Consider the following 114,771-nt stretch of genomic DNA (forward strand, 5'->3'; position numbering starts at 1 on the left):
GCACAGTGGCTGATGTCCGCGAATCAGAACACTCGGGAATCATATTCCTGAAAATAAATGATGGCACCGGCACAATAACGGCTGTTATATTCGAATCAACAGCAGAGACAATAAAGAGGAATGGCCCTGCCCCCATACTGCTGAAGGGGATGAGAGTGCAGGTAACCGGGAGGGTGAAGGAGTACAGGGGATTACTTGAGGTGGCCGTAGAGGAACCTTCAGGTTTGAGGCCTCTCCCTGGTTATGGTTAATCTTCATCAAGGTAAAGTGGCTTTAATCTCCCTGTGTTTATGTCTATTATCAGTCCGTGGACCCCTATGGATTCTGGTATGAGGGGGGATGACTTCAGCCTCTTAACACCCTCAATCACATTCTCTTCCTCATCACCAACTGGATTCAGCACATCTATACTGAAATTCTCGATGACCTCCTCCTCAACCCCGAGCTCCCTCATCCTTGAGACTATGAGATCCTCATCAAGGCGTGCCATCCCACAATCGGTGTGCCCGACTATGATGATCTCATTCACACCCAGGGCGTATATGGCAACTGCAGCGGATCTTATAACCCCATCATCCACAATGTTACCCGCATTCTTTATTACCTTCGCATCACCCCTCCCGATCCCAAGGGCCCTCTCAAGGAGATCTATAAGTCTCGAGTCCATGCATGTGATGATACACAGCTTCGGGGAATGTTTTAGATCTGAGAGATCCCGGAACCTGAAGTCCTGATTTTCTCTGAGGATATCTTTAATAATCATGCTAACAAACCTCATCTACATTAGTTAGCTATTACCTAATTAATTTATGGAGGGAGAACATGGATATCGGGAGGAAGAGGGATGTATTCCTAATCATTTTACCGGCACTATGTGCATTTGCCCTGGCTTTAATACCCACCTTCAGGTACACTGTTCCACTGACATGGGATGTCTATTACCATATACATAATGCCACCCTTTACATGGGGAGGGGCATCGTGTTCTGGGATCCTCTAACCTCCGCCCCCCACGGGAGACCCCTATATTATCCACCCCTCTTTCACATAATGCTGCTTTTTCTCAGTAAAATAACCGGCCTGGGTTTTTTCACAGTCTCCAGATTCATGCAGCCGGTGTTTGCATTTCTCATTCTACTGTCATTTTCATATGTGTCAGGAAAACTCTACGGACCTCTGGCAGGATTCTTAACAGGCATGTTCCTATTTTCAAGTCTATTCTTCATGAGGATGATGTTCCCGATCCCTGAGTCCCTTGCGATGATCTCCATCCCCCTCTTTGTTTATGGATACTACAGGTCCATGGAATGTTGCTCAAGACTTTACCCTGTTTTAACAGGCTTGCTCCTGGGGTTAATGTTAATGACCCATATCCTTTCTGCCTCCATAATTTTAGCAGTGGTTACTCTCTCAACCATTGTCCTTTACATTGGAAAATATGATATCAGACCATGGAATCTATTAATAATCCTCGGGTCCGGCCTTTTACTTGCATCGGTCTGGTATGCACCCCTTATAGTTAAATACGGTTTTGTATTCAGGTCACCGGCGACCAGTTCCCTGCCTCTAGAGGGATACATCACCCATCTGGGGGTTCTGCTCACAATCCTTTCACTGGCAGGAATTGTTCATGCGGCTGGACGGAGGGAGAAAAAGGATGTTATAATGGCTGTCTGGACTGTATTCGTCCTGGCACTTACAGCTGCCTACCTTCTGGGTTTGAAGGTCCTCTCGGACAGGATACTGTACTTCGCCCTCTTCCCGATGGCAACACTGAGTGCAAATCTTTTCAATTCAATACGAATAAATAATGGCAAATGGTCCTTTTACGCCATTATTTTGCTTATATCCCTTTACTGCATCTATGATGGTTACTCCCTTGCAAGCTCCATAAAACTCGAGGTTTCAGATTCTGAACTCGATATTGCAGAGTGGTTCAGGTATAACGGAGACCATGCAACTGTTGTTGTGTCTGACTACCACATCCAACCAGCCATAGTTGCAGTTTCAGGGCAACCGGTCTCGGCGGGCGGCTATGCGCCAGGAACCATCCGTTCAATCAACGTGGAAAAATATATCAGCAGCTTTAACTATACGAAGCATGATATAATGAGGGATCGTGTGGGATACATAATCCTGGATAATGAGGAGAGGACTCCCCCCTACTCCAGACTTGTTTACAGGAACCGGGACTTTTCTGTTTACAGAGTGAATGTCTGACTTTATTCATTGAGGTAATGTGATTAAAAATTCATACGGAGTGAAGGTCTGACTTTATCCATATTGGTGATTAACAATTCAAATATTATCCAGTGAATGGGGCTGTTAAAAAATGAAGAAACTATTTGGCACATTCGGAGTTAGAAGACTTGCAAATGAGGTTTTAACACCTGAATTCGCATCAAAGCTTGCGGCAGCATACGGTTCAACTGTAGAAGGGAAAATAGCTGTTGGAGGAGATACAAGGACATCCACTGTAATGATAAAGAATGCTGTCATATCCGGCCTTCTTTCAAGCGGATGTGATGTTGTTGACCTGGGAATACTCCCAACGCCAGCCGTTCAGTATGCAGTCAGAAAATATTATGATGGAGGGGTTATCGTAACGGCGTCCCACAACCCCCCACAGTACAACGGTATAAAATTCGTTGACTCAGACGGCATAGGCATCCCTGATGACCTGGAGGAGGAAATAGAAAGGATATTCTTCAGCGAAGATTTCAGGAGGGCCTCCTGGGATAAAATCGGAAACCTCACATCAAACCCCTCCATAATCAGGGAGTACCAGGACGGTGTCATAGCGAGGGTCGATGCAGAGGCCATCCGTAGAAGGAAATTCCGGGTGGTGGTCGACTGTGGCTGTGGAGCAGCGTCCTACACCATGCCCTACATCCTCAGGAGGCTCGGATGTCAGGTGATAGCACTTAACTCTCAGCCTGATGGTTTCTTCCCGGGCCGTGACCCTGAACCTGTCCCTGAGAACCTCTCGGAGCTGATGGAGACTGTGAGGTCAACCGGGGCTGATCTGGGCATAGCCCACGACGGTGACGCAGACAGGACAATATGTATCGATGAGAGGGGAGAATTTGTCCTCGGCGATAAGACATTCGCCCTTGTTGAGAAGAGGATGCTCCAGGAAAAGGGTGGAGGCATAATAGTCACCACCGTCGCAACATCCTCAGCAATATACGATATAGCATCAGAGAACAACGGAGAGGTAATAACAACAGCTGTAGGGGACCTCCTGGTGGCAAGAAAACTTAAAGAGACAGACGGACTATTTGGAGGCGAGGAAAACGGTGGATTAATATTCCCCGACTTTGTATACGGGAGGGACGCAGCCCTCACAGCCGCCACGATACTCGAGATAATGGCCCATGAGGACAGGCCACTATCAGCGCTTGTATCGGAACTACCCGCATATTACTCCAGTAAGAGGAAAATAGAATGTCCCGATGAAATTAAAGGGGATGTGATGGACCTGGTAAGTAAGATGCTGGCAGATGAGGAGGGTGTAAGGGACATAGATACCACAGACGGTGTTAAAATATTCAGTGAAGCCGGGTGGGTCATAATAAGGCCCTCAGGGACCGAGCCAATATTCAGATGCTTCGCAGAGTCAGAGACACAGGAGCAGGCAGATGAAATGGCCCGCTGGGGCATATCCCTGGTCGAGAGGGCCATGGAAAAACTGAAATAGCTGTTTAGAGGTTCTCAAGGCACTCCTCACGGAGTATCCCGGCATCCTCATTTTTCGGGTTTATCATCAGGGCCCTGTTGAAGGCCTCAAGGGCCTCATCGAATCTTTCAAGTTCAAGGAGGGCAACCCCCATGTTGGTCCAGTAGACATCGTTCTCTGGTTCCATTTCAATGGCCCTCCTGTAGCATTCAAGGGCCTCATTGAATCTTTCAAGTTCAAGGAGGGCGTTACCCTTACGGTTCCAGACATTGGGGTCCTGTTCATCCTCAAGGGCAAGCTCAAGGGCACTGTTGTATGATTCTATGGCTTCTTCCATCCGCCCGAGGTCAGATAGCAGGTTTCCCCTGGCAGTCCAGACCTCGGCGTTCCGGGGGTCAATTTCAAGGGATCGCTCATAGGATTCAAGGGCCTCCAGGGGTTTTCCTGCAACCTCAAGCATCACACCCCTCCAGTAGAGGAGGTCCGGGTCGTGTTTTATTTTCAGAGCCCTTTCACTAGCCTCAAGGGCCTCATCCACCCTCCCGGCGTTCAGGAGGGTTATGGCCATGTTATTCCATATGTAGGGGTTCTCAGGTTCTATCATTATGGCCCTCCGGTAATTTTCAAGGGCCTCATCGAATCTTCCCAGCCTTGTGAGGTTGTCACCGAGTCTGTTGAGTATGTAGACGTCGTTGGGGTCTATCCTGAGGGCCGCGGTGTAACATAGCTCTGATTTACTGAATTTACCTGAATCAAAGAGTATGTCCGCCCTTCTTGTTATCATGGCCTTCTCATCGATTCTTTTACCTTCCCATTCATCCACAGGAAGTTTTCTGAACCTTATCACCTGGAACTCGGTATCATCCGTGAGTTCACCTTGGTACATCCTCTGGAATTCCTCTTCGAGCTGTTTGGCGTCCCTGAAACCATCCTCCCTGGCCAGCTCATCGTTCTCTCTGAGTTCCCTGAAACTCACGGTTTCAACGTCTGTCACCACAGCTTCGAAGACCTTTTCACGGTCCTTTGAGACGAGGTTCCAGTAGCAGTGGAGCCGGTCGCCGACCTGAGGGGCCTCTTCCACTTGCGCCTTATAGTCATGGTCCTTTTGCCTGTTACAAGGTCAATGTCCCTGCTGCTGAATGAGAGTATGGGCAACGGGTCTCCACCTCCTGGATTCTCTTAGAGGGTTATCATCTAGATCTCTTCTTCCCCGAATTCCTCTGTACGTATTTTAACCATTCTGAATCTGTCTCTGACCCTCATTGCAATCTCCCTGAGTCTCCTGGGTGATGGGGGCTCTGTTTCTCTGAGTGACTCATCAAGGACGACCCTGTTCCTGAACTGCTGCAGGACATAGACATCACATTCGATTGACTCTGCAATCATCTCTATGTCCTCTTCCCCCATGAGACCCGGGACGAAGGTTGTGCGGCACTCCACTGTGACACCCGAATCCCTGAGGATCTCAAGGCTCCTCATCACGCCCCCGGCACAGGCACCGGCAAGTTCAGGGTACCTGTGGAGGGGGGCCTTCACATCAATTGCAACATAGTCAAGAGTGGGGCAGTAGCCTTCAAGGGCTTCAGGATATGAGCCATTGGTATCCAGTTTCGTTGCAAGTCCCAGGGAACGTGCATGTTCAAGGACAGTTTCGAGGGCATCGACCTGGAGGAGGGGTTCACCCCCACTCACCACCAGGGCTTCAACGAATTCTGAGTACCTCTCCACATCATCAAGGACAGTTTCGAGGTCAACTTCATCACCCCCATCTATGAGTTCAGGGTTGTGGCAGTAGGGGCACCTGAAGTTGCAGCCGGCAGTGAATATAACGAGCGAGGTTTTTCCGGGATAGTCGAGGGTTGAAACTGCCATTGAACCAATCTTCATTGGAATCACTGAACCAGTTCACCCAGGACCTCAAGGAACCTTCTATCCTCTTCAAGGGTGCCGACACTGACACGTATCCAGTATTCATCAAGTCCTGTGAAGGAAGTGCAGTCCCTCACGATTATACCCTTCCTTAAGAGTTCTTCTGAGAGTTCGGCAGCGGTCCTGCCTGTCCCCCTCACGTCAATCAGTATGTAGTTTGCATATGATCTGAAAACCCTCAGTTCCGGGAATTTCTTTAACCCGGAGTAGAGGTACTCCCTGCTTTTTATTGAGTACTCGGTGGATTTTTTTATGTAATCCCTGTCCCTGATGGTTGCAAGGGCAGCTGCATGGGATAGCCTCGTGAGGCTGAAAACCGGCTTTACACGGTGCATGTACTCTATTATCTGTGGGTCCCCGAGACCATAACCTATCCTCATACCTGCAAGTCCCATCACCTTTGAGAATGTCCTCAGGATAAAGAGGTTTTCATGGTCAGGGAGGAGGTCAGTGTTGTCCACACCTGCAAATTCGGTGTAGGCCTCATCAACAACCACCAGGGTATCTGTTGACTCCAGAACAGCCCGGATGTCCTTCTTATCTATGAGGCCCCCGGTGGGATTGTTGGGTGTGCAGAGAAAGACGAGGCGGGTTGATTCATCAACCGCATCCAGGACCGATTCAAGGTCGAGGCGGTTCTCGTTGACGTCCCACCGTGCATGGACAGCCCTTGCATCATGGGCCTGGAGCGTGTACTCATAGTACATGTAGGATGGCATGGGCACGACGAAGGACTCCCCCGGTTCAAGGAAGGTCCTCCCCAGGACATCGATTATCTCATCGGCACCATCACCACCCACTATAACCTGATCCATCCCAACCCCTGCGTAGTCTGCTATGGCTTCCCTGAGGTCGGTCAGGGCTGACTCGGGGTATCTGTGAACCGATTCAAGTTCACGCTCCATGGCCTCCACCGCGGCGGGTGATGGGCCCAGGGGGTTCTCATTGGATCCAAGTTTAATTATCTCATCCTCTTTAAGACCATAGGCATCTGCAATTTCCTTTATGGATCTTCCAGGTACATAGGGTTCAATATCATTGATCTTATTCCGAATCTTTACCATAGAACCACTCTTGAGTTTCATACAATCTCGGTTAACTCAGGTCACTGGAGAGTTATTCACGTGCCAGCAGAGCATACCTCCGGGCATTATCCCTTATTGACTCTATCTCCTCATCACTGAGTTCTCTCACAGCCCTTGCAGGAGTCCCGATTATCAGGCTTCCAGGGGGGAATTCCTTACCCGAGGTTATCACCGCCCCGGCTCCGACGATGGAGTTCTCTCCTATAACGGCACCGTTGAGGATGGTGGAGTTCATACCTATGAGGACATTATCTGCCACAATGCACCCGTGGAGGACCGCGGCGTGGCCCACAGATACGCAGTCACCAACCCTGACAGGGTATCCGCGACTTGTATGGACTACGCAGTTGTCCTGGATGTTTGAGCAGCGCCCTATCTCGATGGGTTCAAGGTCGCCCCGCAGGACGGCATTGTACCATACAGAGGAACCATCACCGATCCTCACATCCCCCACTATCCTGGCACCATCAAGGACTCTGAAGCCCATCCTATCACCTGTACTCCATTGTAGTGTGCTCCTGCCTGAGTATCACCAGTCTGTCTGAGGGCACATCCCTCGATATCACACAGCCGGCACCTATGCAGGAATCCTTCCCCACCTTGACACCGGGGTTGAAACTTGAGTTTATACCTGTCTTGACACCATCACCGAACACAGCCCCCAGTTTCCTCCGACCGGTTTCCACGACATCATCCTTTACCACCATCCTGACGGGGCCATCATCAAATCGCAGATTGGCTATGTTGGTACCTGCAGCTATGTTACAGTTCATCCCTATAACGGAATCCCCCACATAGCTGAGGTGGTTGATGTTTGTACCGTCCATTATGATTGAATTCTTGACTTCGACGGCGTTCCCTATACTTACACCGTCCCCTATACAGGTATGGGCCCTGAGGTAGGAGTTGGGGCCTATATCGCAGTTTCTGCCTATGTAGACCGGTCCCTGGATGTAGGTGCCTGACCTTATAATGGTGCCCTCGCCAATGGCAACAGGGCCATGTATGGTCACACCATCCTCCACATCACCCTCCACGGAATCCTCAAGGTCCTTCATGAGCCTTTCACTTGCCTCAAGGAGTTCCCATGGTCTGCCAACATCTATCCAGTCCCTGTCTGATATTATGGCCCTCACAGGGAGGTCATCCCTCACCTGCATCATTATGGTGTCTGTTATCTCGTATTCTCCCCTCCTGGATAGGGGGGTTCTCTCTATATAATCAAAGACGGCCGGGCTGAACACGTATATGCCTGTGTTTATGAGGTTCCCTGCCCCTGCATCGGGGCCTGGTTTCTCTATGATCTCCCTTACACGGTCCCCCTCAACCTTAACGACCCCGAAGGAGGAGGGGTCCGGGACCTCCCTGAGGACCATCAGTGTTTCGGGTTTCCTCTCATGGTATGACCCAATCAGGTCGCCCATGAGCCCCGGATCCGTGATGATGTCCCCGTTAAGTACAATGAACTCATCGTCTATAAGCTCTGAGGCCTGACCTATGGCATGAGCCGTTCCAAGGCGTTCCTCCTGCCTTACGTAGGTTATATTGACTCCTGATCCGGATCCGTCGCCGAAGTGGGACCTGACGGCCTCCTCATGATAGCCTGTTATCATCACGATATCATGGACACCGTTGTCCCTGAGGGCATCCACACTGTACTGTAGTATGGGTTTACCTGCAACTGGCAGCATGGTCTTGGGCCTTGTGAGGGTGAGGGGTCGCATCCTGGTCCCCTCACCTGCTGTTAGAATAACTGCCTGCATTCCATCACCCTATCACATTTTCAAGGTAACCGCGGGTCCTTTCATGTATATACCTGGCCTTCTCCTCTGTCTTTCCCTCCAGGGTGATCCTGATGTAGGGCTCTGTCCCTGATGGTCTCACAAGGACCCAGCTCCCATCATCGAGGGATATCCTGACGCCGTCGATGGTGTTAATATCTGATGTCTCGCTGAACTGGTCACTGAGCTCAGCAGCTACCCTCTCCATTATGATATCCTTCTTCTCGTCGGGGCACGGGACCTTGTCCCTTATGTTGGGGTAGGATGGCACCTCCTCAAGCAGCTCTGAGAGGGGCCCCCTTGCTGATACAAGTTCCGCCACCCTGAGGGCTGAGAGTATCCCGTCGGGGCACATGCAGAAATCAGGGTGCAGCCAGGTACCTGAGGGCTCACCTCCGAACCTGGCCCCCTCCTCTGCAATGGTGTTGGCCACATGCACATCACCCACACGGGTCCTTATGACTTCGCCCCGGTCCCCCAGGCATTCATCAACACAGAGGGACGCATCAACGGTTGTTATTATTTTACCTCCAATCTCCCTTGCCATGAGGGCCAGGAGCTTATCGAAGCTTGCGAATCGTCCCTGGTCGTCGATTGCAACCATCCTGTCTGCGTCACCGTCGTGGGCTATGCCCAGATCAGCCCCGGTTGACCTCACAGTCTCCATCAGCTCCGAGAGGTTCTCAGGGACCGGTTCAGGGTCACGGCCCGGGAAGAAACCATCAGGCTGAGAGTTAAGGGTTATGACCCTGCAGCCGGCCTTCCTGAATATGAGGGGAGACAGGTGGGATGCTGCGCCGCACCCTGAGTCAATGACGACCTTGAGGGGTTTTTTAATCTCCACGGTTTCGAGTACCGCCCTGACATAGTCATCCCTCATATCAACCGTGGTTATGGACCCCAGTTCATCCCAGGCCTTCCTTTTGAAGTCCCTGCTGTGTATTATGGACTCTATGACCCTCTCCTGCGATGGTCTGTAGGCCATCCCGTCAGGGTTCCAGAGTTTTATCCCGTTGTAGGGGGCGGGGTTATGGGATGCGGTTATCATCACACCAGCAGCTGCACCCAGACGGGATGCTGCGTAACCCACAAGGGGTGTGGGGACCATTCCAAGGCGTGTAACATCACAGCCACATTCTACTATCCCGGCGATCAGGGCATTCTCCAGAAGCTGGCTGGATGTCCTTGTATCGTAGCCCACAACAACCTCCCCATCACCACCGAGGTGGGTTGCCAGGGCCTTCCGGTGTTCAGCTGTCAGTTCCAGTGTGACCTTCTCTCCGAAGCGGCCCCTTATACCTGATGTACCGAAGAGTCGCGGTTTTTTCTCCTTCATCTTAAGCCCCGAATTTTTCCTTTTTGTTCATGAGGTCGAGGAGTATGTCCATGACATCGGATCCCCGTATCCGGCAGAGACCACCAGCCGCGGCGGCCCTCTCACTGAAGGATGTGACATCATCAACACGGACCTCCGGCCCGGTTATGGCGATGGGCACAGGGTCACCTGTGTGGTCCATGACAGATACAGGTGTTGAGTGGTCCGCCGTTAGTATGAAGTAGATATCATCCCCCATCAGGTCCCCGAGGATGGAGTCGACCCTCTCAATGAAACGGACCTTTCCCTCGAGGTCGCCGTCGTGTCCAGCCTCATCAGCACCATCGATGTTTATGAGGAGGAAATCGTAATCAGCGGCAATTGCACTGGATATGGCGTTCTTTATGCTCTCAAGGTCTGTGTCTATTCCCCCGGTGGCCCCCTCAACGTCTATCACATCCATGCCTGTGAGGTGCCCTATACCCTTTATGAGTCCTGTTTCGGCTATGCACGCCGCCTTCAGATCGTAGCGTTCCTGGAATTTCTCAACATGTGGAACGGCACCTGCCCCCCGTGGGAGTATTATGTTTGCAGGGGCCTCACCCCTTTCGATCCTCCCGGTGTTGACCGGGTGGTCCCTCAGGATTTCATAGGATTCCTTAACGATCCTGTTGAGGACCTCAGCTGTCTTCCGGGATTCAGGGGATCCATCAAGTGCCTTTATCTTCTTCGGAGGTTTTCCCTCCACCTTGGGGTCTGCATCTGAGACCTTATCCCCGAGTCCGGGTCCCCTCAGTACAAGGACTGCCCTGTGACCTGTTGATTCCCTGAATATTATTTCAACGTCCTCAAAGCCCTCAATGGTCATTGAATTTATCGTCCGGGCTATACTTGAGGTTCCTGACCTTATACGTCCGGCTCTCCTGTCTGTTATTATCATATCCTCGTCTGCAGTTGCGAAGTTGCACCTGAATGCGATGTCCCCTGGCTTCACATCAAGGCCAACACCAGCGGCCTCAAAGGGTCCCCTTCCGGTGTAAACCCTGTAGGGATCATATCCGAGGATTGAAAGGTGCGATGTGTCGCTCCCCGCCCTCACACCGGGTTTTATGGGGTCCATTATACCGTTAATACCTGACTCTGCTATCCTGTCCATATTGGGGGTGCTGGCGGCCTCGAGAGGTGTTCTGCCTGAGAGTTTCTCAAGCGGGCGGTCAGCCATCCCGTCTATTATCATTATTACCCCTTTCATGATTAACCCACCTTCCTAGATTTATGATCTCTATCCTAAAATAATTCCTATAACTGCCCCTGTAACTGTTGCAAGGAGGTTCACATGTTCATTGGTGAGGTACTTCCTTCTTTCAAGGACTGCACCCAGAAGACTGTCCATGAAGCAACCCACAGTCCCTGCAATCACAGCCACCTTCATTGATTTGAGGGGATCAGGGCATACACCAAGTAAAAATGCTGATAAACCAATTATACCTGCTCCCGCTATACCAGCAGCGGTTCCAAGGGATGATATGCCTCCATCGGTCCCGGGTTCCACCCTCTTAAGTGTTGTTATGAGTCGCGGTGTCTGCAGAACTCCGATCTCACTCGCCATGGTATCGGCGGTGGCGGTTGCAACGGATCCTATGAAGCCCCCAACAAAACCGTCATAGTATCCAAAGGCAGCCATTATGAAGGGCACTATCCCATTCGATATAACGTTCTTGGCGCTTCTGGTTCCCTCAAAGACACCAAGCTCCTTCTTGTATTCATGTCTGTACTTTGTTGATAGGAGGCCAAGAACGAGGAAAATAAAAATAAGAAGGAGCCAGTTAAAACCGGCGGATAATATTATGAGAAGACCCATAAGGATCATGAAAAGGGACCCCCATACATCGAGGGCACCTCTATAGTAGGTTAAGAATCCAATGAATACGCACAGGAGTACGTATCCAATGTTGAGGTCTATCATGAGGGGTCCCGATCCATTTGATTAGGCTGGTTCCTCCAGAACCCTGCTCTTTATTATTTCAACCCTCTTGAGGGGGTAGATCTTCTTGGCCTGGTGGTATATTTCTGAGGCTATTTTTCCTGTTACAATACCCTCCACGAGTTCCTCAAAGGTCTTCTCTGAGGCGATTTCTCTGAGGTGTTCCTCTATGCTCTGCCTCATGTACTTCTGCTGTGAGGACTTCGCCCTTCGGATTGTTATGGCCAGGGGATGGACCTTAAGTTTGTAACCATCCTTTGTTTCAACTATAACCGGGGCATCGACCCTGCTCGTACCCCTCCTTATCATGCTCCTGACGTAGTCCGTCGTGACCTGGTGGCCTATGAACCTGGTTGTGGCCTCACTGCCGGCGACGCTGTCTATCTGGAACTTCAGCTTAACGTACTGCTTTGAGAAGTCTCCGGTCAGTTCCCTCATGGTGGCTTCAACCCTCCTCTTGAGGAGGAAGTCAGGGTCCCTTGAGGGTGTTGTTCCTATCTCGTTTTCTCCAAACAGTTTAGGACTTTTTATCACATACCATTTCTTTTCTTTCCATGTATCACGTACTCTCCTTCTTCGAGCCTTTGCCATTATATCACCTTAATCTTTAACACCGTAAAAACAGCTGGATTTAACATAAATTCAAAAAATTCATATTTAACTGGTTAACCATGATTTAGAGTTACATACACCGCCAGTATGGAATACTCTATAATAGGATAAGGGAGTATTTAAATCTTGACATGGTGGTTTGGGGTGCTGTGTGGTCATGAATATGAACAGCCAGTTATGCGGGTTACACTGACTTCATGAATTCGGTGTGCCTGATCCACCTTTCAAGCACTTCCTCAACCGGGCCCTCATCGGCCACGAATTTTATACTGGCATCCTCAATCCCGACCTTACCCCTGAGGCCGGCCTGGACAGCTATTACAACATCACAGTCTCTGATGGCATCAAGGGCTTTCATCCACTGATGTTTCCCGGGTTCAGAGATTTCAACGGTCCGCCTCTCAAGAAATCTTGGTTTACCCCCACTGTATTCATACACAAGGAACTGGGAGGCCCTCCCGAAATGGAGGTCAACCTCCTCCCCCTGGAGGAGGCCAGTGCTATCCTCATCTTAAGAACCGCCATTTATCCTTTTTATGAGCTCAGCCACGTTTTCTCCGAAACGTCTTATGGTCTCAATTCCCTCACTGTCATCTTCAACCTCGCCGGGGGCCCATCCAAATACCATGTTCCAGTAGGTTGAACCCGGTACTATCATGTCGTTTATGAAGTAGAACATCAGGAGTTCCTGTATGGTCGCGGTGTGGCCTCCGCGCCTTGCAACCGCAATGGGGCCACCGACCTTCCAGCTCAGGAATCCGTCTGAGGCCCTTGAAACCATCCCGATCCGCTGCAGCGCCGCCATCAGGTCGCCTCTGGCGGTTCCAAAGTAGACAGGGGTTGCAACTATGAAACCCTCGGAGTCACGTATCCTGTCGATTATATCGTTGAGGCCGTCATCTATCCTGCAGCGGTGCTTCTTCGCACAGCTCAGACAGGCCCTGCAGGATTCGATTTTCATTCCACGGAGTGATATTATATCTGTTTCAACACCATGGCTCTCTATAGCATCCCTGCAGTGCTCAAGGACCATCATGGTGTTGCTCTTCTTTCTCGGGCTTGCAGATATCATTAAAACCTTCATATAACTCCTCCTCATGATTATTAACGTCGGCACCTCTGAGTGCATGCTGACATGGACATGATTGCTCTGTTTTGAGGTCCCTGATTGCAGCATCAATGATGTCTATGAGATCATTCTTCTTCTCATCCATAATCTCGAAGACCTCATCTATGGTGAGCTTGCTGGGTGAAATGGACGCCGCATAGTTGGATACGAGGCATATGCTTGCATAGCACATCTCAAGCTCCCTTGCAAGGACGGCCTCTGGCAGTCCTGTCATGCCAACCACGGTGCCCCCAAGGGTCTGGAACATCCTTATCTCTGCAGGTGTTTCAAACCTGGGGCCCTCGGTGCACACGTACACCCCCCCATCAACCACACCTGATGATCCGCTGAGGGCGGAACGTATATTCCTGCAGTAGGGCTCTGTCATGTCTACATGCACTGTTTTCTCATCATAGAAGGTTGATGGACGGGACCTCGTGAAGTCGAGGAAGTCATGAGGCACAACAAAGTCCCCGGGCCCTATGGACCTTTTAAGAGACCCAACAGCATTTGTTGCTATTATCTGTCTGACCCCCAGCTCTTTGAGGGCCCATATGTTCGCCCGGTAGTTTACCATGTGCGGGGGTTTGTCATGGCCCGGTGAGTGCCTTGGTATGAAGGCGACCCTCCGCCCGTGGAGTTTGAATACGGATATTTCAGGGGTTTTGCCGTAGGGGGTGATGAGGGACCCCCTTCTCTCCAGCCTCCCGTATTCAGCCATCTCATATATGCCGGTACCTCCAATGATCCCTATCATTGCTTCACCCCGGCTATCCCTTGGCAACGCCGAGGGGGAGCATCCTCGCCACAAGGCGGGATATTCCTGTTTCATGGGCGGTTCTAACAACGACGTCCACGTCCTTGTAGGCCCCGGGGGCCTCCTCTGCAACCACAGGCATGGAGGTGGCCCTGACATAGATGCCCTCACTTTCAAGTTTCCTCTGGACCTCCTCGCCGCGGTAGGTCTTCTTGGCACCTGCACGGCTCATCTTACGCCCGGCGCCGTGGGCGGTTGAACCGAAGGTCTCCTCCATGGCAACCTCTGTTCCGTGGAGCAGGTAGGATGATGTTCCCATTGTCCCCGGTATTATCACCGGTTGACCGATTTTCCGGTACTCCTGAGGTATCTCATCCCTTCCCGGTCCAAAGGCCCTTGTAGCCCCCTTCCTGTGGACGAATACCTCTGTTTCACGACCCTTTATGGTGTGGACCTCCTTCTTGGCTATGTTGTGGGCCACGTCATAGACGATTTCCATCTCCATGTCCTCTGCAGTCATACCGAAGACGGCCTCAAAGGATTCCCTGACCCAGTGGACTATCATCTGACGGTTGGCCCAGGCATAATTTGCAGCTGCTGCCATGGCCTGGAAGTAATCCAGGGCCTCATCCGAGTCCACAGGGGCGCATGCAAGCTGCCTGTCAGGTATGTTTATCTTGTACCTCCTGTATGCCTTGTCCATGAGCCTGAGGTAATCTGAGCAGATCTGGTGGCCGCAGCCACGTGAACCTGAGTGTATCATGACGGCGACCTTTCCGGGGCTCACACCGTAGACCCTAGCTGCTTCCTCATCGAAGATCTCATCAACCATCTGGACCTCGAGGAAGTGGTTACCTGAGCCAAGGGATCCGAGCTGGGGTATGCCCCTCTTCTTGGCCTTTTCACTGACCTTTTCTGAGCTGGCATCCTCCATTTTACCGTTTTCTTCAAGGCGCCTGAGGTCCTGGTCCCAGCCGTATCCGTTTTCAACGGCCCATTCAGCCCCGTTTTCAAGCACCTCATCGATCTCCCCGGGTTTCAGGCGTATCTTCCCCTTACTCCCAACACCGGAGGGGACATTGGTGAAGAGTGTGTTTATGAGCTCCTTTATCTTTGGCCTGACATCCTCATGGTCAAGGTTTGTCCTGACCATCCTCACACCACAGTTTATATCGAATCCAACACCTCCAGGGCTTATAACTCCTGTTCGGGCGCTGAAGGCACCCACACCTCCAATGCTGAAGCCGTAACCGAAGTGAATATCTGGCAGTCCAATGGAAAACTTCTGGATACCCGGGAGACAGGCAACATTGGCCACCTGATCGATGGCACCCTTCTCAAGGTCCCTGAGGGCCTCCTCCCTCAGGAAGATCCTCCCGGGCACCCTCATCCCCTTCTTGTATGATGTTGGAACTTCCCATACGGATTCTCTCACCTTAACCAGTTCTTCATGTATACTCATGCAAACCATCTCCATCATTTCTTCTCATCAATTAGAGGTCCAGAATTACCCTCGCCTTTATCAGCCCATCTTCATCCAGGATTTCCATCATATGGAATGTCACGGCCTTCACCTCGTCACGCCGCTCATGGCCTTCCTTTATCTCTTCACCCATGGCGGTGCCGGTGAGGTGGAGGCCATCATCTTTCTCATCTATCTTAACTTTGAATTTACTGAATAAAATAAATTCAGTGTCATGTATGAAGAGCAGTTCATCCAGCCAGTCATAGAGAAGCGAAACCCTATCCTCTGATGTGATTTCAACTCTCCTCTCCTCAGCAGCCTCAACCAGTGACGTGTCGGTCATAACCTCGAACATTGCAAGGGCTGCGTTCTCAAAGACCTCCTCGAGGTCATGTCCATAGGCCCAGAATCCAGCATCTGCAGTGACATCAAAGAATTCAAACCCTTTCATGGTCTCCCTCCCGGTGTGCAGCAGGTGATATTGATCATAAACTTAAGATGCACATACACTGAGTTATTGAGGGGGGTTCTCTATCCGGTATGTGCTTTACTCTTTACTTCTCAGGCGCTCTCTATCTCTTTTCTTAAATAATCTCCACATGAACATGGTAGTGGAGTGGATTATTATGCACAGTCTGAGGAAATCAAACAGTATATGGAGACGTCTCGGGCACCTTGCCGTTGTGGTGGATGTGAGGTCATGTTTAATCATCTCAATGGTTCTCATGGCCCTCCTGTGGGGCGTTATCAGCGTCGCAGCGGGAGGAAACTCAAATTATCCTGCGGGTATCTGAATCAGAAGCCAGGGCACCTTCTGAGGTCCTCCCTGCTGAAACGTGGAATCAAAATCCGGGAGTTACCACGAACACCCTTACCGGTGAGCCTTGTGTCAATCAACCTTAAAAATTCCAGTTTCTCAATGATCCTGTTGAAGGATGAGTAGCTTGAACCTGTGCTCTCCCTGAAGAGCTCGTAGAGGGCCCCGGCTGTCATATCCTCGCCGGCGTCTGCAAGTATCCTCAGAAACTCCCTCTCATTTTCGTTCAGGGTTCGCACCGTGTGTATGAGATTCACGGGTCCTGTGCTCTTCAGGGCCCTTTCAAGGTGCTCCTCTCCTATCACCGGCGATGCATCCGCCTCTGCAAGGTTTCCACAGACCCTCAGGAGGTCTATACCGTAGCGGAGATCCCCGGTATCCATTGTATGGTCAGTTATCCTCTCAAGGAGCTCATCGGAAATGACACCCGGGTAGAATCCGACCCTGACACGATCCCTGAGTATGTTGAACACCTCCTCACGGGTGTAGGGAGGGAATACGATCTCCTGGGGTATGAATATGGAGTCAACATTTTTATCAAGGGCGTATCTGAACTCGATGTCTGAGAGAACAGCGAATACCCCGGTCCTCACACCCTCAAATACTTCATGGGCCCTAAGTATATCGTAGAGTACCTTGTTCGCATTTTTACTGTAGAAGAGGTGGTTTATGTCATCAAGGGCAACCACCAGGGCCCTCTTCTCGCTGGCAAGGTGCTGCATTATGGTCTGATATATCCTTGAGAATGGCACTCCGGTTTCAGGGGGCTGGTGCCCGAATATCTTGCTGTAGATCTGTGAAAAGATCCCGAATCTTGTGGTGTGGAGCTGACAGTTTATGTAGCAGCATACAACGCCCTCTGATGTTGATTCAACCATTTCAAATATCTTTTTTATGGCGGTTGTCTTACCTGTTGCACAGGACCCCAGTATAACCGCATTGACGGGCCTCCCATTCCTCAGGGCGGGCCTTATACACACTGCAAGGGCCTCCATCTGGGACTCCCTGTACCTGTAGTTCTCAGGAACATAGTCGGGGTCAAAGGCGTTCATGTTCCTGAAGAGGGTCTCATCATGCAAGAGTATATCCCTTATATCGCGCCTCTTATCGCCTTTCATGGTCCTTCACGTTCATTTTATTGAATTCACCATCTCTCTATCCTGACATCCCCGTTCCTCTCAAGCCAGTCTATTAGTCTGCTGGCGTACTCAAGTTTGAGCCTTTTAACGGGATCGGCCGGTCCAAGCTCAGAGTCCATATCAGGCCTTGAGTACCTTGTCACAACCTCACCGAAGTCCATGCCTGCCAGCACTATACGACCGGCGCCGAGGGCTGCGGCAAGGAAAACAGCGCGGTCACCATCTGTGAATCCACCAAAATTGTGGAGACAGCCATGGGGGATGCTCTGGGTTGTCCCGATGATGTTCTGGAGGAGTGGGAGGTACCTCCTGAGGGCAGGGAGGTTGTTTCCATGGGCGTGGACCACCACCACTGCCCCCTGCCGGTTTGCCTCGATTATATCCTCCATCTTACCATCGAGGTCAGTTACTATTATATCAGGCAGCACATCCTCCTCGAGGAGTGCAGTGGTGGCACCATCTGCCGAGATGACTGTCATTGGCTCATCAAGGGCCCTGAACCTTTTGAGGTGGGATCTGAGTGATGGTCCAGCCCCGAATACAATGAAGTCACTGGATGGGACATCAATGTCATCAACCCGCAGGCATCCGTGTTCCCTGAGGAAGGCGTCGAGGTATGATGCTGACTCCTCATCAGCCCTCCTGTCAAATCCAAAGTCATCAAGTATACGTGTGTACCATCTGAGCCATACCTGGACTTCCATGGGATAACTTTATCCACATTTATATATCATTCTTTGGGTTTTCTCCTGGTGGGAGCTGGAGCTCAGGAGCCTGATTCAGGTCCCTGAAGCCGCGATCCATCAGTTAATCACCTCTTCAGGGCCCCATGACTGGCTGATTTTCAGGTCGGATTTACTGATGGCTGGCCGGGACTCATGTAAATCTTTTTAAATGGACAGATTAAAAATAGATACAGGTTATGAAATCCACTTTAATCTGGAGGTTTTTTGGAAATGGATGAAACACTGCTTATGATCCCCGGGCCGACGAGGGTGGCCCAGAGAGTCCTTAAGGCAATGTCAGAGAACATTGTTAACCACAGGAGCGCCCTCTTTGGCAGGATCCTGACTGAAACGACTGAGATGATGTCCGATGTTTTCAGGACCAGCAATAAGTCTTACCTTCTGACGGGTTCAGGGACAGCTGCAATGGAAGCCGCAGTTGCAAACATTATAGAACCCGGCGATAAGATCCTGAATGTTGTTGGGGGTAAATTTGGTCAGAGGTTCGCCCAGATAGTGGAGGCCTTTGGAGGCGAATCCATCACCATAGACGTGGAGTGGGGTAAGGCCGTTAACCCCGATGACATTGGATACACCCTAGAGGAGAATGATGATATAAAGGCAGTCACAGTAGTCCACAATGAGACATCAACAGGTGTTGCTAACCCCATCAGGGAGATAGGGAAGATAATGGACGACTACGACGCCCTCTACATAGTTGACACGGTTTCATCCCTGGGAGGGGATGAGGTCGATGTTGAGTCCTACGGCATAGACATCTGTGTTACAGGTTCCCAGAAGTGCCTTGCAGCACCCCCGGGCATGGCAGCCATAACCCTCAGCAACGACGCCTGGAGGGTCATTGAAGCTGTGGATAATCCCCGGACATACTACCTGAACCTCAAGAAGTACAGGAAGAGCGGTGACGCGGAGCCACCTGAGACACCATACACCCCTGCAGTTTCACTCATATACGCAATGCATGAGGCCCTCAAGGTTATAATGGAGGAGGGACTCAGCAACAGGATAAAGAGGCACAAGATAGCTGCAGAGGCCACAAGGAATGCGGTGAAGGCCCTCGACCTTGAACTGTTCCCTGATGAAGCAGTTTCATCAACAACGGTCACGGCTGTTAATCTCCCGGAGGGAGTTACAGATGGTGAACTGAGGGGGACAATGAGGAACAAGTACCATGTTGAGCTTGCAGGGGGACAGGACCACCTCAAGGGAAGGATATTCCGTATCGGTCACATGGGTAACATAACCCACAGGGAACTTATAACAACATTTTCAGCCCTTGAGATGACCCTCAGGGAGCTCGGATTTGAGGTTGAAATGGGAGAGGCTGTTGCAGCAGTTGCAGACACCTACCTCCCTGAGGACCTCTAAATATCTATTTTTTCGCGGATTTCTCCTTTTTCTGGCGGACCCTAAAACATTCTCCACCCGGAATCACCATGGCCCCTGTTCGTTGACGAAGAGCTCTCCGTGTTCAGGGGTCCTCCGGGAGCCTAATGCAGTGAGGGACCTCAGAAGATCATTTTCAGACACTTAAGGGGATTAGAATTCTTTAGCACATATCCCCAGGCCCTCACCATGCAAGGGGATCAGGGCCTGACCCCGGGAAGTGGTATGTCCTCCCCTTCAACCATGAACTCCAGGAGGCGGGGTTCACCTGACTCAAGGGCCCTCTCCACGGCACCTGAGACATCTTCCAACCTGAGGATCCTCTCCGCACCTATACCGTAGGCATCTGCAAGTCTAATGAAATCAGGGTTCTTCAGTTCAACAGAGTAACTGGTGCCGTAGTTCATCTCCTGCCACTGCCTTATAACATCGAGCTTCTGGTTATTCAGGATGCACATGGTGATGGGCAGCTCCAGCTCAGCAACGGTGCCAAGTTCCTGGATAGTCATCTGAAATCCGCCGTCACCCGCTATCATGATGACATCCCTGGATGGGTCTGCAAGCTTTGCACCGATGGCCGCCGGGAGACCGTAACCCATGGGCCCGAAGCCACCGGAGAATATGAGGGATCTCTCACGGAGAACCCGCCGGTGGAGGGTCACCCAGGTGGTGTGGCTACCGGCATCGTTGACTATGGTGGCATCGGGGGCTGCATCAAGGATACCCCTCACAGCAGATGATGTTACAAATGCACCCCCACCGGGGGGCTGTAACTCACTGATGGGCGGGTTATCCCTCCGGTAGGCTGCAAGTTCCTTAAACCACCCCTCCGGTCCTTTTAATTCAGGCAGTTCCCTCAGGAAATCCCCCACATCCATCTCCAGCACAACATCACCCCTCAGTACAGAGGGGTCAGTGTTGACGTGTATTACGCGGGGATTTCCTGTGGCTGCCAGGGTCCTCTCTGAGAGCCTCGCCCCGAGGACCAGGAGAACGTCGCAGTTCCCTGCAGCATGGTTAGCTGCCGGGGTCCCCCGGGTACCGGTCATTCCCAGGCAGAGTGGATGGTCCTCGGGTATAACACCCCTTGCACTGTAGGTGGTCACCACCGGGATCCTGGCATTCTCTATGAATTCCCTGAACTCACCAACGGCGTTCCCCCAGATTACACCACCACCTGCAAGTATAAGGGGCCTTCTCGCGGATCCCAGAAGTTCCAGCGCTCTGCTCATGTCTGGAAGCTCCCTAAACACTTCAGATGGCCCCACAGGGGGGCATGCATCCTCTTCAAGGACGTCCCTTGGCAGGTTTATGTGTATGACACCGGTAAGCCCCCTCCTGAGGGAGCTTATGGAGTCAGCCAGCATCATGGAGGCCTCATCACCACTCCCCGGGGTCATGCTCATCCTTGTAAGGGCTCTGAAAACCGCCTCAAGGTCAACCTCCTGGAACCTGCCGGGGCCCCCACCCCGTGGCAGGTCACCGGTCATGGCAATGAGGGGTACGGAATCTGTGCTGGCTGCAGCCACACCCATCACAAGATTAAGGGCGCCAGGTCCTCCGGTGGCAACACAGACCCCCGGTCCTCCAGAGGCCCTGGCGTAGCCATCTGCGGCGTGGACGGCTCCCTGTTCGTGTCTCATGAGAACATGTTCAAGCCCGGATTTTCTGAGGGCCTCATAGAGTGGCAGTATCTGTTCACCCGGGTGCCCGAAGATATGGGTGAAACCAGCTTCCTCCAGGATCCCTGCAAGGACCTCCGCACACATCTTCATGCACCCATCTATATTCTGCCAACTATTTAAATCATGAATTAAAAAAATATTAACAGAAGGGGGTTGTTTATGAGAGGACAGCTTGATGCTCTGCTCAGGGAGGAAAGGGTTTTTAATCCAGACGAGGAACTTGCAGAAAACAGCAATATAAGGGCCTGGATGGACGCCCGGGGTATTGGGGGTTATGATGAGCTCCTTGAGAGGGCCAGCTCTGACCCTGAGTGGTTCTGGGATGAGATGGCATCTGAACTCGAATGGTTCAGACCCTACACCAGGGTCCTTGAATGGGAACCACCCCATGCCCGCTGGTTCACAGGCGGGAAATTCAACATCACATACAGTGCCCTTGACAGGCATGTTATGGGTCCTGAGAGAAACAGGGTGGCATATATATGGGAGGGTGAGGATGGTAGCGTCCGGAAGCTCACCTACTATGACCTCTACAGGGAGGTTAACCGCCTGGCCAATGCCCTTAAGGATATGGGTGTCTCAAGGGGGGACCGCGTCAGCATATACCTCCCCATGATACCGGAACTCCCCATAGCCATGCTCGCCTGTGCACGTATAGGTGCAGTCCACAGTGTAGTGTTCAGCGGCTTCTGGGCCAAGGCCTTCAGGGAGAGGGCTGCAGATGCCGGGGCAAAGGTTGCGATCACTGCAGACGCATTCTACCGCAGGGGTAAGGTAATAAGACTCAAGGAAACCCTTGATATGGTCGCAGATGAGATCCCCTCCCTTGAGAGGGTCATAGTCGTGAACCGCATGGGGGATGATGTCAGCATGGTGGATGGGAGGGATATCTACTGGAGCGAGGCTGTTGAGGGCATGGACGATGAATGTCCCTGCCAGGAGCTTGACCCTGAGGATCCCCTCTTCATACTCTACACCTCTGGCACGACGGGTAAACCAAAGGGTGTTGTGCACACCCATGGGGGCTACGCCGTGGGTGTGAGCTCTACCTACAGGTTCGTCTTCGATGTTAAGGACCAGGACATATGGTGGTGTCTGGCTGACATAGGATGGATAACGGGTCACAGCTACATAGTCTACGCCCCCCTCATTGAGGGTGCAACCTCGGTCATCTATGAGGGTGCACCTGATCACCCGGATCCTGGAAGGATATGGAGCATGGTTGAGAGGTACGGTGTCAGCATCCTCTACACAGCACCCACGACGGTGAGGCTCTTCATGAAATATGGGGACAAGTGGCCTGAGAAGTATGACCTCAGAACACTCAGAATACTGGGGTCCGTTGGGAACCCATAAACCCCGAGGCCTGGATGTGGTACTACCGGACCGTTGGTGGTGGCAGATGCCCCATCATGGATACCTGGTGGCAGACAGAGACCGGGATGCACATAATAACACCCCTCCCTGTGACACCCCTGAAGCCGGGTTCCGCAGGAAAACCATTCCCCACGGTGATAGCCGACGTTGTGGATGATGAGGGGAGGAGTCTGCGTGGAAGCGGAGGCCACCTTGTGATAAAAACACCGTGGCCTGCAATGTTCAGGACACTCTTCAGGGAGCCTGAGAGGTATGTGGATGCCTACTGGAGCACATTTCCGGGCATCTACCTCAGCGGTGATGTTGCAAGGATAGATGAGGATGGTTACTTCTGGATCCAGGGCAGGGAGGACGATGTCCTCAACGTTGCAGGGCACAGGATAAGCACTGCAGAGGTTGAATCAGCCCTTGTGAGCCATCCTGATGTTGTTGAGGCTGCGGTGGTTGGAAAACCTGACATCCTCAGGGGAGAGGAGATAGCGGCCTTCGTTACTCTGAGGGATAAAGTGGAGCCCACACCCCGCCTCAAGGGTGTTCTGCGTGAACATGTGCGGAGGGAGATAGGTCCCATTGCAAGTCCCAGTTACATAGAGTTCGTTGAGGACCTTCCAAAGACAAGGTCAGGTAAGATAATGAGGAGGGTGATAAAGGCCATTGTGAGGGGTGAGGATGTGGGTGATGTCAGCACCCTCTCAAACCCGGAATCAGTGAGTATGCTGGAGGACAGGGTCCGTACATTCTGATGATGTCATCAGACAATTCTTTTTTATCGGAGAATCAGTACTGGTTTTCATGCCAGGCATACCGTTGCCAGTATGCCATTTGCCGATGGGAGAATCAGTTTTATTGGTTTTCATGCAGGTTTTATTTTTCATCCGCGCCGCTTTCAGTTCATCAGAGGCCCGTATTTTTTGGAGAGCTTATGATGTCGTCCTGGAAGTTTTTTCGTGGCATTGCTGACTGGGAGGGCTGTCCATGAACTTTCACTCTGACCACTCAGTAAAAACTGGCCTCAGAGCCTATCTGGTTTTAGCGTACAATCAGAATCTTCATTAAACCACAATGGAACTTATATACTAATTATTAAATTCATAGCACGTTAAAAAATCTTAAAATTAAATTTAAATTGTTTAAATAAGCTATATGCTCAATTGGAGCCCATTCGTCCAGTCGTTTATGAGCCATTTTTCAGCTTCCTGTTATAATAACTTGATGTTATTTTAAGCTTCTTTAAGGATTAGAGGTTTTAATATCAATTATATGATTATTTATCTTGCTAAAATTCTTTTTAGATTATTTTAAATAGTTTAAATCTCTTATTTATGGATTTTAAGGCCTTCTGTTAAGTCGTCTATCCATATAAATGGAGTGCATTATCAGGGATCGACAAATTTATATGTCTGAAAGGAGAAATTTCAGAGCGATAGAGGCCAAATAAAGAAAAAATTGGCCATGTTAAAATCAGACCAAAATGGGATTGAAATGGTGAAAATACTAACACCCGTAGAAGCCCTTGAAGAGTTAAAATCAGACCAAAATGGGATTGAAATATTACAATCGTAAGCATTATGGTGAATCGGCTTGTGTTAAAATCAGACCAAAATGGGATTGAAATTGAAAACTACGGAATGGTATAAGAATGGTGAGAGAGGTTAAAATCAGACCAAAATGGGATTGAAATGTAAATGCGAACTATTACTATAATAATAACCTTTATGTTAAAATCAGACCAAAATGGGATTGAAATATATTTACAATTCTAATTTGATTTTTATTTCCCATGAAAGTTAAAATCAGACCAAAATGGGATTGAAATACTGGAGGAGATGGAAAAGTGCAGCACGAGTGACATCGTTAAAATCAGACCAAAATGGGATTGAAATATGGAGGTGAAAGGAATGGTAGTGAATGAAAAAATGAGTTAAAATCAGACCAAAATGGGATTGAAATGAAGCAATGAGCTACGCAGTAGGGTGAGAGAGCAGGGTTAAAATCAGACCAAAATGGGATTGAAATTTATCGTGAAATACTTATTCTTAATCGGTTTTAGGTGTTAAAATCAGACCAAAATGGGATTGAAATTTTATATATAATTTTAACATATCCACAAAATAGTACCTATGTTAAAATCAGACCAAAATGGGATTGAAATTTACAAACATCTCTATGGTTTCCAGTGCCATGACGAGTTAAAATCAGACCAAAATGGGATTGAAATTAAAGCTTCATTTGATTTACCGTCCATTACAAACATGTTAAAATCAGACCAAAATGGGATTGAAATCCAGGAGAGCATCAATGACATGACCAACCGCCTCAAGGTTAAAATCAGACCAAAATGGGATTGAAATTTATGCTCTTAGGAGCATAGCGACGTAGTCATACAAGTTAAAATCAGACCAAAATGGGATTGAAATTTATAAAACCAAGAATGGAAGTAATGAATAGGCCATAGTTAAAATCAGACCAAAATGGGATTGAAATTGGGATGTCCTCGATAGGCTGCGAGAGAGCGCAGCGTTAAAATCAGACCAAAATGGGATTGAAATAAAGGGTGGCGGAGAGTCGGTAGAAACGATGTGCAATGTGTTAAAATCAGACCAAAATGGGATTGAAATATCAAGCAAATGGTGATCATTATTTCCAGTACTCTTCGTTAAAATCAGACCAAAATGGGATTGAAATTTTATTTGGACTGGTTTGCCGTCGAGGAAGAATTCGTTAAAATCAGACCAAAATGGGATTGAAATTATTGGTCTCTGTCTCATCCACCGTAACGGTGGTTAAAATCAGACCAAAATGGGATTGAAATTTTTTTATTACCCAATATTTTTCTTCAATTCTTTCCAGTTAAAATCAGACCAAAATGGGATTGAAATTGGACTGATTTAAGCCCAATGGGGGCTCTCAGGGCGGGTTAAAATCAGACCAAAATGGGATTGAAATACTGGAAAAAAAGAGTACACCACAATCTACACGTAATAGTTAAAATCAGACCAAAATGGGATTGAAATGAATGCGAGGAGGCTTAAAGCCACATTCAAGGGTTAAAATCAGACCAAAATGGGATTGAAATTATTGGTCTCTGTCTCATCCACCGTAACGGTGGTTAAAATCAGACCAAAATGGGATTGAAATTTTTTTATTACCCAATATTTTTCTTCAATTCTTTCCAGTTAAAATCAGACCAAAATGGGATTGAAATGCTCAATAAGGGTCGACGTGGCCCCGGAGGCCACGTGTTAAAATCAGACCAAAATGGGATTGAAATTACTGTGCGATCCACAGCTGACAGTGTAATTAAAAGTTAAAATCAGACCAAAATGGGATTGAAATTGGACTGATTTAAGCCCAATGGGGGCTCTCAGGGCGGGTTAAAATCAGACCAAAATGGGATTGAAATACTGGAAAAAAAGAGTACACCACAATCTACACGTAATAGTTAAAATCAGACCAAAATGGGATTGAAATGAATGCGAGGAGGCTTAAAGCCACATTCAAGGGTTAAAATCAGACCAAAATGGGATTGAAATTGAAGCACTGTGTTGGCTCAATGCTGTCTAAGTGCTTGTTAAAATCAGACCAAAATGGGATTGAAATGGGAATACCTGAAGAAGATAAACGCATAGAGTTTGCCGAGTTAAAATCAGACCAAAATGGGATTGAAATGCTAGTTCATGGCAGATGAGTTCAGCGAGACCATACGTTAAAATCAGACCAAAATGGGATTGAAATTAGATCACGCCCCCAAGCCACCTTAACCCGTCCGCGTTAAAATCAGACCAAAATGGGATTGAAATGTACATTTCGGTGGCGATTTTTTTCATTTCACCACCGAGTTAAAATCAGACCAAAATGGGATTGAAATATCCGAAACATCTCAGTAGCGATTTTTTTCATTTCGCGTTAAAATCAGACCAAAATGGGATTGAAATGAGTATGGAAATAGCTATGGATGGTGGTTTTCAATTGAGTTAAAATCAGACCAAAATGGGATTGAAATTGGCGATCGTAAGGGCCCTTAACCTGCGACTGGGTTAAAATCAGACCAAAATGGGATTGAAATTAGGAGGGAGGAGTGATCCTCCCCTTTCTTTCTCAGTTAAAATCAGACCAAAATGGGATTGAAATTTCTATCACCTCTTATTTTTCTCTCTGGAGCCGTGTTAAAATCAGACCAAAATGGGATTGAAATCTATTTTTTCTTTGTCCTCTGTGGTTCTTTTGGATTTGTTAAAATCAGACCAAAATGGGATTGAAATTTCTATTTTTCTTTTCTTTCTTTTGTCTTTCTTTCTATGTTAAAATCAGACCAAAATGGGATTGAAATAAAATAACACTATCTAAATCATCAAAATCATTTAGTTAAAATCAGACCAAAATGGGATTGAAATTTGAGGATTTCATATGCTTCAAAGGGGCTTTTTCCTTGTTAAAATCAGACCAAAATGGGATTGAAATGGACACGCGTATAGCCTGAAGACGACCCTCAGCAGGTTAAAATCAGACCAAAATGGGATTGAAATTCATTCTTGGTAGCTTCCACTGTACTTTCCTGATCCCTCCACCGGGAATACCACGGCCTGTACTATCCTTTCACCCCTCTTTAGTGTATACTCATATTCTCCATGATTATGTAAAAGGAACTGGAGGGTACCCCTGAAACCAGGATCTCCAACGGCGGTTTGAACGGATACAAAGGACCTCAGGAGGGTTGACCTTGGCAGGTAGAGCATTGCATATCCCTCAGGTATCTCTATCATCCTGTCAACACTTGCAAGGTAAGCTTTGCCTGGCTCAAGTCTGTAGATGGGCGGCTCAAGCATTTCGAGGGGTGGAAGGTTCTTCTCATCATCAATCAGTGACCCGGGTCCCATCTGTCTGTAAACCTTATCAACCCTCAGGTCAATTCCAGCTGGCTGGACAAGTTCCTCAAAGTCCGGAAAAAGTTTCTTTAAGAGCTGTTCTCCAATCATCATGATTCCTCTGCAATTGCTATTTTCTGGTCTCTGAATCTATTAAAGGATTTATTATATGAGTATAATACCTATGGGTGGTGATATAGTTGCCTGTTATCCAGATAAACTGCAATGAGCTGACAAGGGAAAAGAAGAGGGAACTCGTAAAGCGTATCACAGAGGTCTCAAGTGAAATTATGGGCCTCCCGGAGTCAACAATAACGGTTCTTATAAGGGAGTTCCCACCGGAGATGTGGGGGTTGGAGGTTCACTCCTCTGTGACAGGGAGTGAATGGTTCCTCATGGGAGTGTCTCCTCGTTGATACATTCCCCTCTGAGGGAGTGAATGTTCTCCGGCATGGGCCGAGAAAGCAGAATTCAGAGACTGAGTCTTTATGTGGCCCGGATTATTTTTTTAAGTTCAGATACTATCTTTCAGGTGTTACATCGATAAGGAATACCGAGGCAATTTCTCGGGAGGGCCTCACAATCTTTAACCTGAACAATTTCGTCCTTCCATGGTGGGGGTAGCTTATCATTTCTTCCAGTTCAACATCCCCCATGATGGCCCCCTTGATCTTCTTCAGATCTTCCTCATCAAGACCCCTGAGGACGTCATGGACTCCCAGGGATCCAGAGCATTCCTCCACCCCTGTTATTATTGAGGCCTCCCTGTTGAGTTCCAGGAGCGCTGGTTCCCCATGGTCCACCTGAAAATTCAGTATTGCAACGGGGGATAATTCAAAGATCCTCTTAAGAATTCTCTCCCTCTGGGCCGTTCTGGCTACCCTCTCCTCCATCTCCTTCAGGATTTCACGGGATTCAATGTAGAATGACACATCCCCTGCAAGTTCCATGAGAAGTTTCACTTCCTCCTCATCGAAGGCATCCCTCTCCCCCGAGTAAACCGTGAGGGCTCCTATGGTCTCACCCTTAACAGTGAGGGGAAGACCAATGACTGACATGAATCCCCTCTCAACGGCCCTATCCCTCCAGGGGGTGAATCTGGGATCCTCTCCGGTGTCCCTTATTATGACGGGTTCCCCTTCCCTTATTGACCTTCCTGTCGGGCCCTCCCCGTATACGCTATCATCCCACCTGATGGTTACTGAGTCAAGGTAGCCTTCATGGAATCCGTACTCTGCAACGGGCCTCACAGACCTCTCCTCATCATTCTCTGCAAGGCCTATCCAGGCCATCCTGTAACCACCGACCTCGACGATGATCCGGCATACCTCTCTCAGAAGTTTTTCAGGGTCATTTATCCTTACAATGGCCTGGTTACAGTCGCTGAGCATTCTGAGGTTACGGTTAAGTTTTTTTATCTGTAACTGGCTCCGGTGCCTCTGAACCGCCAGTTCAATGCTGAATAGGAGCTCCTTCTCATCAAAGGGCTTTATCAGGTATCCGTAGGGTTCCACTTCCCTGGCCCTCTCCATGGTGGAGCCCTCTGAGTGGGCTGATAGAAAAACCACAGGTATGTCAAGGCTACGAATTTCTTTTGCAGCATCAACACCGTTCAGGGGGCCCTTGAGGACTATGTCCATTAAAATTAGATCAGGGTGGTGCTTCTGTGCAAGTTCAACTGCAGTCTCACCACTGTATGCAACCCCCACAACATCATATCCCCAGAACTCCAGCTTTCTCTGGAGATCCATCGCCGTTATTGCCTCATCCTCTACAAGGAGTATCCTTACACCCATATGAAAGTCTCCACATGGGTAATGTGACATGGCTGTATAAAAATTTTTGTATTCTGTATTTTATCTGCATGGATGTCCATTAATCAGTTCATGCGAATAGCTGTTCCACCATCCATTCGGGTTTGAATTCCATTATGTCATCGTAGCCCTGCCCGATCCCCATGAATATTATGGGCCTTTTGATCATGTAGCCTATGGACAATGCTGCGCCTCCGCGCGCATCTGCATCAGCCTTTGTCAGTATAACTGCGTCTATGCCAACGGCTTCATCAAATCGGGCTGCCTGTTCAATGGCATCGTTTCCTGTCAGCGCATCACCGACAAACACTATGAGGTCTGGCCTGACGACCCTCTTTATCTTGGCCATCTCGTCCATGAGGTTCACGTTGGTCTGCATCCTCCCTGCGGTGTCTATGAGGACGACATCCTTTCCCTGGGCCTTTGCATGGGATACCGCGTCAAAGGCAACGGCGGCGGGGTCGGCTCCCTTGCGGTGGCTTATTAGCTTGACTCCGAGTTTATCTGCGTGCTGACCTATCTGCTCTATTGCACCGGCACGGAAGGTGTCTGCAGCTGCTATCACGGGCTCAAGGCCCTTTTTCATGAAGTATCTGGCCACCTTTGCTATGGTGGTTGTCTTGCCGGTCCCGTTTATACCAACAAACATTATAACAAGGGGTTTCTTCTTCTCCACGAGCTGCGGGAGGTCCACACCGTCAACGCTGAGAACATCCTTAACAGCCTTTTTAAGGGCTTCCATTGTGTATTCTGATATTTCGGTGCTCCTCTTAACCTTCCTTCCAACCAGTTCTTCCTTCAACTCTGTGGTGATTTTTTCAGCCACTTCAAGGGCCACGTCACTTTCCAGGAGGGCCATTTCCAGGTCCCAGAGTACATCATCCACGTCCTTTTCTGTTATCCTTTTTTCCCTGAAAAATGAGAGGAAACCTGAACCCCCCTCCCCTGCATCGGGAGCGGGTTCCTCTGAACTCGTATCATCTGGTTCTTCAGTTCTAACCTCTTCTTCAGGTTTACCTTCTGGAATGGGCTCGGGACCCCTATCCTCAGACTTATCCTCTTCGGACCGGGGTTCCTGGCCTGATGAGACCTTCTCGGTGATTTTGCCAACGGTTTCACTGAATTTTTTCTTCAGAGACTCAAACACTTACTCTCCACTTCCCCTTACCTTTTTGAGGAGTTCCTCTGCCTGAGGAGATAATTTCATCATGATGTCTGTTATCTTACGCAGGTTCTCACCCATCTTCTGAAGTGTTGACTCCAGTTCATTCTTCTGGGACTTAATGCTCTCCATTGCATCCTCGAAGTTCTTCTTTATGGCTACACCTGCACCGACACTCATTATAACTTCACTGGTATCCTTGAGCTCTGCCTTTATGAAGGAGCCGGCACCCACAGGTACCAGGGTCTCGGAGCCATCCTTTCCCTGTATATCACTGAGGGTCTTCTCAAGGATTTCAAGTTCACTGATGGTGGCCCTCACGGCCTCCATCTGCTGCTGTATGAGTTCGACCTGGCTCTGGTAGATGTTCAGCTGGTTCACTATCTCCTCGAGCCTCTGCTGGTCTTCCATGTGATCACCTCTGGACCAGCGCCTTGACCACCGGGTCCTGAACCTCCTCAGGTGATATCTCCTCTATCTCCTCTATTTTAACTTTGCTCCTTGGAACCCTGTGTTTGCTCCCGAATTCAGAGTAGAGCCTCTCATAGATTTCCTCTTCCCTTATTGCATTGAGCTCCTTTGTGAATGGCTGAAGCTTATCACCCATCAGGAACTTTCCTTTAACCCTAAATATCTTTGTCTTCATTTTCATCCCTCAAGAAAACCTAAAGCTTCTTCTATCCTTGCAAGTTCTGGCCCTGTGGTTTCCTCACCCACAAGGACACCGTTTGAGTTGGCCACCGAACAGGCACCTATAAGTGTGACTCCATGGTTGACTGTGCCAACGTCGGCCTCCACTCCCAGGGTATCCTCTATGATACCTATTTCCTCAGATGATGCCTGGGGATTCAGCAGGGCACCACGGTTGGTAGCTGCACCCATGGAGCCTACGATGTTGAGGCCTGCAAGTGTGGATACTTTAACGTCAACCTCAAGCACATCCCCTATAACCTGCAGCGCATCATCTGACAGCAGTGGACTTGCAACGGCACCGTTGTCATTGGCCAGCACAAGGTTACCGACTGCAGTAAACCTTTCAGGGATCCTGACAGCCTCCACACCGGCAGCTGCAAGGGCATCGATTTCACGGTCCATGGCCTGATTTGAGACCACGAATCCATTTGAGTTGCCCACGGCAAGGGCACCGTTTAGGCTGCTGCCACTGATGGACACCTTCAGGACCTCAACTTCAAGGGCTTCCCTGAGAACACCCTCAAACTTTTCAGGGGTGTTCTGTGGTATCAGGGCCACACTGTCGGTTACAGAGATGTAAACTCCCAGGTTCGGGTTTCCACTGAGGTTGATCCTTCTAATCATAATTCACCATCATTTCATTCTTCGAGTGTGGCTTCAACAACACCGTCTTCATCCTTAACGGCCTTGACCTTTATTCTTGGGGGTATCTTCTGGATACCTCTCTCCCAGAGTTTTTCGTTGATTGACTCGTCGAGTTTAACGGTGTCTGCCTTCATATGTTTCATGAGAAATTCCCTGACAATCTTAACAGCCTTCGGCGCTCTTATGGTCCTTGGCACGTTCTTGGCCTTTCTGAGAGGTATGACATAAATCCTTTCCATATCCAGTCCTCCTATACCTTGAGTTTGGTCCTTCTCCAGTGCCTCATCTTTGGATGGCTTCGAACCCTGTAGTTTGTCTTAACCATAACCCATGCGGGCACCCTTCTGTTCTGTCTGTTAGCCTTTGCCATTCTGAGTTTCCTGGCAACATGTTTATTTCTACTCATTTAGCATCCTCCTTCATTTTGGTGTTCCAGCCAGTGACCCTGGTCTGGAAGTGAACAGGGAAGAATGATTCTGAACTGTGGCCCATCTCCTCAAGGAGGAGGCGGACCTCAACCTCGTAGTCGGAGCTGTTATCGATACTGCTTCTCTCCCTCCTCAGGCTGAAGAGCATCGATGCAAGTCTGTTAACGGTCCTGTGACCGAGACCATCCAGGTTCACATATTCAATGTTCAGGCGGTCTTCGAGGCTCTGTATCTCGTCCCTTGTTAGTTTAGGGGTCCTGTCGTCACGTCGCGTTCCATCGGCAACCATGTCGTACTCGGTGGCTGCGGCTTCAACTGCCATCCTGTGTATGTGCTTTATACCATTATTCGGAAACCCGTCATTGATTATCGTCTCAGCAGCGTCCCTCAGGATTTCATCGCCGAGTTTAAGAACACGGTGTGGAAATCCAAGGGATGCAGCTGCATCAGATGCTGGCTTCCATGAATCATGGATCCCGAAGTTCACAGTCACCAGCTCTGGCTGTATCCCCAGCCGCTGGAGCATCACAGCCGCCAGTGAACTGTCCTTACCGCCACTGTAGAGTACGCATGCATTCATTTTACCAGACTATTTGCGGCTGATCTTTATCTCCCTCTTTTTACCCGCAACCCTTTTAAGCAGCTCCTTCAGCTGTTCATCGGTGATCTTTGACCTTACACGCCCCATCTGGGCCAGCTGTATGAGCTGCAGTTCTATCTGCTCAACGAAGTCCGGTCTTGTCAGACGGAGGTTGGCCAGACGGCTACGGGCTTCAGGGGTGAGTATCTGCATCATTATCTGTTTTTTCTGCATTTCCAGCTGCTGACGCATCTGTTCCTGTGCTTCAGCTTCCATCGCCTGCTGCTGAGCCTTCTGCTGGAGCTCCAGCATCTTCTTGCGACGTATCTCTTCGAGGTCTGTCAACTATGAAACCTCCTGAGGCCCCTCTGGGATAGTTTCAGTACCTTTCAAGTCCTTCAACTTCTTTCTTTACCTCTGCAGCGGCCTTGTCAAGGAATGATCTGCCTTCGGGTGTTATAACCCTTCCATTTTCTTCCCTCTTTATTAGACCTGATTCCTCCAGCTGCTGCAGGGCCCTTCTGATTATGGCACCGCTACCCCTTCTGAACTTTTCAGGGCGTGAGCCCCTGTCCTTCTTACCGCCGTAATGTGTCCTGAGGCTGTTAACACCCACAGGACCATCAATGTAAACTCTTCTGAGGAGGGCTGCGGCCCTTACATACCACCAGTCAGGATTCTCAGGTCTTCTTTCCTTGTGGACACCTGTTTTAACAAAGTTAACCCATTCAGGGGATTTAACCTTACTGTCATTTTTCAGTTCCTCAGCAACCCTGTTTATGAGCAGATCTGCTGGCACGTCATAAACTGTAGTCATATTTATCCTCCTAAGATCTTTTTTTGAAAATTATTGCCACATTTCCTCTTAAATCTATGAGCTTAGAATTTGTTTTTTCAACTATCTCTGTAATATAACTTTCTTTTTCAGAGGCCACCGTCCTGGCAAATCTTATCTTTATCAGTTCATTTGCCTTGAGCTGCCTCTTAACCTCTTCAATGAGGCTATCTGTCACTCTGGCTTTCCCCACATTTATTGTGAGCGCCGACAGTGATCTGTTCATCAGTTCCTTCTTTGGTGGTGTGAGACTCAATCTTATTTCTCCTTCTATCCTTTTTTTCCCTGATATAAGGGAATCTCATGATGTGACCGCACTCGTGGCACCTAAAATTAACCTTCCCATCAGCTATCCTGACGGTGCAGTTTGCCCCGGGTTTAAGGAAACTGTAACATTTCCTGCAGAACCTCCTCCTCCATTCCCTGGGGATTCTAACCCTGTATTTCATTGCGATGTTTCTTGCAAGTTCGGTGTACCTGTGCGATCTATGGGGATTAGCTGAAAATTCACGGTCAGCCATTCTGAAAAGGATGTCTATTCTCTCTTCAGCAATTTTTAACATCCATCGTGGTCTCTTTCCTCTCCTCAAGGTTTAACCTCTCATAACGGAATAGAACATCCACATCTTGCACATTGAGATGGTGTACTGACTGCACAAGAAGAATATTATAAGTGCTTTGTGTTTCCATATTTAAAAACCTTTTCCATCATCCAAGAAGCCATCCTGAGAAATCCACTCCCCCCGGGGGACATACCCTTGAACCATTCATGATATCGGTGATGATATCGGCAACCTCATGGGGGGATCTTCCTGTTGTATCGACCTCATGAACACGCTCCCCATGTATTTCGAAGGCCTCAACGGTGCACACATCCAGCGCTTCGGCCTCGAGGTTTTCAAGCACCTTACCTTCAGGGTAGCCCCTCCCCTCAAGCCTGCCCCTGAGTACCTCCGGGTGGAGTCTGAGGACGATCACCATGCTGCAGGATCTGCAGAGGTGGGAGAGGTGACCCTCCACCACATCCAGACCCTCCATTTCCTGGAGGTGACTGCATGCGGCCTCAATGTCGGCTTCAAGGTATCCCCTGATGGGGTCGCGTCCAAGGACGAATCCCTTCTGCCTTATGAGTTCCCCGAGGGATATGACCTCCAGTCCCCTCTCCCTCAATATACCCGCCAGGGTTGTCTTCCCGACGCCGGGTGTTCCGGTTATGCAGATCATGATTTCACAGTCTCGCCTTGCTGACTGGAACCGTGGCCCATTTCTCCTTTTTCATTGCCTCTGTGTGCGGTGGCTGTTCAATGGTGGTGGTAAGACGCAGACATTCATTTCAGCTTCTCGATTATCATCTCTGCAACACGTCGACCTGAGACCAGCATACCACCAAATATGGGCCCCATCCTGGGGGCGCCGTATACGGCGTTGCTCGCCATTCCAGCCACATAGAGGTTGGGGTAGACCTCCCTCGTGTTTTCAATGAGGGCAGCCTCCCCCACGTCGGCCCACATGGACCTCTCGCCCTGTATCCTGCCATCGGGGGTGTTGAGTTCCGGTCCGATCTTCCTCTCCACCACCTTCACTATCTCACAGTCATGACCCGTTGCATCGATGACTGCTCTGGCCCTGACTGTGAGGGGATCAACGTGGAGGCCCGCCATTTCAACTGAGCTCCAGTTGAGCACAAGACCTGTTATCCCCTCGTCGCGGATCATAACGTCCTCTATGCTCATGAGGTTGAATATCTTCAGTCCGGCCTGGCAGGCCCTGGAACACAGGGTGGAGGTCGCCTCCACCGAATCAGCCACATGGTATCCCTCATCATAGGGTTCTGACCTTATTCCGAATTCATCGAGGATCTCACGGCCCTCGTCCTGGACGACGATCTTGTTGAACATCATACCGCCGCCCCACATTCCACCACCAATGGAGAGCTTGCGCTCAAAGAGCGCCACCTTCAGACCGGCCCTTGCAAGGTAGTAGCCTGCTGTTAGACCGGAGGGGCCCCCTCCGCCGATAGCAACATCCATCTCCATGTAGTCCAGGAGATCCTCCATGTATCCTTCAACAATTGCTCTTGAAATTTTTATATCATCAAGCTTCATCTTCACACCTGCATGTATTTCCATAAGAAGCGGTCACTTCTTTATTATGATCCTCAGGACGTCCTCATCATTGAGGACATGTTCAAGGCCCACCTTCTGGCCGTCGAATTTAACAGAGCTCCCCCAGACCCTTGCATGTCTGAATTTACGCACAAAGTCCCTGTGGAGCTTCTGGCACACATCGCCAACGGTTGACCCTTCCCTGATGATGAGGGGTTCGTCGTAATCAGCCTTTTTACCCTGGGGCTTCAGGTATATCCTTATGAGGCCCAGTCTGTTAAATATTTCCTCCCTGAGCTCATCGATGTTGATGTCCCTGTCTGCGGAGATGAAGAGGGCTTCCGGGAATTTCTCCCTGAGACCCTCAAGATAGGATTCATCCACAAGGTCTATCTTGTTTATAACGGTGATGGCCGGTATGTAGGCGCGGTTGGCCTCCATGACGTCTATGAACTGGTCAACGGTTATGTCATCCCTTATGAGGACGTCGGCATTGTGGATTCCGTACTCATTGAGGACTGACCTTATGATCTTCTCATCAAGGTGTGTGAGTTCGACCGTTGCTGAGAGCTTCACACCACCCAGTTTTCTCCTCTTAACAATCACATCAGGGGGCGTCTCGTTGGGTCTTATACCAACATCCCTCAGCTCCCTGAGGATTATGTCCATGTGGTCTGTGTTGAAGACATCAAGGACTATCACTATGAGGTCGGCGCTCCTGGCAACTGAGAGTATCTCCCTTCCACGGCCCCTCCCACGGGAGGCCCCGGTTATTATCCCGGGTATGTCAAATATCTGTATCTGGGCCCCCCGGTACTCCATGACGCCCGGGACGATCTCAAGGGTTGTGAACTGATAGTCACCCACCTTTGACTCTGCACTGGTTAACTCGTTGAGGAGTGTTGATTTCCCAACAGATGGAAAACCGATGAGGACCACGGTGGAGTCTCCAGACTTTTTGATATGGAATCCTCTCCCCTTTCCAGATGAGGTCTTCCTCTGGAGGGCCTCCTCCTTGAGGCGGGAGATCTTTGCCTTCAGTTTACCTATATGGTGGGCTGTGGCCTTGTTGTATGGTGTCTTCTGAATCTCCTCTTCTATCTTTCTGATCTTCTCTTCGATATCCATACCACTCACATGAACATTGTTGAAGCCGGGAAAAATCAGTGTAATCATTCAGTGTTCTCTATTATCCATTATTAAATATTTTCCCTTATATTTTATATCCCATAACCTTCATATTATATGCAGGTGATTTTATGAGGGTTGAGGATGTTATGGTTACGGATGTTGACACCATCGACATAACCGCCAGCCTCGAGGATGTTCTAAGGAACTATGTTGAGAACGCCAAGGGAAGCTCGGTGGTTGTGAAGGAAGGTGTCAGGGTCGGAATTGTAACCACATGGGATGTGCTTGAGGCCATTGCAGAGGGGGATGATCTTGCAGAGGTCAAGGTATGGGAGGTGATGGAGCGGGATCTTGTTACCATATCTCCCAGGGCAACCATCAAGGAAGCAGCAGAGAAGATGGTGAAGAACGTTGTCTGGCGCCTCCTTGTTGAGGAGGACGATGAGATCATAGGCGTGATAAGCGCCACTGATATATTGAGGGCCAAGATGGCCAAGCGATACTGAAGTTCTGCCAGAAACTTCTTTTATTTGCCTGTTTTTATAATGAGGTACTGAAATTTATTTTTTCATTAAGAGTTTTTAGGCGGCTTAATTTCTTGAAGAGATCATGGCCGTGTAAAATGAAAAATGTGGGTTATGCTGCTGTCCACAGCAGCACACCGGGTTCCTGGTGGAGGAACTTGAAGGATGTCTGGTTGAATCCCCCCAGGAGGAAGAGCTTTGTGAAGACGGAGTCCTCCAGTTCCCTGTTCATTATTATTGTCGTGTACTGGTTTCCGCTTCCAATGACTATGAGGCTCAGCTGGGCGTCACTGTCAACAACCTCATTCTTAACAAGGAGGTCGCCCTCGATTATGGTGAGCCTGTGTGGGTTTATCTTCTGAACCGTCATGTTGTTGCCCACTGCTATCGTTGCATTGGTGGTGTTTGCCTTCTTCTCTATTATGGTGCCCAGGACGTTATTCTGGTCCACCATGGTGTTCACGGTCTGGATAACGGTTGTGTTGTTAACCACTTGGGGCTTTGAGCTTGCCAGGGATGGATAGTAACCATACCTTGACCCTGTCTTCTTCTTGAAATCCCAGGTTCCAAAGTACGTCCACCATGGCGCCTTACCGAGCATATCTGAGCTCAGGACAAGTACAAAGGGCTTTGGCTTTGCCGGGTGGGAGTACCTGAGTACACTGTCAGCCTCCTTATCACTGAGACCGTAGCGCCCGGTCATGACGGCCCTGGCTTCCTCCCTTGGAAGTCCGAGGGTCGCGGTCAGTATCTCGGCGGTCTTTCCGCTGTCATCTGTGTAGTTGTCAAGGGTCTCATAGGCGAGATCACCGCTGGTTGAGAGCATGGTGAGTATACCCCTTGAAAGTGTCTCGTTACTCGTTGTGAGGGCCTTACCTATCCAGTAGGCCCTCGGGGTGTTCTGGCTACCACCGTCAAAGGTGACTGGCCTGTCTGCTGCAACCGCAAAGAGGTGTCCGAAGTCCCACCATGACATGACCACCGTGTCCCTGCTGGTGTTCTTCTTTACCCACTGCATGGAGTTCCACATACCATCATCTGTACCGGGGGCTACCGACGTTGTGATTGAGTGGGCTCCACTCACAGAGGGGGCCACAGCTGCAAGGACCACCAGAACCATCATGAATGGCGCCCTTATCTCAGGCTTCTTCACGGAGTATATGAATCCAGCCGCAAGCACCCCTGCAAGGAGCTTAACCGCAACTGAGACCCCGAAGGGCATTACCATGGCAACCGCCGCCACGAATACGATCAGTGCCAGTGATGATGTTGTCGTGAACCTCACCCTCAGGTACTCAACAAGGAATCCTGTGAATATCCCTGCTGAGAGTCCCAGGGGCATTGCAAATGTGGGTATGAACCTTGAACCCTTGGTAACAGCATATCCACTCATTATGAGCCATACAGCCATGAGGACAGCGTAGAGCAGGTAGCGGTGTCTCATCTCCTCACTGGCAACAGCCGCCCTCTTCTTCCTCATGAACTTGCTTTTCTTACCGGCCCGCGGCCTGTTCTCTGACTCCTCAACGACAACCTCTGGCTGGCGGTATTTCCACACCAAGGCTCCGACACCCAGAACACCAATTATGAATACCAGCAGGCCGCCCACCCCACCAACGATTGTGTTCTGACCCGGGAGGAAGATGTTCCCGGCACCGGTTGTTATGAATTCAGGCACCTGTAGTTCTGAGACTGAGACATAGACGTTGGGGTAGGCCGTGGTCTGGGCGGTTGCCTGTATCTGGGTGGCGCCTATGAGTCCGCCTACAGCACCCGCAAGGCTTGAAAATCCTCCAAACACTCCTACGAGGACTCCCCCAGCTATGATGAGGATCAGGAGGGGGAAAAGTTCTCTCTGATGAATCAGCCAGTCAAGTTTGCCCTCGAATTCGCCTGCCGGTTTTTCTCCCAGGATGTACCTTGAAATGACAAGGTACGCTGCAACGAATACGATGAGAACCGCCAGGTAGAATATGTAACCCACCCATGCAGCTGAAAATACAAGTATTGAAACTGCCGCTGCAAGGGCATATCCAACCTTGCCCCTCATGCTGGAAGCCAGCATCCCCTCTGTGAAGAACCAGAACACGAAGAGGGGGAGGACGAAGTTGAACATGTCCGTGTCAAAGAAACCTGCATAGGTGTGGGCGACGTAGGTTGGGACAAGGCCCACTATGAGGGCAGCTGCAAAACCCCCGTAATCATTTGTTATCCTCCTCACGAAGAGGTAGGCGGGGATCACGCAGAGGGAACCTATGAAGGCCCCCATCCAGAATGCGACCTCCTTGAGGCTGAAGTCCCCGAAGAAGTTCAGTACCCTGTAGGCAGCCGAGGTAACGTATACGATCAGGGGAGGGTAGTCAACGGGTCTGCCCGGAGGATAGTAGGAGTGGAGGTCATAGGGTTTACCATCCACCAGGGTATCACCCATTATACCCTTCGTCAGGTAGTTCATTGTTAACCTGTAGTTATAGTAGGAGTCCATTTCGCTGAAATAGGGGAGTCCATCTGCATCTTCATAGAATTTCTTGGCATCGGCAGGGACTCCGCCAATGTTACTGGCCTCTGCTCTTATGTAAAAGACAACCGAGAAGAGCAGGACAATGATTATGAATGGCTTCAATCTTTCAAGCAAACCTTGGATATCCATTTCACCGCCTCTTTCATCTGGTAATAAATTCAGGACCTTAATGATGTTAATAAGGTTTTTGATCCGGTGACTTATAAGTTTTCATATTTTTTGCGGGTCTTTCTGGTACCTCTGAATTCTGGGGGTTATGGGTTCCATGAGGGTCAGAACAACTCAGAAAGCATCAGGGACCTTCAGTTCAACCCTCAGACCTTTATACTTGAAGAAATTATTACCAGCAATTTCCTGCATCACTGACATTCAGTTCAACCCTCGGGGACCTCATCAACGGAACAGGTGAAGCGACACTTCGGGAATCCCTTACAACCGACGAATTCCCCGTAACGTCCGGAGCGCTTTATGAGGTCTGAACCACATTCAGGGCATTTACCGACAACCTCTTCAACCTCTGATTTCTTTTTACCACATTTTGGGTCAAGACAGGCCCTCTGCCGCGGCCTTCCATAGGATATCATGGGGAGACCGCACTTTTCACAGAGACTTTTAAGCACACTGGCGCCCCTTGGAAGTGAGTAAACGGTCCTGCAGTCAGGGTAGCTGGAACACCCCACAAAGGTGCTCCTGTTTCTGGGAGAGTATTTTATGACGAGCTTCCCACCACAGGCGGGGCATTCACCCACAACCCTGCTGTCCTGGTAGGCCCTGTAGAGTTCCTTCCCGATGTCCCTGAGGTTCTCCTCTATGTCACTGAGTATGGATCTTACCTCTGTGATGGCCTCATCTATAACCCGGTCCTTGCTTATCTTCCCCCTCATGATGTCCTCTAGTTCCCTCTCGAACTGCCTTGTGAGTTCCTCGCTGATGATCTTCTCACAGTACCTTGTGAGGGTGTCAATTATGTTCTCACCCAGGGGACTGACCCTTATCTTTTTACCCTCAATGTACTTCCTGTCATAGAGTTTGGCTATTATATCTGCACGTGTTGACTTGGTTCCAAGACCCCTCCTCTCGAGTTCCCTGATGAGGGAAGCCTCGTTGTATCTTGCCGGGGGTTTTGTCTCCCTTTCATCTGCACTTACACTCCTGACAGCCAGAGAGTCTCCGCCGGATATCTCAGGGAATTCTTCATCCTCCATCTTCGTGTAGGGGTAGCTCTCCATCCAGCCCGCCTTACTGACCCTCTTCCTTGAGAAGCTGAACTCCTCTTCTCCAATTTCAAGTTCTACCTTCATGGTCTGGAGGATGGCATCCTCACCGAATACACTTATGAACCGGTGGACTATGAGGTCATAAACCTTTTTCTCATCCTTTGAGAGTTCCGATGGAAGAAGACCTGTGGGATGTATGGCCGGGTGGGCATCATCCTCCTTTTTTCCCTCATGGGGTTTTAGGGGGCCTCTGAGCCTTTCAATGTGGACTCCGAAGCGGGGGTTCTTTGCAAGGTTTTTGAGGATCTTTTCGTACCCTATACTTTCCGGGAGCTTCTGGGATGATGTCCTGGGATATGAGGTGTAACCCTCGGTGTAGAGGTTCTGTGCAATTGTCTGTGTCTTCTTGGGGCTGAATCCGAATACACGGTAGGCCTCTGACTGGAGGGTCCCCAGGTCGAAGGGTACCGGGGGCTTTCTGATGGTGTCCCTCACCCTAACATCCTTAACCTCAGCGTCACTTCCCTGGCACTTCTCCAGGATGCTGTCGACAAGCTCCCGCTTGAAGATCTTGCCCCTCTTGCTCTCGGCGATGATCCCTTCCCCGAGCTCAGCGCGTATTATCCAGTAGGGGACGGGTTTAAAGTCCCTTATCTCCTTCTCCCGTTCAACCAGTATCGCGAGGGTCGGGGTCTGAACCCTCCCGGCGGATAATTTTATGAAACGATTTGTGGCCGCCTTAACAGACTTCATGAGGGAGCGGGATATGTTTACTCCGAAAATAAAATCAAGTATGTGCCTTGCAGCGCCGCTGTCGACCTGCCCATAGTCGACCTCAATGGGGTTCTTGTAGGCCCTCTGTATCTCCTCCCGGGTGAGGGTTGAGAACTTCATCCTGGAGGTCTTCCGGAGGGCCTCCTCACCGCAACCGTATTTGAGGGCGTTGAAACCAATGAGGGTACCCTCAATGTCATAATCGCAGGCATGGATGTAGCGGTCAGCGCCGGCTGCAAATTTCCTTATAACGTTGAGGTAATCCTTAACGTAACCCTTCTTCTTATCGATCTCGTGTATGGGTGCCCATTCAAGGTCAAAAAAGTGTTCTTCGTTGGACTGCCTGGGGCGGAGTGAGTAGAGGTGTCCCACCGCTGATACTATGGTGACCCTCTTATCACCCTCCACATGTTCCCAGTAGGACACCTTTCCATGTTTTTTCTTCATGGCGTCTGGAAAGAGGGCCCCGGCAATCTTTTCAGATGATTTGGGCTTCTCACAGATTATAACTTCATGCATCTTACCACTCAGGGATCTCACCTGTAGAATCCGTAGAAGTCACTGCAGTAACTGCACATGGGGTACTTACCGTAATGATAATGGCTTGAATCATCGGCGTTTATGTTGAACTTCTTATGGCATATGAAGCACTCTTCTATCTTTTCATCATCTGAAGTTTCTTCAATGCCTGGATTATCTCTGGTGTAAACCGTTTCGCTGTCTGATGTGCCAACACCGCATGGATTCCCATTTTCTGGTTCCATATTCTCTCTGTCTGAGGATTTTTCTCCACCCATAGGATCCCCTAAACTATCCTGTGCTTCTGGAGAAGAAGAATCTCATCCTTTGTAAGTTTTTTGCCCTCTTTGAACTTCTCATATATTTCACGGGCCCTTTCCTTTTCTTCAATATCCTTTTCCCTGCTTTCTCTTCTCCTGGCACTTCTGTTCTCTGATCTCAGGGCGTTTATTCTCTCGTTTATCTGGCGTATCTCACCGAGGGTTGATTTGAATTCCTCATGCTTCTCTGAGGCCATCCTCCTGAATTCGAGGAACTTCTCATGGGCCTCATCAGCCTTCTTGCGTATCTCATCTGTTTTTCTGAAGTACTCCAGCATCTTCTCATGGTAACCCTGGGCCTCCTCAGAGAGGGCCACAACCTTCTCATGGTACTCCTCTGACTTTTTCCTGAGTTCAAGGGCCTTTTCACGGGTTTCATCGTCCTCCTGAATCTTCATGAGTTTCTTTCGAAGCTCGTTCGCTGTCTTGACAAGTTCATTCTCCTTGTTAATGTCAAGGACCCTTGTTTCAATGATCTTGTCTATTCGCTTGATCTCATTTTCAATCTTTATACGGTCCCTTCCTCCTGAGGACCATTCGAGTTTGCGTATCTCCTTGTTTATCTGGTCCCTGAGCTTCTTGTTCTCCTCGACCTTGGAGTTTATTTCATTACGTTTATCTCTCAGTTCAACAGCCCTGTTGAGTGTTTCACGAAGTTCACTGTTGAGACTGTCCCTCAGTTCCTTCATTTCACGTGCTTTTTTGTTCAGTTCATCCCTTTCAGAGGCTATTGCTGAGAGTTTGTCTTCGTATTCATTTTTGAGTTCCATAACTTCGTCGTAACTCATCTTGTTCAATTTATCATCAGCCTCTGCAACTTTTTCAATGATGGGGAGTATCTTGCGCAGATCCTTATCTTCAACAACTGCATCGGCCTTCTTCCTGAGGGCTGGCTTGGCATTGAAGGCTATGCCCAGACGTGCGGCCTCTATCATGGATATATCGTTGGCCCCGTCACCAACTGCAACGCACTCCCTGGGACTTATACCCTCCTTCTCAAGGATCCCGCAGAGAACATCATACTTTGATTTTTCCACAAGGGGCCCGCTCACTTCACCGGTAAGTATGCCATCTTCCTCATGGAGCCTGTTGCAGAAGAGGTAATCTATGCCGAGTTTCTCCTTTACGGGTTCAGCCACAAGGTCAAAGCTTCCACTTATAACTGCAACCAGGTACCCCTTCTCCTTGAGGGTCTTTACTGTCTCCTCGGCGCCCTCCATTAGGGGCAGTTCATCTGCAACCTTCTTTATGTCTTCCACCGCTGTTCCCTTGAGGAGTTTAACCCTCTCCCTTATTGAGGATTCAAAGTCAACATCACCCTGCATGGCCTTCTCGGTGATCTCCATTACTTCCTTTTCAACGCCAGCGATTTTTCCTATCTCGTCTATGGCTTCACCATCAATAATGACATTGTCAAGATCGAAAACTACAAGTTTAATCAAAAATATCACCATTAAATCAGATCTAACTCGGCAAGCCTTGCCTTAGTCTTTTCAACTCCAAGTTTAGCATCCTCTGCACTCTTGGCTCCTGTACATACAACCTTACCTGAACCGAATAACAGGAGCACCACCTTGGGATCATCCAGTCTGTAAACGAGTCCAGGGAACTGTTCAGGTTCGTACTCTGTATTTTCAAGTCCAAGGGCAACAGCCTCAAGGTTAAGTGGTTTTCCAAGGTTCGCCGAGGCCACAATGTTCTGGATCTTTATTTCAAATTCCTCTGGTATGTCAGGATCCATGGTCCTCATCATGTCAACCGTCAGTTTTATGGCCCTCTTGGAGTCCTCTATTGATTTGGCTCCTGTACATACGAGTTTGCCTGATCCAAAGATCAGTGCAGCCGTCTTCGGCTCCTTTAATTTGTACACAAGCCCCGGGAACTGTTCCCTGTTAAAATCAACATTCTCAAGGGCTTCTGCAACTGTCTGAAGATCAATGGATTTTCCAAGGGTTGCTGAAGCAACAATATTTTCTATTTTGATATCCACATCTGTCAACTAGATACCTCCCGGTGAAGTTAAACCTACATATAAATTTAAATGCACCTATATTAATATTGACGTAAAAAACTAGTTATTATGAATAATAACGCGGTTAATATTCAGCGTTTATCATTCCTCAATTGAAAAATTATTGCGGCCTATCATCAAACTCTTTTCATATTTTAAGCACCATCCTTAAATAATTTAACATACTTAATGAATAGAGGGGGATGAAGTGGTTATTGATCCAAGGTTTTACAAGGAACAGGTTGAGGAACTTGGAATTGAGGGCATTGAAATAGACCCCTCATCTGAGGAGGAGGCCCTCAGGATTCTGAGGGAGGTTGAAGACGCTATAAGGAATCTGAAGAGGATAAGGTACAACCTCCATATGGACATGAGATTAATAAGGAGGGAGTACCTTGAGAAAATGAGGGACCCTGACATCAGGGGCGATGTCAAAAGGAGAAGGGCTCTTATGGATGAGAGGGATAATCTCCTGGGCCCCTATGAGGGAGTGGACAGGATAATCGACACGCTCCTTGAACAGCTGGAAGAGGCGAGCATATTCCTGAGGGAATACGCCGGTCTTGAGATCGCCAGCACTGAAGAGTGGTAATGGAGTTTCTGAAACTGTTTTAGAGCATCCAGGTATGTGCACTCTACTTTATGATTATGTCTGTGTTAGAGCACTGAAGGGTGGTAGCATTTGATTGAGGTTGAGGTTAAGGCAAAAATTCATGATAGAGATGAGATGGTTGATCGGATACTCTCAGTTGGAGGCGTTCATGTCTCTGACGAGGAGCAGCATGACCTGTATTTCAACGCCCCCCACAGGGACTTCGCAAGGACAGACGAGGCCCTGAGGATAAGAAGATCCGGTGGGAGGACCTTCATCACCTACAAGGGCCCCAAGATAGATGAAGAGAGCAAGACAAGAAAGGAACTCGAGACGGAGGTCGCTGACCCGGGGACGGCCGCAGAGATACTGGAATCCCTCGGCTTCAGGATGGTGAGGGAGGTCGTAAAGGAACGCAGGATCTACAGTGTGGGGGAGTTCACAGTTTCCATTGACACCGTAATGGGCCTGGGGACCTACCTTGAAATTGAGAGGGATCTACCCGACGGAAGTGACTATGCCGGGGCCCTCAGGGAGATATTTGAGCTCTACAGAAAACTTGGCATCGAGGACGGATTTGAGAGGAGGTCATACCTCGAGCTCCTTGAACTGGGCGAGGAGTAAGGCTGATGGTCCTCAGATATTTTCAAATTCACTGATGCAGTCTCTGATCATTATCATACCATAACACGTAATGACCCACCATATTTCAGCCACCGGAATATGGATGCACTCTCAAACCTTTTATACTAATATATCTAATTTTAAATAAATGCCAAGTATTCATTTTAATAAAGCATTAAGGTGGTAATCCCTTGAGATACTTTGTTAGCCCCTTCAATAAAGAAGCTGAATTAAAATTTCCTGACAGGATCACGATTTACGATACAACACTGCGTGACGGGGAGCAGACCCCCGGTGTATGCCTTGGAACAGAAGAAAAACTTGAAATAGCCAGAAAACTTGATGAGCTCGGCATACATCAGATAGAGAGCGGATTTCCGGTTGTATCAGAACAGGAAAGAGTTTCAGTGAAGTCCATTGCAAATGAGGGCCTCAATGCAGAGATACTGGCACTCTGCAGGACAAAGAAGGATGACATCGACGCAGCAATAGACTGTGATGTGGATGGAGTCATAACCTTCATGGCAACATCGGACCTCCACCTGAAACACAAACTCAAACTCACAAGGGAGGAGGCCCTCAACGTCTGTATGAACTCCATAGAGTATGCCAAGGATCACGGGCTTTTCCTGGCATTTTCAGCAGAGGATGCAACAAGGACAGACCTCGACTTCCTCAAGCAGATCTACCGGAAGGCCGAGAACTATGGTGCAGACAGGGTCCACATTGCAGATACCGTGGGCGCCATAAGCCCCCAGGGTATGGACTACCTTGTCAGGGAACTGCGCAGGGACATCAAGGTTGACATAGCACTCCACTGCCACAACGACTTTGGAATGGCCCTATCGAACTCAATAGCAGGGCTACTTGCAGGTGGGACTGCAGTCTCAACCACAGTTAACGGTATAGGTGAAAGGGCGGGCAACACATCCCTTGAGGAGCTGATCATGGCCCTGAGGATAATCTATGAGGTTGACCTCGGATTCAACATAGGCGTCCTCTATGAACTTTCAAGGCTTGTGGAGAAACACACAAGAATGAAGGTACCTGAGAACAAGCCGATAGTCGGCAGGAACGTATTCAGACACGAATCAGGTATACACGTCGACGCGGTCATAGAGGAGCCCCTAACCTATGAGCCATTCCTTCCAGAGATGATAGGCCACCAGCGCAAGATAGTGCTGGGGAAACACTCCGGGTGCCGTGCGGTCAAGGCCAAACTTGAGGAGTACGGCATCGATGTTACGAGGGATGAACTCTGCAGGATAGTGGAGGAGGTAAAGAAAAACAGGGAGAAGGGTAAGTACATCAACGATGAACTCTTCTACAGGATTGTGAAGTCCGTAAGGGGACCTGTAGACTTCTAGGTGGTTAAAATGAACATGACAGAGAAGATCCTCGCAGAGGCAGCAGGACTCAGGGAGGTCACACCCGGCGAGATAATAGAGGCAAGGGTTGACCTCGCCATGACCCATGACGGCACCTCACCCCCCACCATCAGGACCTTCAGGGATATAGCCTCAAGGGGAGGCCCCGCTAGGGTCTGGGACCCCGAGAGGATAGTCATGGTATTTGATCACAACGTACCAGCCAACACAATAGGTGCCGCGGAGTTCCAGAGGGTCACAAGGGAATTCGCCAGGGAACAGGGTATAGTGAACATATTCCAGAACGCAGCAGGCATATGCCACCAGGTTCTGCCTGAGAGGGGATTTGTAAGACCTGGCATGGTCATTGTTGGGGCGGACTCCCACACCTGCACCTACGGAGCCTTCGGAGCCTTCGCAACAGGCATGGGGGCGACTGACATGGCCATGGTCTTTGCAACAGGCAAAACCTGGTTCATGGTACCTGAGGCAATGAGAATCGAGGTTACAGGTGAACCTGAGGGCCACGTGTATGCAAAGGACGTCATACTCCACATCATAGGCGAGATCGGTGTTGATGGTGCAACCTACCGTTCCGTGGAATTCACAGGAGACACCATAGAGAGCATGGATGTCTCCGGGAGGATGACCATCTGCAACATGGCCGTGGAGATGGGTGCAAAGAACGGTATAATGGAGCCCAACCGGCAGACCCTTGACTATGTGAGGGCAAGGACAGGCAGGGAATTCAGGGTTTACAGTTCAGATGAGGACAGCCAGTACCTGGAGGATCACCACTTCGATGTCTCAGACCTTGAACCCCAGGTGGCCTGTCCAGATGATGTTGACAACGTCTACCCTGTCCACAGGGTTGAGGGAACCCACATAGACGAGGCCTTCCTGGGTTCATGCACCAACGGCCGGTACGAGGACCTGAAAATCGCCGCAGAGGTTATAGGCGACAGGAGGGTCCATGAGGATGTGAGGTTCATAGTCTCGCCGGCATCAAGGGAGATCTACCTTAAGGCACTGGAGGATGGTATAATAGAGACCTTCATCAGGGCAGGGGCGATAGTCTGCAACCCTGGCTGCGGCCCGTGCCTGGGGGCCCATATGGGAGTCCTTGCCCCGGGGGAGGTCAGCATAGCAACAACCAACAGAAACTTCAGGGGAAGGATGGGTGACCCTGCATCCAGCGTCTACCTGGCCAACCCGGCAGTCGTCGCAGAATCCGCCATTGAAGGGGTAATAAGCGCCCCTCAACAGGAGGCAGGAAATGGATGTTAATGTCATGGAGGAGATTGAACGTATTGAGAGGCTCATAGGGAAACTCTCAAACACCCAGAAGATACTGCTCTCAACAGACGGCTCGGTAACAAGGATACTTGACGTTCTGCGGGGAACAGTGACCATAAGGACCCTGAAACAGGAATTCATACCCTGCAACCAGGAAATAGCAGATAAGCTCAACATCTCCATGGGAGACCCTGTGAACTACAGGGTTGTTGTCATAGGAAACAGGGAGCCCCTCATACATGCAGTATCATACATCCCCCTCTCAAGGCTCGACGATGGGTTCAGGGAGGATCTCATAAGGGCCGATGTACCCATAGGGAGGATCCTGAAGAAGCATAACATAGAGTCAAGGAGGGAGATAGAGGTCCTTGACATTGAGAACCCGGACCCCCAGCTGAGGGAGATCTTTGGGACAGACTCCCCGATGCTCACAAGGACCTACAATATCATCCATGAAGGTGAGGTTCTCATAAGGATAAAGGAGACCTTCCCCTTCGAATGGTTCAGGGAGGAGTTTTAGAGATTCACCGGGTGTTCATATGGGAGTTAAACTCAGGGATGTTGTATCACCCCGCAGGATACGCCTTGAGGACCTTAGGGGAAGAACGGTCGCAGTCGATGCAGCCAACACACTCTACCAGTTCCTATCAAGCATAAGGCAGAGGGATGGAACACCCCTCATGGATTCCAGGGGTAGAGTAACATCACACCTCAGCGGCATACTCTACAGGACGGCCGCGGTCATGGAGAGGGAGATAAGGGTCATATATGTCTTCGATGGAAGGTCCCACCACCTCAAGGGCGAGACCGTGAGCAGGAGGGCTGATATCCGGAAGAAATCTGAGGTTGAGTGGAAGAGGGCCCTTGAGGAGGGGGACATTGACAGGGCGAAAAAATATGCTGTAAGGTCCTCAAGGATGTCCTCAGAAATACTGGAGAGTTCAAAGAGGCTCCTGGAACTTCTGGGAATACCCTATGTACAGGCACCCGGTGAGGGGGAGGCTCAGGCATCATACATGGTTAAGATGGGCGATGCATGGGCCGTGGCATCCCAGGACTATGACTGTCTCCTCTTTGGCGCCCCAAGGGTTGTAAGGAACCTCACCCTCAGCGGAAAACTTGAGGACCCCGAGATCATTGAACTGGAGTCCACCCTCAGGGAACTCTCAATCAGCCACACACAGCTCGTGGATATGGCACTACTCGTCGGGACTGACTTCAATGAGGGTGTAAAGGGGATAGGCGCAAGGAGGGGACTCAAACTCATCAGGGAGAAGGGCGACATTTTCAAAGTCATCAGGGACCTTGAAGCTGACATAGGTGGCGACCCCCAGGTTCTCAGGAGGATCTTTCTGGAGCCAGAGGTTTCAGAGGACTATGAGATCAGGTGGAGAAAACCTGACGTGGAAGGTGTTATCGAGTTCCTGTGCACTGAACACGGCTTTTCAGAGGACCGTGTGAGGGCTGCACTTAAAAAATTTGAGGGTGCATCCTCCACCCAGAAGAGCCTGGAGGACTGGTTCTGAAAGCATTAATTTTTATGAAGCACCCCACTTCCTGACATCATCGAGGCCGGCTTCATCAAGGAATCCCCTTTTTCTGCAGAATTCAGTGAGCCGCCTGTAGGATGGGTGGGCTGAGAGTGTCCTGCTATCCCCTATTATTATGAGCTTGCGTCTGGCACGGGTGAGTGAAACGTTTAGACGCCTTAAATCCTTCAGAAACCCTATACTGCCATTCCGATTGCTTCTGACCATTGAGATTATTATAACATCCTTCTCACGTCCCTGGAATCCGTCAACACTGTTCACCTCAACATCTATCATGGATGAGATGAGGTCCACCTGGTCATCGTAGGGGGTTATTATACCGATCTCCTCAGGTTTAACACCCATCCTCATGAGTGAACGGGAGATTATAACTGCAAGGTCCGCTTCAAGGGGGTTCTGTATTGAGGTTGAACCCTTTAGCCTGCGCTCACAGCCATCCAGTCCTGAAGTGTCAATGAAGAGGACGGGGTCGGGATCTGCGAGTTTCTGGCAGATATCGGAGTCAGGGACATCCTCGATGATATCCCTGATGGATATATCCTCAAGGGATGGATGGGCCCTTATCCTCCCATCATAGAATTCACGGTTGGGGAACTCCATTATGGCCGGGTGCATGCGGTACTGGCAGTTCAGCATCCTGGATCTGCCCGGGTGGCGTTTGATAAGTTCTTCAAAGAGTGTCCTCTCAAGTTCGGATGCATCTCTGCTGAGTATTGTGGGTGGGAGCTGCCTGTGATCCCCTGCCAGTATGAATCTTGGGGCCCTTGCAAGGGGTATGAGTATGCTTGGTATTGTGGCCTGGGATGCTTCATCGACGATGGCGACATCGAACCTTAAGCCATCTATGTACTCGAGGGCTGCAGATGAGTTGGTTGAAAGGACAACCTGGCTCTCCCGGAGTATCCTGTCAGCGATTCTCATCTCTGCCTCCTGAAGCTTACTGTGGAGGTCATCTATCCTCTGGTTTGTCTCTATCCAGCGGGCCATTGAGATCATGACGTTGGGTGAGATGCCCCTTGCACCCCTCCTCTTTGTGGCGTTGATGAGTATCTGGGTGTCACTGAGGCCCCTCCTGATCTGTGGGGTGGGTTTCTGGTGCCTCTCACGTTCCTCTATGAGTTCATCGATCTTCTCCTGGTATTCCCGGACTTTACTGTATTCAGGGTGGTTTTCAATTTTATAGGCAAGGGTCTCCCTCAGGTTTTCCCTTGAAACCCTCTGGGGGTGTCCCAGGCGGACGCATTTAACATGACCTGCAATTCCCTCAAGGAGGTTATCAACTGCTGCGTTGCTCTCGGCGGTTACGAGGACCCGGCTGCCCCTCATGACCTCCTGCCTTATTAGCTCATGGAGGGTGCGGGTTTTACCGGTTCCAAAGGGGCCGTGTATGAGAAAGAAATCCTCTGATCCAAGGGCCATCCTGATGGCATCCCTCTGTGATTCGTTGAGTTCCGGGTCCACAGCCTGGAAATCAACCACATCAACCCCATCTGAAGGTTTTTCTGTACCACAGAGGAAACCCAGGACCCTGAGAACGTTTCTGGTTGGGGATTTGAGGTTGTCAATCATTCTCTGAAAGGTCACATCATTGGCATAGAGGTCTATCCTCACATTTTTGAGGGCCCATCCAGGAACATGTTCAAGGGCAACAACCAGGAATCTCTTACCCTTCATTGCAACGGTACCTGTCAGGTCGCTCCTGAGGGGGTTTCCCCTACTTATAAGGACGAGGTCACCCACGGATATCTGGGTGTCTATGGGGTCACGTCTTCCGTACTTGACAAGGTGAAATCCCAGCTCCCTCCCGGTTATCTTACCGTTCAATCCATTCACAGCCCTTCGAGCCCTCTCGCGCTGTCGGGGGGAAAGCCTCCTTATCTCATTCATCATGGCGCTTATTTCGGCTTCCCTCTCCATTTCAACAAGTCTTATGAGCCTCTTTATATATGATTTCAGCCTGCTGATTCTCTCACCCTCTCCGGATCTTTATAGACTCTCAGAAGATCATATGCTGAAGGGGGTACCATGTCCATTCTGGATTTCAGGGATTTTAGTCCAGGATCCTCTATCAGAATGGCGGGTACTCCCCGAAGAATTCCCGGGCATATCTTCTCGCGGTTTCAACCTGCACAGGATACCTGCCTTCAAGACGAAGTTCAAGTTCTTCCCTGGTTTCCGAGGATGCAACCGTCCTGAGGAATTCCACATAGACATCAAGACTCCTGTCTGATCCACCATCCAGACATGGCATCTCAACTGTGAGACAGATATCATCACGTTTGAAGAGCTTCTTACGTATATGTGGAGACACCGATCCTATAAGTACACCCTCTTCAAGTTCTATGAGTGGAGGAACACCCTCAGATGACTTCCTTGACGGATCTGTGAGCTTATCATAGTTTTCCCTGCGGTAGCAGTGGGCCTCAAGGTAGGTTGATGGCCGGTACTTCTCTATGAGTCTGAGTATCTCCCTCCCCTGGGGGCTCCTGTAGTAGTCAGGGTTGAGGGTGCTGATGTAGGGAGTGGGGTTGCAGCTGTATATTATCAGCCTGCCATTCTCTATGTCATTGAAACCCAGTCTTCTGAGGGCCCTTATGGTGGTGAGACCCTCCCTTCCATGCACACCACCCACAAATAACCTTACAGGGCCATCCCCCTTATCTATCAACCTGAAAAACCCCAATATGGTCACCTGTGGTAGATCAGGTTCCTTCTTCCCAGTTTTCAAGGTAGAGTCTCTGTTTTTCTGTGAGTTCATCGATCTCAATGCCCATGGCATCGAGTTTCATCCGGGCAACCATCAGGTCTATCTCATCGGGTGCCCGGTAGACTCCAGGGTCTGGTTTCTCCTGGAGGAGGTGTCTTGCTGATAGTGCCTGCATTGCAAAGCTCATATCCATTATCTCTGCAGGATGACCCTGGCCACGCTCGGATGCAAGGTTCACAAGCCTGCCCTCAGCCAGAAGATATATTTTACGTCCATCAGGCATTATGAACACCTCGATGTCCTCCTTAACCTTTCCTGTCTCCCTTGAGAGCTCTTCAAGGGCCTCCCGGTTTATCTCAACGTTGAAGTGGCCGGAGTTCGCCATGACACAGCCATCCTTCATGTTCATGAATTCGGATTCAGAAACCACGTCTGTGTTCCCGGTGGCTGTTATGAGTATATCGGCCTCCTTAACAGCATCTGAAACCTTCATAACTCTGAAACCATCCATACGTGCTTCAAGAGCTCTTATGGGATCCACTTCGGTCACTATTACACTGGCTCCAAGTCCCTCAGCCCTCATGGCTATACCGCGACCGCACCACCCGTAGCCGCAGACCACGACGGTCTTCCCGGCTATCAGCATGTTGGTGGTCCCCATTATGGAGTCAAAGGTTGACTGTCCGGTACCGTAGCGGTTGTCAAAGAGGTACTTGGTGTAGGCGTCGTTCACCGCCATCACAGGGAATTTGAGGGCTCCGTCGGCTGCCATTGCCCTCAACCGGTTTATACCAGTGGTTGTCTCTTCACAGGCACCTATTATCCCATCAAGGAGCTCCGGTCTCTCCCGGTGGACAAGGAATATCATGTCTGCACCATCGTCTATGAGGATTTCAGGTTCATGGTCCAGGACGCGGTGTATGTTCTCATAGTATTCCTCGTTTGTCTCCCCACGCCACCCGTACATGTTGAGTCCCATCTTCGCCCCCGCGGCTGTGGCGTCGTCCTGGGTTGATAGGGGGTTGCATCCGGTCATGGCGACCTCTGCACCGCCTGCCTGGAGTGTGAGACCAAGGTTTATGGTCTTTGGTTCAAGGTGAAGGCATGATCCTATGGTGACTCCTTTGAATGGTTTCTCCTCTGAGAAGTCACTTTTTATCCTTTCAAGTACAGGCATGTGTTCCTGAACCCATCTGATCTTTTTTTCGCCCTGAGGGGCCAGTGAAATATCTTTAACTTTATATGGCATTGCATCACCCGGTTAACATCTTGGAGTTCCTTGTCTGTAGATAATAGGTTGTGGGTCATCACTTAAAAATAATTAATGGGCCCGGGGGGTGTTAATCTCAGGTGAGATCACTGAACTCAGAGAGGCCCTCAATAACGCCATTCAGTGCACTGGAGTGGGATTTCAGGAATTCAGATCTTATAAGAATGATTGATACTGACATTTTTTCCATAACAGTCCCTGATCACATCCATCATATGCCCTCTGTTTATGATTACTATGTAGTTATAAGCATCTGATCAAAAAATTGATCAAAGGTTTATAAGTGAGAAAATTGTTAACTTTATCTAACTATTAAAGGAAAAAGTACATTGTAGGGGGGTTAGAATGAGTGAAATATCTAAGTATTTAGATAAAATCTATAGGGATATCGCAGGTCCTTTCAAGGATCAAAACATATATGTCCAGAACAGAGAGGGTATAAAAAGCATCAGATTATATGATGAGAGTGATTTGCATGACGGAGAAAGATCTCATTGGGTAGGGACTTCTCATATCATGATTTTTGATGATGAAGAACCCTTCCTTGCCATCGAGGCAAAAACTGTGGCCACTCCCAAAGAAATTGCCGGGCCAGTCCCACTCTACGCACTAACACGTATAGTTAAAATCAATGGAAAACCTTATGATGTGGAATCTCCATTTCTTCTCCTGATTACAGTTCCAGATCAGCCCAGGGAAGGGCAAAAGAGTGAGCAATTATCTGACTTAGAGAACAAGTTAAAAGATATACTTGATTTAGAGAGCAAATATTCAAATCTTAAAGATTTTGCATCTGTGAAATTAGCGATTTGAAAAAAACTCTAAAGGAACTTCTGGAGAATAATGGTTATGGGAAATATGCTGATGATTTTTAGGTGACCATTCAGTTTTCACTTAATTAAATTTTGGAGTCAGTATAAAATTAAATCACAGGAGACCTTAAAAATAGAAGTTCTGCAAAAATAAAAGGAGTTATAAAAAGGGAGTTATCGAGGAGTTAGTGGTACTGGACCTGCTCCTCTACGCCGCCCTTTGGTTTTACTTTCTCCATGGCCTCAAGGAAGTACTTCATTGAGACCTCCTCGGCGTCCATGTTATCCCTGAGGGTCAGCATGGCGGCTTCTCTGCATACAGCCTCAATGTCTGCACCGACGTATCCCTCAGTTTTCTCTGCAAGTTTTTCAAGATCAACGTCATCTGCAAGGGGCATGTCCTTTGTGTGGACCCTGAATATTGCGAGCCTTGCCTCCTTATCTGGATCCTCAACCTTGACGTGCCTGTCGAATCTTCCAGGCCTGAGGAGTGCGGGGTCGAGGATGTCGGGCCTGTTTGTCGCGGCTATAACCGCCACATCCTGCAGCTCTTCAAGTCCATCGATCTCTGTGAGCAGCTGGTTGACCACCCTCTGGGTTACGCCGGAGTCGGCGGTGCTTCCACTCCTCACTGAGGCTATTGAGTCTATCTCATCGAAGAATATCACTGTGGGAGCTGTCTGACGTGCTTTTCTGAAAACTTCACGCACACCCTTCTCTGATTCACCGACCCACTTTGACAGGAGCTCCGGACCCTTAACCGCTATGAAGTTTGCCTGGCTCTCATTGGCAACGGCCTTCGCCAGGAGTGTTTTACCGGTACCCGGTGATCCGTGCAGGAGAATACCCTTAGGTGGTCTTATTCCAAACTTCTTGAATCTGTCGGGGTACTTGAGGGGCCACTCAACAGCCTCCCTCAGCTCCTGCTTTGCGCCCTCCAGGCCTCCTATGTCGTCCCATGAAACATTGGGGACCTGTACCAGGACCTCCCTGAGGGCTGATGGCTGTATCTCCTTGAGGGCGTCCTTGAAGTCGGCCCTTGTTACCACCATCTTCTTGAGGACCTCCTTGGGTATCTCCTCATCAGCCTTTATCTCCGGGAGCACCCTCCTCAGGACCCTCATGGCGGATTCCTTACAGAGTGACTCAAGGTCTGCACCCACAAATCCATGGGTTATCTCTGCCAGTTCATCGAGGTCAACGTCATCTGCAAGGGGCATCCCCCTGGTGTGTATCTGGAGTATCTCCTTCCTTTCCTCCCTGTCAGGGACTCCTATCTCGATTTCCCTGTCAAAGCGGCCCGGCCTTCTGAGTGCAGGGTCAAGGGCGTCGGGTCTGTTGGTTGCACCTATGACAACAACCTGGCCCCTGCTCTTGAGGCCGTCCATCAGGGTGAGGAGCTGGGCAACGATCCTCCTTTCAACCTCTCCGCTCACGTCTTCCCTTTTGGGCGCTATGGCGTCTATCTCATCGATGAATATGATTGATGGAGCGTTCTCTTCTGCTTCCTCGAAGAATTCCCTGAGCCTCTCCTCGGACCCCCCGACGTATTTGCTCATTATCTCGGGCCCGTTGATGGCTATGAAGTGGGCGTCGCTCTCGTTGGCAACGGCCTTCGCCAGGAGTGTTTTACCTGTTCCTGGTGGTCCGTGCATGAGGACACCCTTTGGTGGTGTTATTCCAAGCCTTTCGAAGAGTTCCGGTCTCTTGAGGGGGATCTCTATCATTTCCCGGACCTTTTTGACCTCCTCCTTGAGGCCCCCGATGTCCTCGTAGGTGACATCAACGAGGTTCTTGACGCCCTCGAGTTTGCTGACGTCCACGGGTTTTTGCTGCATCTCGACCTGTGTTGAGGGTGTTACACGCACAACACCTGCGGGACTTGTTGATACGACGGCCAGTTTGATCTCTCCGAGGGGTGATATGTCCATGAAGTCCCTGAAGAACTCGTCGAAGAGTCCGCCGCCGGATATATGCTGTCTGATACCTGATACTATTATGTCTCCCTTAACAAGTACCCTGTTGAGGAATGCTGATCTTATGTCCCCCCTTATTATGACCTCCTGGTCCACTGGGGCCAGAACGACCTTCTGGGCGTCCTTAACGTCGGCCCTTCTGACTGTCACCTCTTCGCCTATGGATGCGCCGGCGTTTTTACGGAGGTATCCGTCTATCCTTATTATTCCGAGTCCTATGTCGGACTGTGATGATACTACCGTTGCAGCTGTCAGTTTTTTGCCCTCTATTTCAATTATGTCTCCATCCGAAAGACCCAGTTTTTCCATGCATGCAGGGTCCACACGGGCTATTCCCCTCCCGACGTCCTGCTGGGCCAGGGCCTCTGCAACCTTTAATTTTATCTCTTTTTTTGTCATACAACCCACCTCTTTATGATTATTATTATGATTCCGGTTGATATTTAATTTAACCGGAATATTCTAGTAAATTTAGGTTACTATAATACATGTACAGGTAATCATATATAAATGTTTCGGTAAAGTTTATATACTATTAGATGGATTTTGTGCGATGTGGTATTAAACAGAGTTACACAGAAAGGGTCAGGATCACCTTATTGAGGCACCGATACCCCTCAGAAACACCCAGAATCTCCTCATAACACTCCCTGTCAAACACCTTAACTCTGAGGGTTAAGCTGAAATGATCAGGGGGTATCTGGGGCCCACGGTAAAGGTCAACAATTTTCACATCAACCACACAGTCAAGCAGACCAATCAGGTGTGCTATGACCTCTGGATCCACGGAATCAGAAAAAACAGCAGATACATCATAGACCCTCAGATCAAGGTTTTCGACCTTCCAGCGGCGGAGTTCCTCCTCTGACAGCACCCTGATGTTGGAGATCTTGAACTTCATGACCCTCTTACCGGACCTCAGCATGGCATAGTCAGGTGTAACAGACTCAAGTACACCAACATGTACCCTGCCTGAATAGATGTGCTTGATGCCAATCTCCTGACCAACAGAGTTCCTCAGCACAATCAGTTCCTGATTAAGTGCCTCTATGGCCTTATCTGATCGGCCGAGTGATGCCTCCACGTCATCTATGTTCTTGGCTGCAAGGCCCATCCCTGCCACAAAGTCATCCATTCGCCCATCCCTCAGCATCTCGTTTAGCCTGGTAGCAGTTCTCAGGAAACAATCACGCATCTCCTGCCCGTAGGTGTTGTGGGTCTGGATCGAGTAGGCAAGGTAGGGGTTCTGGGCCACTATCCTGGCTATCGTATCTATCATAAGGTTGTAGATTGGGCTTGCAAACTTACGGGATTCCCTTATGTCAACACCCTCAGCCTCCAGTGTGGCTGCTATGCTTATGTAGGCGAAGTGTGTGAGGACCTGAACAACACTCATCATACGGTCATGGGTGGATGGGTCGGTGACTATCACACGGGCCTTTCTCTCCTCAAGGAACCGGATCACATCATCAAGCCAGGGGTTATCCCCGGAGGGTGTTAGGACGACTACCTGCCCCTCAAGGGATGATACACGGGGTCCAAACATGGGATGGGCCGGGATGTAGTGGGCGCCCCTGGCTATGAACCTCTCCATGACCCTGGCTGGCTCCTCCTTGACTGAGGTCACATCCATGAGGAGTCCGCCCTCCCTTACATGGGGCGCAACCTCCCTGAGGACATCCGAGGTCACCTCTATCGGGACGGATACAACCACAACATCGGCCAGTGAGGCAGCCCTCACATTGTCACGGCAGTACTTCGCACCTATCCTTCCGGCGGCTGATCTGCCAGTATCAGGGTCCCTCCCGGTGATTATGACCCTGAAGCCCTCCTTCCTCAGGAACCTGGCTATCCAGTATCCAAGTTCACGGGTACCCCCTATGATGCTGATAATCATCTTACCTACCGTTTCATTATCCATGACATCAAGTACTCACAGCCTATCCACATCATTCCTGAAGGCCTTAACAGCTATGTAACCTCCGATACTTCCAAGGAGGAGGCTGATGGCACATACAATCAAGAATCCCACTGACAGACTGAACACATCAGGTCCAACAAGTCCAGCGATTCTTCCAGGCATCTCTGGCCCGAATATCATCCCGGAGGCAAAGCTGAGAACAGCAAGTATGAGGGATGCGGTACCCCCCTCCCCGGCGCTTCTCCTATCTGGCCTTGTGAGGTAGGTTGCCAGAAAGCCGGTGAAGGTGTAAACAAACAGTCCATCGATGAAGAAGAGCATCACAAACCCGGCGATTATACTGAGGAAGATTGCAGTTCCAGATCCATAGTCACCCATCACATTACACTCCGAAGCCTTCCATGAGAATACTCCTAGTTTTATAATAGCATTCTTATATATTATCATTAACTCCGCCAATGATTTTTCAGGGTGAATCCATGAGGATAGTTGAAGAGGATGAGAAGAACGGTGTCATTGAACTCGTACCCGAAACCCTTGATGATCTCTGGCACCTCTCACACATAATAGAGGAGGGAGACCTCCTATCAGCCAGGACCACGAGGAGGATACAGGATACCAGTGGAGAGAAGATAAGAAGTGACAGGGGAGTTAAAAAGACATTTTACCTCGGGATAAGGGTGGAAACTGTCAGCTTCCACATCTACACCGGTAGACTGAGGGCCACCGGCGTTATAGAGAGAGGTCCTGAGGACCTTGTACCCATGGGCTCCCACCACACCCTTGAGGTAAAACTCAACACACCCCTGAGGATCCAGAAGGAGCACTGGAGCAGATGGACACTTAAGAGGCTCAGGATGGCTGTAAGGGCATCAAAGAATCTGAAGGCAATCATACTTGTAATGGAGGATGATGTCGCTGAACTGGGCCTCATAAGACAGTACGGGGTGGAGTACAGGGGCCCCATAACAGGCCACATTCCTGGTAAGAGAATACAGCAGAGGGACCGGGGTAAACTGAGGCGGGAATTCTATGAGAGCATCGTGGAGTCACTCCAGAAGTATGGAGACCTTGAGACAATCATAATAGCGGGACCAGGCTTTTACAAGTCAGATTTCTATGACTACCTCATGGAGAGGTATCCTGAAATCGCAAAGAAGGCGGTACTTGAGAACACCGGGACCGGGGGGCGCGCCGGCATATCCGAGGTCCTTAGGAAGGGGACGGTTGAAAGGGTATCATCAGAGAAGAGGATAGCCTCTGAGATAAGGAACGTTAACGAGTTCCTTGAGAAGCTGGCCAGGGACCCTGACTCCGTTGTCTATGGTAAGGTTGAGGTTATGGATGCCATTAACATGGGGGCCGTTGAGAAGCTCCTGGTACTGGACAGGGTTGTTAGCAGGGAGGACATTGAGGGCTACCTCGACATGGTTGAGAGCATGGGCGGTTCCGTGGTACTCATAAGCAGTGAACACGAGGGTGGAAAGCAGCTGGAATCACTGGGAGGCCTGGCAGGGATTCTAAGATTCAAGATCCAGTGACTTCAGGGGGATTCAGAATGTTCAGGAGACTTGAGGATCGATGCAGGGGATGTGGAAACTGCCGCGAACTGAAATGCAGTGAAAACTGCACTGGCTGCAGGGCATGCCTCCTTGTATGTCCTGAGGACGCGATCCTGCCAGGGGAGCCTGAAACTAAAGAATATACGGTAGCAGTGAATGGGAGGGATGTCAGATCAGGAGGCACAGTTGGAGATGCCCTGGAGGGGGCGGGCCTTAGAAGGGCTATGATTCCGGGTGAGGGGGATGTATTCTCACCCTGCGCGTCCGGGGCCTGCCTTGCCTGCAGTGTATCCATTGATGGCTGCATCGCACCATCCTGTGTAACACCCCTCTCTGAGGGCATGGTCATAGAGACGGCACCGGAACCTCCACTCAGGTATGTGAGCAGCTTTGGTCCCCACACAGCCGGTGGAGTTGGAACTCCATTTTCTGAGAAGACAGGGGCTCCCGTTGAGGTGGTGTGCTTCACCCATGGCTGCAACCTGAGATGTCCCCAGTGTCAGAACAGTCAGGTTGCATTCACATCACAGGGAAACCTGCTTGACCCCCATGAAACAGCAGGGATCCTCATGGGCCTTGAATCCATCTACAGGACTGGCACTGTCACAATATCTGGCGGTGAATGCACCCTCAACAGGACATGGCTCTCCACAACCATCAGGGCAATCAGGGAACTTAAAGGGGATGTTAACGTCCATGTTGACACCAACGGAACCATTCTTACCCCTGAATATCTGGATGAACTCCTGGATTCAGGAATGAACCGTATAGGGATTGACCTCAAGGGTCTCAGGCCTGAGACCTTCATGGAGATATCAGGGCTGCATGATGAGAAAACCGCCAGGGTTTACCTTGAGAATTCATGGAATGCATTCAGGTACCTTTCAGAGAATCACCGGGACATCTTCATGGGCCTGGGGGTGCCCTACAGCAGGTCACTCATATCCATGGATGAGCTCTCAGCCATGGCCTCAAGGATATCATCCATAAACAGGGACGTTCAGGTAACCGTCCTGGATTACAGACCCGAATTCAGGCGCAGGGATATTGAGAGACCATCTGAGGATGAGATGATGAGGGTGAAGGATGTGATGATTGATGAGGGCCTAAGGAACGTTGTGGTCCAGACATCAGCGGGTTTCAGGTGATCTGGAATGGATGCGCTATTCATACTGCATGCTTCACAGGATCCCGGCTCCATAATGGTGGCTGCATTCACTGTAGCTGCACTGACACCTCTCATGGCGGCTCTCATATCACGTATGAGGGATTCGAACCTCTACACTGATGTGAGGGGAGGAACACCACGGGGCACGGGTCTGGTGCCCTGGATTGTACTCTCTGTCTTCATGCCAGAGCCCCTGAGGTCACCTGTTGTCATCATGGGCCTCCTGGCCTTCATCGATGACCTCTCAGGAAGGAGAAGGATCCGTGACCTTCCAGTTGAGTGGGGTCAGCTCTCAAGGGGCCTTGGTATCATAGCGGTCACCATCCTCACATACCCCATCATGGGACCGGCCGCCCTCCTGGTGGCCCTCATGATACAGCCCCTTAACATTGCAGATATGCAGCCTGGTGTTGCATGCAGCCTGACAGTAATCATGTCCCTCCTGGCAGCAGCCATTGCATTCGCGGCTGGTTCAGACATCTACCTACCCCTCCTGGTACTGGCTGTATGCGCTGCCTACTCCCCCCTGGATTACCTGGGAAGGATAATGATGGGTGAGGTCGGAAACCACAGCTTTGCAGTGGCCCTGGGACTTGCATTCTACGTCGCCGGAGGCGCATGGTCAGTTCTCATGCTCTTTCTCACAGCCCCCCTCGTCACAGCCATCCTCAGGAGGGGGAACCTCACAGGGTTCCTTGAGGAGAAAATCGGAATTGAAAACCCAACTTCGGCGACCTCTACATGGATGTAATGACTGGCGGAGGCCTGGGGGATCTTCTGAGGAGAATTTTACTTGGAAGAAGAAGTTTCAGGGTTGATAACCGGGTTTTAATCGCAGTGGGTGTGAGGAGGCTTCTCTTCAATCCGTATGCATCTCATGGATCAGAAAATCGGTGATTTAACCATCAGCTAAGTCGCCTTGACTTTATTATGGATACTATGAGTGCGAGGGCTATCAGAAAACTCACAGCAAAACCGAATATCCCGAGGAAGGGGAACTTCTCGAGTATGAGGGCCTCCCGGGGGATCGTGACCAGCGATGAACCTATTATGAGTGCCGATACGAGCATGGCAACCGATATCCTGTTGGTCGACCGTTCAATCCGCACCGATATCTCGTCAAGGTTCCGGTGTTCCAGTTCCATCTTCAATTTACCCTCCTCCAGCTTCTGGAGGGCGCTTATCAGGCCACGGGGGAGATCATTCATTATGTGCTCCAGTTCAATGATGGCCGCGGGCACCTCATCAAGGTTCCTCAGGGGGTTGAGCCGGTTTCTTATCAGTTTATGGGTCATCTCCCATGCAACCGCAAGGCCATTGAACCTTGGATCAAGCCTCTCACCCAGGTCCTCTGCCATGCTCATGACCCTTGCAAGCAGCACGAAGTCACGGGGTATCCTTATCCTGTGCCTCCTTATCATACCAGGCATTGTGAACTCTGTGAGTATCTCCCCAACCTTCCTGACATCGGCACCGTAATAGCGGTCAAGGAGGTCTATTATGTCATACTTGACCTCCTCAAGGTCTGTCTCCTCTGTCAGGATGTTCATGTACCTCAGCTGGTTAACTATACCGTTAACATCATAGTTCATAAGGAGTATGAAAAGCTCTGCCAGTCTGTCCCTGAATGAACGATCAAGATGTCCCATCATCCCAAAATCGAGGAAACAGAGGACATTTCCCTTCTGGACGAGAATATTGCCGGGGTGGGGGTCCGCATGGAAGAACCCATGTATGAATATCTGTTTAAAGTAACACCTGGCACCCCTCTCGGCTATCACCCGTGCATTGAATTTTATATCTGACTTTAAAATGTCTGTGAGCTTAACACCGTCCACATACTCCATGGTGAGTACCCTGCCTGTTGAGTACTCCCTGTAAACGTAGGGCGCGTAAACGGTCTCATCATCCATGAACATTGCACGGAATCTCTCCACATTGTTGGCTTCCTGGTGGTAGTCCAGTTCCTTTCTGATGGCCCTCTCGAATTCAGCCACTATCCCTGGCAGGTTGTAGTACCTCAAACCGGGGACCCTGTCATTGGCAAGCTTTGCAAGGTACTTCATCAGGATTATGTCGCTCTTCACGGTGTCGGCTATGCCCGGGCGCTGGACCTTCACAGCAACAGCATCACCATTCCTTAGACGGGCCCTGTGGACCTGTCCTATTGATGCCGATGCCACTGGTTCCTCCTGAAATTCAGCGAAAACTTCCTCCATGGGAACTCCGAGTTCAGATTCCAGGACCCTCTTCACATCCTCAAAGGGGAACGGTGGAGCCTCGTCCTGAAGCTTGGCCAGCTCCTCAGCCACCTCCCTACCCACAAGGTCTGCCCTTGTGCTCAGGACCTGCCCCAGTTTTATGAAGGTTGTTCCAAGTTCCTCAAGAACCAGCCTGAGACGTACATGGGCGGGTTCATGTACCTCCTCAGGGCTCTTTATATATAATTTAAGGGTCTCGAAGAGTCTGTTTTTAAGGCCAACCGCCTCAAGGATGTTCCCGAAGTGGTACTTGGTCATGACCCTTATGATCTCCCTGAGGCGACCCATGTCCGGCCTGTTATTATAGGGGCCTATGTTCATATTAATCACTTATTTAATGTATAATATTTAAATCTACTTTAAGACGATCGTTTTTGCACTGAGATTTTTTCACAGATCATGTTTATAGAGCTGGTGATGATAATGAAGGCACTTTTCACGGTAACAGGTCGCGGAATGGGAGGAGACGCCATAACGGCCCTTAATATAGCCGGTGCACTTGAAAGGAGAGGATTTGAATGTGAATTCGCACTTGACCACAGCGCACCGGGGATACTCTTCAGGAAGAGGGGCATTGAATGGCACCGCGTGAGGATACCCCAGGCAGGTGGCCATGCAGCAAGCAAAGCTAAACTCCTCTCTGCAGCACTCAGAACCACCCGGGCGATCTATGAGACCTGGAGGCTCATAAGATGCATCCGGCCAGACGTGGTTGTAGGTGTAATAGGGGGAGGAGCCGTTGTGGGGTGCCTGGCAGCAAAGATTGCAGGCGTCCCTGCAGTGGGGGTCCTGAATACACCCACCGATTCAAAGGTCTGCACCCGGCTTAACAGGAACGTGGCCCTGCCCGAGTCAGACCTCTTCGGCAGGGACATTGAGGGTGTTGAAAGCATATACTATCCAATGAGCCCCGATATAACTCTTGGCGACCCTGAAATTGCCTGCAGGAGGATGCCCCCCCAGTTTGACCCTGACAGACCGACCATAGTCATTTCATCGGGATCATCCCTCTTTAAGGCGATGGCTGAGGCCGCATCGAGGCTGGCGAATTCAGGCATGGAGGCGAACATTACGGTGCTGGACCACCCCTCAGGGATGAGTATCTCAAGATAATCGACCATGAGGGGATAATAAACCTGGGCTACATTGACTGGGTGAAGGACCTCTACAGCATCGCTGACCTGGCTGTACTCTCGGATGATGGTGTGATGGTCCATGAGGCCATCGCACTGGGGGTCCCTGTTGTGGCACTGAGGGGTGTCAAGTATGGAAGGTACCACAATATGGGGGCTGTATTCAGGGGCGCGGTCCTTGAGGCTGACCCTGAGGATATCGTGGAGGCTGTTTCAGCAGCACTTGAGAGGTCAGATGAGCTCCGGAGGGCTGCCAGAAAGTACAGTGGGGACGTGATGGTGGCTGCAGATAGGATTGCGGAGATCATAGAGGAGGAGGCATGCCGCAGACAGTAACCTTCAGGGTGCCACTGACTGCTTCAGTACCTTGAAAGGAACCTCATGAGCTTGTATATGGAATCCGTGGAGGGGTGGGTCTCAACGAAGCCCTCAAACTCATACATGGACACACCGAGCCTCATCAGGAGGGAGAGGTAGGGCATGATGAGCCTTGCACCGGGCGCAACCGAGTATATACCTGAGGGGGTGCCATCATCAAGGATTCTGACCTTGCTGATCCCTGTTTTACCATTATTAACTCCCCAGAATGACCCCGGTCCTGCAAGGCCGGGTATCACGGCTTCCCTCCCACCCTCACCGGGAATATCCACGAATCCGACATCGTATCTGAGGGAGATTGAGTAGGGGAGGTAACGGTAATCAACCCTCCTCTCAATACCGGCGGCGTTGAGCCCCGCCACCACCCCCTCCATCCTTGCAACGGGTGTTGTTCCATGGCCCCCTGTAACATCACCGGCGGCATATACATTCTGACGTGAGGTCTCCATACGGTCATTCACCTTAACTCCTCCGCGGGGTCCCAGTTCAAGGAACCCCTTCAGGAAATCCGAATTTGGTCTGAGACCCGTTGCAAGCATTGGGAGGCCCTCTATGTAGCCTCCAGACGTCTGAACACCTGATCCATCTATTTCTGTGGTTGATGTATCCTCCAGTATTCTGACATCGCTGAGGACCTTTTCTGAAACATAGTCCCTTATCAGGGGGTCCAGTTTACTGAGAAAACCGCTTCTTGATACTACCGTGACCTCTGATCCGAAGGAAGAGAATATGCCTGCAAATTCAGCTGCTATAACTCCTCCACCTATTATAACGAGCTTGTCAGGGATTCCGTCGAGGTCGAGGATGTCCCGGTATGTTATGGCTTTGCTGGCGCCTTCAATGGGGGGTATGAGGGGAGATGCTCCGGTTGCGATTATGAGTCTGTCATAGTCCATCTCCTCCCCCTCAACGAGGAGCCTATCATCCTCAAACTCCGCCACACCGTACACTATTTCAATACCGGCATCCAGGGTCTCCCTCTCGGTGACATGCCTTATACGTTCAAGGGTCCTCTTCACACCCCCGGCTATGCGGCGGTAGTCTGCTGAGCATTCAACATCCAGCACCCCAAGATCACTGAGCTGCCGGGCATCATCAAGGAACCTTGCAACGTCATTGAGGCCACATACAACCATACAGCCCTCGTTCAGGCATGTCCCACCAATCAGTTTCTTTTCAACAAGTATTACGTCCATGTCGAGGGCTGCGAGCTCCATTGCAGCGGCCCTTCCAGCTGGCCCTCCCCCTATCACAACACATCGCATATCAGACACCATGGTATTAATTCAATGGCATTGTTTCCCACAAATCTTTATATGTGACGGATCTTTATCTAAACATTAGTGTATTCTGACTTTAATCCTATTAATTTGGAGAGGGTTATTGAATGTGTATTGCAGCACCTGCTCAGATTATTGAAATTGATAGTGAGGATAACATTGCCACCGTTGACTTCGGTGGTGTGAGGCAACAGGTCAAACTTGACCTTGTGGATGATGTTGAGGAGGGCAAGTATGTTCTTGTTCACTCAGGCTACGCCATTGAGGTGATGTCTGATGAGGCGGCAAGGGAGTCCCTTGAAGCCTGGGATGAACTTCTGAAGGCCCTCGAAGAGGAGGACAGCCTGGAGCTGTGATGCTAACAGTTCCATTCATTTATTTTTCTTTGATTGGTTTCGGAAAAGCCGAAAATAAAGAATTTAAGAAAAATAGGGTTTTTTCATTTTTCACGTGGTATACCATGATTTCTGCGGATTCCTATCTGTGATTTCTGATGTGGGTATGTCTATCATGAGTATTATAGGGGGATAATATCCCCAGTATCCATTGTATGTCCTCATGATGCTATCCTCTATAGCTTAAAGGCCTGGGATCCCACTGGCTCCACTCACTCTTATGAAGACTATGTTGTTTGGGATAGTCCACCTCTCATCATTTATACGGTTTTAAGCTTTGATTTTCATGTTTCACGCAGGCGCTTGCCTTATTATCATAGTGCTATACAGAAGACACATTAGAGCAACCACCATGAAACCAATCATTGTAGTTGTAAATATACTTTCTTCAAGAGGAACCTTTGAGGTTAAAGAAATTAACAAACCCAAAAAATTGAACCCCACTGTAACTAAAACACTAATTAAAAGTTTTTCGGGCGATTTTCTAATATTAATATGAACGTAAGTTCCTTTTCCTTTCATCCAACCCAAAATAGCCTCTATTAAACCTAGTGTCATACCTACAACAAATATATCTAGTAATATTATCCACGAACTTATGGCACTTTTTGGCGGCATCAGTCCAGTACCTTCCATATACCCTGTAAGAGAGATAATGGTAGTTATTATGAATGCTATCAGTAAGCTGATTATAATTGGTTTATTTTCCATTTAGTACCCTCCCGTTATTTAATTTTAAAAAAATAAAATGCAATAGACGTCTTTTTACATGTGTATTTGTCTAGGCATCGTATTCTATATAATGGATCCTGTGGTCTTTCCCGATATAAGCTCTCACTTTTTTGAACGGAGGATGATAAGCAATGTAACACCAGTACTTTTTTGGCACGTATTTATTCCTAACTGAAATGATTATTGTACCTATTGTAACAGGCGCTAGGAATTGCCAGCACTTACCTTTAATGTTCTTCATTTCCTCATCAGTCAGAGTTCTGTTGTCTGCCTGCACATCAGAGGCGGTATCTGTCAGGTTATTTATGGAGTCTGATGAGTTTGTATTCTTGTTGCTTTGATCTGTAGTTTCGTTGACCTGTGGATTATTGGGATCCTTTATAACCAGTGTATATCCGCTATAAATCTCAGCGAACTCTTCTATATTCATTTCGATGTTCCCGAGGCTTGGATCTGCGAGTTTGACCGTGTCATTGGTGATTTCATTTATTACGGTGTAGTGTCCCGTGCCGTCTTGATGGTATCTTCTGGTGTCATTGATGTTGTGGTGGGGTCTGCGGAAACTCAAAGGGATTTTGATCTAGCTTTCGATATAACCTTGTCTATCATGGATCCTAATGTCATCAGTATTAGGACCATGAAAAAGTATCCAATTAAGGCTATTAAAAAGAGTCCCCCATGAGCAGATAGTAGTGTCCAGGTTGATGAAATATTGTGGTGAATCATCGATCCAAGTAATCCTCCCAGTAATCCTATGAATAAAGATACTATGGCTGTTATAATCATGTTAACCTCTTTTTCTTCCATCTTACTGAAATGCGCGATAAATAATCCTGCCAGGATAACAAAGGACAATGCTAGAGGGAATGCCACTATCAAGGAGATGAGAAGCATTGACAAACCAATTAGCAGGACATATGCCCGTTTCATTTTTCACATACCTCCGAATGATACTCATATTCCACACTTAATTTCTTCATGCCGCATACCTATATCCCACGCGCCGATACCAATCCATATAGCGATCACCATAAGTCTTACAGCGAGCATAATAATAGTCAAAGCCATCAACATCCAGCGTACAAGCACAGCGCACCATTTGGGCTGTATAAGAGACTATATGGAATCCATAATAGGCACGGACACGCACAGGATACCAACCATGCCAATGATAAGAATACCGCCACTTCCATGGATGCCAATGTTTATGTCTCCATTTTTTACCTTTAATGTTCTTCATTTCCTCATCAGTCAGAGTTCTGTTGTCTGCCTGCACATCAGAGGCGGTATCTGTCAGGTTATTTATGGGTTCTGATGAGTTTGTATTCTTGTTGCTTTGATCTGTAGTTTCGTTGACCTGTGGATTATTGGGATCCTTTATAACCAGTGTATATCCGCTATAAATCTCAGCGAACTCTTCTATATTCATTTCGATGTTCCCGAGGCTTGGATCTGCGAGTTTGATGGTGTCATTGGTGATTTCGTTTATTACGGTGTAGTGTCCGGTGCCGTCATTGATGGTATAGGCGATCATGTTTTCTTTGAGTTCAGATATGTTTAGTTTCATGCCGGTTGCGTTCATTCCCTTGGCCCTGCTGGCTTCCAGGAGGCCCTGCATGGTGGTCCCTTCTTCGGTTGTTCCGGCAAGGCCTGCGAGTTCATCCTCTGTGGTGTTCACTCCGAGTCTCTGGAGGACGGTGGCGAGTGCTGCGGGTCCGCAGGTGTAGTTCCTTGTCTGGAGGACCACACCCTCAGAATCCACTGTAACATTATGGGGCAGCGCACCCGTTACATCATCCCCCTGTGCTTCAAGGACTGTACAGTTGTCTGCGCAGGCCGTGTCGTCCAGTGTGGAGTTGTCTGCAGCGGCTGAAGAGTTAACAGACACCGCGAGGAGGAGCACGACCAGCAACATGACATAAAAACCTCTCACTTTGGACACCCCTATTAACTGATAATAATTCTATACAAAAAACTCATATATATATTACGGATCAGCAATGACTTATTACGTTGGTTGAAGGCAGTAGGGTGCTGGGATTAAAAAATCACGCATACTTTAAAAATGGATAAAATGTCTGAGAGTGTCACGCTTCAAGGCATTGAGCTGATCAGGGATCATGTTAATCCATGAAATACTTCAGATAATGATATTCCGCCATTTAACTAGATTTATCATGGATTTTAAGGCTATTGCATGGTGCGCCCTGTTTTTTCTCCACAATCAATGATCTCAGTATATTGAGACCCTCTTGACGCCATCTATTTTAAGGAAATCCTTGAGCAAGCCTCCCGGGATGGGGGTTTCGGTTATTATTGTGAGCCTGGGTGTTTCATCGAGTTCAGGGTCCCCTGCATGGGCCTGCCTTATACTTATACCCTTATCTGCGATCAGTCTCGCTGCCGCCGCAAGTATCCCGGGGTTCCGGGCGTCGGCCTCTATTTCCACCACACCGAAGTCAAGTTCACCTGCAGCGTCCCGCAGAAGGGCTCCTGCCGGCATCATGTTCTCAAAGATGCCCCTCAGTTTCTCGTCCTCCAGTATGGTATTTGCCGTCGCCCTCACGGTCCTCCGGTCAACCCCCACAGCCCTTGCAAGGGCAACATCGCTTATCTCAACGTCGTCACAGTATATTTTGCCGTTTCTGTCTATTCTGAACCCGAGGTCTATGATCTTCCTGGCCACATACATGCGGGAGGGGTATCCCTCAAATCTGTGCTTTATCTGCTTCCACATACACTTCACCACATTGATGTACATTATTATACAGACAAGATTTAAATAGTACCTCCGTGTATATGTACTTTGTGGATACAGAGGTGATATGCATGTACAGGAGTGAATGTTTTTGGCATTACAGAACTGAAAAACCCGGTAAAGGAAAAGATAGAATTTAAAGAACCCTTTGAACTATTCAAAAGTATTTATTCTGAATACGACTCATCATTCCTTCTGGAGTCAATGGAAAGCGACACGGGTCTTGCAAGATACTCATTCATGGGATTCGAGCCACAGATGATAATAAGGGCCCGTTCAGGTTTTATAGAAGTTGAATACGAGGGATCAAGGGAGGAGTTTGATACAGAAAACCCCTTTGAATTCCTGAGGCAGTTCACAAGACCCGCTGGAAAATCCAGGGGCTTCTGTGGGGGCCTTGTTGGCTACATATCCTATCAGGCTGCAAGGTTCTTTGACAGTATCAACCTCAGCCCCGGAAACTTCCCGGACTTTGAATTCGGACTCTTCCTTGACGGTATCATGTTCAACCACCTCACAGGAGAATGCAGTTACATCAGCCTCAAGGAGAACAGACTCCCGGAAATATCAGAACTGCTGCGCGAGGAAACCCCAACAGGGCACCTTAAATACAGGAGCATGGGGACCCTGTTCTCAAGGAGGAGATACCTTGGAATGGTGGAGGAGGCAAGGGAGAGGATAGCTGAGGGCGAAATATTCCAGGCAGTCCTCTCAAATGCCACTGACTACAGGCTCCGTGGTGACAGGCTTGCCCTCTACGAAGCCCTCAGGAGGGTTAACCCCTCCCCCTACATGTACCACCTGAAACTTGGCAGCAGGGAGATAACAGGTTCAAGTCCTGAAATGCTTGTCCGTGTGGAGGATAAACAGATTGAAACCTTCCCAATCGCAGGAACCAGGCCAAGGGGGAAAACACCCCATGAGGATGAGAGAATAGCGGCGGAACTGCTGTCAGATGAGAAGGAACTTGCAGAGCACCTCATGCTCGTTGACCTTGCAAGGAACGACCTCGGGAGAATATCTGAGTTTGGCACGGTCCAGGTACCGGAGTACATGACCATAAGGAGGTTCTCCCATGTTCAGCACATCCTCTCCCATGTAACCGGCAGACTCAGGAAGGGCATGGATGCCCTTGATGCCCTTGGCGCGGTCTTCCCGGCAGGTACAGTGAGCGGGGCGCCCAAAATAAGGGCTATGGAAATAATAGAGTCACTTGAGGGGGTGCCGAGGAATGCCTACGCCGGTGCCCTGGGCTATCTCTCACTGAACGGTAACGCAGACTTCGCAATAACCATAAGATCCATGGTCGCTGAGGGAGCGTATGGAAGAATACAGGCAGGGGCAGGTATAGTACATGACTCCGTACCTGAGAGGGAATACGTGGAGTGCCAGAACAAGGCCATGGCGGTCCTTAAATCAATGGAACTGGCAGGTGATGGCTTTGATTCTGATGAACCATTTATCGCCAGGAGGTAATGGTTGTGATCCTGATAATTGATAACTATGACTCATTCACCCATAACCTCTACCAGCTTGCAGGGGAGATCCTCCGGGATGAGGGGATGGATGAGGAGATAATGGTCCTCAGGAACGATGAGGCCAGGATATCAGATCTTAGGGCCCTGGATCCAGAAAAGATAATCATATCCCCGGGTCCTGGCAATCCTTCAAGGAGGAGTGACTTCGGTGTTTGCATGGATGTGATAGGGGAATTCACGGACAGGCCCCTCCTGGGGGTATGCCTTGGACACCAGGGCATATTCCACGCCTTTGGCGGAAGGGTTGACCAGGGGGAACCGGTTCATGGAAAGATAGTTGAGGTATTCCATGACGGATCAGAACTCTTCAGGGACGTTCCAAATCCCTTCAGGGCAACCAGGTACCATTCACTCGTATGCAGACCCGAAGACACACCTGCAGATATAGAGGTAACTGCTGTGACATCAGATGAAATTATAATGGCCATAAAGCACAGAGAATATCCAGTCTACGGGCTGCAGTTTCACCCGGAGTCAGCCGGAACCCCAAGCGGAAGAACCGTCATTAGAAATTTCCTCAGGATGTGAACACATGCTCAGGGATATTATAAGGTCAAAGAAACTCGAAGTTAAGGAACTCATGAAAAAAACACCCCTCAGCATCCTAAGGGATGATATAACAGTCATGGACGAGCCAGTGAGCTTCCCAGCTGCAGTGGGAGGAGGCAAAGTATCTCTCATATGCGAATACAAGAGGGCATCACCATCAATGGGCAGAATATCAGAGAGAGGCCTTGAAGAGATGATGGAGGTATACCAGGACCTCGCCGATGCAGTATCCATAGTAACCGACGGCAAATACTTCAAAGGCTCCCTGGATCTGCTGAGCGGGGCCACAGATTACGGTAAACCACTGCTCATGAAGGACTTCCTGGTCGACGAGTACAAGATCTACCAGGCAAGGGCATCGGGGGCATCCTCGGTTCTCCTAATCACAGGCGTATTCCCTGACCTTGAGGCAGGGATTCAAAAATGCAGGGAGCTCTCAATGGAGCCACTGGTGGAGTGTCACACATCGCTTGACATCTTCAGGGCCCTTGAAGCAGGTGCAGAGATAATAGGTGTGAACAACAGGGACCTTGAAACCTTCGAGGTGGACCTTGAAAGAACCCATGCACTGGCACCCCTCGTACCCGATGAACTCATACTCGTATCAGAGAGTGGTGTCAGGGGCCCCGAGGATGCTGAGATACTGGCAGGTTACGGTGCAGATGCTCTGCTCATCGGCACAGCACCCATGTCAGCCCAGAACCCACGGGAACTCCTTGAGGAGATAGTAGATGCGGTGAGCCAGTGCAGGGACCGGAGAAGAAGGTACACGGGGGATGAATTCTTTGAACAGTTCGCATGAGTCCCTGGCAGATGTACTCGTAAAGATCTGCGGTATAAAAAGGCCAGAGGACGCAATACTGGCAGATAAACTTGGTGCTGACCTCCTTGGCCTCATACACGTAGAGAGATCACCACGACACCTCACAGGAAGGGAACTGGAGGACATCCTATCACTCATACCTCCTGAGAAGGCCGTGATCGTCCTTGAACCCTCCGATCCAGTGGAGGTGGCTGAGGTTATTGAGAGAACAGGTGTGGAGAGAGTCCAGCTCCACTCCATCTCATGTGAAGATGCCAGGGGCATAAAGAGGGTACTCACTGAAAACGGGTTTAATCCAGGGATAACAGTCGCAGTACCACCGGAGCCCGGTTCACTGGATGTTCTTGACCACATCCCATGTTCATGTGTCATGCTCGATTCCAGCTCCGGTGGTAGAACAGGGGGGACGGGGAGGATGATTCCACCCGAACTGGCCCTCGGGATGCTCCGCCTCATAAGAAGTCATGAGAGCGCACCGGAGGTGGCCCTTGCAGGGGGCCTTGGACCATCCACTGTGAGGCTTAACCCTGAATACTTACTGGAATTCGATTGTCTGGACTTCAACTCTGGCATTGAGGCTGCACCGGGGATAAAGGATCATGCAATGATGTTTGAACTCATGGAGTACATGGGGAGGACGGGCGGACTTCAGAAACCGTCCAGGTTACAGAGAGGTGAGTTATCATGATAATGGATGGAAAATTCGGTAAATATGGAGGCATATTCGTGCCGGAGCTTCTTATACCGGCACTTGAGGAACTTGAGAGGGCCTTCCTCCATTACAGGGATGACAGGAAGTTCATGGCTGAACTCGAGTACCATCTCCGGGAGTACGCTGGAAAGCCCACAGGCCTTTACTATGCCAGGAACCTGTCAGAGAAACTCGGATGCAGGGTGTACCTCAAGAGGGAGGACATGCTGCACACAGGGGCCCACAAGATAAACAACACCATAGGCCAGGCTCTGCTCGCAAGGTACATGGGCAAGACCAGGATCATAGCCGAGACAGGGGCAGGGCAGCACGGGATAGCCACCGCCGCTGCCGGGGCCCTCTTTGGAATGGACGTTGATATCTACATGGGCACAGAGGATGTTGAGAGGCAGAAGCTCAATGTATTCAGAATGGAGGTATCAGGTGCGGAGGTCATACCGGTCGACTCAGGTTCAAGGACCCTTAAGGACGCCATAAACGAGGCCATGAGGGACTGGATTAGCAACGTGGATGACACCCACTACCTCATAGGTTCCACCATGGGCCCCCACCCCTACCCGACCATGGTGAAGCACTTCCAGAGCGTCATAGGGAGGGAGGCCAGGGAACAGATACTCGAAGTCGAGGGAGAACTTCCAGACACGGTTATAGCGTGTGTTGGGGGCGGAAGCAATGCCATAGGCATATTCTCTGCCTTCATGGATGATGATGTTGAACTCATAGGTGCAGAGGGGGGTGGAGAAGGTATAGAGTCAGGAAACCATGGAGCCACACTCTCTGCGGGCTCAGAGGGAATCCTTCATGGTTCATTATCATACGTCCTTCAGGATGGGGATGGTCAGATAAGTGAGGCACATTCTGTCTCAGCTGGTCTGGATTATCCGGGTGTTGGACCAGAACACGCCCATCTCATGGATACAGGCAGGGCAAGGTATGAGCCGGTAACAGACACCGAGGCACTCAGGGGCTTCAGGCTCCTCTCAAGATATGAGGGTATAATGCCAGCCCTTGAGAGTGCCCATGCAATAGCCTGCCTTGAAAGGTACGCTGAGAAACCTGAGAACCGGGGAAAAACGGTTATCGTCAATCTCTCAGGAAGGGGAGATAAGGACATGTTCATGGTTGCTGGTTTGCTGGGGGTGGGTGTGTGATTGCTGATGTGTTCATGGTTGCTGGTTTGCTGGGAGTGTGATTGTAATGTCAGGAGCTAAATCAATGAGTTATGCTGAGATGTTCAGACGGGCGGATGGCTGTGCCTTCGTCCCCTTCGTGGTTGCAGGGGACCCTGATATGGAGACATCCCTTGAGATCATAAGGACCCTTGTGGATGCAGGGGCCGATGCCCTTGAGGTAGGCTTCCCATTCTCTGACCCAATAGCAGATGGTACAAGCGTTCAGGGCGCTGATCTGCGGGCCCTCAGGGCAGGCATGACAACCGAGAAGTGCTTCCAGCTTATAGAGAGGGTCCGGGAATTCACTTCCATACCCATAGGCCTGCTGGTATACTACAACCTGATCTACAGGATGGGTGTTGATGAGTTCTACCGGAGGGCTGCAGAAGCAGGGGTCACAGGGATACTTGCAGCGGATCTCCCCCCTGAAGAGGCCTCAGATGCACTCAGGGCCGCTGAAAAATATGATATAGATCAGATATTCATAGTTGCACCAACAACCGGTAGTGAACGCCTCAAAAGGATCTCTGAGGTCTCATCAGGATTTCACTACCTCGTCTCGGTGATGGGGGTCACCGGCGCAAGATCAAGGGTTGAGGATGCAACCATCGAACTCATAAAAAGGGTGAAGGCTGAGGGAAGTCTGCCGGTAATGGTTGGATTCGGTGTATCAAGACCCGAACATGTGAGGATGCTGAGGGATGCAGGAGCCGATGGAGTTATCGTCGGAAGCGCCATCATAGACGTGATATCCGGGAACCTCGGCGACAGGGAGCTTATGCTCCAGAGGATCCATGAAATGGCAGGCACTCTGAAAGCCGCAGGAGGATCAGGATGAAATTCAGGAGGATGATCTCTGAAATAATGGACTTCAGGAACCTCAGTGAGGATGAGGCCTACAGTCTGATGGAGATGATAATGGCTGGTGAACTTGATGATATTAAGATAGCCGCAATTCTAACGGCCCTTGCAATGAAGGGGGAAACAGTGGATGAGATAACAGGCTTCGCCAGGGCCATGCGGGATAGATCCCCCAGGGTCAGGGTTTCAGGGTCCCATGAGGTTGTTGATTCCTGCGGGACCGGAGGCGACAGTTTCAGGTCATACAATATAAGCACAGCAGCCGCCATGATAGCAGCCGCTGCAGGTGTGAGGGTTGCAAAGCATGGTAACAGGGCGGTCACCGGGTCATGTGGGGGTGCAGATATACTCGAGGCTGCAGGTGTGAACATAGAACTGGATGCAGCTGCAGCTGCGAGGTCCCTCAGTGATGTGGGCATCTCATTCATGTTCGCACCCCTATTCCACAGGGCAACTGCTAGGGTGGCGGCGGTGAGGAGGTCCCTGGGATTCAAGACAGTATTCAACATACTGGGACCATTAACATCCCCTGCTGCAGCAGGAATACAGCTTCTGGGGGTATTTGACCCTCAGCTTGTGGGCCCGGTTGCTGAGGTGCTCAGGAACCTCGGAACACGCTGTGCAATGGTTGTTCATGGATTCGATGCTAACCTCAACCCTGCCCTGGATGAGATATCAACCGTTGGCCCCACCCTGGTGGCGTTCCTTGAGGATGATGAGATCAGGATTGATAGACTGATGCCCCCTGACTTTGGAGTTGAGGTGGGAGAACTTGAACATCTGAGGGCAGGATCAACCACCGCTGAGAACCTGGAGCTGTTCATGGATGTCCTCAGGGGACGTGAGGATACACCTGAACAGAAATCAAGACTCGATATAGCCCTTGCAAATGCCGGAGCCCTTATCTACCTTGCAGGCCTGGCTGATACACTGCCTGAGGGAACAGAGACTGCAAAAAGAACAGTTAAATCTGGAGCTGCCCTGGAGCTCCTGGAAGAATTTGTATCATACACAAGGAACCTGCAGTCCTGAATTCTCAGATATCCGATATAAAAAGGTGGATGGGCCCGCTGGGATTCGAACCCAGGGCCTCACGGTTATCAGCCGTGCGCTCTAACCACCTGAGCCACGGGCCCATATTAAGAATCAGTGGGGTGATTCCAACTTTTGGAGTTACTCCTATATATGCTTTTCTGTGGTTCTGGAGACACACCCTTTTCATGGAGTGGTGTCACCAGCCCATGCGGCTTCAATTATCCCGAGGATATCAAGGGCGGCCTCTTCGGGGTCATGGTTTTCCACTATGCTGACCACTGAGCCCAGGACTGCTGAACACACGAACATGGACGTCCTGAGCATTTCCATATGCTCCCTGAGGCTCTCCAGGCTCTCCCTGACCCTCATCTTTGAGTCGGCCATTCTCCTCCAAAGTATGCTCTGAGGATCCGATTCAAGGATTACAATTATGTCGGGGGATATGATGTCAACGGGGAGAGAAATAAGATAACCCAGGGGGGACCGGTCGAGTCCATGGAGATCCATCAGCACGTAATCCAGTCTCCTTATCCTGTGGGCTGCTTCAAGCCAGATAAGGTGTTGCTGGTCCATGGGGAGTTTGAAGAGGTCCTCCAGGGTTTCTGCAAGGTTCCACTCACCTGCGACCCGGAGCATCAGTTCCCCATAGTTTATGTAGGTGTGTCTCACCATCCCTGATAGGATCCTGCATACGGTTGTTTTACCGGTACCCGGCACTCCAACAACCGCAACGGTCCTGGGGACCCCTTTCATGAGTTTGAGGCTCTATTTATTCACCATTTCACTTATGGCATCGGCCATCATGTGGCCTTCAACTGTGATCTCGGCCCGGTCAATTCCCTCAACCTGTTCGGCGACGTTCCTTGCATCCATCGCCATCCTCGCAGCACTCATACATCCAGGGTTTGTGGGCCGGATGGTTATCTTTGCTATGGTTTCACCCTTATCTTCGATTTCAATGTTCTCGACAAGACCCATCTCCACGATACTTATGCCCATGTGTGGGTCTGCAACCTTCTTGAGAGCTTCCTTAACCTTTTCCAGGAGTTCTTCTGACATTATTATTACCTCAGATGCTATTTTGATAATCACTGTAGTGATTCTCTATTTTTAAGCTAACCCTATTTAAAAGTGTTCCTTTCCCCGCAATCTAAATAGGGAATCAAAGCCAGTAAATAGGATACCAGGGCGAGATTAACCAGTCCTTCGCCTAACTCTGACAGCCACACCCCTTTCAGCCCTCACCATTTCATCTCCGCTGAGTACAGCCCTCCCTACACCTGCAACTTCTCCTCCCTGTACTATGACCACCTCATCACCTGGTATGATTCCCGTGTCGGCGTCGGAAACACCGGGAGCAAAGAGTGTGTTGCTTTCAAGGTTGAAGTCTATCTCAACCCACTTCACTCCCAGCATGTAAAGGGACCTTCCACCCTCGGGTGAGAGTGAGATGAGTCCACGGTCCATCATGAAGGTGCCTATCTGGGTGCCGTCGGATTTGAGGATCTTTCTATGGTATCTTCCGGTGACCCGGCAGTCCTCGGGTATAATCCTTTCTCCGCCAGGTCCGAACTGGTACACTGCAACCGAACGAAGCATGTGCAGCAGCCTCTCCCTTGGCGGGATCCTTTCATAACTCTCAAGTTCCCTCTTAAGCCTCTCCAGGGCCTCAGGCGAGGTGGGCCGTGCTTCCATGCTGGTCGCTGTGAAGGAGTCAAGGTACTCCATGCACACCTCAAGGTAACCTCCATCCACGTGGGCTATGACATCAAGGTCACCCACATATTCCCTTAGGACATCTCCCACCAGTTTCTTTTCCTCATGGGACCACTCTCCAATGGTTGAGACGTCATAGGATGAGATGGGGTAGGTGTTTTCGAGTTCCCGGGGGCATATGCCGAAGGGTGATGTCAGTATAAGCTCCTGGAAGCCCCTAGTGACTCCTGTGAATTTTCTGTGGGACCTTGATGTTGAGTAGGGCTTCTTCATGCTGCAGGGAAGCACCACAACAACATCTCCCAGGGGCCTCATTAACCTCATTCTCTCCCGCCACCTGACAGCCTCGGGACGGTGGAGGGATTCTTCAATTGAACATATGACCTTCATTCTATCAACCTTTATCACATCATATTCATGCAGCGCCTATCCACAGTTCAGACAGTACAATAAGCTTTCGACAACATTATACATTTTCACGGGCAGAATCCTTTTTAAGTGTACCTTAAGTACCTTTCAACCATTTTACGCCTGTTAATTCGGCGACATCCTTTTTAAGGGCGACGAGGTCCTCGGGGTTCAGTTTCTTCACATCATCCTTTCCGGTGATCCTGGCAAAAGTCGGCAATCTCAGCCGTTGAAACCCTTATGAAGTTTTCAAGTCCTTCAATGGCCCTCTCCAGGTCCATGTGTTTCAGCAGGTCAGGATCATGGGTTGTTATCCCCGTCGGACACTTGCCGGTGTGGCATAACCTGTGCTGCTGACAGTTGAGGGCTATGAGTGCCGCTGTACCTGTGTAGACAGCATCAGCACCCAGGGCGAGACACTTTGCCATGTCAGCGGCTGTCCTGAGACCCCCACCTGCAATGAGGGACACCCTATCGCCATGACCCTCATTGATGACGGTTTTAACGGCCCGTGGTATGGCTGCGATGAGGGGGATGCCTGTGTTGTCCCTTATATGTGGGTTAACAGCTCCAGTACCCCCACCAAAACCGTCAAGACTTATAAAATCTACTCCAGCATCAAGCAGGGCCTTAACGTCATCCTCCACGTTGCCACACCCTATCTTGGCACCTATGGGTGCCCCTCCACTCATTTTTCTGAGCTCTTTGACCTTCTCTTCGAGTTCCATCTGATCACGTATATCATGGTGGTGTGCAGGCGAATATGACCCCTCACCGGGGGCAAGCCCACGGACCCTTGCAACATCAGGGCTTATCTTGTCTGGAGGGAGATAACTTCCTTTACCGGGATATGCACCCTGACCAAATCTTATCTCTATTGCAGCAGCACCCCTGAGCACATCCTCGGTGATACCGAACCTTCCGGTGGAATACTGGATTATGAGGTAATCGCCTGCCTTTTCAAGTTCCCTCTGCAGTACTCCACCTTCACCCGAGTTGAATCCAATCTTAAGTCGGTCTGCAACGGATGCAATGGCTATACGGGTCTTCTCTGAAACCGCCCCGTAGCTCATACCACTTATTATTATGGGGGATTTGAGCCGCAGAGGTCTTTTTGATTCAGGTCCGATGATTACATCAGTTTTAACCGGGTCCTCTGCATTGAGGGGGATTTTTGAGACCTGTGCCGGAAGGAAGTGTAGATCATCAAGTCCCAGGGGCAGCCTCTTCTCGGATCCCATGGACTCAACCGGGACCTCCCCACTATGGGCTATCCTTTTTATCTGGACTATTTTGAGATATTCACGGTCATCCTCGGATCTTCTCTGTCTTCTCATCCTTATGCCATTCAGTGATTCTGTGTTACAGAAGTAAAGCTCCCTGAGACCATACTCCCGGTATATGGGGCATGATGCACAGAGGCAACCCCTCTCCTCAACCTCATACCTGCTGCTCCTGCCTTCACAGAAGAAAAGTTCACCATCCCCATGATCAGGATAGCTGGGACAATCGGGACACAGACATTCCGTTTTTCTGTTTATATAACCCCCTCCCGCTGGTACTGTAACCTAATATGTGGATACTGGTTAAAGTGGTTTCCTTTTTTACAGAGTTAGAAGGGGATTATATTTCCAGGAGATTCCTTGATATCCCCAGTTTCCAGGGGACATTCTGATGGCTATTACGAAGCCCTTTAAGTCTCCAGGGCTTATAGGTGTCCCAGAAGCTCTTCATGAAGCCTTTTAAGACTTTCTATTGAAGGGTGGTCTGCTCCAAGGCGATCAGACCATTTTTTTATTACAAAATCAATATCAACTTCATCAGAGCCATTTATGAGGTTATCTGCATGGGCAACAATCTTCTCCTCGAGGGTTCTTGGCATGTAATCTCCTGGAGGAAGTCCCAGGGCCTTTGCCTCCTCAGGGGGTATACCTGCCCCCACGTGTCTTTCAACTATCCTCACAACTTCGGGGGGGTAACCAAATCCTTCAAGGATGCGCGCACCCTCCACCGCGTGTTCAACACCGCTGGTCCTGCAGCGGCCTATATCATGAAGAATGGCTCCCTCCTCCACCAGCTTCATGTCAACCGGGAGTTCACGTGATAACTCGAGGGCCTTTTTTCTGACGGCTAGGGAGTGGTCTATCACCCACTCGGGACATCCAACAACCCGGAGTAAACGTAGGCTCAAGGAGACACCACTATGATTGATCAGAATCAGGAGTATATACGGGAAGTTTATTGTTGTGGTTTTTATGGAGCCGAATCTGCTGTTCTAGGAGTTTATTGTTGTGGTTTTTATGGAGTCGAATCCGTTATTCTCATAGAGACTGAGTTCGTCCTTTATCTCCTGTATTATTTCAGAGTTATCCATGAACTCCATTTTTGAACCACATTCAGGGCATGTGAAGTTTTCTTCTGTGGCCTCATCAAAGGTGAATCTGTAGTGCCCATTTACACATACAAAGAACATGTTGTTTTCCTCAAACTCAAGGGCTTCCCTCAGCTTTCTTACTATCTCGCTGTGCTTCCTTTTTATCATCTCTGTAACCTTCTCAGGCTCAAATTTCCAGGTGTAGGTGTACCACTGTGTTTCGGGGTCCTTGCTCCTCTTGTAACTTGCCACACCTGCATCATAGAGCCTGTAGAGTATCCTCCTGACTATGTTGAGTTTAAGCTGCGTTTTCTCTGATATCTCCTCATCTGTTACCTTGCCCTTCATGAGGCACTCCAGAACTGGTATGGCCTCTTCCTCTTCTTCTTCAGTGATAACTTCATGGATCAACTCTTGTAACACCTGTTCATCAATCAATTGAAATCCTCCAGCTTGAAAAATAACTGCATACCGGGTATGCTGATCATCAAATTTTTTGAGTGCACTCCAATTTATGTGCCTAATCTTATTTAAAATTTTATAAAGGGGCCAGTTTAATACGAAAATTGTTTATCATATGAGTTTATCATGGAGGTCTTACAATAACCGCCGGTGTGTGCTCAACCGAGGATAGCATCTCCACTGTGATATTCCCTGGTCTGCCACTGAATTCCCTGGCCATATCATAGACCGTTGCCCTCTCTGTATTCCTGCGGTGGTATTCCTCTGCAGCTGATGCAACCTCAAGGAGCACCTCCAGTTTCACGGGCCTTGAGGATGCAAGGGGTGTGGGCCAGGTTCTTCCAGAGAACCGCCCTGCAAGGTAACCCAGGAATCCTGTATCTGACCTTATGCCAGGCACTGAAAGGGGGAGGGAGGTGAAGTATCTTCCAAGTATACTGTAGGTTGCATCGGTATCGATTATAACCGTGGTAACATCTGCACCGAACCTCCGCAGGATCTCACCGGCAATAAGATTTGCCACCCCAGATGGGTTTTCAGGTAGAAGTGAAACAAGGGTCCCCGGCACATTACTCAGATCAATACCGGCCTCGGAAGCCGGCTTAAGGGCGTGTTTAAGTCCATAGTATCTCAGAACAACCTCCTTATGGGCCCTTGCCTCTGGCGGCAGTCTTCTGAGGTTCCTTATGGTCCTCCTCTTCATGCCGAGGATCGGGCCCAGGAGGTAGCCCCAGATGTACTTTGACCAGATATCTGCCAGCAGCACTGCAGTTATGGATGGTTCGAAACGGGATTCATCGACCAGGTTTCCCTGGGCGACCGAGACCGGTGTCTCTGAGATGACAAGAAAATCTCCATCCCGGGCAAGCTCACCGGCCCTCTCGATGATCTCTGAGAAACCTGCACCCGGTTCTATGTAACCCGTCACCACGGGCACTGTCCTGTACTCAGGGGACATTTTCATCTGGCCTTCACTGGTGGTGCCCATACCTTGAGGTCTATTCCCTCTATAACAGCCCTTCTACCCTCAAGCTGGACAACAACTCCTGAGTGGACCTTCTGCATCATGCAGTGGGCTGGCAGGAAACGTACGGTTTCACCGATATTCGGTAGCTCACCCTCGATCACACCCTCAAAGCCACCAACCATGCAGACTCCGATGTCCCTGTATTCAAAGTCATCCATGCCGAGGCGGTGGCATGGTCCAACGATGTGCACCGTTATGAGGCCATGGTTCTCATCCAGTATCTCTGCAAAGTGGGTTATTGGACATCCAAGGGGTCTGTATCTGATTATATCCCCCTTCCGCAGTTCAGTGGACGTGAATGGGAAGAGGATCTCCCGGCAGGAGCCCTCATCGGGCAGCGGTTTCAGTATGAAGTCGGCCTCGTATCCGTCAAGGACACCGAAGATCTTCTTCTCCTCCTCAAGGAGTTTCTCCTCCTTAAGGATGTCCTGGAGTCTTTTCAGGTTATCGGCAAAGAGTTCCTGGTACATGAAGTGGCATCTGTCGATCTCAGCCCTTCCCTTGAGCAGAGCGGCCGCATACTCATCACACCTTGCATAGCCACAGATCCCGCAGTTGTATCCTGGGAGCAGAGCAGTTACCTCTTCTTTAAGGGATTTATCCTGGGACATCTGAAAGATCCTCTCCTCATTCTCCTTCGTAGGTCTGGAAGCCGTCTATTCTCCTGAGTATTCCCCTGTGATGCTTCTTGTTAACCCTTGTCTCACCGACACAGAGTGTGCACACTGCCAGGGGTGCTGAGTGCCGGAGCTCCTCGTTTTCAAGGGAAACCTCCCTGCTTTCGATCATCTCCTCTGCAAGTTCCATGCATCCCTGCCCGCTGAGGCCATTGGCCTCTATTATCTTTGCTGAGGGGTTAACCTCCAGTATGCGCTCCCTGAATATCTCCCTCTCTGCCTGGGATATCATGTCTCCCTTGGTCACCACCGCGATATCGGCGGTTGAGAGGAAAGGACCAACCTTAAGGGGAGTGTTTGGTCCGCTGGTGGCGTCTATGACACATACTCCCAGACAGTTCTTTGTGTAGGGGGCGCAGCGGTGACATAGCCCTGCTGTTTCGACGATCAGGAAGTCTGACTCGTTCTTCTCAGCCCACTTTATCATGTCGTCTATGTTGTAGATGGCGTAGTGGTCCGGGCACATGTCCATTGACAGGCCAACCAGTGTTGGCACCCCGACCTTCTCAAATTTCTTATCGTCGTCGGTGTATAGGCAGTCTATCTTTACAACGGATGACTTCAATCCCCTTGATTTGAGGCTCCTGAGGGTGTGCATCAGCACCGCTGTTTTTCCAGATCCAGGTGTTCCGGCAACAATTACCATTCTCATAGGTTTCACTTCTCTCTCCTGAATTAGGCCTTATCCTTCAGATCCATATCTTACTGGGACTCATTTATTATTTCGCTCAGGTCTATGTCCTCAACCAGCTCACCCCTCCGGACCTTTTCACGGAGGCTGAGCATTAGTTCATCTATCTTGTTCAGTTCCCGGGATATTCTCTTCTCCTGGGGGGTTGTGGTGACTATCTTCTGCATACCACCGTGCTTCATGACGATCCTCTTATCGGTCATGAGTGCAAGTACAGGGTCATGGGTTACAACAAGGACGATCTTTCCATGCCCTGCCAGCACATTGAGGGCGTCGTGCTTCCTTATACCCGCATTCTCAATTTCGTCTATGAGTACAATGGGGGAGTCACTTATTATCGCCACGTCTGCAACCATCAATGCCCGTGACTGACCCCCGCTGAGTATTGTGAGGTCATGCTCCTTTTTGATGGGCTCTCCTGTGAGGGTGTTTGCAAGTTCAATGACGCGGTCCACACACTTCTCACTGGCGCCCCTGCACTTGGCATGAAGGCTCAGGAAATCTCCCACAGTCATATCGGCCAGGAAGTTCATGTTCTGTGATAGCTGGGCGACCATCTTTTTCCGGGGATTTGTTCGGTCCTCATAGCTTGGCTCTTCATCGTTCACAAGGATCTTCCTCTTTGAGAAGGTGTCCATCTGGGCCAGCTGTTCAATATCTCCTATAAGTGAACTTTTACCACTGCCTGTGGGACCAACAACTCCAAATATTTCACCCTTCTTTATTTCAACCCGCTCTACGGGCTCCTTTTCTCCGAACTTATCATAACCGCCGATTACAGTAATTTTCTCTATCATTAAAGATTCACCTTTCCGAGAGTGTCTCCCCTCAAGCCTCTGCGTATTGTTTCAAGGGCTGTTATCTCTTCAGGGGGTATGTTTCCAAGGTTAACATCTGGTCCAATCTTTAAAATGAAGTAAACCTGCTGACTTTTCTGAGGCGCCTCCCATATTATCCTGTCCATGGGGAGTCTGTCAGTGAGGTGGTTGAATTCGTCCTCCCTTATGTTTCCCCTCTCATCGTATATACCTATGTTCTGTCCGCTCTCACGGGCCTCCATGAGAACCATTGATGCGCCTGCCCTGAGGTCAGCCCTCACAAGTCTGACCCTATCATCGGGTTCGAGGAGCCTGTCCCTTTCAGGATCCTTTTTACCGACCTCTGATAGGACCATGAATCCCTCATCGACAGCCATTTCAATGAGCCGGCATTTTTCTTCAGTTTCAATTTCCACAGTCCCGTTTGATATCTCAAGTGTTTCAAAGCCAAGGCTACGGGCCTCCTGGAAGTATTCCTCCACTTTATCGTTGAGATGGGCTATCTCGAATAGCGTGCCCCCTGGATAGGGTTCCACATCGAATGACCTGTACATATCTACCTTTTCCTTTACAGTGTCGCGTCTGTGGAGGGGGAGTGTTCCCCATCCAAACTTTATGAAGTCAACGTAATCTGATGATATCTCCATGAGGTCACGGGCGCTTGCGGGACCCATTCCCTTATCAAGAACCATGGTTATTCCATTTTTTCGAGGTTTCCCACTCCTTGGGGGGGTGAGAAAATCAAAGGCGTTCATAACATCACCTTCTGTTTGAGTCAGAAATAACGGGATCCATATTAATTAGGATTCATATGTTTACTACCTTTATAAAAATTTTTCCTATACCTGCCATAAATATATCCAAATATAATTTGAGATCAGGTATATATAAGTAGGTGGTGTTTTCATGGAGAAGAAGATATGCTACTTTGAGGAACCAGGTAAGGAAAATACAGAGAGGGTCCTTGAACTTGTAGGGGAGAGGGCTGACCAGCTCGGAATCAGGAATTTTGTTGTGGCATCTGTTTCAGGTGAGACAGCCCTGAGATTATCTGAAATGGTTGAAGGTAACATTGTATCAGTAACCCATCATGCAGGTTTCAGGGAGAAGGGTCAACTTGAACTGGAGGACGAGGCAAGGGATGCGCTCCTTGAGAGGGGTGTGAATGTTTATGCGGGTTCACATGCCCTCAGTGGCGTTGGAAGAGGGATATCAAACAGGTTTGGTGGTGTCACACCCGTGGAGATAATGGCTGAAACCCTGAGGATGGTCTCCCAGGGATTCAAGGTATGTGTTGAGATAGCCATAATGGCTGCAGATGCTGGCCTCATCCCCGTTGATGAAGAGGTTATAGCCATAGGTGGGACAGCATGGGGTGCTGACACCGCCCTTGTACTCACACCCGCCCATATGAACAGTGTATTCGACCTCAGGATCCATGAGGTAATTGCCATGCCCAGGCCATAACTTTTTCATAACATGTCATGATGGGGGGTCCCGCCCAGATTCATGATATTCATGGCCACGTGGACCATCAATAATTTTATTTTGCCCCAACCTTGAGCCGGTATTTTCAGAGGTCACAGAAATTGATTTTTAATTTTGAATGTGAGCCATGGCTCCATCGGTGCCAGATTAACCGTTGCTTTTAAATATGTCTTATCACAATAACATATTTCATAGATAAGTGTGGGGGTAGTAATTGAAATTCATTAACGATGCCATAAAGGAATCTGAGAAAAGGGAAAAGCCATCTTCCAGCTCAATGAATTCAGAAATTGACAGGGAACTCCGGGAAATAATTGAAAATAGCAGAGCCAAGATATACGTTGTTGGGACCGGCGGGGCGGGCAACAACACCGTAACAAGGCTCAGTGAGATTGGAGTAGAGGGCGCTGAGACCATAGCCGTTAACACAGATGCCCAGGACCTCTTTTACTCCGTGGCTAACCGGAAGCTTCTCATAGGTAAGAATGTCTGTGGTGGTCTTGGAGCTGGCGGCGTCCCTGAAGTGGGAGAGGAATGCGCAGAGGAAAGTGAGGATGATATTCGCAGGGAACTCGAAGGGGCTGACATGGTCTTTGTAACCTGTGGCCTTGGGGGTGGCACGGGAACAGGGTCCGCACCTGTGATATCAAAACTTGCCAAAAAGGCGGGTGCCCTCACGATAGCCGTTGCAACCATGCCCTTCAGTGCAGAGGGCCTTAAAAGGAGGGAGAATGCTGAGAGGGGTCTTGAGAAACTCCAGAGCGCTGCAGATACAGTCATTGTCATACCCAATGACAAGCTACTGGAGGTTGCACCCAACCTGCCCCTCAACAAGGCCTTCATGGTTGCAGACGAGATCCTTGGAAGGGCGGTTAAGGGTATAACTGAACTCATAACCAAACCCGGACTGGTGAGCCTCGACTTTGCGGATGTGAGGAGCATAATGAAGGGTTCAGGAATGGCCATGATTGGAATGGGCGAGGCCGAATCCGGTGACAGGGCCCTAGAATCAGTTTATGAGGCCCTTAACAGTCCGCTGCTGGATCTTGACATATCCAATGCAAGGGGAGCCCTTATAAACATATCTGGTAGTTCAGACCTGACCCTCCAGGAGGCCGAAAGGATCGTGGAGGTTGTTGCCGAGGAACTTGATCCCGATGCAAACATAATATGGGGTGCCCAGATTCAGGATGAACTGCAGAACGTCATAAGAACGACCATCGTTGTTGCGGGTGTAAGGTCACCCTACATCTATGGGGCCCATGGCTCTGCAGAGAAGGAGTTCCTGGAGGAAAAACAGCGTGAAAAGGACTCAGTCGATGAGTCCGTCCTGGAAGAATTTATAGATGGAGTATTCTGATATTCTTCCACACACCCCCACTCAAGGAAAACCTTTATAAATCTTGAAGGATAGATTACTCCATCACTCATCCCAATCCTAGCCCTTGTTTTTTAACTATATAAATAGCGGGGATAAACCATGAAATACAGGGAGTCTATTTTAAATTTTATAAAACAGTCAAAGAGGGTATTGAGGGTTTCAAAGAAACCGAGCCGTGAGGAATACCTCAACGTGTCAAAGGTAACCGGTATAGGTATAATAATAATAGGCGTCATTGGATTCATAATAAGTATAATTGCCCAGCTCCTCGGGGGCTAGCATCTGGATGGGTTAAGGTCTGTAGAGTGAATTATATATATGAGGTTGTGTTCTTAATGGAAGATAGTAAAAATTCCATCTATGCCCTTAAGACCTCTGTGGGTCAGGAGAAAAATGTGGCCAGGATGCTTGCAAGAAAGGTTAGGGATAGTGGTATAGAGATAAACGCTATTCTTGTCCCGGAATCACTGAGGGGATACATCCTGGTGGAGTCCTCATCAAAGATTGACATGAGAAACCCTGCAATAAGGGTACCCCACCTCAGGGGTGTAGTTGAAAGTAAAACAGAGGGTGAGGCCGAGATCGACTTTGAAGAGGTTAAAAGGTTCCTCAAGCCAGAGCCCATAATATCATCCATTAAGAAGGGAAGCATTGTTGAACTCATATCCGGACCCTTTAAGGGTGAAAGGGCAAAGGTTATCCGCATAGATGAGTCAAGGGAGGAAGTTGTACTTGAACTCATAGAGGCGGCCGTGCCCATTCCAGTAACTGTTAAAGGTGATCAGATTAGAATAATACAAAAGGAGGCTGATTAATGGCTAAAGAAACCGTTGAAATTCTTATTGATGGTGGAAAAGCCACTCCAGGACCACCTCTGGGTCCTGCGATTGGTCCGCTTGGAATTAACATGATGCAGGTAGTTGAGGAGATAAACCGCAAGACAGCTGACTTTGAGGGGATGAAGGTCCCTGTAAAGATCATAGTGGACACTGATACAAGGGACTTTGAGGTTGAAGTGGGTACCCCTCCAACAACTGCCCTCATCATGGATGAACTCAAGCTGGAGAAGGGGTCCCAGGATCCAGGGATGGATAAGATAGCAGACATTTCAATGGAACAGGTGCTGAAGATCGCCAGGATGAAATTCGATGCGCTCCTCTCAAATGACTACAAACGTGCAGTCAAGGAGATAATGGGTACCTGTGTCAGCATGGGTATAACAGTGAACGGTAAGGACCCCCGTGAGGTTCAGAGGGAGGTTGACCAGGGAGTCTATGATGACCTCCTCACATCATAAAAATTTATAAATCTTGAAAACCACATAACTAACCCCATCATATGAACTTATTTTTTGAAGTTCATGGAGGATTCAGAATGCAACAAGAGATAATGGAAGCGGTGAAGAAGGCCAAGGAACTTTCAAGGCCGAGAAACTTCACACAGTCCATGGATGTTATTCTTAACATCAAGGACCTTGACGTCAATAAACCAGAGAACAGGTTTGACGAGGAAGTTTCTCTACCCAACGGCCGCGGTAAGGATGTGAAGATTGCCGTGATCGCCGATGGGGAACTGGCCCTCCAGGCTAAAAATGCAGGGGCCGACCTTGTGATAACCAAGGATGAACTTGAAGAACTTGGCAAAAACCGTAAGGAAGCAAAGAAACTTGCCAACCAGTATGAATTCTTTGTGGCTCAGGCAGATATGATGCCCCTGGTGGGTCGATTCATGGGGCCCGTTCTCGGACCCAGAAAGAAGATGCCCAAACCGGTGCCAGCAACAATAAACCCGGAGCCCATCCTGAATAAACTCAGGGACACGGTTAAGGTTAGAATCAAGGACCAGCCAGTGGTTCATACAGTGGTTGGTACCGAGGACATGGACGATGAGAAGCTTGCCGAGAACATAGAGGCGGTTCTTCAGACAATCGACCGTAAACTTGAGAAGGGAAGAAACCAGTTAAAGTCCATGTACGTTAAGACAACCATGGGCCCGGTAGTGAGGGTGATTTAAATGGCTCACGTGGCTGAATGGAAGAAGAAAGAGGTTCAGGAGCTCCATGACCTTATTAAAGGTTATGAAGTGGTTGGTATAGCCAACCTTGCAGACATACCTGCAAGGCAGCTCCAGAAGATGCGCCAGACACTCCGTGACAGTGCACTCATCAGAATGTCCAAGAAGACCCTGATCAGCCTTGCCCTTGAGAAAGCTGGCAGAGAACTTGAAAATGTTGATTCACTCTCCGATTACATGGAGGGGCAGCCTGCACTCATATTCACAGACATGAATCCCTTCAAGCTCTTCAAGATCCTTGAGGACAGTAAAACTCCTGCTCCAGCCAAACCAGGGGCCATAGCCCCGGATGACATAGTTGTCCCCAAGGGGGATACCGGATTTGCACCGGGCCCGATACTGGGTGAACTGCAGCAGATAGGTATCCCTGCCAAGATCGAGAAGGGCAAGATTGTGGTTTCAAATGACCACGTCGTTGTGAAGGCAGGGGAGGAGATTCCCCCCAAGGTGGCCGGGATATTAACCAGACTTGACATACAGCCACTTGAGGTGGGAATAGATCTCAGAGCAGCCTATGAAAATCAGACCGTCTACACTGCAGACGTACTGACCATCGATGAAGAGAAGACCCTGTCTGATATCCAGAAGGCATTTTCACAGGCATTCAACCTCTCAGTCAACGCTGTTATATACACCAGGGAGACAATGCCTGCTATCATCCAGAAGGCAGCTTCAAAGTCATTCAACCTTGCATACAATGCATCAATACTCACATCAGAAACAACAGACCTCCTGCTTGCAAAGGCCTATGCACAGATGCTTGCACTGGCCGCTGCAGCTGCGGAGATTAATGATGAGGCAGTTGATGATGAACTGAAGGAGAAGCTGTCTTCAAGGGCAGCAGCACCAGCCCCTGAAGAAAAAGAGGAAGAGGTTGAAGAAGAAGCTGAAGAGGAAGAAGAAGAGGAAGAAGAGGATGCAGCAGCCGGTCTCGGCGCACTCTTCGGATGAACACTTTACTGGCAATAGTTAACCCATAAAAAATAAAATTTGAGGTGATCATATGGAATACATATACGCAGCAATGTTATTGCACACAACAGGTAAGGAAATCAACGAAGAAAACGTTAAAAGCGTCCTTGAAGCAGCAGGCGCTGAAGTGGACGATGCAAGGGTCAAGGCTCTCATAGCAGCCCTTGAAGACGTTGATATCGAAGAGGCAATGGAAACAACAGCTGTAGCAGCAGCACCAGCAGCAGCTGCAGCACCAGCAGCAGCCGAAGAGGCTGAAGAAGAAGCTGAGGAAGAAGAGGAAGAAGAGGAAGCTGAAGAGGAAGCAGCAGCCGGTCTCGGCGCACTCTTCGGTTAAATCCCCCTTTATTTTTTTCCTCTGCCACTCTGTAATGGCAAAAAATTTATTTTTCTTAATTCTGATTCTATTTATAAAAACTGTTTTCAATGATTACCATGTCCCATCAGCTTGAAAAACTTGGATACAGAAAGTATGAATGCAGGTCCTGTGGAAACACCTTCTGGTCTATGAAGGAACGTGCAACATGTGGAGACGCCCCCTGTGATGAATACGGGTTCATCGGTAACCCTGCCACAGACAGGAGCTATGACCTCTATGAGATACAGGATAAATTCATGGAGTTCTTCGCCGAAAGGGGCCATGAACCCATCAGGAGGTACCCGGTACTTGCAAAACGCTGGCGGGACGACGTATTCCTTGTCGGGGCATCAATATACAACTTTCAACCATGGGTCACATCTGGCCTGGTGAAACCCCCTGCAAACCCCCTCGTGGTTGCGCAGCCATCAATAAGACTCAATGACGTTGATAATGTTGGAAGAACAGGAAGACATCTCACATGCTTCACAATGGGGGGTCATCATGCATTCAATTCTGAGGATAACACTGTCTACTGGGAAGAAGAAACCATAAAGTACTGTCATGACTTTTTAACACATATAGGTATTGATCCATCTGAGATAACATTCATAGAGTCCTGGTGGCAGGGAGGTGGAAACGAGGGGCCCTGCTATGAGGTATGCGTCAGGGGCGTTGAACTTGCAACCCTCGTCTTCATACAGTACCGCACCCTCCCTGATGGTGGCAGGGAGGAGATCCCCCTCAAGATAGTTGACACAGGCTATGGCCTTGAAAGGTTCGCCTGGATATCACAGGGGACACCAACAGCCTACGATGCCTGCCTTGGCCCGGTAATCGAGAAACTGGTCGAACTGACAGGCGTGAAGATCGATGAGGAGATACTTGCAGAGAACGCCCAAGTGGCCGGAATGATGGACATAGAGACCTACGCTGATTTAAGGGAACTCAGGAAGAGGGTAGCGGATAAACTTGGCATCTCAGTGGAGGAACTGGAACGTGCAGCCGCCCCAATGGAATCAGTTTACGCCATAGCCGACCATACAAGGTGCCTCGCATTCATGCTTGCAGACGGGGTCATACCCTCAAACGTGAAGGAGGGATACCTTGCAAGGCTCATAATCAGGAGGACCCTGAGGCTCATGAAGGACCTTGGTATGAAGGAGTCACTTAAGGATATAATGAACATCCAGGTGGAGTTCCTTGAGGGCCACTACCCTGAGATAAGGAGTCATCATGAGCACATACTGAACATCATCGACCTCGAGGAACACCGCTATGCAAGGACAGTGAAGAGGGGCCGCAGGATTGTTGAGAAGACAATAAAATACCTTAAAAGGGATGGAAAAGCAGAGATGCCCCTGGAAATCCTCATAAAACTATATGACTCCCATGGAATCCCCCCTGAGACCATCGGTGAGATAGCAGAGGAATCCGGTTTTCAGGTTAAAATTCCAGACAACTTCTACACCCTCGTAGCAGAGAGGAATGAAACAGAAACCGAGATGCCGGAGGAGGATGTACACCTGGACTACCCGGCAACAGAGCTTCTATTCTATGATGAACCCGATGACCTGGAATTCCAGGCAGAGGTCATAGGCATACATGAGAATGGCCTGATACTCGACAGAACACTCTTCTACCCTGAGGGAGGTGGTCAGCCCTCAGATACGGGATACATTACAGCTGAAGGCTGCAGACTCAGAATAAAACATGCAGAGAAGATAGGTGCCGTTGTTGTTCACAGAACAGACGATGAAATCTGCATAGAACCTGGAACAACCATCAGGGGATTTATTGATTCAGATAGAAGGCTTCAGCTCACAAGAAACCATACAGCAACCCACCTCATAGTTTCAGCGGCAAGAAAGGTCCTGGGAGACCACATATGGCAGGCAGGGGCCCAGAAGGGAGTTAAAAGTTCACGCCTAGACCTGTCCCACTACAGAAGAATAACACTGGAAGAGCTCCAGGAGATAGAGAGACTTGCAAATGAGTATGTCATGATGAACGTACCCCTGAAGGTCAGGTGGATGGACAGGGACCTTGCAGAGAGGAAGTATGGATTCATACTGTACCAGGGCGGAGTTGTACCCGGCTCCAGGATAAGGGTGGTTGAGATTCCAGGTGTGGATGTCCAGGCCTGTGCAGGTACCCATGTCCACAGGACAGGGGACATCGGACTCATCAGGATAAACAGAACAGAACGCATACAGGATGGAGTTGAGAGGATAGAGTTCTCTGCCGGATCAGCAGCCATTGAGATCATGCAGAAGACAGGGGACATCCTGAGGGAGAGCTCAGACATATTCAAGGTCACACCATCACAGCTTCCAGGGACCTGTGAAAGGTTCTTCACAGAGTGGAAGGCCCTCAGAAATGAGGTCTCACGCCTCAAGGAGAAGGTCGCGTCACTGAAGATCCTTGAGATGAAGGATAGGGCTGAGAGGATCAATGACCTAACGGTGATAATCGACACCGTCGATGCAGATATGGATGAGATGAAGAACATGGCCCTTGAACTATCAGCCACAGTCGACGCCGTTGTCCTGGCGAACCCTGAAGGCAAAATCGTCGGAGCAGCATCTGAAGATGCTGTAAAGGCAGGTTTGAGGATCAACGAGGTCATATCACAGGCTGCAGCCGTGCTTGGAGGTGGAGGTGGAGGCAGACCTCACCTTGCACAGGGAGCAGGGCCCGCGACCGATAAAGTGGATGAGGCCCTTGAGGAGGCGAGAGCTGCACTCAGTACTGTGAGGAACTGATGTCATTGTGGCCGAACCGTTCGAGGAACTGGCGGGTTCACTGTGACTGCAGGGGGTTTAATTTGGACAGGCACGTCTCTGAGATAAACGAGAGAATACTTGAAGGGGATGCAGCTGTCTTCACAGCAGATGAGATAAAGGACATGGTCCGTGATGGTGACGTCCCATCAGCTGATGAGGTTGACGTGGTAACCACAGCCACCTGTGGTGTCATGTCAGGCACAGCAGCGGTCATGCACCTTAGAGTGTCAGAGCCGGGCTCCTTCCGCAAGGCAGCCAGTGTTGAGCTGAACGGAATACCTGCCTATCCTGGCCCATGCCCAAATGAGAACCTCGGGTCGGTCGACCTCTTCATCTACGGGACCGGTCACAGCAGGGAGGACCCTGACTATGGGGGAGGTTTTCTGTTCAGGGACCTACTCCTGGGATCTGAGGTCGAGGTCAGGGTCACGTCTGTGGAGGGCAGGGTGGTTGAGTCAACGGTCACCATGGATGATATTGAAACAGCCAGGATAGTTGGTACACGCATGGCCTTCAGGAATTACACAGCCCTTGTCAATCCAGGAGAAACACCAGTGAAATCCATATTCAATGCATTTGAAATGCCAGAAAATTGCGGCGGTCTTTCCTTCTCTGGCTGCGGTGACATCAACCCCCTTGAAAACGATCCATCAATGGAGACCGTCCATCAGGGTACCGGGGTGCTTCTGAACGGGGCCAGGGCCATAGTACTGGGAGAGGGTACAAGGAGTAGCCCCATAAAGCCGAACCTCATGCTCAGCGGCGACCTCCACGACATGAAACCCCGTTACATCGGAGGATTCCGGACAGCAGCAGGTCCAGAGATATTTAACACAGTGGCGGTTCCAGTACCGGTAACATCAGAAAGGGTTCTTGAGAACCTCATGGTACTTAATTCAGATATAAAACTTCCTGTTGCTGATGTAAGGGATCGTTCAAGGGTTATAACTGAGATAACCTATGAGGATGTTTGGAGTGGTGACGTGAGACCTGTCCACCACCCAGAGAGGTGCACAGACTGCGCGGTCTGCCTTGCAGCCAGGAGGTGCCCCACACATGCCATCGATAACGGCCTGGACCTTGACAGGTGTTTCGGCTGTGGAGTATGCGCATGGTCCTGTCCTTCAGGAGCATATGAGATGGATACCGGGACAGTCAGGATAGGTGAACTGGCAGTGCCCATCATATGCAGACAGTCAGACAGGTTAAGGGCCCGCGAACTATCCCTGGAACTCAAAAAGCTCATAGAAAACGGGGATTTCCTCATGGGATGAGCGAATGGTTTTGGATGAGGTATAGATGATGGGGGTGTTATGATTCTTGATTATGATGTTATACTTGCACGCTACGGTGAGGTCGCCATCAAGGGCCCCTCAGTGAGGAGAAGATTCGAAGGAAAACTTCTCCATAACATAAAGTCGGCCTTCAGCTGCAGAGCAGAGCTCAGACATGGAAGGATATTCATTTTTCCTGAAGACATGGATGAAGCCCTTGATAGACTCTCAAAGATATTTGGTATCGTGTCATTTTCTCCGGCCGTAACAGCTGAGACGGGTTTTGATAGCATAGAGGATTCACTGAGGGAATACATCCATGAGCTGAGATCTGAAGGTCTCCTCACCAGCAGAACACCCTTCGCCATAAGGTGCCGCAGGGTTGGTGAGCATGATTTCACGAGCCAGGAGATGGCGGCATTTGCTGGGTCAGTTGTTGTGGGGGAGATCGGTGCTCCGGTTGACCTCGGAAACCCTGACCTGGAGATTCACCTCGAGATAAGGGAGGATGAGACCTACATCTACCACAGGGTAATACCAGGACCAGGGGGTCTTCCTGCAGGGACTCAGGGAAAGGTTGTGGCACTCCTATCAGGGGGCATTGACTCGCCGGTGGCCACCTACCTGATGATGAAGAGGGGATGTCAGGTAGTGGCGGTCCATATGGACAATGCGCCCTTCACAGGTGAGGAAGCAGAGGAGAAGGTTGAAAAGATCGCTGCAAAGCTCGCAGAATACTCTGCAGGTGTTGAATTCAAACTGAGGACCTTCAGTTATGGAAGATATCTTGAAAGCTGCCGTAGAGGGGCTCCCGAGAAGATGACTTGCGTGCTCTGCAAATTCGGGATGTACCATCTTGCAGAGATGGTTGCAGAGGAGGAGGGGGCCCTTGCAATAGTCGATGGGAGCAGCCTTGGTCAGGTGGCATCCCAGACCCTCCCGAACATCCTTGCCACAAGGATGGGTGTGAATATTCCCATTCTGAGCCCCCTGATAGGCATGGATAAGGTGGAGATAGAGAACCTTGCAAAGAGGATAGGCACCTACGATATCTCCGTGATACCAGATGGGGGCTGTAGCGCCGTGCCGGCCCACCCATCAACAGCCTCGCCTCCAGAGGCAGTCATGGAGGCATCTGAGAAGATCAATGTTAAGGAAGAAGTTGCGGAGATCTTCAGGAAGGGCTCAAAGACGAGGATATTCAGCTGATCCACGGAGTAGGGGTGGGTGGATAACTTTTTAAATAATCAGATCCACATTTTATATAAGATCCATTTCATCAACTCACTATCTTCTGGAGGTGTAATACATGAAAACAACCATTAGTGTAATTAAAGCAGACGTTGGAAGTGTAGCCGGTCATGCAGTTGCCCATGAAGCTTTAAAGAAGAAATGCGACGAGATACTGGCCGGCGCAAAGGAGACCGGAATCCTTGAGGATTACTATATAACCAACTGTGGGGACGACATAGACCTCATCATGACCCACAGAAACGGTGAAGAAAACGAGGAGGTCCACCAGACAGCGTGGAATGCTTTCAGGGAAGCGACAGATGTTGCAAGAGGTTTAAAATTGTATGGGGCTGGACAGGATCTCCTTTCAGATACCTTCTCAGGTAACATAAAGGGTATGGGTCCCGGCTGTGCCGAGATGGAGTTCAAGGAGAGGCCAAGCGACCCTGTTATAATCTTCTGCTGCGACAAAACAGAACCGGGTGCCTTTAACCTCCCACTGTTCAGAATGTTCGCTGATCCATTCAACACAGCGGGTCTTGTGATCGACCCCTCACTCCACAATGGATACGAATTTGAGGTCTTTGACGTCGTCGAACACAAAAAGGTTACAATGGCATGTCCTGATGAGATGTACGACCTCCTGGCGCTTCTCGGTTCAATCAGCCGCTATGTCATCAAGAGGATACACAGAAGGGACGATGGTGAAATTGCAGCCTCAGTGAGTACAGAGAGGCTGAACCTCATGGCAGGTAAATACATAGGTAAGGACGACCCGGTCGCAATAGTCAGGGCACAGTCCGGATTCCCTGCAGCAGGTGAGGTCGTTGAGCCCTTCGCATTCCCCCACCTCGTCGGCGGATGGATGAGGGGATCCCACAACGGACCACTGATGCCTGTGGCCCAGAGGGATGCAACACCCGTGAGATTCGATGGACCACCAAGGGTCATAGCCCTGGGATTCCAGGTAGCTGATTGCAAGCTTGTCGGACCCGTTGACATGTTTGATGATCCATCCTTTGACCGCTCAAGGCAGCTCGCCTCTGAGGTTGCAGAGTATATGAGGAGGCACGGTCCATTTGAGCCACACAGGCTCCCATCAGATGAGATGGAATACACCTCACTACCCGGTGTGCTTGAAAAACTCGGCGACAGGTTTGAGGATATGGAATGATCTTTCCCTAAGATCTCATATCATTCCATTTTCAGGAATTCAGGATCTCCTAACCTTTAATTCTTTTTCTCTCCTTCATTATCTCCTGGGGTATGTCAACAACTCTCTCAACAGAATCAACCACAGCACCATCCGCTGTTGCAACAATGCCATCAGATTCCCTGAGCCTCCTGTCCACACAGTCTGAGAGCACGGCGCAGCCTTCAATACCCCTGGACTTCATCAGCTCCTCAACCAGTCCCCTGAGCCTCCCGCTGTGACTCACATTCCTGTCAAAATAGAATATGGCCCTTCCCACCCCTGAATCAGCAAGGAAATCAATTATAAGATCCAGTGCCCTCAGGGTGCTGTCACCCATCCTGTAACTGCCGGAGACGCCCCTTGTATCCCTCAGGAAACCATCCTGAGCCAGGAAAAACTGATCTGTGAGAAGGCTTTCTGTACCTATGAGCACATTGTACCCATCAATAAAAACAGAGGAGCCACGGAGGGAGTTTCGGTTCACCCTGCGGATCTTCTCCTTGCCACGGTTTCATCTGAGAAGACGCACCTGGCAAGGTAATTTCGCTCCTCCCTTCCAAGAAGATAGTGGTTCGCAACGAAGTTCAGGGCCACACGCTTACGGTAGCCCCTGTTAAGGAGGTAGCGCAGATCCTCGGCAGCCATTTCAAGGGACATTAACCTCTTCTCTTGGCGATTATTATGAGGGCACGGTCGGAGGCATCCTCAGCCCTGTCTGAAATGTTTGCAACCTTACGGGTTATCTCCTTCATGTCCAGGAACTTGACAACACCTATCCTGTCCTGGCGGTAGGCGGAATACAGGCCAGTTATGATCTTCCTCTCAATTATATCGGCCTCATCCTCAAACCTTTCGATTTCATGAACCTTCCTCATGGCCTCCCCCAGATCAGTTTCAAGGGATTCAACACACTCATGGAGGGCCCTGATGGTCTTTCCTGTAACCTTCATCATAGCCCTGAAGTCATCCCTGAACTCAGCAGGGAATGCGACCTTACCGAGAGACACCGTGAAGGCCGCTGATTCGATAACATCCGCAACCTTGTCTATGCTTTCAACGAGCATTATACGGTCCTCCCTGTCAAATGGGAGGAAGGCACCCTCATAGAATTCAAGTTCCATCTTTCTCCTTATCTCATCCGCCTCATGTTCCTTTATGGCTATCTCCTTTGTGAGTTCGGAGACCAGTCTGCAGTCCCCCCTGTAGAATGCCTCCATCAGTTCCTCGAACTTCAGGTAGCATTCCATGACCTTTTCAAGGTGCTGACGCCCATGCTTTTCCACTTTACTTTCCTTCAGGAAAAATTTCATTTTATCCCATCATATTATCCTGTGAAGCATCCTGAGGCTGTCGAGAAGGCCATGGGCATAGGTTATGCATCCGAATGATGTGATGTGGTCCCCCTTCTCAAGGTAGTAGACCGAGTCATCCCTGTAGTTCAGAGCCCTCTCAACGACAGCCTCCTCATCATCACTCAATTTTATGGATTTCATTTCCATTAAATTTTTCTCAAGAAGTTCAAGATCCTTTTCTATACGTTCCCTGCAGTCCATTGAAACATCCCTCCATTATTTCAGCCTTTGCCACACGTAGATCATCCTCTGGATCATGGTAAAGTAACCGAGAGCTGCGAGCACAATAATCGCAGCGTCCATGAACCACGGATGGATAAGGTACCCTGCAAGGGACCCTGCAAGGATTATAATGATTCTCTCAGCCCTTTCAGCGATTCCAACAGCGCATTCAATGCCCAGAGATTCTGCACGGGCCCTCACATAGCTCACCATGAGTCCGGAATGGAGTGCGAGGAGCCCGGTTAGCAGTCCTGTGAATCCCCCCGCGGTTATCCCGATGATGATTATACCATCGGAGAGTCTGTCAAGGGTAGAGTCAAGGAAACCACCGAAGGCTGTGGGCCTGAATCTTCTCCGTGCCACGGCCCCGTCAAGCACATCTATGAATCCACTTGCTGCAAGCAGGGCCGCTCCAGTGATCAGGCTTCCAGATGCATATCCTGCGCTGGCAGCACATGCAACAAGGAAACCCGTCAGTGTTATGTAATCTGCTGGCAGGGCAATTCTATCTGCAATGGGGTCAATGAATCTCCGGATCACCGGTCTGAACTGGTTTAACATGGACTCATTTATATCTGGCACAGATATATATGATTAGGTGTGCCGGTTTTCGTGGTGTGGTGGTTGACATAAAGGTTTGCAATGATCACCCTGCCGGTTTTCGTGGTTGTAGTGGTTGATGTAAAGGTGTTCCGATGCTTATCAGAAAAATTACAAGGAAGAATCCCTCCCCTGACGTTCTGGAGGAGGCAATATCTGTGATGGAGGGGGGCGGGATCGTTATATACCCCACAGACACAATATATGGCCTCGGAGTTAATGCACTGGATGAGGACGCGGTAAGAAGGCTCTTCAGGGTCAAGGGGAGGTCACCCCATAAACCGGTATCAATATGTGTATCCTGTGTTGATGAGATTCCCAGATTTTCAAGGCCATCCGGGGATGCGATGGAGTTAATGGAGAGGATACTCCCGGGTCCCTACACGGTGGTCCTTGAGAGGAATGAGCTCATCCCCGATGTGATAACAGGGGGATCGTCGAGGGTGGGGATAAGGGTCCCGGACGATGAGATATGCAGACGTATCGCAGCAAGGTTTCCGGTGACAGCCACCAGTGCAAATATATCAGGTAAACCGCCCTCACCAAGGCTTGAGGAGATTGTCAGGGACCTGGATGCTGTGGACCTGGTGCTTGATGCAGGGGACTGCCTGGACATGGAGCCATCCACTGTGATTGACCTCACAGTAAACCCTCCAAGGGTTCTGAGGAGGGGTAAGGGTCCTCTTGACCCTGTACTCCTGAGAGGGGCTGGAGATGTATGAAGAAATTAAGGGATATGGGTGAAAACCGGAGGATACCCACGGAGTCCTCCATCGACAGGATACTGGGAGGGGGTGTGGAAAGAAGAACCATAACACAGTTCTATGGACCCCCCGGCTCAGGTAAGACCAACATAACCATCAAACTCGCGGTTGAAACTGCAAGGAGGGGTAAAAACACGGTTTTCATTGATACAGAGGGCGGTCTTTCTGTTGAGAGAATAAGACAGGTCTCAGGTGATATATTCGACAGGGTTGCAGATAGCATCATAGTATTTGAACCCTCAAGCTTTACAGAGCAGGGTGAGGCACTTCAGAGGACATTTTCATTCCTCAAAACACATGGGGACTCAACTGACCTGGTGGTCCTTGACTCTGCGGTCGCCCTCTACAGATTGAAGGAGGGCAATGCATCCAGCTTTAACCTTGACCTTGGAAGGCAGATGTTCCTCCTTCTACAGATGGCCAGAAGGTTTGACCTTGCAGCTGTCATAACCAACCAGATATACTCCATTACGGGGGACGATGGAAGGGAATATGTGAGTCCTGTTGGCGGCACCCTCCTCCGTTACTGGTCCAAGGTCATGGTCGAGCTTGAGATGGGTGAGAGACCTGGTGAGAGATTCGCTGTTCTCAGGAGGCACAGGAATCGTCTGGAGGGTTCCCGTGTGGGGTTCAGGATTGTTGCTGATGGCATTCTATGAACCATGACTGGACTGTTTTTAGCCAGCTGTAGGATAATGTGGCCTGATTTTATTACAGAGGCTCCTCTGGTAAACAAAGTTTATTAAGAGGTTTGTTTAATATGGTATAAGAAACCCTAAAGTGGAGTTTAATTGAGGTTCAGCCTCGGGTAGGTAAGAGAAGCCTTCTTCTCTTTCGCATGGATACTCCTGTGCTGATGTGATAAAATGATTTCTCCTAAAAAATATGCTAAAGCTGCAAAAGTGCCACCAAATGGCTTTAAAACTTCAAATGAGTTTTTTAACTACGTCTTTAAGGATAAAGAAATGATATGGATGGGTCAGAACACCAACCATCTTCATGATCACTCTGAAATAGCGGAAGCCATGATTGAATGCATAAATGAGGGCAGCTACTGCAAGTATCCACCACCTGAAGGCTTTCCTGAGCTTAAGGAACTTGTACTGAAGGATCTGGGCCTTGGTGATGACTTTGAGGCTCTGATAACTGCAGGGGGTACTGAGTCACTCTACCTGTGCATGAACGATATACTTGAACCCGAGGATAATGCCATAACCTGTGACCCGGGCTACCTGATAATTGACAATTTCGCAAGCAGATTTGCATGCAGCGTAAAATCGGTTCCCATATACAGCAGTGAATGTGACTACAAGTTAACACCCGACCTTGTACTTGAAAACATGGACCGCGACACCCGTCTCATATCACTCATAGATCCCCTGAATCCGCTGGGTTCCTCGTATACAAGGGATGAGATAAAGGCATTCGCTGACATAGCTGTGGACCATGACGTTTATCTACTCCACGATATAACCTACAGGGACTTTGCAAGGGAGCACCACCTCGCAGCAGAATATGCACCCGAGCACACGGTTACTGTCTACAGCTTCTCCAAGATATGTGGAATGGCAGGTCTGAGGATAGGTGCAATTGTTGCAACATCCGATATCATTGAATCAGTCAAGGGTATAGTCATAAATGATCTCGGTACAAATGTTGTCTCACAGGCAGGTGCAATTGCAGCCCTCAAATCAAAGGCTAAATGGGTTGAAAGGATACGTAATGAGACCCTCGGTAATCAGAAGATCATTAAGGCTGCCGTCGATGAGGTGGAAGGAGCCTTCCTCCCGGTTTATCCATCAAATGGTAACATGATGGCCATCGACATATATGAAACAGGGGTTAACCCCGTTGACCTTACAGACTACCTGCTTAAGCGGAAGATCTTCGTGAGGCAGGGCGCCTACACCAGCAAGATATTTGGTGATAGGTACATACGCCTCAGCTTCTCAATACCAAGAGAGCAGGTCGAGATATTCGCTGAGAACTTTGTGGATGTCATGGAATTCCTGAGACCATCCTGATAACCCTTTCTTTTTTCAGGCCTTTAGAATTTAATAAAGGCAGATGTCTTTGAGGTAATATGCATCCGATGATCTTCTGAATATTCTCTTCAACAGCTATTCACAGGGATATCCAGATTGCTGGCGTTCAGGGGTGATTAATCGATTAGACCCTCTAAAATATCCTGTTTTCAGACCGTTTTAAAAAAGGAGCTGTGAGGGACCGCTGCAGGGCCCCCTAAGTCGCTGTTTATTCTGTTTTCAGATAGTAATACTCACCAAGTTCCTTCTGCTCCCTGTCAAGGAAACTTCCAGGCTTGTTGACCCTGGGCCTTCTCGTCTCCTTGTCCCTCCGGAAGGTTATGCCCACCTCTCCGAGGAAGGCGTTCATGGCATCCCTGAGCTCTGTGGGAGCTGACGCATGTCCCTCCACTCCTGGCATTCCACTGAAGACCATGGCCCTGTCTGATACATAGTCAATGAATATTATATCATGGTCTATGATCATTGCAGAGGAATTACTCCCCTCAATGATCCTCCTTATGGCCTTGGCAGCCATCAGGCGCTGTTCAACGTCAAGGAAGGCTGTCGGCTCGTCAAGAACATAGAGATCAGCTTCTCTGGAGAGTGCAACCGCAACAGCAAGGCGCTGCAGCTCACCACCACTCAGCCCACTCACAGGTTTATCAAGTATCTCCTCCAGGTTGAAGGGCCTCATGATCTCGCTTTTGAAGAGATTTGAACCATATGATGGGGCGTTTGCATAGAGAAATTCCTCAACGGTTCCTGTGTAGTCTGATGAGAGGTACTGTGGCTTGTAGGATATCTTTATCTTCTTTTTAACCTTCCCCTCATCTGGTTTTTCAACACCTGCAAGGATCTTGGCGAAGGTTGTTTTACCTATACCGTTGGGTCCGAAGGCCGTGATCACCTCATTGAGGTAAATGGTGCCCTCATCCACATCAAGTTTAAATTCAGGGTATGCCCTGCTGAGGGCTGTGTACTCTGCAAGTATGTCACCCGCCTCCCCGACCCTTGGGGGTTTCACCTTGAATTCTATCTCATGTTTACGGAATCTGACATTCTCCTCCCTTAGGAAGCCCCTTATGTATGTGTTGATACCGACACGCACGCCCCTCCGGTTGGATACGACCCCGTAGGCACCGGGTTTACCGTAGAGGATATGGACGTAGTCTGACATTGCATCGAGGGCGGCCATGTCATGCTCTATCACCATGACAGACTTACCTGCCTCTGCAAGGGACCTTATTACCTTTACTGCATTGAGCCTCTGCCTAACGTCAAGCCAGGATGTTGGTTCGTCGAAGTAGTAGAAGTCTGCCTCCCTCAGTGCCGCGGCTGCAATGGCCACACTCTGGAGCTCCCCTCCGCTGAGGTTTGAAATCTCCCTGCCCATTATTTCCCGTATCTCGAGGGTTTCAATGACCTCATCGGTCCTGTCCGAGTCTATACCTGTTAGAAGATCCTCAACCTTCCCCTTAACATAGCGGGGGATCCTGTCTACCATCTGGGGCTTATGGACAACACTTATTTCTCCTTTACTCAGTCTCTGGAAGTAATTCTGGAGCTGGGACCCCCTGAAATGGTTTATTATTTCGTCCCAGCCCGGAGGGTCCTGGAAGTCACCCAGGTTCGGCCGCAGTTCCCCTGACAGTATCCTTACGATGGTGGATTTACCGATACCGTTGGGCCCTATTAGTCCAACAACGTCTCCGGAGGTGACTGCTGGAATCCCAAAGAGTTCAAACTGGTTCTGCCCGTAACGGTGCACAGGGTTTTCAAGTGCCTCCGGGAGGTTGATAACACTTATTGCCTTGAAAGGACATCTCTTTGTGCATATACCGCATCCCGAGCACAGCTCCTCGGATATTATGGGCTTCTTTGTCTTTTCGTCGATTGTTATTGTGTCCTCATCCATCCTCACGCCTGGACAGTATTCTATGCAGACGTAGTTGCATTTCTTTGGCTGACACCTATCATGATCGAGTATTGAGATTCTGGTCAATTTTATCACCATGGATACCGGGATGAAAAAATCAGTCCTGGAATGATTATGGTTTCTCCGGTTAATAAGGTTACTTAAACAAGGAGGGAAACGCATCCCCTCTGAAGGAAAAAGGCGGTGAAAAAATTAAAAATAAGAAATATATGACCGTCTATAACTTTTTAGCGGCCAGTTCTATGTCTGATGCTTTAACAGTTTTTCTGCCGGCGTGCTTTGCAAGTTTAACAGCTTCTTTTGCTATTTCTTCGCCTTTTTCTTCCAGAATCTTTGCAAGTGCTTCCCTTGCGTCGTCGCTTATTCTCTGGGCACCGGCATTTTTTATGATTCTCCCAACTGGTGCTATGGGTAATTCGGCCATAATATCACCTCAGTTCTATATTTAACTCAATAGTATTTAAATTTATCGTTTTTTCGGCTCTTTTTTGCATCCATATCATGATTCTATATCACTCAGCCTCGGAGAATTTCACTGTAACACTAACACACACCGGTTGCTGTGTAAGGATCATGATGGTTAACATGTGCATCAGATGGTTGCTGGTAGCTTCCCGTTTCCTCAGCTTGGAAATCATTATTAGCGGTAAGGAAGATAGAACCCAGTGGTGGGAAAATGAAACAGGTCATAATAGTGAGATCCGATCTGAAGATGGGGAAGGGTAAAATAGCAGCCCAGGCCTGTCATGCTTCCATAGGATCATTTAAAAGGACTGAAGAGGATAAAATAAGAAAATGGGAACTTGAAGGCTCAAAGAAGGTCATTGTTTCTGTGAATAGTCTTGATGAACTGCTTGAGATATACAGGGCTGTTAAGGAGGCGGGAATCTCAAACTACCTGGTGAGGGATGCGGGACACACCCAGATACCAGCCGGCACCATAACCTGCCTTGGGATAGGCCCCGATGACGATGAGAAGATAGATAAAATAACAGGTGATCTGAAGCTGCTTTAGCTGTGAGGTCCTTCCAGCAGATTAATCAGGTGTTTACCATGGAGTGGGTTGTTAAGATAGGTGGAAGCCTTTTTCCAGAACATGCCGCAGCCCTCCTTGAGAGCCTTGAGGGTACCGGTGCGGCTGTGGTCTGTGGTGGGGGTGCCTTTGCAGATATGGTGCGATACCATGATAGGAAATTCGGTTTTTCTGATACTGCAAATCATGAGGCAGCCATAATGTGCATGGACATAACTGGAAGGCTCATTTCAGATCTTGTGGAATCCGCAGTCCCTGTGAGGACTGTTACAGATTGCAGAGAAGCTATCAAGAGGGGTTTAACCCCCGTTATACTTCCTTCGGGGCTTCTGCGTTACACTGACCCTGCTGAACACTCATGGAGGGTTACCTCTGATTCCCTCTCACTCATGATCGCCCATATGCTGAAAGCGAAACTTTTAATAGCAACAGATGTAGATGGTATATACACTGAGAGGCCACCTGCCAGTGATGCTAAACTTATAAATGATATAAGTGCTAAAGACTTACTATCTTTTGGTGAGACATCAGTGGATGAAGCACTACCTGAACTTCTGATTGAACTGAAATCTGATTGTTATGTTGTAAATGGGAAATATCCCTCCAGGGTGCTGTCCATTTTAAGGGCAGGTGCTTCGGAATGTGTATGTACAGTTATAAGAGGTGATTAGATGACCAAGATGGAATGCACATCCTGTAAACAGGAGATACCTCTGGTTGAGACCTATGTGAAATTTGAATGCCCAATGTGCGGTGAAATGATCTACAGGTGCCAGAAGTGCAGGACCTTCGGCCACACCTACAGGTGCAAGTGTGGATTCGAGGGACCATAGGAAAAATATATAAATCAGTATTAATTTAATACTTTCTAGGGAGGTATTATTATGGGAGATGTAGTAGCCACCATAAAGGTGATGCCTGAGAGCCCTGATGTTGATCTTGAGGCCCTTAAAAAGGAGATCCAGGAAAGAATACCTGAGGGTACAGAACTTCACAAAATAGACGAGGAACCCATAGCATTCGGTCTCGTGGCCCTCAATGTTATGGTTGTTGTTGGTGACGCCGAGGGCGGAACAGAGGCTGCTGAGGAGAGCCTTTCCGGGATTGAGGGTGTCAGCAATATAGAGGTTACTGATGTAAGAAGGCTGATGTGATCTTGCCTTTCCTGTATTGCAGCAGGTTAGTGATGTAAGAAGGCTGATGTGATCTTAAAGCCTTTCTTACACACTTCAGATCATCTCAGGTGATGGGGATAATTGAAATCCTTTTTGCCTGTCTTCTTGGAGTCATAACCGGTGCATTGACGGGTCTGATCCCGGGTATCCATGTTAATACCGTTGGGGCGTTCATTTTCGCAGCATCAGGCCAGATTCTGGGTTTCCTCCCGGAGGAGGTTCTGGCTGTTTTTTTATTATCACTCTCTGTAACCCACGCCCTCCTTGAGTTCATACCCTCAACCCTGCTGGGGGTTCCAGATGAGGCAACAGCTCTATCAGTTCTCCCGGGGCACCGTATGGTTCTTGAGGGGAGGGCTGGTGAGGCAATAAGGGCTGCAACAGTTGGTGGTGTTGGCGGAATCCTGCTGACCATAATCCTTTTACCATTTCTCCTCCTGGCGTTACCACCCCTCTATGGATTTATCAGACCACACATCTGGTTAATCCTCATACTTGTTTCGGGTTACATGATGCTTAAGCTCAGCAGGAATTTTGAAACACTGCTCTGGGCAGTTATACTCTTTCTTTTCTCAGGGGCGATGGGTTGGATTATTTTCCAGGCCCCAATATCCCCGGGACTTGGTCTGATGACCCTGTTCACAGGTTTCTTCGGTCTCAGCACCATGGTCTACAGTTTCAGTTCGGGATCATATCTACCTGAGCAGGAAATAGAGCCATTCACAGAGTTTGATGGTGGCACCGCCAGGTCTGTTCTTGCAGGTGGACTTGCATCCGTCCTTCTGGGATTCCTACCAGGTTTTGGACCCGCCCAGGGCGGTATGATAGCATGTTCCCTCACGGGTTCGGGAGGAGAGGATTCACCGGGGGACTTCATAACTGCACTTTCATGCCTTAACACCTCGGATGCCCTCTTTTCCCTGCTGACACTCTACATAATTGGAAACCCCAGAAGCGGCATTGCTGTCTATATATCCCAGATCATGCAGGATATCGACGCCGGCCACATCTTCCTTTTCATATCAGCCTCCCTCCTGGCGGTATCTCTGGCGGCTGTAATATCCATCAGGGCTGCTGATTATCTCTGCGCCAATCTCTCAGGAATCAATTACGGAAAAATTTCACTGGTGGTCATGCTCTTCATGACGGCATCCGTATTCGTTTTTGCAGTCATGGAGGGGGCCAGCATACCATTCATTGCCCTGGCACTTATAGCATCAACGTCCTTCGGAACTAATACCCCACTGTACCGGTACAAGTAAATCCCATCTCATGGGTGTACTTGTTATCCCGGCAGTGGCGGTCTACATGGGTATCTAGAGTGTATTCAGCATCAGATTTATCTTATCAGAAGGGTGTTTTCTGCAAGTCTCTTTGCAGCATCAATAAATTCGCGGGGATCAACACCAGGGAAGGGGTCCACGATGCAGAGTTCAAACCTCTCATCAATGAGATCTGGCAGTTCCCTTATATCACGGTTGTAGACCCTGAACCCTTCATGGAATCCATTGACCCTCAGGTTCAGTCGGGTCATCTCACAGGCTTCCCTCCAGATATCATTGAATACAACGTTCCGGGCACCGGCCATAAGGGAGAATATCCCCAGGGTTCCCGGGCCGCATGTTGCATCCAGCACATTCTCAGGGCGCAGTGAGAGTATCTCACGTGCAGCAGTCTGAATCTTAAGGTTCTTTCCGGATGAAAACTCTATGTGGAGTCTGCTCTGCCTCCTGTATATTGATAGAGCTCCGGAAGGTGTTTCAATGATGTCACACCTCATATCGCAACCCGCAAGGAGCTCATATACATGGGGTCTGGTGCCGGAGTCCATCATCCCGGGAACAGTGCGCATATCACCCCTTAAAACACCCTTGACCTCTGGAACGTCTTCCATGATTGTTTCAGCGGTTCCTTTATCAACATGGGGTGATAAAATAACAAGAGAGCGCTCTGGAAGGAATGGTGCAGATTCAAGGGGTAAAGCTGGAGTTATCAGGGGAGCCCCGATATCCCTGAGTCTGGCATCTTCAGGTACACATCCCTCCCTTATCATAATCCCTGCGACATGGGCCATGACAGCGTCAAGATGCCTCCGGCCGCATTTACAAAACCTGAGAACTGAACCGGATACGCCCTTAACGGGTCTGAACTTACTCAGGTGGGGGTCAATGCACCCATCGCAGGGGCCGTAAATATCAACACCGCCCCTGTAGGCAGGGAGGTCCTCCCCACAGACGGGACACCTTGCTGACATACACTTAAATATTATCCTCCACATATTAAAGGTTGAGTACTATGAGGGATAAGCGGAAGGAAATTCTGAAGGAGATCCTCGGGGAATTTGCAGCGGATGAGGAAGAACCACCCCGTGAGGAAAGGAAGGAGAGGCAGGCGGAATCGGAATTCAAGGTCGAAAAGGTACTTGAGAAGCCCAAGCCAAAACCAGCCTCTCCACGGGTTGATTTAAAGGACGTTGAGATAATTGAGGGAGACCTCATACCCCAGTACAAGGTTTCCCTTCCCAAGTTCTCTGAGAAGGAGAGGGAGCTCCTCAATGAGATCCGGGAAAAACTGGTTGAGGTCGCAGTCTCCAAGGGTGAAGAGTTCAGAATAGATGAATCCACCTTCATGTCTGAGGTTAAGGAGTTCCTCAGGATGAAGGGAGTTCGTAATGTTGACAAACTGGCAAAGCAGATATCCCAGGAGATGCTGGGGTACGGTGAACTGGACCCCCTAATAAAGGACGATGACCTTGAGGAGATAATGGTAATAGGTGTCAAAAAACCGGTATTCGTCTACCACAGGAAGCTTGGTATGATGATTACCAATGTCGTCTTCAACAACGATGACGACATAAAGGCCATCGTCGACCTCATCGCAAGGCAGGTCAACAGGCGTATAGACCAGCAGACCCCAATACTTGATGCGAGGCTCCCCGATGGTTCAAGGGTCAATGCAACAATACCCCCGGTTTCTCCAGATGGTTCCACCCTCACCATCCGAAAATTCAGGAAGGATCCCTTCACTGTTGTTGACCTCATAAACTTCAAGACCATGTCATCCCACCTTGCAGCCTTCCTCTGGGTATGCACAGATGGGCTGGGTGTGAAACCATGCAACGCCATAGTGGCGGGGGGTACCGGGTCCGGTAAAACAACAACCCTGAACACAGTATCGGCATTCGTGCCTCCTACTGAGCGTATAATAACCATCGAGGATACCCTGGAGCTTCAGCTACCCCACACCCATGTACTCAGGATGGAGACAAGGCCGCCCAACATAGAGGGTAAGGGGGAACTTGACATGGACACCCTCGTCAAGAACTCCCTCCGTCAGAGGCCCGACAGGGTCATTGTGGGGGAGGTGAGGGGCAGTGAGGCCATAACCCTATTCACAGCCCTCAACACAGGTCACAGTGGATTCGGGACACTCCACGCCAACACAGCAAGGGAAACCATAACCCGTCTCATAAACCCACCCATGAATGTCCCCCGGATCATGATACCGGCCCTGGACTTCATAATAATGCAGAACAGGATGTACAGGCCGGAGGGCGGCTCCATAAGGAGGATAACTGAGGTCGCCGAGGTCGTGGGTATGGAGGAGGGTAACGTCCAGCTCAACAGGGTCTTTGAGTGGAACAGCGTGGCTGATAAGGTTGAATATGTTGGTATAGCCAGCCAGACCCTCCGGGAGATAGCGGAACTGAGGGCCATAAGCATAAATGAAATCGAGGAGGAAATTGAGAGGAGGAGGCTCGTCCTTGAATACATGGCCGATGAGAATATAAGGAGCATAGATGAGGTGGGACGTTACATCCATGAATACTACAGGGACCCGGACGGTGTCCTGGACAGCATACTCTGAGGCGTATATAATGGTCTCCATCAGGGATATATTTGACAAACTTGGCGGCATAACACTCACATCCACAAAGAAGGTGGGTGAGGGTGTCCAGAAGCCGGTTCAGAAGATGGGTGAAATAAAGCCGAAGGCACCCCCCATTGGAAGGCCGGGAGGACTTCTGAAGAGGAGTTCAGAGAAACCAAAGCCAGGATTTCTCTCAAGGAGGGGCTCCGCCTGCGTTATAAGCCGCATGAAAATGACTCCTGAGGAGATAGAGGTCTTCAAGGGACTCATAGAAGCAGATAAGAGGCTGGAGGAGAGGGGTGAGGACAGTGCGACTCGTGCCAGCTTTGAGAGGGCGTCTCTTGAGGAACTCCTGAAGGAGGAGGAGAAGGAAAAGCTTGACCCTAAACTCATAATGATCCTTGGAGGTGGATCAGGAGCGGTCCTCCTGGTGGTGATGGTCCTCCTTGGATTTGGAATTGAGATAGGCCTTGCAATGATGCTTGCTGTTCTTTTCATGGCGATAATTATAATCTTCCTCCCGAACCTCCAGAGGGGTAAACGTTCAAGTGAGGCTTCAAGGGAACTTCCCTTCGCCCTCCGTCAGATGGCAACCGAGCTCAAATCCGGTCTCGGGCTCCATGACAGTATGAGATCAGTTGCAATGTCAGGATACGGGGCACTCTCTGAGGAATTTGCAAGGACCCTTGAGGAGATCAAGTATGGTGAGACAACGGAGAATGCACTCATTGAGATGAGTAACCGCATAGAATCTGATGGGCTTAAGAGGGCGGTTTACCAGATCACAAGGACCCTCAACAGTGGTGGGGACCTATCAAAGACCCTGAATGTTATAGCCGATGATATTGCCTATGAAATGAGGATGAAGCTCAAGGACTATTCACAGAAGCTTAATTCATTCACAATGATATACATGTTCCTGGCGATTCTCGGCCCTGTGATATTCCTCGTCATGCTTCTTGCAGCCGCCACGGTCATGGGTTCAGTTCTACCACCCATAGCCATAATAATGATATACCTGTTCCTTTTCCCCATGCTCGTGGGGTTCATGGCCTTCATGATAAAAAGACTTGAGCCAAAGCTCTAGCATCCGGTCGACAGCCACATTAATTTTTTGACAGCTTTGATGGATATCTGAGCTCTGGATCAATTTTTTAGAACTTTCACTTTACCGAAAAAAGGTTCTCCGGGCATTTGAAGCTTCGGATAAATTTTGCACAGCTTTTCACTGTTCCTTCAGGGCGTGGAGGAGTTCATGGTATTTCTTCTCACCAAGGAGGTGGATGAGCCTGTGCTGTTTCTCCTCGCCCAGAAAATGGAGCAGTCTGTGGTATGCATCTCCACCCAGGAGGTGGAGGAGTTCATGGTAGGTTTCCTCCACAGTCAGCTTCACATCAACTTCGAAACCAGCCATCCTGAGACGGTTCAGCAGATCAGCCGTCCGTGGAAGCCTTAAACTGGCCCTCCTGATTAGTTCAGCATCCCTGAATATCTCCAGGGGGGTGCCCTCTGCAATGAGTTCGCCACTGTTAAGGACAAAGACCCTCTCTGCAAACTGACTTATTATTTCAACGTCATGGGAGGAAATCATGACCGTTATGCCCTCCCTGCTCAGTTCAAGGAGTATCCTGATTATACCATCGGCTGTCTCCGGATCCAGACCGGTCGTTGGCTCGTCAAGAACCATGATCTCAGGCTTCATTGCAAGTATACCTGCAATGGCCACCCTCTTCTTTTCCCCTCCGCTCAGGTGGTGTGGCGCCCGGTTCTCATAGCCGCTCATACCAACCTTTTCCAGTGATTCAGCCACCCTCTCCTCAACCTCATCCTCAGGAAGGCCGAGATTCATGGGTCCAAAGGCAACATCCTCCCTGACTGTTGGTGAGAATAGCTGGTCATCAGGGTTCTGAAAGACTATTCCTACCTTCTGCCGGATCTTGATCAGTTCATCCTTGCTGTAGTCTACCCTTTCACCATCAATTATGACCTCACCGGCAGCTGGTTTCAGTATACCGTTTAGGTGCAGAAAAAGTGTTGATTTGCCTGCCCCGTTGGGCCCTATAACGGCAACCCTTTCACCCCTCTCCACCTTCATGTTGATACCCCTGAGGGCTGGTGTGCCGTCCGGGTAGCTGTAGCTTAAATCCCTGAGCTCGATCATCCAATCACCAGTAGCCGAGCTGGAGTATATGGAGCAGCGCGAGTATAAAGATGTTTGCGGCTGCAAAGAGGACATCCCACCTGCCAAGGGTGCTTCTTGCAGTGTACATCTGACTGTCTTGACTGTACCCACGGCTCAGCATGCTGAGGTACACCCTTTCCCCCTGCTCATATGCCCTCAGGAACATCATTGCAATGGTCTCACCCACCTTCCTGAGCCTCCACCTATAGGATGTCCTTTTATTCCATATATCAAAGCAACGGGTCTTCTGTGCGTTCCTTATCCTCTCAAGTTCATCATAGAAGAAGAACAGGTACCTTACTGTGAGGTTGAGCAGCATTGCGAAGTCTGAGGGGACACCGATTCTCCTTGCTGAACCAACCAGTTCCTGCATTGATGTTGTTGATGATAGAAGGATCACCGCTGTCACGCTCACGGTTACCTTCCCGAGGAGCAGGGCACCGAAGATCAGTCCCTCCAGTGTCACATCCATACCCAGGGGGCCGGTCCAGATAACAGTCCCTGGCCGTATGAAGGGCTGGAAGAGTGCAATGAAACCTCCGAATGGGAGTATAAGGATTATACGCTTAAGGGCGTATGATGGTGATACATTTGATAGGAGTACAAGCAGGAGGAGATAGGCCTCCATCAAGATCAGTGTAACCACGCTGCTGGCTGAAACAGCGAAGGCTATAATTATGAAGGTTATTATGAGTTTGATACGCCCATCAAGCCTGTGGATTGAGCTCTCCTTGAGGCTCTCCCTTTCGATGTTTATGAGGTCTTCCATTCGACTTCACCAGAAAAAAATTAATTGGGAGGATCACTCCTCTCCTCCCTCTTCACCTGCAGCTTTCCTACCCCTGAAAACTGCGCCAACACCGTAGGCTATGGCCAGTACCAGGATCGTACCGATTACCATTGAAACGACACCGCCAAAGGGACTGTCACCCAGCGCCGGGAGGGTGTAGTCTGGTAGCGGTGACTCGAGGACGGGTTCTGTTTCAGGGTTTGGCATCACCTTCTCGGCGGTGCTCTCAAGGCCGTCCGGGTTTGGTGAGGCAAGGAACGGTGCCAGCACAGCTATTATGAGGGCAATTATTATGCCGGCAGTCATGAATTTTTTGTCTCGGGCATTCATTTTGATAACACCTCGGCACCTTTCTTTCCCCAGTCCCTCAGGGAGAAAAGATCAGGGCGGCTGCTCTGAATTGCAA

Annotated in this window: 124 protein-coding genes, 1 tRNA gene, 3 pseudogenes and 1 CRISPR repeat array (2 of these 129 only partly in view); of the genes and pseudogenes, 51 read left to right on the plus strand and 77 right to left on the minus strand. The window is 49.5% G+C overall.

What is annotated here, in order from left to right; translation table 11 throughout:
- A protein-coding gene (locus MTH_RS07570; protein ID WP_010877189.1) for an exodeoxyribonuclease VII large subunit crosses the window boundary here: on the plus strand, positions 1-251 show its 3' portion. The gene continues 163 nt to the left of window position 1, outside the view; the window shows 251 of its 414 coding nt (coding positions 164-414); its start codon lies off the left edge, out of view; its stop codon occupies positions 249-251.
- Here MTH_RS07570 and MTH_RS07575 read toward each other — a convergent pair.
- Positions 248-763 (minus strand): beta-class carbonic anhydrase, encoded by a 516-nt coding sequence (locus tag MTH_RS07575; protein ID WP_048061095.1) that lies wholly within the window; start codon positions 761-763, stop codon positions 248-250. The two genes, MTH_RS07570 and MTH_RS07575, sit on opposite strands and share 4 nt — an antisense overlap.
- Positions 764-1,362: 599 nt before the next feature.
- Between MTH_RS07575 and MTH_RS10100 the strand changes: the two genes are divergently transcribed.
- Both MTH_RS10100 and glmM (MTH_RS07585) read left to right on the plus strand, forming a co-directional pair.
- On the plus strand, positions 1,363-2,220 hold the full coding sequence (locus MTH_RS10100; protein WP_238374192.1) for a hypothetical protein: 858 nt from the start codon (positions 1,363-1,365) through the stop codon (positions 2,218-2,220).
- A gap of 112 nt (positions 2,221-2,332) precedes the next feature.
- Positions 2,333-3,700: a phosphoglucosamine mutase gene (glmM, locus tag MTH_RS07585; protein WP_010877192.1), complete on the plus strand. Its 1,368-nt coding sequence runs from the start codon at positions 2,333-2,335 to the stop codon at positions 3,698-3,700.
- 4 nt (positions 3,701-3,704) lie between these two features.
- Here the strand turns inward: glmM (MTH_RS07585) and MTH_RS07590 are convergent.
- The 14 genes and pseudogenes from MTH_RS07590 to MTH_RS07655 all read right to left on the minus strand — a co-directional run bounded on the left by MTH_RS07590 (position 3,705) and on the right by MTH_RS07655 (position 16,166).
- A pseudogene (locus tag MTH_RS07590) lies at positions 3,705-4,834 on the minus strand (tetratricopeptide repeat protein).
- Positions 4,835-4,873: 39 nt separating this feature from the next.
- Entirely contained in the window at positions 4,874-5,566 is a 693-nt protein-coding gene (locus MTH_RS07595) for an anaerobic ribonucleoside-triphosphate reductase activating protein (RefSeq protein ID WP_048061096.1), read from the minus strand.
- Positions 5,567-5,571: 5 nt separating this feature from the next.
- Positions 5,572-6,672: a histidinol-phosphate transaminase gene (gene hisC / locus MTH_RS07600; RefSeq protein WP_048061097.1), complete on the minus strand. Its 1,101-nt coding sequence runs from the start codon at positions 6,670-6,672 to the stop codon at positions 5,572-5,574.
- Between the two features lie 52 nt (positions 6,673-6,724).
- Complete coding sequence (locus MTH_RS07605; protein WP_010877196.1) at positions 6,725-7,180, minus strand: gamma carbonic anhydrase family protein; 456 nt, start codon at positions 7,178-7,180, stop codon at positions 6,725-6,727.
- Positions 7,181-7,184: 4 nt separating this feature from the next.
- Entirely contained in the window at positions 7,185-8,456 is a 1,272-nt protein-coding gene (glmU, locus tag MTH_RS07610) for a bifunctional sugar-1-phosphate nucleotidylyltransferase/acetyltransferase (protein WP_010877197.1), read from the minus strand.
- A gap of 4 nt (positions 8,457-8,460) precedes the next feature.
- Positions 8,461-9,810 carry a phosphoglucosamine mutase gene (glmM, locus tag MTH_RS07615; RefSeq protein ID WP_010877198.1) on the minus strand — a complete coding sequence of 450 codons (1,350 nt, stop codon included), beginning with the start codon at positions 9,808-9,810 and terminating at the stop codon, positions 8,461-8,463.
- 1 nt (position 9,811) lies between these two features.
- Positions 9,812-11,041 carry a 2,3-bisphosphoglycerate-independent phosphoglycerate mutase gene (locus MTH_RS07620; protein WP_010877199.1) on the minus strand — a complete coding sequence of 410 codons (1,230 nt, stop codon included), beginning with the start codon at positions 11,039-11,041 and terminating at the stop codon, positions 9,812-9,814.
- A 30-nt stretch (positions 11,042-11,071) separates the two neighbouring features.
- Positions 11,072-11,755 carry a TIGR00297 family protein gene (locus MTH_RS07625; protein ID WP_010877200.1) on the minus strand — a complete coding sequence of 228 codons (684 nt, stop codon included), beginning with the start codon at positions 11,753-11,755 and terminating at the stop codon, positions 11,072-11,074.
- A gap of 21 nt (positions 11,756-11,776) precedes the next feature.
- The gene (locus tag MTH_RS07630; protein ID WP_010877201.1) at positions 11,777-12,364 is read right to left on the minus strand and encodes a 30S ribosomal protein S3ae; all 588 of its coding nucleotides are present in this window, start codon (positions 12,362-12,364) and stop codon (positions 11,777-11,779) included.
- Positions 12,365-12,569: 205 nt separating this feature from the next.
- Positions 12,570-12,824 (minus strand): NifB/NifX family molybdenum-iron cluster-binding protein, encoded by a 255-nt coding sequence (locus MTH_RS07635; protein WP_010877202.1) that lies wholly within the window; start codon positions 12,822-12,824, stop codon positions 12,570-12,572.
- A gap of 72 nt (positions 12,825-12,896) precedes the next feature.
- Entirely contained in the window at positions 12,897-13,469 is a 573-nt protein-coding gene (locus MTH_RS07640; RefSeq protein WP_197538709.1) for a flavodoxin family protein, read from the minus strand.
- Positions 13,408-14,250 (minus strand): S-methyl-5'-thioadenosine phosphorylase, encoded by an 843-nt coding sequence (gene mtnP, locus MTH_RS07645; RefSeq protein ID WP_010877204.1) that lies wholly within the window; start codon positions 14,248-14,250, stop codon positions 13,408-13,410. Before mtnP ends, MTH_RS07640 begins: the two co-directional genes overlap by 62 nt.
- 13 nt (positions 14,251-14,263) lie before the next feature.
- Complete coding sequence (locus tag MTH_RS07650) at positions 14,264-15,712, minus strand: RNA-splicing ligase RtcB (protein WP_048061099.1); 1,449 nt, start codon at positions 15,710-15,712, stop codon at positions 14,264-14,266.
- 31 nt (positions 15,713-15,743) lie between these two features.
- Entirely contained in the window at positions 15,744-16,166 is a 423-nt protein-coding gene (locus tag MTH_RS07655; protein ID WP_010877206.1) for an archease, read from the minus strand.
- A 175-nt stretch (positions 16,167-16,341) separates the two neighbouring features.
- On the opposite strand from MTH_RS07655, the gene MTH_RS09775 reads away from it, so the two are divergent.
- Positions 16,342-16,509, plus strand: coding sequence for a hypothetical protein (locus MTH_RS09775; RefSeq protein ID WP_158296338.1), 168 nt, complete (start codon positions 16,342-16,344; stop codon positions 16,507-16,509).
- A gap of 1 nt (position 16,510) precedes the next feature.
- On the opposite strand, the gene cdc6-2 is transcribed toward MTH_RS09775, so the two are convergent.
- Positions 16,511-17,650 carry an ORC1-type DNA replication protein Cdc6-2 gene (gene cdc6-2 / locus MTH_RS07660; RefSeq protein ID WP_010877207.1) on the minus strand — a complete coding sequence of 380 codons (1,140 nt, stop codon included), beginning with the start codon at positions 17,648-17,650 and terminating at the stop codon, positions 16,511-16,513.
- Between the two features lie 26 nt (positions 17,651-17,676).
- Positions 17,677-18,375 carry a 6-hydroxymethylpterin diphosphokinase MptE-like protein gene (locus tag MTH_RS07665; RefSeq protein WP_010877208.1) on the minus strand — a complete coding sequence of 233 codons (699 nt, stop codon included), beginning with the start codon at positions 18,373-18,375 and terminating at the stop codon, positions 17,677-17,679.
- Positions 18,376-18,627: 252 nt separating this feature from the next.
- Here MTH_RS07665 and MTH_RS07670 point away from each other — a divergent pair, with 252 nt between their 5' ends.
- A complete protein-coding gene (locus tag MTH_RS07670) occupies positions 18,628-19,785 on the plus strand; it encodes a pyridoxal-phosphate-dependent aminotransferase family protein (protein ID WP_048061314.1) in 1,158 nt (385 codons plus the stop codon).
- 218 nt (positions 19,786-20,003) lie between these two features.
- Here MTH_RS07670 and MTH_RS07675 read toward each other — a convergent pair whose 3' ends face one another.
- Complete coding sequence (locus MTH_RS07675) at positions 20,004-21,578, minus strand: thiamine pyrophosphate-binding protein (RefSeq protein WP_010877210.1); 1,575 nt, start codon at positions 21,576-21,578, stop codon at positions 20,004-20,006.
- Between the two features lie 242 nt (positions 21,579-21,820).
- On the opposite strand from MTH_RS07675, the pseudogene MTH_RS07680 reads away from it, so the two are divergent.
- Positions 21,821-23,608 (plus strand): annotated as a pseudogene (locus MTH_RS07680) (AMP-binding protein).
- Positions 23,609-24,319: 711 nt separating this feature from the next.
- Positions 24,320-27,391: a CRISPR direct-repeat array (repeat unit 30 nt; unit sequence GTTAAAATCAGACCAAAATGGGATTGAAAT).
- Here MTH_RS07680 and MTH_RS07685 read toward each other — a convergent pair.
- Entirely contained in the window at positions 27,392-27,841 is a 450-nt protein-coding gene (locus tag MTH_RS07685) for a dCTP deaminase (protein ID WP_048061315.1), read from the minus strand.
- Positions 27,842-27,930: 89 nt separating this feature from the next.
- Here MTH_RS07685 and dmpI point away from each other — a divergent pair, with 89 nt between their 5' ends.
- Positions 27,931-28,146, plus strand: a complete 216-nt coding sequence (gene dmpI / locus MTH_RS07690; RefSeq protein WP_010877214.1) for a 4-oxalocrotonate tautomerase DmpI — start codon at positions 27,931-27,933, stop codon at positions 28,144-28,146.
- Between the two features lie 105 nt (positions 28,147-28,251).
- Here the strand turns inward: dmpI and MTH_RS07695 are convergent, their stop codons facing one another.
- The 15 genes from MTH_RS07695 to MTH_RS07765 all read right to left on the minus strand — a co-directional run bounded on the left by MTH_RS07695 (position 28,252) and on the right by MTH_RS07765 (position 37,120).
- The gene (locus MTH_RS07695; RefSeq protein WP_010877215.1) at positions 28,252-29,556 is read right to left on the minus strand and encodes a GAF domain-containing protein; all 1,305 of its coding nucleotides are present in this window, start codon (positions 29,554-29,556) and stop codon (positions 28,252-28,254) included.
- A gap of 58 nt (positions 29,557-29,614) precedes the next feature.
- A complete protein-coding gene (gene ftsY, locus MTH_RS07700; protein WP_010877216.1) occupies positions 29,615-30,691 on the minus strand; it encodes a signal recognition particle-docking protein FtsY in 1,077 nt (358 codons plus the stop codon).
- Complete coding sequence (pfdA, locus tag MTH_RS07705; protein ID WP_010877217.1) at positions 30,692-31,117, minus strand: prefoldin subunit alpha; 426 nt, start codon at positions 31,115-31,117, stop codon at positions 30,692-30,694. It abuts the gene before it with no gap.
- A gap of 4 nt (positions 31,118-31,121) precedes the next feature.
- Positions 31,122-31,352 carry a 50S ribosomal protein L18Ae gene (rpl18a, locus tag MTH_RS07710; protein WP_048061100.1) on the minus strand — a complete coding sequence of 77 codons (231 nt, stop codon included), beginning with the start codon at positions 31,350-31,352 and terminating at the stop codon, positions 31,122-31,124.
- 2 nt (positions 31,353-31,354) lie between these two features.
- Positions 31,355-32,023: a translation initiation factor IF-6 gene (locus MTH_RS07715; protein ID WP_010877219.1), complete on the minus strand. Its 669-nt coding sequence runs from the start codon at positions 32,021-32,023 to the stop codon at positions 31,355-31,357.
- 14 nt (positions 32,024-32,037) lie between these two features.
- The gene (locus MTH_RS07720; RefSeq protein WP_010877220.1) at positions 32,038-32,283 is read right to left on the minus strand and encodes a 50S ribosomal protein L31e; all 246 of its coding nucleotides are present in this window, start codon (positions 32,281-32,283) and stop codon (positions 32,038-32,040) included.
- 11 nt (positions 32,284-32,294) lie between these two features.
- Positions 32,295-32,450: a 50S ribosomal protein L39e gene (locus MTH_RS07725; RefSeq protein WP_010877221.1), complete on the minus strand. Its 156-nt coding sequence runs from the start codon at positions 32,448-32,450 to the stop codon at positions 32,295-32,297.
- The gene (locus MTH_RS07730; RefSeq protein WP_010877222.1) at positions 32,447-33,052 is read right to left on the minus strand and encodes a DUF7411 family protein; all 606 of its coding nucleotides are present in this window, start codon (positions 33,050-33,052) and stop codon (positions 32,447-32,449) included. The genes MTH_RS07725 and MTH_RS07730 overlap by 4 nt, the downstream gene beginning before the upstream one ends.
- Before the next feature lie 9 nt (positions 33,053-33,061).
- Positions 33,062-33,397, minus strand: coding sequence for a DNA-binding protein (locus tag MTH_RS07735; RefSeq protein ID WP_010877223.1), 336 nt, complete (start codon positions 33,395-33,397; stop codon positions 33,062-33,064).
- Positions 33,398-33,431: 34 nt separating this feature from the next.
- The gene (locus tag MTH_RS07740) at positions 33,432-33,869 is read right to left on the minus strand and encodes a 30S ribosomal protein S19e (protein WP_010877224.1); all 438 of its coding nucleotides are present in this window, start codon (positions 33,867-33,869) and stop codon (positions 33,432-33,434) included.
- 10 nt (positions 33,870-33,879) lie between these two features.
- Positions 33,880-34,113, minus strand: coding sequence for a YhbY family RNA-binding protein (locus MTH_RS07745; RefSeq protein ID WP_048061101.1), 234 nt, complete (start codon positions 34,111-34,113; stop codon positions 33,880-33,882).
- A complete protein-coding gene (gene rnp4, locus MTH_RS07750; RefSeq protein ID WP_010877226.1) occupies positions 34,055-34,477 on the minus strand; it encodes a ribonuclease P protein component 4 in 423 nt (140 codons plus the stop codon). Before rnp4 ends, MTH_RS07745 begins: the two co-directional genes overlap by 59 nt.
- Before the next feature lie 118 nt (positions 34,478-34,595).
- Positions 34,596-35,111, minus strand: a complete 516-nt coding sequence (locus MTH_RS07755; RefSeq protein ID WP_010877227.1) for an adenylate kinase family protein — start codon at positions 35,109-35,111, stop codon at positions 34,596-34,598.
- Positions 35,112-35,215: 104 nt separating this feature from the next.
- On the minus strand, positions 35,216-35,992 hold the full coding sequence (locus MTH_RS07760; RefSeq protein ID WP_048061316.1) for a sulfide-dependent adenosine diphosphate thiazole synthase: 777 nt from the start codon (positions 35,990-35,992) through the stop codon (positions 35,216-35,218).
- Positions 35,993-36,025: 33 nt separating this feature from the next.
- Positions 36,026-37,120, minus strand: a complete 1,095-nt coding sequence (locus tag MTH_RS07765; RefSeq protein WP_048061317.1) for an OBG GTPase family GTP-binding protein — start codon at positions 37,118-37,120, stop codon at positions 36,026-36,028.
- Positions 37,121-37,251: 131 nt separating this feature from the next.
- On the opposite strand from MTH_RS07765, the gene MTH_RS07770 reads away from it, so the two are divergent.
- Entirely contained in the window at positions 37,252-37,629 is a 378-nt protein-coding gene (locus tag MTH_RS07770; RefSeq protein WP_010877230.1) for a CBS domain-containing protein, read from the plus strand.
- 130 nt (positions 37,630-37,759) lie between these two features.
- On the opposite strand, the gene MTH_RS07775 is transcribed toward MTH_RS07770, so the two are convergent.
- The 5 genes from MTH_RS07775 to MTH_RS07795 all read right to left on the minus strand — a co-directional run bounded on the left by MTH_RS07775 (position 37,760) and on the right by MTH_RS07795 (position 44,997).
- Positions 37,760-40,297, minus strand: a complete 2,538-nt coding sequence (locus tag MTH_RS07775) for a dolichyl-diphosphooligosaccharide--protein glycosyltransferase subunit STT3 (RefSeq protein WP_010877231.1) — start codon at positions 40,295-40,297, stop codon at positions 37,760-37,762.
- A 245-nt stretch (positions 40,298-40,542) separates the two neighbouring features.
- On the minus strand, positions 40,543-42,678 hold the full coding sequence (gene topA / locus MTH_RS07780; protein ID WP_048061102.1) for a DNA topoisomerase I: 2,136 nt from the start codon (positions 42,676-42,678) through the stop codon (positions 40,543-40,545).
- Positions 42,679-42,695: 17 nt separating this feature from the next.
- Positions 42,696-42,923, minus strand: a complete 228-nt coding sequence (locus MTH_RS07785; RefSeq protein ID WP_143485790.1) for a hypothetical protein — start codon at positions 42,921-42,923, stop codon at positions 42,696-42,698.
- Positions 42,924-42,964: 41 nt separating this feature from the next.
- Complete coding sequence (gene serB, locus MTH_RS07790) at positions 42,965-44,440, minus strand: phosphoserine phosphatase SerB (RefSeq protein ID WP_048061103.1); 1,476 nt, start codon at positions 44,438-44,440, stop codon at positions 42,965-42,967.
- Between the two features lie 11 nt (positions 44,441-44,451).
- On the minus strand, positions 44,452-44,997 hold the full coding sequence (locus tag MTH_RS07795; protein WP_010877235.1) for a TATA-box-binding protein: 546 nt from the start codon (positions 44,995-44,997) through the stop codon (positions 44,452-44,454).
- Between the two features lie 220 nt (positions 44,998-45,217).
- On the opposite strand from MTH_RS07795, the gene MTH_RS07800 reads away from it, so the two are divergent.
- From MTH_RS07800 to fen, 6 genes are all read left to right on the plus strand, one after another.
- Entirely contained in the window at positions 45,218-45,601 is a 384-nt protein-coding gene (locus MTH_RS07800; RefSeq protein ID WP_010877236.1) for a hypothetical protein, read from the plus strand.
- Between the two features lie 90 nt (positions 45,602-45,691).
- Entirely contained in the window at positions 45,692-46,225 is a 534-nt protein-coding gene (gene cyaB, locus MTH_RS07805) for a class IV adenylate cyclase (RefSeq protein ID WP_010877237.1), read from the plus strand.
- Positions 46,226-46,416: 191 nt separating this feature from the next.
- Positions 46,417-47,592: a homocitrate synthase family protein gene (locus MTH_RS07810; RefSeq protein ID WP_010877238.1), complete on the plus strand. Its 1,176-nt coding sequence runs from the start codon at positions 46,417-46,419 to the stop codon at positions 47,590-47,592.
- A gap of 9 nt (positions 47,593-47,601) precedes the next feature.
- Positions 47,602-48,879, plus strand: coding sequence for a homoaconitase large subunit (gene hacA / locus MTH_RS07815; protein ID WP_048061104.1), 1,278 nt, complete (start codon positions 47,602-47,604; stop codon positions 48,877-48,879).
- Positions 48,869-49,408 (plus strand): chorismate pyruvate-lyase family protein, encoded by a 540-nt coding sequence (locus tag MTH_RS07820; RefSeq protein ID WP_010877240.1) that lies wholly within the window; start codon positions 48,869-48,871, stop codon positions 49,406-49,408. Before hacA ends, MTH_RS07820 begins: the two co-directional genes overlap by 11 nt.
- Before the next feature lie 19 nt (positions 49,409-49,427).
- Entirely contained in the window at positions 49,428-50,414 is a 987-nt protein-coding gene (gene fen, locus MTH_RS07825) for a flap endonuclease-1 (protein WP_010877241.1), read from the plus strand.
- 12 nt (positions 50,415-50,426) lie between these two features.
- Here fen and MTH_RS07830 read toward each other — a convergent pair whose 3' ends face one another.
- From MTH_RS07830 to ahcY, 3 genes are all read right to left on the minus strand, one after another.
- Positions 50,427-52,355 carry an IGHMBP2 family helicase gene (locus tag MTH_RS07830; protein WP_010877242.1) on the minus strand — a complete coding sequence of 643 codons (1,929 nt, stop codon included), beginning with the start codon at positions 52,353-52,355 and terminating at the stop codon, positions 50,427-50,429.
- A 151-nt stretch (positions 52,356-52,506) separates the two neighbouring features.
- Positions 52,507-53,106 (minus strand): DUF2119 domain-containing protein, encoded by a 600-nt coding sequence (locus MTH_RS07835; RefSeq protein ID WP_238374193.1) that lies wholly within the window; start codon positions 53,104-53,106, stop codon positions 52,507-52,509.
- 34 nt (positions 53,107-53,140) lie between these two features.
- A complete protein-coding gene (gene ahcY / locus MTH_RS07840; protein WP_010877244.1) occupies positions 53,141-54,394 on the minus strand; it encodes an adenosylhomocysteinase in 1,254 nt (417 codons plus the stop codon).
- Between the two features lie 366 nt (positions 54,395-54,760).
- On the opposite strand from ahcY, the gene MTH_RS07845 reads away from it, so the two are divergent.
- The gene (locus MTH_RS07845; protein WP_010877246.1) at positions 54,761-55,228 is read left to right on the plus strand and encodes a hypothetical protein; all 468 of its coding nucleotides are present in this window, start codon (positions 54,761-54,763) and stop codon (positions 55,226-55,228) included.
- Positions 55,229-55,412: 184 nt separating this feature from the next.
- Here the strand turns inward: MTH_RS07845 and MTH_RS07850 are convergent, their stop codons facing one another.
- The 3 genes from MTH_RS07850 to MTH_RS07860 all read right to left on the minus strand — a co-directional run bounded on the left by MTH_RS07850 (position 55,413) and on the right by MTH_RS07860 (position 59,502).
- On the minus strand, positions 55,413-57,602 hold the full coding sequence (locus MTH_RS07850; RefSeq protein ID WP_048061106.1) for a CDC48 family AAA ATPase: 2,190 nt from the start codon (positions 57,600-57,602) through the stop codon (positions 55,413-55,415).
- Between the two features lie 172 nt (positions 57,603-57,774).
- Positions 57,775-59,124: a prephenate dehydrogenase gene (locus MTH_RS07855; protein WP_010877248.1), complete on the minus strand. Its 1,350-nt coding sequence runs from the start codon at positions 59,122-59,124 to the stop codon at positions 57,775-57,777.
- Between the two features lie 12 nt (positions 59,125-59,136).
- The gene (locus MTH_RS07860) at positions 59,137-59,502 is read right to left on the minus strand and encodes a hypothetical protein (protein WP_115892608.1); all 366 of its coding nucleotides are present in this window, start codon (positions 59,500-59,502) and stop codon (positions 59,137-59,139) included.
- Between the two features lie 101 nt (positions 59,503-59,603).
- On the opposite strand from MTH_RS07860, the gene MTH_RS07865 reads away from it, so the two are divergent.
- The 4 genes from MTH_RS07865 to MTH_RS10105 are packed head-to-tail and all read left to right on the plus strand — an operon-like array spanning position 59,604 to position 62,751.
- Entirely contained in the window at positions 59,604-60,665 is a 1,062-nt protein-coding gene (locus MTH_RS07865) for an mRNA surveillance protein pelota (protein WP_048061107.1), read from the plus strand.
- 17 nt (positions 60,666-60,682) lie between these two features.
- Positions 60,683-61,834: a radical SAM protein gene (locus MTH_RS07870; RefSeq protein ID WP_048061108.1), complete on the plus strand. Its 1,152-nt coding sequence runs from the start codon at positions 60,683-60,685 to the stop codon at positions 61,832-61,834.
- A gap of 6 nt (positions 61,835-61,840) precedes the next feature.
- Entirely contained in the window at positions 61,841-62,605 is a 765-nt protein-coding gene (locus MTH_RS07875; RefSeq protein ID WP_010877252.1) for a hypothetical protein, read from the plus strand.
- A complete protein-coding gene (locus MTH_RS10105; protein WP_238374194.1) occupies positions 62,596-62,751 on the plus strand; it encodes a hypothetical protein in 156 nt (51 codons plus the stop codon). Before MTH_RS07875 ends, MTH_RS10105 begins: the two co-directional genes overlap by 10 nt.
- A gap of 8 nt (positions 62,752-62,759) precedes the next feature.
- Here the strand turns inward: MTH_RS10105 and MTH_RS07880 are convergent, their stop codons facing one another.
- Positions 62,760-64,436 carry an ABC1 kinase family protein gene (locus MTH_RS07880; RefSeq protein ID WP_048061109.1) on the minus strand — a complete coding sequence of 559 codons (1,677 nt, stop codon included), beginning with the start codon at positions 64,434-64,436 and terminating at the stop codon, positions 62,760-62,762.
- Between the two features lie 102 nt (positions 64,437-64,538).
- Between MTH_RS07880 and MTH_RS07885 the strand changes: the two genes are divergently transcribed.
- Together MTH_RS07885 and MTH_RS10110 are read left to right on the plus strand one after the other, a co-directional pair.
- A complete protein-coding gene (locus MTH_RS07885; RefSeq protein WP_238374195.1) occupies positions 64,539-65,228 on the plus strand; it encodes a glycosyltransferase in 690 nt (229 codons plus the stop codon).
- Between the two features lie 17 nt (positions 65,229-65,245).
- A complete protein-coding gene (locus MTH_RS10110) occupies positions 65,246-65,584 on the plus strand; it encodes a hypothetical protein (protein ID WP_238374261.1) in 339 nt (112 codons plus the stop codon).
- A gap of 23 nt (positions 65,585-65,607) precedes the next feature.
- On the opposite strand, the gene MTH_RS07890 is transcribed toward MTH_RS10110, so the two are convergent.
- Positions 65,608-66,891 (minus strand): FAD-dependent oxidoreductase, encoded by a 1,284-nt coding sequence (locus tag MTH_RS07890; RefSeq protein ID WP_048061110.1) that lies wholly within the window; start codon positions 66,889-66,891, stop codon positions 65,608-65,610.
- A 122-nt stretch (positions 66,892-67,013) separates the two neighbouring features.
- Here MTH_RS07890 and MTH_RS07895 point away from each other — a divergent pair, with 122 nt between their 5' ends.
- Positions 67,014-67,262 (plus strand): HypC/HybG/HupF family hydrogenase formation chaperone, encoded by a 249-nt coding sequence (locus MTH_RS07895; protein ID WP_010877257.1) that lies wholly within the window; start codon positions 67,014-67,016, stop codon positions 67,260-67,262.
- Between the two features lie 330 nt (positions 67,263-67,592).
- On the opposite strand, the gene MTH_RS07900 is transcribed toward MTH_RS07895, so the two are convergent.
- From MTH_RS07900 to MTH_RS07920, 5 genes are all read right to left on the minus strand, one after another.
- Positions 67,593-68,012, minus strand: coding sequence for a hypothetical protein (locus MTH_RS07900; RefSeq protein WP_048061111.1), 420 nt, complete (start codon positions 68,010-68,012; stop codon positions 67,593-67,595).
- A gap of 70 nt (positions 68,013-68,082) precedes the next feature.
- Positions 68,083-68,601, minus strand: a complete 519-nt coding sequence (locus MTH_RS10115) for a cysteine peptidase family C39 domain-containing protein (RefSeq protein WP_010877259.1) — start codon at positions 68,599-68,601, stop codon at positions 68,083-68,085.
- Positions 68,598-68,963: a hypothetical protein gene (locus MTH_RS07910; RefSeq protein WP_010877260.1), complete on the minus strand. Its 366-nt coding sequence runs from the start codon at positions 68,961-68,963 to the stop codon at positions 68,598-68,600. Before MTH_RS07910 ends, MTH_RS10115 begins: the two co-directional genes overlap by 4 nt.
- A gap of 46 nt (positions 68,964-69,009) precedes the next feature.
- Positions 69,010-69,966: a C39 family peptidase gene (locus tag MTH_RS09440; RefSeq protein WP_238374196.1), complete on the minus strand. Its 957-nt coding sequence runs from the start codon at positions 69,964-69,966 to the stop codon at positions 69,010-69,012.
- A 300-nt stretch (positions 69,967-70,266) separates the two neighbouring features.
- Positions 70,267-70,770 carry an amino acid-binding protein gene (locus MTH_RS07920; protein ID WP_048061113.1) on the minus strand — a complete coding sequence of 168 codons (504 nt, stop codon included), beginning with the start codon at positions 70,768-70,770 and terminating at the stop codon, positions 70,267-70,269.
- A gap of 102 nt (positions 70,771-70,872) precedes the next feature.
- On the opposite strand from MTH_RS07920, the gene trpE reads away from it, so the two are divergent.
- The 7 genes from trpE (at position 70,873) to trpD (ending at position 77,478) form a co-directional block, all read left to right on the plus strand.
- Positions 70,873-72,267, plus strand: a complete 1,395-nt coding sequence (gene trpE / locus MTH_RS07925) for an anthranilate synthase component I (protein ID WP_010877263.1) — start codon at positions 70,873-70,875, stop codon at positions 72,265-72,267.
- Positions 72,267-72,857 (plus strand): anthranilate synthase component II, encoded by a 591-nt coding sequence (locus MTH_RS07930; RefSeq protein WP_010877264.1) that lies wholly within the window; start codon positions 72,267-72,269, stop codon positions 72,855-72,857. The genes trpE and MTH_RS07930 overlap by 1 nt, the downstream gene beginning before the upstream one ends.
- Positions 72,858-72,861: 4 nt before the next feature.
- Positions 72,862-73,680 carry an indole-3-glycerol phosphate synthase TrpC gene (locus tag MTH_RS07935; RefSeq protein ID WP_010877265.1) on the plus strand — a complete coding sequence of 273 codons (819 nt, stop codon included), beginning with the start codon at positions 72,862-72,864 and terminating at the stop codon, positions 73,678-73,680.
- Entirely contained in the window at positions 73,655-74,389 is a 735-nt protein-coding gene (locus MTH_RS07940; protein WP_238374197.1) for a phosphoribosylanthranilate isomerase, read from the plus strand. The genes MTH_RS07935 and MTH_RS07940 overlap by 26 nt, the downstream gene beginning before the upstream one ends.
- Positions 74,386-75,564: a tryptophan synthase subunit beta gene (gene trpB, locus MTH_RS07945; RefSeq protein WP_010877267.1), complete on the plus strand. Its 1,179-nt coding sequence runs from the start codon at positions 74,386-74,388 to the stop codon at positions 75,562-75,564. Before MTH_RS07940 ends, trpB begins: the two co-directional genes overlap by 4 nt.
- Positions 75,565-75,628: 64 nt before the next feature.
- A complete protein-coding gene (gene trpA, locus MTH_RS07950) occupies positions 75,629-76,423 on the plus strand; it encodes a tryptophan synthase subunit alpha (RefSeq protein WP_083750470.1) in 795 nt (264 codons plus the stop codon).
- A complete protein-coding gene (gene trpD / locus MTH_RS07955) occupies positions 76,420-77,478 on the plus strand; it encodes an anthranilate phosphoribosyltransferase (RefSeq protein ID WP_010877269.1) in 1,059 nt (352 codons plus the stop codon). Before trpA ends, trpD begins: the two co-directional genes overlap by 4 nt.
- A gap of 30 nt (positions 77,479-77,508) precedes the next feature.
- On the opposite strand, the gene MTH_RS07960 is transcribed toward trpD, so the two are convergent.
- The 13 genes and pseudogenes from MTH_RS07960 to comA form a co-directional block, all read right to left on the minus strand.
- Positions 77,509-77,582 (minus strand) — tRNA-Ile (locus MTH_RS07960).
- Positions 77,583-77,664: 82 nt separating this feature from the next.
- Positions 77,665-78,234 (minus strand): adenylate kinase, encoded by a 570-nt coding sequence (locus MTH_RS07965; RefSeq protein WP_010877270.1) that lies wholly within the window; start codon positions 78,232-78,234, stop codon positions 77,665-77,667.
- Between the two features lie 12 nt (positions 78,235-78,246).
- Positions 78,247-78,540, minus strand: coding sequence for a metal-sulfur cluster assembly factor (locus tag MTH_RS07970; protein ID WP_048061319.1), 294 nt, complete (start codon positions 78,538-78,540; stop codon positions 78,247-78,249).
- A gap of 135 nt (positions 78,541-78,675) precedes the next feature.
- Positions 78,676-79,587 carry a DUF5591 domain-containing protein gene (locus tag MTH_RS07975; protein ID WP_048061115.1) on the minus strand — a complete coding sequence of 304 codons (912 nt, stop codon included), beginning with the start codon at positions 79,585-79,587 and terminating at the stop codon, positions 78,676-78,678.
- Between the two features lie 203 nt (positions 79,588-79,790).
- Positions 79,791-80,942, minus strand: a complete 1,152-nt coding sequence (locus MTH_RS07980; RefSeq protein WP_010877273.1) for a glutamate synthase-related protein — start codon at positions 80,940-80,942, stop codon at positions 79,791-79,793.
- A gap of 87 nt (positions 80,943-81,029) precedes the next feature.
- A pseudogene (locus tag MTH_RS10120) lies at positions 81,030-81,146 on the minus strand (DUF2769 domain-containing protein); the annotation flags it as partial.
- Positions 81,147-81,313: 167 nt separating this feature from the next.
- Entirely contained in the window at positions 81,314-81,796 is a 483-nt protein-coding gene (locus tag MTH_RS07985; protein WP_010877275.1) for a TIGR00295 family protein, read from the minus strand.
- Positions 81,797-81,880: 84 nt separating this feature from the next.
- Positions 81,881-82,417 carry a transcription factor E gene (gene tfe, locus MTH_RS07990; RefSeq protein ID WP_010877276.1) on the minus strand — a complete coding sequence of 179 codons (537 nt, stop codon included), beginning with the start codon at positions 82,415-82,417 and terminating at the stop codon, positions 81,881-81,883.
- 148 nt (positions 82,418-82,565) lie between these two features.
- The gene (locus MTH_RS07995) at positions 82,566-83,399 is read right to left on the minus strand and encodes a coenzyme F420-0:L-glutamate ligase (RefSeq protein ID WP_010877277.1); all 834 of its coding nucleotides are present in this window, start codon (positions 83,397-83,399) and stop codon (positions 82,566-82,568) included.
- A gap of 2 nt (positions 83,400-83,401) precedes the next feature.
- Positions 83,402-84,079, minus strand: coding sequence for a (Fe-S)-binding protein (locus MTH_RS08000; protein WP_010877278.1), 678 nt, complete (start codon positions 84,077-84,079; stop codon positions 83,402-83,404).
- A 16-nt stretch (positions 84,080-84,095) separates the two neighbouring features.
- On the minus strand, positions 84,096-84,797 hold the full coding sequence (locus MTH_RS08005) for a GTP-binding protein (protein ID WP_173402640.1): 702 nt from the start codon (positions 84,795-84,797) through the stop codon (positions 84,096-84,098).
- Positions 84,798-84,847: 50 nt separating this feature from the next.
- On the minus strand, positions 84,848-85,633 hold the full coding sequence (locus tag MTH_RS08010; protein WP_010877280.1) for an ATP-binding cassette domain-containing protein: 786 nt from the start codon (positions 85,631-85,633) through the stop codon (positions 84,848-84,850).
- Complete coding sequence (comA, locus tag MTH_RS08015) at positions 85,633-86,409, minus strand: phosphosulfolactate synthase (RefSeq protein WP_010877281.1); 777 nt, start codon at positions 86,407-86,409, stop codon at positions 85,633-85,635. Before comA ends, MTH_RS08010 begins: the two co-directional genes overlap by 1 nt.
- A 151-nt stretch (positions 86,410-86,560) precedes the next feature.
- Here comA and MTH_RS08020 point away from each other — a divergent pair, with 151 nt between their 5' ends.
- From MTH_RS08020 to fbp, 12 genes are all read left to right on the plus strand, one after another.
- Positions 86,561-87,121, plus strand: a complete 561-nt coding sequence (locus MTH_RS08020) for a pyruvate kinase alpha/beta domain-containing protein (RefSeq protein ID WP_010877282.1) — start codon at positions 86,561-86,563, stop codon at positions 87,119-87,121.
- Between the two features lie 235 nt (positions 87,122-87,356).
- On the plus strand, positions 87,357-88,502 hold the full coding sequence (gene ftsZ, locus MTH_RS08025; protein WP_010877283.1) for a cell division protein FtsZ: 1,146 nt from the start codon (positions 87,357-87,359) through the stop codon (positions 88,500-88,502).
- Positions 88,503-88,622: 120 nt separating this feature from the next.
- On the plus strand, positions 88,623-88,802 hold the full coding sequence (locus MTH_RS08030) for a protein translocase SEC61 complex subunit gamma (protein WP_010877284.1): 180 nt from the start codon (positions 88,623-88,625) through the stop codon (positions 88,800-88,802).
- A gap of 56 nt (positions 88,803-88,858) precedes the next feature.
- Positions 88,859-89,338, plus strand: a complete 480-nt coding sequence (locus tag MTH_RS08035; protein WP_048061118.1) for a transcription elongation factor Spt5 — start codon at positions 88,859-88,861, stop codon at positions 89,336-89,338.
- Positions 89,338-89,820 (plus strand): 50S ribosomal protein L11, encoded by a 483-nt coding sequence (locus tag MTH_RS08040; protein ID WP_010877286.1) that lies wholly within the window; start codon positions 89,338-89,340, stop codon positions 89,818-89,820. The genes MTH_RS08035 and MTH_RS08040 overlap by 1 nt, the downstream gene beginning before the upstream one ends.
- A 77-nt stretch (positions 89,821-89,897) precedes the next feature.
- Positions 89,898-90,536 carry a 50S ribosomal protein L1 gene (locus MTH_RS08045; protein WP_048061119.1) on the plus strand — a complete coding sequence of 213 codons (639 nt, stop codon included), beginning with the start codon at positions 89,898-89,900 and terminating at the stop codon, positions 90,534-90,536.
- Positions 90,537-91,547, plus strand: a complete 1,011-nt coding sequence (locus tag MTH_RS08050; RefSeq protein WP_010877288.1) for a 50S ribosomal protein L10 — start codon at positions 90,537-90,539, stop codon at positions 91,545-91,547.
- A gap of 52 nt (positions 91,548-91,599) precedes the next feature.
- Positions 91,600-91,905 (plus strand): 50S ribosomal protein P1, encoded by a 306-nt coding sequence (rpl12p, locus tag MTH_RS08055; RefSeq protein ID WP_010877289.1) that lies wholly within the window; start codon positions 91,600-91,602, stop codon positions 91,903-91,905.
- A gap of 89 nt (positions 91,906-91,994) precedes the next feature.
- Positions 91,995-94,691 carry an alanine--tRNA ligase gene (alaS, locus tag MTH_RS08060; RefSeq protein ID WP_010877290.1) on the plus strand — a complete coding sequence of 899 codons (2,697 nt, stop codon included), beginning with the start codon at positions 91,995-91,997 and terminating at the stop codon, positions 94,689-94,691.
- Complete coding sequence (locus tag MTH_RS08065; protein ID WP_010877291.1) at positions 94,691-95,986, plus strand: methanogenesis marker 16 metalloprotein; 1,296 nt, start codon at positions 94,691-94,693, stop codon at positions 95,984-95,986. The genes alaS and MTH_RS08065 overlap by 1 nt, the downstream gene beginning before the upstream one ends.
- Before the next feature lie 39 nt (positions 95,987-96,025).
- Positions 96,026-97,195, plus strand: coding sequence for a tRNA uracil 4-sulfurtransferase ThiI (gene thiI / locus MTH_RS08070; RefSeq protein ID WP_010877292.1), 1,170 nt, complete (start codon positions 96,026-96,028; stop codon positions 97,193-97,195).
- Positions 97,196-97,295: 100 nt separating this feature from the next.
- Positions 97,296-98,393 (plus strand): fructose-1,6-bisphosphate aldolase/phosphatase, encoded by a 1,098-nt coding sequence (fbp, locus tag MTH_RS08075; protein ID WP_010877293.1) that lies wholly within the window; start codon positions 97,296-97,298, stop codon positions 98,391-98,393.
- A 49-nt stretch (positions 98,394-98,442) separates the two neighbouring features.
- On the opposite strand, the gene MTH_RS08080 is transcribed toward fbp, so the two are convergent.
- From MTH_RS08080 to pgsA, 5 genes are read right to left on the minus strand one after another with little or no spacing between them, the layout of a single operon-like run.
- On the minus strand, positions 98,443-98,898 hold the full coding sequence (locus MTH_RS08080) for a DUF434 domain-containing protein (RefSeq protein ID WP_010877294.1): 456 nt from the start codon (positions 98,896-98,898) through the stop codon (positions 98,443-98,445).
- Entirely contained in the window at positions 98,895-99,071 is a 177-nt protein-coding gene (locus MTH_RS09585; protein WP_010877295.1) for a DUF434 domain-containing protein, read from the minus strand. Before MTH_RS09585 ends, MTH_RS08080 begins: the two co-directional genes overlap by 4 nt.
- On the minus strand, positions 99,071-99,724 hold the full coding sequence (locus tag MTH_RS08085; protein WP_010877296.1) for a TIGR00153 family protein: 654 nt from the start codon (positions 99,722-99,724) through the stop codon (positions 99,071-99,073). Before MTH_RS08085 ends, MTH_RS09585 begins: the two co-directional genes overlap by 1 nt.
- A gap of 9 nt (positions 99,725-99,733) precedes the next feature.
- Positions 99,734-99,967 (minus strand): DUF357 domain-containing protein, encoded by a 234-nt coding sequence (locus MTH_RS08090; protein ID WP_010877297.1) that lies wholly within the window; start codon positions 99,965-99,967, stop codon positions 99,734-99,736.
- Between the two features lie 15 nt (positions 99,968-99,982).
- Entirely contained in the window at positions 99,983-100,549 is a 567-nt protein-coding gene (gene pgsA, locus MTH_RS08095; protein WP_048061121.1) for an archaetidylinositol phosphate synthase, read from the minus strand.
- Positions 100,550-100,683: 134 nt separating this feature from the next.
- Here pgsA and MTH_RS08100 point away from each other — a divergent pair, with 134 nt between their 5' ends.
- The 3 genes from MTH_RS08100 (at position 100,684) to MTH_RS08110 (ending at position 103,376) form a co-directional block, all read left to right on the plus strand.
- A complete protein-coding gene (locus MTH_RS08100) occupies positions 100,684-101,310 on the plus strand; it encodes an L-threonylcarbamoyladenylate synthase (RefSeq protein WP_010877299.1) in 627 nt (208 codons plus the stop codon).
- Positions 101,307-102,011 carry a DNA repair and recombination protein RadB gene (radB, locus tag MTH_RS08105; protein WP_010877300.1) on the plus strand — a complete coding sequence of 235 codons (705 nt, stop codon included), beginning with the start codon at positions 101,307-101,309 and terminating at the stop codon, positions 102,009-102,011. Before MTH_RS08100 ends, radB begins: the two co-directional genes overlap by 4 nt.
- 207 nt (positions 102,012-102,218) lie before the next feature.
- Positions 102,219-103,376, plus strand: coding sequence for a pyridoxal phosphate-dependent aminotransferase (locus MTH_RS08110; protein WP_010877301.1), 1,158 nt, complete (start codon positions 102,219-102,221; stop codon positions 103,374-103,376).
- Positions 103,377-103,605: 229 nt separating this feature from the next.
- On the opposite strand, the gene MTH_RS08115 is transcribed toward MTH_RS08110, so the two are convergent.
- Together MTH_RS08115 and hmtA2 are read right to left on the minus strand one after the other, a co-directional pair.
- On the minus strand, positions 103,606-105,381 hold the full coding sequence (locus MTH_RS08115) for a ribosome biogenesis/translation initiation ATPase RLI (protein WP_048061122.1): 1,776 nt from the start codon (positions 105,379-105,381) through the stop codon (positions 103,606-103,608).
- 151 nt (positions 105,382-105,532) lie between these two features.
- Positions 105,533-105,739: a histone HmtA2 gene (hmtA2, locus tag MTH_RS08120; RefSeq protein ID WP_010877303.1), complete on the minus strand. Its 207-nt coding sequence runs from the start codon at positions 105,737-105,739 to the stop codon at positions 105,533-105,535.
- A 252-nt stretch (positions 105,740-105,991) separates the two neighbouring features.
- Between hmtA2 and pth2 the strand changes: the two genes are divergently transcribed.
- The 5 genes from pth2 to MTH_RS08145 all read left to right on the plus strand — a co-directional run bounded on the left by pth2 (position 105,992) and on the right by MTH_RS08145 (position 108,785).
- Positions 105,992-106,330, plus strand: coding sequence for an aminoacyl-tRNA hydrolase (pth2, locus tag MTH_RS08125; RefSeq protein WP_010877304.1), 339 nt, complete (start codon positions 105,992-105,994; stop codon positions 106,328-106,330).
- 38 nt (positions 106,331-106,368) lie between these two features.
- Positions 106,369-107,019 (plus strand): delta 1-pyrroline-5-carboxylate synthetase, encoded by a 651-nt coding sequence (locus tag MTH_RS08130; protein ID WP_048061123.1) that lies wholly within the window; start codon positions 106,369-106,371, stop codon positions 107,017-107,019.
- Positions 107,020-107,181 (plus strand): zinc finger domain-containing protein, encoded by a 162-nt coding sequence (locus MTH_RS08135; protein WP_010877306.1) that lies wholly within the window; start codon positions 107,020-107,022, stop codon positions 107,179-107,181.
- A gap of 51 nt (positions 107,182-107,232) precedes the next feature.
- Positions 107,233-107,502: an elongation factor 1-beta gene (locus MTH_RS08140; protein ID WP_010877307.1), complete on the plus strand. Its 270-nt coding sequence runs from the start codon at positions 107,233-107,235 to the stop codon at positions 107,500-107,502.
- A gap of 92 nt (positions 107,503-107,594) precedes the next feature.
- Entirely contained in the window at positions 107,595-108,785 is a 1,191-nt protein-coding gene (locus MTH_RS08145) for a tripartite tricarboxylate transporter permease (protein WP_238374199.1), read from the plus strand.
- Between the two features lie 77 nt (positions 108,786-108,862).
- Here MTH_RS08145 and MTH_RS08150 read toward each other — a convergent pair whose 3' ends face one another.
- Positions 108,863-109,777 (minus strand): 50S ribosomal protein L11 methyltransferase, encoded by a 915-nt coding sequence (locus MTH_RS08150; RefSeq protein WP_238374200.1) that lies wholly within the window; start codon positions 109,775-109,777, stop codon positions 108,863-108,865.
- A gap of 41 nt (positions 109,778-109,818) precedes the next feature.
- Between MTH_RS08150 and MTH_RS08155 the strand changes: the two genes are divergently transcribed.
- Complete coding sequence (locus tag MTH_RS08155) at positions 109,819-111,390, plus strand: CpaF family protein (protein WP_083750460.1); 1,572 nt, start codon at positions 109,819-109,821, stop codon at positions 111,388-111,390.
- On the plus strand, positions 111,323-112,480 hold the full coding sequence (locus tag MTH_RS08160; RefSeq protein ID WP_238374201.1) for a type II secretion system F family protein: 1,158 nt from the start codon (positions 111,323-111,325) through the stop codon (positions 112,478-112,480). Before MTH_RS08155 ends, MTH_RS08160 begins: the two co-directional genes overlap by 68 nt.
- Positions 112,481-112,618: 138 nt before the next feature.
- Here the strand turns inward: MTH_RS08160 and MTH_RS08165 are convergent, their stop codons facing one another.
- The 4 genes in view from MTH_RS08165 to cbiM are tightly spaced (at most 33 nt apart) and all read right to left on the minus strand, a layout consistent with a single transcriptional unit that may run on beyond the window.
- Entirely contained in the window at positions 112,619-113,554 is a 936-nt protein-coding gene (locus tag MTH_RS08165) for an ATP-binding cassette domain-containing protein (RefSeq protein ID WP_010877312.1), read from the minus strand.
- A gap of 4 nt (positions 113,555-113,558) precedes the next feature.
- The gene (cbiQ, locus tag MTH_RS08170; RefSeq protein WP_010877313.1) at positions 113,559-114,344 is read right to left on the minus strand and encodes a cobalt ECF transporter T component CbiQ; all 786 of its coding nucleotides are present in this window, start codon (positions 114,342-114,344) and stop codon (positions 113,559-113,561) included.
- A 33-nt stretch (positions 114,345-114,377) separates the two neighbouring features.
- Complete coding sequence (locus MTH_RS08175; protein WP_010877314.1) at positions 114,378-114,695, minus strand: PDGLE domain-containing protein; 318 nt, start codon at positions 114,693-114,695, stop codon at positions 114,378-114,380.
- Positions 114,692-114,771, minus strand: partial view of a cobalt transporter CbiM gene (cbiM, locus tag MTH_RS08180; protein ID WP_010877315.1) — the final stretch only. 574 nt of this gene lie beyond the right edge of the window; the window shows 80 of its 654 coding nt (coding positions 575-654); its start codon lies beyond the right edge, outside the window; its stop codon occupies positions 114,692-114,694. Before cbiM ends, MTH_RS08175 begins: the two co-directional genes overlap by 4 nt.

It is taken from the genome of Methanothermobacter thermautotrophicus str. Delta H, from assembly GCF_000008645.1.
GTDB lineage: Archaea > Methanobacteriota > Methanobacteria > Methanobacteriales > Methanothermobacteraceae > Methanothermobacter > Methanothermobacter thermautotrophicus.

Coding starts and splice junctions, on each gene's coding strand:
- MTH_RS09585 (WP_010877295.1), bottom strand. CDS start 99,071: ATGTCCCTTGAAATGGCTGCCGAGGATCTGCGCTACCTCCTTAACAGG.
- MTH_RS07785 (WP_143485790.1), bottom strand. CDS start 42,923: ATGGAACCAGAAAATGGGAATCCATGCGGTGTTGGCACATCAGACAGC.
- MTH_RS07740 (WP_010877224.1), bottom strand. CDS start 33,869: ATGACTACAGTTTATGACGTGCCAGCAGATCTGCTCATAAACAGGGTT.
- MTH_RS08050 (WP_010877288.1), top strand. CDS start 90,537: ATGGCTCACGTGGCTGAATGGAAGAAGAAAGAGGTTCAGGAGCTCCAT.
- MTH_RS07745 (WP_048061101.1), bottom strand. CDS start 34,113: ATGAACAGATCACTGTCGGCGCTCACAATAAATGTGGGGAAAGCCAGA.
- glmM (WP_010877198.1), bottom strand. CDS start 9,810: ATGAAGGAGAAAAAACCGCGACTCTTCGGTACATCAGGTATAAGGGGC.
- MTH_RS07890 (WP_048061110.1), bottom strand. CDS start 66,891: ATGCGATGTGTTGTGATAGGGGGAGGGCCAGCTGGAAGGGCCGCTGCA.
- MTH_RS07625 (WP_010877200.1), bottom strand. CDS start 11,755: ATGATAGACCTCAACATTGGATACGTACTCCTGTGCGTATTCATTGGA.
- MTH_RS08145 (WP_238374199.1), top strand. CDS start 107,595: ATGGGGATAATTGAAATCCTTTTTGCCTGTCTTCTTGGAGTCATAACC.
- MTH_RS07975 (WP_048061115.1), bottom strand. CDS start 79,587: ATGAAGGTCATATGTTCAATTGAAGAATCCCTCCACCGTCCCGAGGCT.
- glmM (WP_010877192.1), top strand. CDS start 2,333: ATGAAGAAACTATTTGGCACATTCGGAGTTAGAAGACTTGCAAATGAG.
- pgsA (WP_048061121.1), bottom strand. CDS start 100,549: ATGTTAAACCAGTTCAGACCGGTGATCCGGAGATTCATTGACCCCATT.
- cbiQ (WP_010877313.1), bottom strand. CDS start 114,344: ATGGAAGACCTCATAAACATCGAAAGGGAGAGCCTCAAGGAGAGCTCA.
- MTH_RS07920 (WP_048061113.1), bottom strand. CDS start 70,770: ATGTGGAAGCAGATAAAGCACAGATTTGAGGGATACCCCTCCCGCATG.
- MTH_RS07655 (WP_010877206.1), bottom strand. CDS start 16,166: ATGAAAGGGTTTGAATTCTTTGATGTCACTGCAGATGCTGGATTCTGG.
- MTH_RS07895 (WP_010877257.1), top strand. CDS start 67,014: ATGTGTATTGCAGCACCTGCTCAGATTATTGAAATTGATAGTGAGGAT.
- MTH_RS07695 (WP_010877215.1), bottom strand. CDS start 29,556: ATGTCACATTACCCATGTGGAGACTTTCATATGGGTGTAAGGATACTC.
- MTH_RS08155 (WP_083750460.1), top strand. CDS start 109,819: ATGAGGGATAAGCGGAAGGAAATTCTGAAGGAGATCCTCGGGGAATTT.
- MTH_RS07760 (WP_048061316.1), bottom strand. CDS start 35,992: ATGAAGCTTGATGATATAAAAATTTCAAGAGCAATTGTTGAAGGATAC.
- MTH_RS07970 (WP_048061319.1), bottom strand. CDS start 78,540: ATGTCAGAAGAACTCCTGGAAAAGGTTAAGGAAGCTCTCAAGAAGGTT.
- MTH_RS07940 (WP_238374197.1), top strand. CDS start 73,655: ATGAATTCTTTGAACAGTTCGCATGAGTCCCTGGCAGATGTACTCGTA.
- MTH_RS07830 (WP_010877242.1), bottom strand. CDS start 52,355: ATGGAGAGGGAAGCCGAAATAAGCGCCATGATGAATGAGATAAGGAGG.
- radB (WP_010877300.1), top strand. CDS start 101,307: ATGAAGAAATTAAGGGATATGGGTGAAAACCGGAGGATACCCACGGAG.
- MTH_RS08040 (WP_010877286.1), top strand. CDS start 89,338: ATGGCTAAAGAAACCGTTGAAATTCTTATTGATGGTGGAAAAGCCACT.
- MTH_RS08135 (WP_010877306.1), top strand. CDS start 107,020: ATGACCAAGATGGAATGCACATCCTGTAAACAGGAGATACCTCTGGTT.
- MTH_RS07640 (WP_197538709.1), bottom strand. CDS start 13,469: ATGAAGGTTTTAATGATATCTGCAAGCCCGAGAAAGAAGAGCAACACC.
- comA (WP_010877281.1), bottom strand. CDS start 86,409: ATGAACGCCTTTGATTTTCTCACCCCCCCAAGGAGTGGGAAACCTCGA.
- MTH_RS07755 (WP_010877227.1), bottom strand. CDS start 35,111: ATGATCTGCATAACCGGAACACCCGGCGTCGGGAAGACAACCCTGGCG.
- MTH_RS07865 (WP_048061107.1), top strand. CDS start 59,604: ATGAGGATAGTTGAAGAGGATGAGAAGAACGGTGTCATTGAACTCGTA.
- MTH_RS07630 (WP_010877201.1), bottom strand. CDS start 12,364: ATGGCAAAGGCTCGAAGAAGGAGAGTACGTGATACATGGAAAGAAAAG.
- alaS (WP_010877290.1), top strand. CDS start 91,995: ATGATTACCATGTCCCATCAGCTTGAAAAACTTGGATACAGAAAGTAT.
- pfdA (WP_010877217.1), bottom strand. CDS start 31,117: ATGGAAGACCAGCAGAGGCTCGAGGAGATAGTGAACCAGCTGAACATC.
- pth2 (WP_010877304.1), top strand. CDS start 105,992: ATGAAACAGGTCATAATAGTGAGATCCGATCTGAAGATGGGGAAGGGT.
- MTH_RS08100 (WP_010877299.1), top strand. CDS start 100,684: ATGCTTATCAGAAAAATTACAAGGAAGAATCCCTCCCCTGACGTTCTG.
- MTH_RS08030 (WP_010877284.1), top strand. CDS start 88,623: ATGAAATACAGGGAGTCTATTTTAAATTTTATAAAACAGTCAAAGAGG.
- MTH_RS10100 (WP_238374192.1), top strand. CDS start 1,363: ATGACCCATATCCTTTCTGCCTCCATAATTTTAGCAGTGGTTACTCTC.
- MTH_RS07860 (WP_115892608.1), bottom strand. CDS start 59,502: ATGGGTGACTATGGATCTGGAACTGCAATCTTCCTCAGTATAATCGCC.
- trpB (WP_010877267.1), top strand. CDS start 74,386: ATGATAATGGATGGAAAATTCGGTAAATATGGAGGCATATTCGTGCCG.
- MTH_RS08010 (WP_010877280.1), bottom strand. CDS start 85,633: ATGATAGAGAAAATTACTGTAATCGGCGGTTATGATAAGTTCGGAGAA.
- MTH_RS07770 (WP_010877230.1), top strand. CDS start 37,252: ATGAGGGTTGAGGATGTTATGGTTACGGATGTTGACACCATCGACATA.
- MTH_RS07980 (WP_010877273.1), bottom strand. CDS start 80,942: ATGAGAAGACAGAGAAGATCCGAGGATGACCGTGAATATCTCAAAATA.
- ahcY (WP_010877244.1), bottom strand. CDS start 54,394: ATGCCATATAAAGTTAAAGATATTTCACTGGCCCCTCAGGGCGAAAAA.
- thiI (WP_010877292.1), top strand. CDS start 96,026: ATGATTCTTGATTATGATGTTATACTTGCACGCTACGGTGAGGTCGCC.
- MTH_RS07650 (WP_048061099.1), bottom strand. CDS start 15,712: ATGAGTATACATGAAGAACTGGTTAAGGTGAGAGAATCCGTATGGGAA.
- MTH_RS07930 (WP_010877264.1), top strand. CDS start 72,267: ATGGTTGTGATCCTGATAATTGATAACTATGACTCATTCACCCATAAC.
- trpD (WP_010877269.1), top strand. CDS start 76,420: ATGAAATTCAGGAGGATGATCTCTGAAATAATGGACTTCAGGAACCTC.
- MTH_RS07725 (WP_010877221.1), bottom strand. CDS start 32,450: ATGAGTAGAAATAAACATGTTGCCAGGAAACTCAGAATGGCAAAGGCT.
- topA (WP_048061102.1), bottom strand. CDS start 42,678: ATGCATGAAGTTATAATCTGTGAGAAGCCCAAATCATCTGAAAAGATT.
- MTH_RS07670 (WP_048061314.1), top strand. CDS start 18,628: ATGGATGAAACACTGCTTATGATCCCCGGGCCGACGAGGGTGGCCCAG.
- MTH_RS08165 (WP_010877312.1), bottom strand. CDS start 113,554: ATGATCGAGCTCAGGGATTTAAGCTACAGCTACCCGGACGGCACACCA.
- MTH_RS08130 (WP_048061123.1), top strand. CDS start 106,369: ATGGAGTGGGTTGTTAAGATAGGTGGAAGCCTTTTTCCAGAACATGCC.
- MTH_RS08035 (WP_048061118.1), top strand. CDS start 88,859: ATGGAAGATAGTAAAAATTCCATCTATGCCCTTAAGACCTCTGTGGGT.
- MTH_RS07605 (WP_010877196.1), bottom strand. CDS start 7,180: ATGGGCTTCAGAGTCCTTGATGGTGCCAGGATAGTGGGGGATGTGAGG.
- mtnP (WP_010877204.1), bottom strand. CDS start 14,250: ATGATAGGGATCATTGGAGGTACCGGCATATATGAGATGGCTGAATAC.
- MTH_RS07575 (WP_048061095.1), bottom strand. CDS start 763: ATGATTATTAAAGATATCCTCAGAGAAAATCAGGACTTCAGGTTCCGG.
- MTH_RS07855 (WP_010877248.1), bottom strand. CDS start 59,124: ATGGATAATGAAACGGTAGGTAAGATGATTATCAGCATCATAGGGGGT.
- fbp (WP_010877293.1), top strand. CDS start 97,296: ATGAAAACAACCATTAGTGTAATTAAAGCAGACGTTGGAAGTGTAGCC.
- hmtA2 (WP_010877303.1), bottom strand. CDS start 105,739: ATGGCCGAATTACCCATAGCACCAGTTGGGAGAATCATAAAAAATGCC.
- MTH_RS07775 (WP_010877231.1), bottom strand. CDS start 40,297: ATGGATATCCAAGGTTTGCTTGAAAGATTGAAGCCATTCATAATCATT.
- MTH_RS07845 (WP_010877246.1), top strand. CDS start 54,761: ATGAGTGAAATATCTAAGTATTTAGATAAAATCTATAGGGATATCGCA.
- MTH_RS07850 (WP_048061106.1), bottom strand. CDS start 57,602: ATGACAAAAAAAGAGATAAAATTAAAGGTTGCAGAGGCCCTGGCCCAG.
- MTH_RS07995 (WP_010877277.1), bottom strand. CDS start 83,399: ATGTCCCCTGAGTACAGGACAGTGCCCGTGGTGACGGGTTACATAGAA.
- MTH_RS08045 (WP_048061119.1), top strand. CDS start 89,898: ATGCAACAAGAGATAATGGAAGCGGTGAAGAAGGCCAAGGAACTTTCA.
- rpl18a (WP_048061100.1), bottom strand. CDS start 31,352: ATGAAGACAAAGATATTTAGGGTTAAAGGAAAGTTCCTGATGGGTGAT.
- MTH_RS07665 (WP_010877208.1), bottom strand. CDS start 18,375: ATGGAAGTCCAGGTATGGCTCAGATGGTACACACGTATACTTGATGAC.
- fen (WP_010877241.1), top strand. CDS start 49,428: ATGGGAGTTAAACTCAGGGATGTTGTATCACCCCGCAGGATACGCCTT.
- MTH_RS07715 (WP_010877219.1), bottom strand. CDS start 32,023: ATGATTAGAAGGATCAACCTCAGTGGAAACCCGAACCTGGGAGTTTAC.
- MTH_RS08140 (WP_010877307.1), top strand. CDS start 107,233: ATGGGAGATGTAGTAGCCACCATAAAGGTGATGCCTGAGAGCCCTGAT.
- MTH_RS07685 (WP_048061315.1), bottom strand. CDS start 27,841: ATGATTGGAGAACAGCTCTTAAAGAAACTTTTTCCGGACTTTGAGGAA.
- MTH_RS08065 (WP_010877291.1), top strand. CDS start 94,691: ATGTCATTGTGGCCGAACCGTTCGAGGAACTGGCGGGTTCACTGTGAC.
- glmU (WP_010877197.1), bottom strand. CDS start 8,456: ATGCAGGCAGTTATTCTAACAGCAGGTGAGGGGACCAGGATGCGACCC.
- rpl12p (WP_010877289.1), top strand. CDS start 91,600: ATGGAATACATATACGCAGCAATGTTATTGCACACAACAGGTAAGGAA.
- MTH_RS07935 (WP_010877265.1), top strand. CDS start 72,862: ATGCTCAGGGATATTATAAGGTCAAAGAAACTCGAAGTTAAGGAACTC.
- MTH_RS07730 (WP_010877222.1), bottom strand. CDS start 33,052: ATGAATGCATGCGTACTCTACAGTGGCGGTAAGGACAGTTCACTGGCG.
- hisC (WP_048061097.1), bottom strand. CDS start 6,672: ATGGTAAAGATTCGGAATAAGATCAATGATATTGAACCCTATGTACCT.
- MTH_RS07965 (WP_010877270.1), bottom strand. CDS start 78,234: ATGAAAGGGGTCCCCAGGACCGTTGCGGTTGTTGGAGTGCCGGGTACC.
- MTH_RS07595 (WP_048061096.1), bottom strand. CDS start 5,566: ATGAAGATTGGTTCAATGGCAGTTTCAACCCTCGACTATCCCGGAAAA.
- MTH_RS07820 (WP_010877240.1), top strand. CDS start 48,869: ATGGATGTTAATGTCATGGAGGAGATTGAACGTATTGAGAGGCTCATA.
- hacA (WP_048061104.1), top strand. CDS start 47,602: ATGAACATGACAGAGAAGATCCTCGCAGAGGCAGCAGGACTCAGGGAG.
- MTH_RS07885 (WP_238374195.1), top strand. CDS start 64,539: ATGAAGGCACTTTTCACGGTAACAGGTCGCGGAATGGGAGGAGACGCC.
- MTH_RS10105 (WP_238374194.1), top strand. CDS start 62,596: ATGGATGTAATGACTGGCGGAGGCCTGGGGGATCTTCTGAGGAGAATT.
- cdc6-2 (WP_010877207.1), bottom strand. CDS start 17,650: ATGAAAGGCGATAAGAGGCGCGATATAAGGGATATACTCTTGCATGAT.
- MTH_RS08110 (WP_010877301.1), top strand. CDS start 102,219: ATGATTTCTCCTAAAAAATATGCTAAAGCTGCAAAAGTGCCACCAAAT.
- MTH_RS08000 (WP_010877278.1), bottom strand. CDS start 84,079: ATGTCCCAGGATAAATCCCTTAAAGAAGAGGTAACTGCTCTGCTCCCA.
- MTH_RS07765 (WP_048061317.1), bottom strand. CDS start 37,120: ATGGATATCGAAGAGAAGATCAGAAAGATAGAAGAGGAGATTCAGAAG.
- MTH_RS08150 (WP_238374200.1), bottom strand. CDS start 109,777: ATGTCAGCAAGGTGTCCCGTCTGTGGGGAGGACCTCCCTGCCTACAGG.
- MTH_RS08020 (WP_010877282.1), top strand. CDS start 86,561: ATGGAGAAGAAGATATGCTACTTTGAGGAACCAGGTAAGGAAAATACA.
- MTH_RS07620 (WP_010877199.1), bottom strand. CDS start 11,041: ATGAAAGGGGTAATAATGATAATAGACGGGATGGCTGACCGCCCGCTT.
- MTH_RS07900 (WP_048061111.1), bottom strand. CDS start 68,012: ATGGAAAATAAACCAATTATAATCAGCTTACTGATAGCATTCATAATA.
- MTH_RS07910 (WP_010877260.1), bottom strand. CDS start 68,963: ATGAAACGGGCATATGTCCTGCTAATTGGTTTGTCAATGCTTCTCATC.
- trpA (WP_083750470.1), top strand. CDS start 75,629: ATGAGTTATGCTGAGATGTTCAGACGGGCGGATGGCTGTGCCTTCGTC.
- MTH_RS08005 (WP_173402640.1), bottom strand. CDS start 84,797: ATGAGAATGGTAATTGTTGCCGGAACACCTGGATCTGGAAAAACAGCG.
- MTH_RS07675 (WP_010877210.1), bottom strand. CDS start 21,578: ATGAAGATGTGTGCGGAGGTCCTTGCAGGGATCCTGGAGGAAGCTGGT.
- MTH_RS08085 (WP_010877296.1), bottom strand. CDS start 99,724: ATGAAATTTTTCCTGAAGGAAAGTAAAGTGGAAAAGCATGGGCGTCAG.
- MTH_RS08160 (WP_238374201.1), top strand. CDS start 111,323: ATGAGGTGGGACGTTACATCCATGAATACTACAGGGACCCGGACGGTG.
- MTH_RS07875 (WP_010877252.1), top strand. CDS start 61,841: ATGGATGCGCTATTCATACTGCATGCTTCACAGGATCCCGGCTCCATA.
- MTH_RS09775 (WP_158296338.1), top strand. CDS start 16,342: ATGCACAGTCTGAGGAAATCAAACAGTATATGGAGACGTCTCGGGCAC.
- MTH_RS07870 (WP_048061108.1), top strand. CDS start 60,683: ATGTTCAGGAGACTTGAGGATCGATGCAGGGGATGTGGAAACTGCCGC.
- MTH_RS08090 (WP_010877297.1), bottom strand. CDS start 99,967: ATGGACTGCAGGGAACGTATAGAAAAGGATCTTGAACTTCTTGAGAAA.
- MTH_RS08175 (WP_010877314.1), bottom strand. CDS start 114,695: ATGAATGCCCGAGACAAAAAATTCATGACTGCCGGCATAATAATTGCC.
- MTH_RS07880 (WP_048061109.1), bottom strand. CDS start 64,436: ATGAACATAGGCCCCTATAATAACAGGCCGGACATGGGTCGCCTCAGG.
- MTH_RS07720 (WP_010877220.1), bottom strand. CDS start 32,283: ATGGAAAGGATTTATGTCATACCTCTCAGAAAGGCCAAGAACGTGCCA.